Here is a 115,343-nt window from a genome sequence, read left to right as displayed (position 1 = left end):
ATATTTGTAACTGTTGCTGAATGCCTGGCTCAACACCTCGTACTTTCCATTAGGTGATTTATTGTAAGACAATCTTTCTGACGTACTGTTGTTGATTCTTAAACCATAACTTATTTCAGCAAATACTTTTTTACTCAAAGGCTCGGTGTAGCTCAGTTTCCCGCCAAATGCATTCACTTTGGTATCCGTTAATTTCATTTGATCTGTAAGAGAATCTTTCGGTACCCTTGTAATAGGATCGTATGTGGTAATGAGCGCATTTAGATAGCCTGTAGAATTGTCTGTGTTGTATTGATCGTTTAGATTCAAAGAAAGTGTGCGGCCAACTTTCTCAAACTTTTTTCTCAGTAATAAACTAGATGTCCATTTTTGATTGTCCCCATTTGCTGAGTTGGCCTGAGTGCTTTGATTGATTGTGCTGTCGTGTATGTCATATGTACGGCTCGTCATGTTGGAAACGTTTTGAAATTTTCCGACACTGCCGTTCACATTCACTTTAACCGAAAGCTGGGAATCTATTTGATAATCGTAAATGCCGCTGATAAAATGTTTTTGACGCGAATTGTTCTCGTTCTCGGTTGTTTTGGTAAAAAAAGTTGTGTCAGGTAAAATTGATTGCGAAAGGGAATTACTTTCTGATGCTACGTTTAGTTTATTGTAACGATAACTGCTATTCAAAGTTTGTTTGTCTGCATTGAACTTGTCGGAATAGTTTGCACCGGCTGCCCAGCTTTTGGGAAGTCCTTCGCCATTGAACGTGGGGCTGTTATCCTCGCTGCCATAGAACACCATACCGCCAAAGTCTTCATTGTATTCGCCTTCATTGCTACTACCGTATTGATTTCTCTCGTCCCAGTTCAAACCGGTTGTTCCTACGTTGCTCATGATGCCATAAGCCGACATTTTTTGTTTTGCACGGAAACGATTTGCCATGGCACTGTTATTATACGTTCCATCCGGTCCGCCGCCAAGATCGAGCTTGCCAAAGTACCCCTTCTTTTTATCCTCTTTTAACTTCAGATTAATCGTCTTCTTGCTGTTGCCATCATCAATGCCTGTGAATGCTGCCTGGTCGCTTTTTTTATCAAATACCTGAACTTTGTCAACAGCATCCGATTGTAAATTTTGGGTGGCAATTGTAGGATCGTCGCCGAAAAATTCATCACCGTCTACTAATATTTTTTCAACCGTTTTTCCTTGCGCGGTGATCTTCCCGTCTTTGTCTACTGAAATGCCTGGCAATTGTTTCAACAGCTCTTCTACGTTGGCACCTTGTTTTACTTTAAAACTGTCCGCCTTGTATTCAAGCGTATCGCCATGCATGCGTACGGCCGCTATTTTTTGCTTCACAATTACTTCCTCCAGCAATTTTGCTTTTGTAGTAAGACTGATATTACCAAGATCTTTTAAAGAAATGCTATCAAGTAAAACAGGCGTGATGTAATCGGCAAATTTTGGATAAGTAACCATTATCAAATAATCGCCTTTCAGTAAATCATGTAGTTCAAAAGAACCACTTTCGTTAGTTCTAGTAAATTTGTAGAGTACAGAATCTTTTGATTGTAATAACGCGATAACCGCGTTTGAAAGATTACTGTTGTTAAGTGTATCCCTTACTGTTCCTTTAATAGAGGCTTTTTGTCCAATGCACGTGACACTGATGAATAGAGTAATAACGGCAAATACGGGTTTCATGGAAGGTCTTGTTGGGGACAAAAAGAATATTTTTTTTATTGCCAAAAAAGAGTCTCCATCCTAAACTTAAGTTAAAGGATATGCGCATGGTAGACAAGAGAACTTTGGATAGCAGGCAACTGAATAACTGATTAACTGAATTAACTGAATGTTTCTAAAATAGAAAGTCTCTTTGAAATTCAAACACTCAGTTATTCAGTTAATCAGTTATTCAGGTATTACGTCAAGTTTGATTGAGCCGAATCTTAGCACATCAATAACTCCTCCCGTGCAGCATTTCTGCGAAAGCCCACTATCTCTACACGTTTGCTTTCAAATTGCTGATCGTTCGGATTTGAAATTTCTGCAACAGTCATTGGTGCAGTTATAGTTTTGTTGTGGCCAAGATGATCGCTAAGGCGTTGTGCTTTTACAACACTTAATTTGCCAAATTCATATTTGGCAATTAATCTACCTTTACGCATCAATGCACTGTCAACTAACGTAAGTGAACTGTTGAATGTGCAAATGATCTGGACGTTTAGAAAATCTGCCAGCAATCCATCGGAGATATTCAAAAGGTTTGAAACCGATGAGCTGTTATTTGTTTTTCTATCCATGATGATGTTCTCTGCATCTTCAATAATCAATACTGAGTTGGGATTGTCGATCAGCAATTCAATGAAAGACGGATCCATCAGGTCGCCTGCAAGATTTGGCGACAAAAACAACACAGGCTTTTTTATTTTACCAACGAGATAACGTAAGTAAGTTGTCTTACCGGCGCCGGGCAAACCATGTAAAAGCACGATGCCTTTATCATCCTTTTTGGTGAGCCTTGTCCTGATGATTTCATCAATTGGCTTAAAATCGTCTTCATAAAAAAGATCGAGATCAAGATTGGTCTTCTTTATTTCCATTGACTGCAATTCCATCTTTCTGCCGTTGTGAACAACAAGGTTGATCTCCAGCGGTTGTTTTCGTTGGCGTCTTTTGAATTGCCTGATAAAAGCTGTAATCTCGTCAACAAAATTTTGTTCTTTCCCATCGTAGAAGATTTCCGAATAGTTTTCGTCAAGTTCAAGTATGCAGTTGTTTGTAAGAATTACAATGGTTTTATCAAACTCATAATTCTTTTTTCTCGGTGCATAATATTTGTACTGATGAATATCTTTGATAAGATGCTTGTACTTCTCAGTGATTTGCTTAAAAGCTTTTTCTCCATTAATGCCGGAAATAAAGTTGAGGCTTGGTAATGCATTGAAGCAATGCAAAAAAAGTTTCTTCGCATCAAGGAATGAGTCTGCAAATACGCTATCAGCGTTTATAATTTTCTGACTGAATAAATTGTCCATGTAATTTGTAAATAATTCTACTTTCTATAAATTTTATAATCTTTTTAGGCGCGCAACAAAGCCTTCTCTTTTGGGAGAACTAAGGCGTTTGCGACGTTACACCTGGTTGCTATTTCATTACATGAACACGCATGGGAGTGAGTTGTTAGTTGTTTGTTATTAGTTATAGATGGAAGTTGTTGATCAATGGTTGTTAAATGATAGTTGCTGGTTGTCAGAAATGCTTGTACATAAAGCGTGGCAACCAACAGCTATCAACTAACAGCACCTAGTTCAAATTTGCTGCGACATATCTATTCTCCAAGATGTCATTCACAATATCGCTGGAAATGCTATACTGCCTTGATCTTTCGAACTCTTCCTTTGCTGCTTTTATTTGGAGCAAGTGTCTTTTCGCGTGTTGCACCAGGAAGTAAATGTGGTGATACACATCTATTTTTCCAATGCCGATAACGCTCGTCGGAGCTTTGTGCATAATGCCTTCGCCGTTTTTCATTTCATCCAGATAGTACAGAGATTGTGTTAATTGATGTTTGATTGCTCTGCGAACGTCAATCAATGCTGTTTTATTTGTTGGCTCCATATGTTCAGGATGGCTCCAGTTAAAAGCATCCGGCATGCCGATCAGTTGCATTTTGTCCCAGTCAAATTCATACGTTTCCAACAGAGATTTATAGCTGTTATCTCTTGAATTTTCCAAAGCCCTCAATGAACCCTTTCGGATAAGTATCAGCAAATAGAAATTAGTCAGGGAAACATGTTCGAGTATTTCGGCAATACTCCAGCCACCATCTGCGGGTTTGTAATGCAGCAACTTCTCATCTGCATTGAACCATTTCATCACTTCATTGAATGTGATGAACATTTCTGTCTTAATTCTGCTCATAACATTGTTTATCATAAAATTTAATTTTTCAACTGTTGATCGTGAATTGTGAATCGACAATCGTGAATCGTTAGTCGTGAATCACGTCATCCACTATTCCGCAGCCCCATTCACGTTTCACCATTCCCCCATTCACGTATTTGTCGTTTTTGCCCACCCATTCTGCAACAAAAAAGCCCGGTCAGTTTTCGAAACCGACCGGGCTTTTGCACTTTGCAAAAAGAGAAATTAATCTCCCGATCGATTATATGTACACATCTTACCAAACACAGGCACAGAACAGTACTGCTGCTTGCGCACTACCTGCTTCGAAATCGAAATATGCGATTGTTGTGATATCATATTGATTATAAATCAAAAGCCCCGCTGTTGTTGAGCGGGGCTTTTGTATGCTTAGTATTTTTTATCTACTTGTTTACAGCATTTAATATCCCGCTCATGCATAGCACCTTCACCTGGCCGTAGCAAAGCTTTGATGATATATTTGAATGAATTCGTGACATTTTTCTACTGTTTTTAATTTTTATAACACTGCAAAAATAGAAATCTTTTTTTGAGTTATGCAAGTGTTGAACGAAGAAATATGAAATATTTTTTTTGATGTACGCTGAAACTATTGCTGACAAAGGGTTATATAGGTTTTTATTTTTTGTGAAATTAGAAAGAGGTAGTCCTCTGTATTGGTAGACTGTTTATAGCTACAATAACTACCGTTCGTTGGTTAATGCATCTTTTTTGGGCGGTTAGTCAGCTCCGCCGTCAACGTTGTCGAATGTTTCCCGTTCTTTTGGTTTGATGCTGTAACGCAGCGACGCAATAGGGCCGTAGTATACATCAAACTGGGTGCCGTTTGTGCGCAACTGCATTTGTGCAATTATACCCGCCAGGAAATGGAGGTTCTTTGTAACGCCGGCACTGTAGTAAACAGACATTCTGAAAATGTCGAAGTTTTCTTTTGCATAGTCTTTCGAGGCAAACTTGAGCATCAGCTCAGCATAGTAAGAAATATTGGGTGCCTGGAAAATGGGCGTGGTACTACGCTGACCCAGAAAGTGATTTACACCAAATCTTGCTCTGAGCCTGGGTACGGTTTGGTGAACGCCATTCTTGTCGTCGAAGAATTTTGTTTCAAAACGCACCTGCTCAAAGAGACTTCCTTTCGGCATCACTTGCGAATAAGTTCCCATTATTATAAGGCGCTGCTCAAGTGTTTCATAATTGCCTGCTTCTTTTATTTCGTATTTTTTGTTGTGCGCATAACCCAGCCATAGCTTCATATTCTTAAATCCAGAGTACACGATCCATGGCCTGAACACCGTGCGCTGCACGTACGCAAAGGGGTTTTTGTTTGTATAAGCTCCCTGCGTTACGATCTGGAGATCTGCTTGCCCGCTCAGGTGCCATTTCTCATACAAGGGAAAAGAAATATCCGTTTCTCCTATAGAAGCTGGAATAAAGCCCATAGTGTATGGCGGTGGTGACTGGGCCAGTACACACAGTTTGGCGATTATACTAACAAACAGGAGTACACACTTTTTGTATGTGTTCATAACATAGAGTTAGATTTAATAATGCAGTGGTATCTACAAAGTGATGTGTATTTTTTCATGGTTGTGCTGATTGAGAATGACCGAATTATTGATTGTATAAAGGGGCAGTTAGGGGATTACAAAAAATCACTGGGCCACGTGATGTAGTCCGCACAAAAGGAAACGATTGAAGGAACAAATTGGTTCACAGAAGGAGAGTATTTGTTGTCGCAACAGGGTTTGGAAGAACTGGTGCGTTGGCCTGTTAAAATGAAATGGAGACAAATGTTCACAAGGTTTGGAGAAATGCCGGTTTCGTGTATTTTTGAATTGGTTGCCAATTGGATATTTCTGATAAAACAAAAAAACATGGGGCTAGATAGTGTAGAAATACTAATGGAAGTTGAGAAAACATTCGGCATAAATATTCCTGACCAGGAAGCTGAAAAGATTATAACGGTACACGACTTTCACAATTCCGTTTGGCGGCATCTGGAAGGTAAGTACAGTGACAGATGTAAATCTCAAGCTGTTTTTTATCAGTTGCGACAATCTTTTGCTGATACTTTTAATTTTTCGAAACAAGAATTTAGATTAGATACATCACTCGATGACATTTTTCCGGGTGATGACAGGCGGGAAATTTATTTCCGTTTTGCAACTATCAATAATTTAGAATTTCCGAAACTAGTGCTGACAAAATCCTTGCAAGTTTTCTTGAACTCCTTTGGTGTTGTATCTATTCTTGGCGGACTTTGTCTGTCACTTATTCTTATCTTTTTTTTCGATTATGGAAAATGGACTCTTTTAATTCCTGTTGCAGGTATTGTTGGGACGTCTTTAATTTCGAAACTGCTTAATCCAATGCGTATAGTTATTGCTCCCACACGAGTGAGGGATTTTACACGGCAAGTACTATCTCTTAATTATGCAAGCTTGACTAAGGAAAATGGAGTAAATAGAAAAGAAGTTGAATCCGTAATAAATCAAATTATTGCTGACAAGATTGGGCTCGAGTTAGACGAGGTTACGCCGGAAAAGAAAATTCACGACGATTTGGGAGTGGACTGAGAAGATTGTTCATTCAGCAAAAGGATTGTATTCGCAAATGAGCAGATTGCTTCGCCTCGCTTGTTGATTGTTTGTCTTTGCTTCAATTAGTAAACATTCTTTCTCTTTCGGGCTCGCAAGCCGCGCCGTCATTGCGAGCCACTGCATTAACGGTATGCTCGAGTAAGCAAAGGCAACCTTCAATTAAAACGAATGTGGCGAAGCAATCCCGCGGACTTCACGGAGATTGCTTCGCCCCGCTTGGTGATTTTCTGTCTTTGGTTCAATTAACAAATATTCCTTTTTCTGCCAGGGCTCGCAATGACGGTGCCGCTTGGCCCAATAACAAAAAAGCCCCTCAAATATTAATGTTTGCGGGGGCTTTTCTATGTGTCCTAAATACGTATTCCCCATGTTTTATTCATCTGTCTTCCTGTTAACAGATTGGCTTCTGCATCGTTCTTAAATTGCTCCTTCACGGGATCCCAAGTCAACTTTCGGTTAAGACGATAAGCTATGTTGCCGATATTACATACAGTTGCTGTACGTTGACCAATCTCCACATCACAGATAGGCTTGGTTCTATTACGCATTGCATTCAGGAAATCTTTGTAATGATCCGTGCTGTGATACACATGTTTCTCTGCATCGCCAATTACTTTTTCTTTTAGCGATGCAGGACTTGTTTCCAGTTTACCACGTTGCACTTTAATCTCTCCTTCAGTACCCATAAAATGAATGGCATTGTTCCATTCCCATTTCTGGTGTGTCATGATGATACCGTTGGCATATTTATAGGTAAGGAATGGATGTTCTCCACCATCGGGGGCAATTACTTCTACCGGGCCACTGCCGTCCATATCAAGAGCCCATTGAACAATGTCAAACATATGTGCGCCCCAGTCAGTCACCATGCCACCTCCAAATTCAAGGTAGTTGCGCCAATTTGGATACACATCTTTCGTTACAGGCGGCGCCAGCTCTGCATTGTACACAGACACTTTTTCATTCGGCCCCAGCCACTTGCTCCAGTCCAGCCCTTCCGGTACAGGTTCAGCAGGAAGATCATACGGTTTTGGGGGAGGACCGACATTCACTTTTACTGATTTAATCTCCCCGATGTAGCCGTTACGAATAAGCTCCACCGCTTGTCTGAATTCTGGCCAGGAGCGCTGCATACTTCCTGTCTGAAATACGCGATCATATTTACGTGTAGCATTTACCATGGCTCTTCCTTCTTTAATGGTAAGGGCCATTGGCTTCTCGCAATAAATATCTTTTCCTGCTTCTGCTGCCCGTACTGCCATGGCTGCATGCCAGTGATCAGGTGTGGCAATTACTACCGCATCTACATCTTTACGAGATAGCAATTCCCGAAAATCATTGTACACCGCTATATCAGAATAGTTGCCCAGCTGCGGCATCTTTGTGTACGTATCTTTAATCTGTTTGAGCGTAAGCTCTGATTTAGCACTGAACACCTCACTGAGTGCCACAAAGCGAATCTGTTCTGTTCGCAGGAAATAGGATGATAATATTTTACCTTGTTTACCTCCTCCAATCAGCCCGAGATTAATCATATCACTAGGTGCTGTATAAAGAAATCCGGCCTTGCTTTTCCCGCCCAATACATGCCTGGGCAGAATAAAAAAGCCTGCCATCACTTTTGCAGTATTGCCCATAAACGCCCTGCGGGAAACGGAATTATTTTTTTCTTCGTCTTTTTTCATATGGCTCTTTGAAATTATTTCCTGAATATAGTAAGAGTGTTTAATTCAATAAAAGTTTTAGAGAGGATAATTTAGCGAAGCCTTAGTAGATTCCAGCCGTAATTCATAATTGCATAAAACTTCCGTCACTATAAAAAGTGAATTTCCAAATAGGCGTAAAAAACAAAAAGCCCCGCAAATTTTAATTTGCGGGGCTTTTTTCAGCGGAGACGGCGAGATTCGAACTCGCGATACAGTTTCCCGTATACACACTTTCCAGGCGTGCTCCTTCAACCACTCGGACACGTCTCCGGATTTGCAAGGGTTGCAAAAGTACTATTTCAATTTTTACAAACCGAATATTTTTTGAGCGTTCGCTGTGGTCACCGAACAAATTTCTTCTACAGTTGTATGCTTCACTTCGGCAAGCTTTTCCACGATGTATTTTAAGTAGCTGCTTTCATTCCTTTTTCCACGGAACGGAACCGGCGTCAGATAAGGCGCATCGGTTTCCAGCACCATATGCTGCAGATCTATTTTTTCTAAGACCTCGGGTAGATTTGCTTTTTTGTAAGTCAAAACACCTCCGATGCCAAGATAGAAACCTGCTTTGATAATTTCTTTTGCTGACTCATAACTTCCTGAGAAGCAATGGAAAATGCCCGCCAATGAACCGTTTTGGCGCTCCTTCACAATATTGATCGTTTCCTGCATCGCATCTCTTGTATGAATGACAATGGGTAGTTTGTACTGAAACGCCCAATCTATCTGGGTTTGAAAGGCTTCCACTTGTTCTTTTGCGAACGTTTTATCCCAGTAATGATCTAGTCCGATTTCACCAACGGCAACAAATTTTCTTTTCTCAAACCATTGAGCGGCAATGGCTAGCTCTTCTTTATAGTTCTCCTTTATCGAGCATGGATGCAGACCCATCATAGCATAGCATTTGCCGGGAAACCTGTCTTCAAGGGCAATCATGGCCTCATGCGTTTCGCTGTCAATAGCGGGAAGGTAAAACTTTTGAACGCCTTCTTTTTCAGCTCTCTCTATAACTTCTGCTATATCCGAATTGAAATCTGTATTATATAAATGTGTATGGGTATCGATAATCATGGTGCAAATTTGAGAAATTATAAGTCATTATAACATAAGTTATTTATAGGGTATATAATGATTTTTTGAAAAGATGAGATGAAAAAATGGACATCCGGTATAATAATTGCCAACAAAATCAGGTGTTTCAAAGATTTATTGATTTTTTAATATTGGATTGAAAGAGAAATTACTTTGCATTAATAAAAAATATATTATACCTTTAAATCAGTTTTCATAGGGTACGGATTAAAAACGGGCCAGGGTTTCTACCCCGGCCCAAATTTTTTTAGGGAAGTCTATATTTTTTTTATCTCGCCAACTCATTTACTAACTACAATTGGAATGCTGATTTTTTCAAATGAATATCCTTTTTGCGAAAAATACTGCAACACTTTTGGCAATGCATAACGCAATCGTTTAAACGCTTTCTCGCTATCATGAAATACAACGATGTCTCCCTCTTTTGTGTTTTTAATCACATTGTCAAGACAACGTTCCGGACTTAGCTCCACATCAAAATCTCCACTTAGTACTGACCACATAATGATGTTAAATCCTGCTTTTTCTTTTAAATGCTTTGCTGCAAAATTGCTGGTGCGTCCATAAGGCGGGCGAAACAAATTAGAATCGATCAGCTCTTTTGCTTTGGCAATGTTGTCAAAATATTCTTTCTCTGCAACCTTCCATCCATTGAGGTGATTAAACGTGTGATTACCCGCGGCATGACCTTCCATAAGTACACGCTTATACATTTGCGGATACGCTTCCACGTTTTTGCCAATGCAAAAAAATGTTGCCTTTGCTTTGTACTTCAATAATTCATCGAGCACGAAACCTGTTATCTCCGGATGCGGCCCGTCATCAAACGTCAGATAGATCTTTTTCGCCTGCCGTGGCATGTGCCAAACCCTGTACTTGCAGATGGCGCGGAAAATCCAGTTTGTTTTTATAGTGTAGAACATTTGAGAGAGTTATGAGTGATGAGTTATGAATGATGAGTTGGTCGTTGCCAGTTGTGAGTCGCGAATAATAAGTAGGTTGAAGAAGTAAAAGTATTTCGAATTTAAACTTCAACTCAAAACTCACAACTTACTTCAATTTATCATTCTCTCGATGCCTGTTCGCATCTCGGATATTTTTCTTTTCGAAATTCTTTTCCAAAGCTTCTGTCAAGTCAACGCCGGTTTGATTGGCGAGGCAAATGAGTACCCACAATACATCGGCCATTTCGTCCGCAATATTTTTGTTTTTATCACTTTCCTTAAAAGATTGTTCCCCGTAGGTTCTTACCATTAACCGCGACAGTTCGCCCACCTCTTCCATCAATATGCCAAGATTGGTAAGCTCGTTAAAATATCGTACTCCGACAGTTTTTATCCAATTGTCAACTTGTGTTTGCGCGTCTTGTATGGTCATGTCTTTAATCAGAAATTAGAAGTTAGGAATTAGAAATAGTTGAAAATTGAAAATGCTTCTTGTATTACATTGCTGAAATTAGGGCAATATTTTTTAGGCTTCCTTTTTCAACTTTCAATTACTCTTTGTTCTTGCTGTCAATAAAAATCGTAACCGGCCCGTCATTCACGAGCTCCACTTGCATGTCTGCGCCGAACTCACCAGTGCCGACGGTTTTGCCCAGGTCTTTTTCAAGTTGTGCGATCATTTTTTCGTACAGAGGAATGGCGATATCCGGTTTACTCGCTTTAATATAAGAAGGGCGATTGCCTTTCCTCGTAGAAGCATGTAAAGTAAACTGGCTCACGAGTAATATTTCACCGTTTATATCCTTTACAGATAGGTTCATCACACCCTGATCGTCATTAAAAATGCGTAGTTGTGTCAGCTTTCCGCTCAGCCATTCTATGTCTTCCTGCGCGTCTGCATCTTCAATCCCCAGCAGGATGAGCAAACCCTGGTCGATAGCAGATTTTTCCTTTCCTCCCATACTTACTCCTGCTTTTGAAACTCTTTGAACTATTGCTCTCATAAATAACAGATTGTATGTAAATTTATACAGATCAAAAGTAGTGAGATGATAGATATTACACAGGAAATTAAATTTAAAACCGCAAGAAGCGGCGGAAAGGGTGGACAGAATGTAAATAAGGTGGAAACGATGGTAGAAGGATATTTTCACGTAAATAATTCTGCGCTACTTACCGACGATCAAAAACAATTGATTAACCTCAAGCTGGCGAACAAAATAACAGGCGAAGGGTTTTTACAAACCAAATCGCAAACACATAGAAGCCAATTGCAAAACAAAGCTGCCGTTATAAAAAAGCTGCATCAAATGATTGCAGAGGCTTTTAAAAAAGAAAAAAAGAGAGTTGCCACTAAACCTTCGAAGACATCACAAGAAAAGAGAGTTGAAAACAAAAAGAAAGCAAGCCAGGTAAAAAGCGGAAGAAAGAAGATATCATTATCTGATTTTTAAGACACCCTGAAATGAAAATTTTTATTAGTGCTGCCGTTGTAAGTTTGGTATTGTTATTCGCAAGCTGCCAGCCCGAATTAAGCAGCAATGATGTGTCAAACGGAGATTCTACACAGTTGCCCACTTACAAGTTTGTTTTAAGCTTTAAAGGAAAAGTTGACAATGCGGATCTTGCGTTTAATCAAACGTATCAAAACACTTTTGGAGAGCCATATACACTTACAACGTTCAAATATTATATTGGAGATATTCAGTTGTTGAATACTTCTTCCGGTAAAGTATATAATGTAAGCAATAAAACTTTTTATCTTGTGGATGCCAGCGATTCTGCTTCTTCTAATATCACATTGAAAGCTCCTGTAGGAACTTACGACGCGATCAATTTTACGATAGGCGTTGATAGTATTTATAACGTGAGTGGTGCGCAGTCAGGTGATTTGGATCCAGCCAAAGGCATGTTCTGGACCTGGAACACTGGTTATATTATGGCGAAAATGGAAGGCGCATCGCCATTGTCAGACTTGCCGAATAACAGAATTCAATTTCATATCGGTGGTTTTAAAACAGGAGAGAGTGTTGTAAGAAATATCAGCCTCGCACTTCCAGATGGCAGAACGCTGGCGATATCATCACAAGGCGACAGCAAAGTGGTGATCAACGCAGACGCGAACAAATGGTTTTATAATCCGCATGATATTCGAATTGCCGACACGGCAGTATGTATGACGCCGGGTGTGCTGGCAACGAGCATTGCGGATAATTATGCAAAAATGTTTTCTGTTGTTTCAGTTACCAATTAATACTACAGAATGCGATTGATCGCGGTTATACTAATTGTTATATTGGCCGGTATTACCACTACCTGGATGATCAGCTGTAAGAAATCAGGAGACAGCGGTGGTCACACCTCACCGTTGCAAGTGCAGGTTCCTGCCGGTTTTCCCGCGCCTAAATATGATTTTACCAATAACCCTGTTACTAAGGAAGGCTTTGAACTTGGAAGACATCTGTTTTACGATGGAAAACTATCAAAAGACGGGAATTTTCCCTGCGCCTCCTGCCACCAGCAGTTTGCGGCATTCTCTACATTCGATCACGATCTGAGTCACGGATTTAATAACCAGTTTACCACAAGAAATGCGCCCGGTCTTTTTAACATGATCTGGCTGGATCAATTTCATTGGGATGGAGGCATCAACAACCTGGAAGTGCAGCCGTTGGCACCCATTACGGCACCAAATGAAATGGCAGAAGATATAGGTAACGTGGTGAAAAAATTACAGGCAGACAAGAACTATCCTGCGATGTTTAAAGCAGCCTTCGGTTCTGACCAGGTTACCAGTCAGAACATGTTGAAGGCGCTCACACAATTTGTTGCAATGATGATTTCTGCTAACTCAAAATATGACAAGGTTAAAAGAGGTGAAGCACAGTTTACTGTTTCTGAGCAGGCGGGCTATGAAAGCTTTAAGCAAAAATGTGCCACCTGCCATCAGGAACCTTTGTTTACAGACCTGAGTTATCGAAACGATGGTTTTTCAATAAATACTTCTCTCCATGACGTTGGCAGGATGCGCATTACAGGTAAAAGTGAAGATTCGCTGAAGTTCAAGGTTCCAAGTTTAAGGAATGTTGCCCTTACCGAACCCTACACTCACGATGGTCGCATACTGTCTATCGGTCAGATGATTGATCATTATACAACGGGAATCATAAACAGCCCTACTTTGGATCCCTTATTAAGAAATGGTATTCAGATTGGCTACGCCGAAAAATATAACCTCATCGACTTTCTCAAAACGCTGTCCGATTCTTCATTCATCCAGGACTCCCGGTTCTCTCAACCGCAGCAATAGAAAAAAAGGATAAAGTTTTGCAACCCCACATTCAATGGTGTCAGCTTGCTGAGCTTGAAAACTAGAGTACAGGAAGAATTTAAAGGGATCCAAAAAAAACTGCTAGGAAAGGTTTAATGATCAATGGTTTAGTGCACCCCTTGTAAACAAAGTTCTGTCTAATTGATATTGAACGCTACGGTGTTACAACGCTTTTTTATACGTAGTTGTACGCATTGTTACGCAGCATAAGTACTGCTATTTTTCCTCCATCGTTGCACTACATTTCCGGCATTAATTTTTTATCTAAAAATTTTTTTATGAAAAAAATGTTCTTTTTTTCTATGACTGTGCTCGTTGCTATTGCTTTTTTATTTTTAGGCTGTAGCAAGGATGTGCAGGAAAAAGAAATATCCGTCGACCGTAGCAACGTTACAAAACACATCATTCCGCTAAAGCTTGCAAACTCGTACACAAAGAAATTCAAAACAGTGTATGATAAATATACTCAGTCATCTCAAGGTGCGATGAAAAACGCAAGTATAGGAACATCCACAAGTGCAGGATGTGCTCTTGATCTGCCTATTGCAGAATCTTTTAACAGAGATGTAATCGCTCTCCTGTTGAATCAAAAGGATGCAACTGGTGGCGTAGCAGCCGGTATTCGCATGTATTACGGCATCAATGAAAATAACGAAGTTTGTCTTGTGTTGACACCTTATGACAATAATGGCAAAGACATCATTAACAATTTGTCGAAGTCGGCACCTGTGGCGATTAGGATACCCGGCATCAGTACGGCATCTGCACAGATTGATGACCCGGATGATGGAACTGTGATTGAAAGAGGACAGCGTTGTCCTACAGTTTGTGATATAACAAGTCCATTGATGACACCATAGAACTCGTAACACATGAGAAGAACACTCTTTTTATTTATACAAAGTAACTCGATTTTACTGCCTCTTATTCCGGGCCTGTTACGCTTTCCCTACATAGAGAAGAGCTACAGGCCCTTTATTGTGCTGCTGTTGATCGGTTTCATTAATGAAATCCTCAGCTTTATTTCCATTAACATTTTTAAAACAAACGAAGTATCGTCCAATCTTTACCTTTTAGTAGAGGCAATGTTTTTATTTTATCAGTTCCATGTTTGGGGATTTTTGAAATCCAAAGACAAAGCCTTTTATTTATTTACCGGCGTGTTTGCTATTATGTGGATCATCGAGGAAATATTGTTTGGTCAAATAACCAGCAACAGTCGCATTTTTGTGATCAGTTATTCTTTTGCCGTAACGCTTCTCGGCATTAATCAAATCAACTACATTATTATCCACGAAGACAGACGTCTACTGCGCAATGGAAGGTTCATTCTCTGCATTGGCTTCATTATTTTTTATATTTACCAAATATTGTACGAAGGTGCATTGTATGTAAACCCTTATCTTGATGACAATTTTGAAACAAGTAACCTGATCATTTTATTTTTCGGGAACTTGAATTTCTTTGTTAATATTTTATATGCAATAGCAGTTTTCCTGATTCCGGAAGAAGCAAAACTTCCGTTTACATTAGAAAAGCTGAACAATATGGAAAGGGGTTGAAATGGATTCTCAACATTTATACACTATCGTAACGATAGCAATACTGGTAGCCATTATTATATTGTTTTTCGTTACGTCAATCGTTATGTACCACAGGCGTTATGTAGCACTGCAAAAAGAAAGGATTTTTGCAGAGATCACTATGCAGGAAAATGAACGCAAACGGATCGCCACAGATCTTCACGATGGCATTGGCCCACTTTTGTCAACCATTAAACTGAACATAAACAGTATTGATGTTGTTGAAGAAGGCGACAGGCTCATTGTCAGCAAAGCAGGAAAACATATTGATGAGATCATTAAGAGTATGCGACAGATATCGTACAATCTGTTGCCAAACACTCTTGAGCGAAAAGGATTGATAGAGGCGCTTAAAGAATTTGTGGAGCATACAAATGAAAATAAAGCACTACAGGTGCATTTGCAGATCGTACAATACTTTGAAGTGCCTCCGGAAAAATCTATCCATATATTTCGTATGTTGCAGGAGATTGTACACAACACCGTTAAACACGCGAAAGCCCAAAACCTGCAAATAGGTTTGGGTGCCGAAGGAAATCATATTTTGATTTTAACGAAAGACGATGGCTGCGGTTTTGATCCTTTAAAAGAGAGAGATAAATTATCCGGGGGGCTGGGACTAAAAAGTATCGAAAGCCGTGCAGAAGTTTTGAATGCTAAAATGGTAATGGATACCCAACCATCAAAAGGAACTAGCTATTTTATTAAGATACCTATATAATGTCTCTGAACCACAACCAGATTAAATTAGTAATTGCAGACGACCATGAGATCTTTAGAGACGGGTTAGCGCTTATGCTGGGCAAGCAACCTCATATAGAGCTTGCGGCACAAGCTGAAGATGGAAATGAACTTGTGGATATGGTGAAAAAATACGAGCCCGATGTTATTCTCACCGACATCAAAATGCCACGTCTCGATGGTATTGCTGCCACCCAGGAAATTCTGAAATTATATCCCGCGGCCAAGATCATTGCGCTTTCTATGTTTGATGAAGAAAGCCTTATTGTTGACATGCTGGAAGCCGGTGCCAAAGGCTATTTGCTAAAGAATGCCGATAAGCAGGAAATACTGGATGCAATAACAGAAGTCTACAACGACAAAGTTTTTTACTGTCGTCATACCTCGGCAAGACTTGCCAGCTTAATTGTAAAGAGCAAATTCAATCCGCATAAAAAGCAGCAACTTCCTGTTTTTACTGACCGCGAAAAAGAGATTATCAAACTCATTTGCAAACAACTCACTGCGCAGGAAATAGGCGAACAACTATTTCTTAGCAAAAGAACAGTTGAAGGTTATCGCATAAAAATTCTCGAAAAAATGAGTGTGAAAAACACCGCAGGAGTGGTGGTGTACGCGTTGAAAAATAATTTGATTAGTGAGGAAGAACTTTTGTGACAATTAAGAATTAAGAATTAAGAATGCTTTATGGTTGAGTATTTCTAATTATTAGGAGGCTTCTTGTTAAACAGAAGTAATGACATTTAAAAATAGCATCAGCCCGCACACAAAGAATTCTTAATTCTTAATTTTTAATTCTTAATTGGCCTACAGGCTCATCATTTCTTTAAACTTCACCGTCTGTCTTCTGCTTACTTCAATTTTTTCAGCGCCTTTCAATTCGAGTAGCAGGCCACCATTGAAATAAGGTTCGATCTTTTCGATCATGCGAAGGTTTACAATATGTTTTCTGTTTGCGCGGAAAAAAACTTTCTCATCAAGTCGTTCTTCCAGGGCATTCAGCGATTTTAATATCAAAGGCTTGTTTGGCCCAAAATATACTTTCGCGTAGTTGCCTACGCTTTCAAACAATCTTATCTCGCTCAGTTTTACAAACCAGCAACGTTCTCCATCTTTTACAAACACCTGATCGTTCTCGCTAAGCAAACTCTTGTTTGTATTCTCAGAAGAAATTTGCATTTCTTTTTCCTCAGCGTTTTGCAGTTTTTGCACCGCATCAGCAAGACGCTTCGGTTCGATTGGCTTCAGCAAATAATCTAAGGCATTTACTTCAAATGCTTTTAATGCGTACTCATCATATGCAGTGGTGAAAATTACATAAGGCACACGGTTGAGTTCTGAGAGCATTTCAAAACCCGTTTTTCCCGGCATTTGTATATCAAGGAAAATAAGATCCGGATTCAGCGATTCAATTTTTTCCAAACCTTCATTGGCATTTGCAGCCTCTGCCACCACTTCAATTTCAGGAAAATCAATCAACAGTTTTTTAAGTTCTGTTCTTGCCAAACGTTCGTCGTCAATTAAAACAGTTTTGATCATAGTTTTTTTAATTGAAAGTTGAAAATTGAAAGTAGGAAATTGAGTTAAGTGCTGAGAAATGCCTTCAAGGCAACATCTCATTTTCAACTTTCAATTTTCATTTATATTATTGGTATCAGCACCCTCGCTTCCACCGTGTTGTTATTTACTTCACTAATGCTAAAGTTAGCTTTATTCCCGAAAAGAAGATGAAGTCTGTTTTGTGTGCTTGTTAAACCGAACCCTTCGCCGCCAATCTCGCCATCCAGTTTGCCCGAGTTCTGAACGATCATCTCGTGGTTGGTTCCTTTAAAGTCAGAAATAATTTTCACTGTGCCTCCATTCATTTGCTTGCTGATGCCGTGTTTGATGGCATTTTCAACGAGCGTCTGTAACATCATTGGTGGCACAGGCTGATCAAGTGTATCATCGTTGATCAGGTATTCCACCTGTAAGCGATCTTCAAAGCGGATGTGTTCAAGCGCCAGGTAATCTTTTACAATGTCAAGCTCTTTCTGGAAGGGCACCGTTTCAGATTTATCAGTTTTCATGCTACTGCGCAACAGGTTGCTTAGCTCCGTAATTGCCTGTCTTGCTCTTCCTGGATTTTCATCGATCAATGCTCTTATGCCATTTAATGCATTAAAAATAAAATGAGGGTTGATATGCGATTTGATAGTCTTAAGTTCGAGTTCCTTTACCAAAGACTCCAGCTTCAATGTATCAACTTCCTGCTTGCGGCTTTTTTCAATGTAGTGATAGAAGTAGTAAATGATTACCCAGGGAATGATGAAGAGGCCATTGTCAAGAGTAGATGCCAGAAGGCGTGTAGAGAAAGTAATTTTTTTTGCAGTGTCAACAAGGTTAAACATGTTCACAAGACCCAGGTAAAACAAGCTGAAAAGGAAACTGGTAACGACCACGGTAAGTGCTAATCGCGGCATCACCTTTTCTACCGGAAGTAGTAACCATCCAGATCTGCGAATAAAGGTTCTGAGTAAATGTGTGGCGAAAATTCCGGAGAAGAAAAGAAGCAACAATCTAAAAAAGAAACGATTAGTGAGTTCCTTTTCAAAAGTGTAGGCAAAAAAGATCATGGAAAGAGTAACCACACCCCATCCGGCTATCTGGCAGAACCAGTAGTATTTAGAACTTTTATTCAACATAAGGCAAAGCTAGTTATAACGGTCACCTAAGATAAAGGATTTCTATTAATGGCTAAATAGCTGGGCTTAACGGGCTGTGGAAAGGTACAAGAACTGCTACTGGGTAAATTAGCATGCGTAAACCGTTGATTATCTCTCAATTCTTATTAACTTTCCGTTGCTACACTAAAACTTATCAATGACAAAATTCATTAAACAGCTTGCAATCTGTTTTTTGGGGATAGGCTTATGCCATAGCTGCATCAAAAGCGCACCACTAAGCCCCGAAGCAGATATAGAAACTTTTTCCATCGATCCCAACTATCTCGACGTCAATAAAATATCCATTGATCAGATTAACAAGACCATTCTGTTGTATGTTAAAGTCGACTCGTTAAATATCCGGATCAAACCGGTAATTGCCATCACAAAAGGAGCGAGTGTTAGTCCCGCATCCGGCCAGGCAGTGGCTTTCAGTCAACCCGTTCAATACACCGTAACTTCCGAAGACGGAAAAAATCATAAAACTTATACGGTGAAAGCCGTTGCTGTACCGGGGTTTTCCTATGAGTTTGAAAACTGGCAACAATTAGGAACAGGTACACGGTTGTACGAACATCCCGTTGAGATGGCGGGCACTGTTACCGAGCCGGTGTGGAGTTCGGGCAATCCGGGATTGACTATTGTCACGGATCCTCCTTACCCAACGCAGAAAACAACGGACGGTTACCAGGGAAATTATGCGGCGCAGATAACCACCATGCCAGGAACCGTTGTGTTTGGAGCGGGTGCGCCGATGGCAGCCGGTTCGCTTTTTCTCGGCACATTCGAAACCAATATAAGCGAGCCCCTAAAATCAACAAAGTTCGGGCAGCCGTTTGCAAAAGCTAAAAGACCGGTCCGTTTTACCGGCTATTATAAATATACGCCCGGTTCTACTTATTCACAGTTTTCCATTGTCAATGCACAAATCACTTCAACTACAATCTCCGGAGCGCAAGATAGTTGTGCAATCTACGTGATCGTTTTTCGCGGCAGCGATCCACTCGATGGCACCAACGTAAGCAATTCCAGCAGAATCATAGCAAGGGCAGAAATGAAACAGGGGCTTCCCGCAGCTGCTTACACGGCATTCAACATTCCGTTTGAGTACTACGATAGCAGCATCGATTGGAAAAACGAAAACCTTTTGTTCACCGTGGTATTGTCTTCCAGTAAGGGCGGAGGTCTGTATCGCGGTGCTTTGAATAGCCAGTTAAAAGTCGATCATTTAGCTGTCGTTTGCGAAGACGTTCCTTAATCAACACTAACTCTAATGAGAAAAAAATTAAAGAAATATTTTTTGTTGTTGAGCCTTGTTTCCAGTGGTGTTGCGGTTTTTGGTCAGGAAAAAGAAATTGAGTTCAAACCGGAATTCAGAAAATATATTCTGATTGGCTACAACTTTGGTGGAACCGTACCAGCGCCAATGCCCAACACAGTTCGCAAGGTCAATGCGTGGTGGCCACAGTTTAATCCGTCGATCGGCTATGAAGTAGACTATGTGTTTAACGAAAAATGGGGAGTGGGCGGTGCGCTCAAAATTGACTACAAAGGGATGGGCATAAAAAGTGAAGTGATGTATATGCACACCTCCGTTGACATTAAGCAAGGTGATAAAGCCGGAAAGTTTGAAGGCTTGTTTGTAGGCCATAACAAAACCATTGTGAATAATGGTTATCTGACACTGCCTGTACATGCTATTTATTATCCGGATAAAAATTGGAAGACACAGCTGGGCGTGTATTTCGGTTATTTATTCCACGCTGGATTTAGTGGTGAAGTGACCGATGGTTATATCCGCACACCCGACGCGATGGGAGAGAAAATAGCTGTCGATACGGCAATTTTTAATTTTGATAATGAGCTGAGGAAATTTGATTTCGGCTTACAGGCGGGCGCCGAGCGCAGGATCAACAAGAAAATATCAGTAAACGGTAACTTAAGCTGGGGATTATTATCTCTGTTTCCAAAGTCGTTTCATGGGATGGACTTTAGCATGTACAATGTTTTTTTTACCCTGGGGATAAGCTATAAGTTATAAGGGGAGATTATGAGTTTAGAGTTGTAAGTAACGAGTTTGCTGTAACGTGTTGATAAACAGTTCGGTAGTCTACTACAAGCTTTAACAATAAATGTTGTCATAATTGTCGTCGAACGTCTTAAAAATATGATCTTTGCAAATTCTGAAAAATTGATAAGTACTGGATATCTTTAATGTATAGATCGAAACATGGAAATTAAACCTGGGCCCATATTAGCGAAAATTGATTCTCCGGCAGACCTGAAAAAGCTGGGCAGAGAACAATTAAATCAAGTGTGTGATGAATTGCGCCAATACATTATTGATATTGTAAGCGTACATGGCGGGCACTTCGCTGCCAGCCTCGGCGTTGTGGAACTTAGCGTAGCGCTGCATTACGTTTTCAATACACCTTACGATCAGTTGGTGTGGGACGTAGGTCACCAGGCTTATGGTCATAAAATACTGACCGGCCGTCGCGATAACTTCTATACCAATCGCAAATACAACGGCTTGAGCGGATTTCCCAAAAGAGGCGAAAGCGAATACGATACTTTCGGCGTTGGTCACTCTTCTACTTCCATTTCTGCCGCTTTAGGCATGGCCATGGCAGCGAAATACAAAAAGGAAGACAGAAAATCTGTTGCTATTATCGGCGATGGATCCATGACTGCCGGGCTTGCATTTGAAGGTATGAACCATGCAGGCGTTGCTGATGCGGACATGCTGATCATCCTGAATGATAACAACATGAGCATCGATCCAAACGTAGGTGCGCTCAGGGAATATCTTACAGACATTACTATTTCTCCAACATACAATAAGTTCAAAGACGATATTTGGAAAGCGCTGGGCAAATTGCCGGTGGGTAAAACATTTACCCGCGAAATGGCAAGCAAGCTGGAACACAGCATTAAGAGTTTTTTGAGCAAAAGCAGCAATTTGTTTGAATCACTTAACCTGCGCTACTTTGGGCCAATCGATGGTCACAATATCACTAAGTTGGTAGATACACTGGAAGACCTGAAAAAAATTCCGGGGCCTAAATTACTACACGTCCTCACCGTAAAAGGAAAAGGATATTCACTGGCAGAAAAAGATCAAACAAAGTGGCATGCGCCTGGTTTATTTGATAAGATCACTGGTGAAATTTATAAGAAGAAATTCGACACACCTCAACCGCCGAAATACCAGGATGTATTTGGCAATACAATTGTTGAGCTGGCAGAAAAGAACGATAAAATATTCGGCATTACACCTGCTATGCCGAGTGGTTCCTCTTTAAAAATAATGATGGATCAAATGCCGGATCGCGCATTCGACGTTGGCATTTGCGAGCAGCACGCAGTTACATTGAGCGCCGGCATGGCAACGCAAGGTATGCGTGTGTTTTGCAATATTTATTCATCGTTTATGCAAAGAGCGTACGACCAGGTGGTGCACGATGTGGCCATACAAAAATTGCCGGTAGTATTCTGTTTGGATCGTGCGGGGCTGGTAGGAGAGGATGGTCCAACGCATCATGGCGCATATGATATTGCGTATATGCGTTGTATTCCAAACATTATAGTCAGTGCGCCGATGAACGAAGCTGAACTTCGCAACCTCATGTACACTTCACAATTGGAGACAAATGAATTTCCTTTTGTGATTCGCTATCCACGTGGAGAGGGAGTAATGCCTGAATGGAAAACGCCCATGGTGGAAATACCAATTGGTAAAGCGAGAAAATTGAAAGACGGCGATGAGATTGCCATCCTTTCGTTTGGCCATCCCGGTAATTTTGCCGCAAGTGCCATTCGCAATTTAAAAGCAGATGGACTTAACCCTGCGCATTATGACATGCGTTTTGCAAAGCCGCTTGACGAAGAAACATTGCATGAGGTTTTCGCAAAATATTCAAAGATCATCACGGTAGAAGATGGAACTGTAGTAGGGGGATTTGGCAGTGCTATTCTGGAATTTATGGCGCAGCACAGTTATAAAGCTGAAGTGAAAATTATGGGCATTCCGGACAGGATCGTTGAGCATGGCACTCCAAAGCAATTGTACAATGAATGTGACTATGATGCCGACGCGATTGCTGATGCAGTACGCGAAATGATGAAAGACAAAGTGAATATCCTGGGATAAGTTTAATATTTCTTTAGCATACTTAAAACTCATATGTTAAGCCTGTTACATGTAGCAGGCTTTTTAATTTGTCCTTTTTAGAAACATATTTGTCCTTTTGTGGATATCAGGCTACTAAAGATTACAAAACTTTGCCGTTCACCTAGTAGTTTGTTTATGGCCTCGAATATAACCTTTACGCTTTCTTGTGAACAAGGCATCCAATGTTCTGAAGAAAGACAAATCATAAATATTCAGTCTGATAATGACACGCAGTCATCAGATTATTCCTCCGGATGGAGCGAGGAGGCAAATCATTTTTTCAGATTGGAAGAAGGCTTTTCTTTAATCGTTTCCAAATTTTACTGTGCAGGTGAAGTCGTATTTAGCAAGGAGGCAGCAGATGACAATACAATTATTATCTGCTATGAACTAAGTGCCGATCCGATAAAATATGAGTTGGAAATCGATGGCCTTTCTGTAACAAAGCAGATTCTTCAGAACAATGTGCTTACTTTCTCCAATGCGTTAACACTAAAAATATTACCTCTGGCAAGTTCCAGCATGCACCATTTATGGCTCGTTTTAACCAAAGATTGGTTAAAAGAGAAAACAAGACTTATTATGGCCGACAATCCGGACAAAATAAACCAATTGTTTGCGCTGAAAAAGAAATTCAGCTTGCGCAAATCTTTGCAGGCAGAATTGTCAGTAGTTCACAATCTGCTCAACTACCCGTTTGCAAATACACAGGAAACGATCGCTCATTTTGAATTGAAGGCTGCAGCAAATGAGTTGCTTGCTGATTATATAAAGAAAGCATTGGCAATAAAGGGTACCTCGGCTGACGAAAAAATAGTGCGACCAGAGATCATGAAATTGCGTGAAATAAAATTTTATATCAGGCAGAATCTTTTACGTGGCACGCCTATCTCGTTACCTGAACTGGCAGACAAGTTTTCCATCAGTGAAGCCAGTTTGAAAAGATATTTTAAAAAATTTGCCAACACTACTTTCTCCGACTTTTACAACAACGAAAGGTTGAAAAAAGCATTCGATGTGATCAGCAATGAAAAGCACAGCACAATACAGGAAATAGCCCATAGACTTGGTTATAAAAACACCTCTCACTTTGCAAAATCTTTTAAGGAGTTCTATAACTTTTACCCCAGTGAGATCAGAAGCCGGTTTTCGGCGTAGGGAAGAGAGGAGATGGTTGTTAGTATGGGAACCTTTGCGTAAGTAGTCTAACAATCGTTCTGAAAAAAATCCTGGAATCTTTTATGGAATCCCCAAAATGCTTTCATCTCTAAAAAATTTTATATGAAACTCCTGAAAAGATTACTCATACTTTTTTGCCTGTTGCTGATCTTTATGTTGTCCGCAACAGCTTTTTATTTTTACTCCATAAAACACATGCCTTCGGCAAATGAAATATTGAAGGCAAATACTTCATACAAAAACAGCAATGCCTTTAAGTTAGTAGTTCCTTCATTGGTCAGATATTCCGCGCAACATAAGATGAGCAACCGGTATATCTTCCTAGTTGACATGCACATTGCATCTGGCAAGAACAGATTTTTTGTCTATGACATTCAGAAAGATTCCATTATTAACAGTGGACTTGTTGCACATGGAAGGTGTAACAAGGAGTGGTTGGAAGGACGTAAATATGGTAACGAAGTGGGCTGCGGTTGCACATCACTCGGGAAATATAAGGTCGGAAACCCTTACAGCGGCCGCTTTGGCAGATCCTACAAATTGTTTGGGCTTGACTCTACGAATAGCAATGCTTTCGAAAGATTTGTGGTTTTGCATCCCTATCAATACGTGCCCGGAAAAGAAGTTCATCCGGCGCCTATTTGCCAAAGTGATGGTTGCCCAATGGTTTCTCCAATATTTATGAATCAGTTGGCTAAATACATTGATTCTTCCAAAGGCCCAATTTTGCTCTACATATATGATCGAACCTGATAAACACTACTTCTTATATACGAAAAGTCCCGGTGCAATGCCGGGACTTGTTCATTACGATCATGTATTTGAAATGAAATATTTACACTGCAAAACTTTCGCCGCATGCGCAAGTTCTTGCCGCGTTTGGATTGCTAAAGAAAAAACCTTTTCCGTTTAATCCATCAGAAAATTCCAAAGTGGTATTTACGAGGTATAAAAAGCTTTTGAGGTCAGTTACCACTTTAATGCCTTTATCTTCGAAAACCTGGTCACCCGGCTTTTGCTCATGATCAAAGTCCATTTTATAACTTAGGCCTGAGCACCCACCGCCCACAACAGAAACACGTAAAAAATATTTTGAAACATCGTTGTCGCCTGCTGTCTCTACCAGTAATTTTTCCACCTTCTCCTTTGCGTTGTCACTTATAAAAATCATACTGCTAAGTTTAATATTTTAATAGGTAAGCTCAAAAAGCTCCTATTGATCAAATTCAAAATTACATTTATTCTTAATTAATGAGGAAAGTCATTTGTTAAACCCCCTCCAATTCACATTTACACAATGGTTTGCACCGTTTTTTCCTTTCTCAGTTTTGCAACTGTTAATACCACTTTTTCAATCACATAATCTATCTCCTCTTCGGTTGTAAATTTTCCAAGACTAAAACGTATACAAGAGCGTGAAAGTTCGTCGCTTATGCCCAGGGCTTTCAATACATAAGACGGCTCAAGCGATGCAGATGTACACGCGGAGCCGGACGATACGGCCACTTCTTTGTTAAACCCCGCTAGTAATTCGTCGCTCCTCAGCCCCTGAAAGGATACATTGCTGATGTGTGGCAAACGATATTCAATGCTGCCATTTACAAACGTGCCATCAAGCTTAAGTAATGATTGCTCAAGCCTATTCCGTAATTTGGCGATTCGTTCTGCATCGGGTTCCATTTCCTTTGCAGCGATCTCTGCCGCTTTACCAAAACCTACTATTCCCGGCACATTCAGCGTTCCGCTTCTCATTCCTCGTTCATGACCGCCGCCGTCCATTTGCGGAGCGACCTTTACGCGAGGATTTTTTCTTCGCACATACAAAGCACCGATGCCCTTGGGGCCGTACATTTTATGCGCAGTAAAAGCCATGAGGTCGATGCCATCTTCGTTGACATTTACCGGAACTTTTCCCATCGCCTGCACTGCATCGCAAAAGAAAATGACGTTGTGTTTTCTTGCCACAGCGCTTATTTCACGAACAGGTTGAAGGTTGCCAATCTCATTATTGGCATATATAACAGCAATCAAAATAGTGGTTGGCTTTATTGCTGCTTCCAATTCGCTAATGTCAATTCTGCCGTCAGCTTTTACAGGCAAATAACTCACTTCGCCGCCCATTTTTTCAATGTGCTTGCATGTATCTAAAACTGCCTTGTGTTCTGTAGCCGTGGTAATAATGTGATTGCCTTTACTCGCATATAAGTCAAAAATGCCTTTGATGGCGAGATTATCTGCTTCTGTAGCTCCTGAAGTAAAAATAATCTCCTGTGTTTCAGCGCCAATGAATGCCGCCAATTGTTCCCGCGCCACCTCAACCGCACCTTCTGCTGCCCAGCCAAACACATGATTACGGCTCGCCGCATTGCCGAAGTTCTCCGTAAAATAGGGCAGCATGGCCTCCACCACTCGCGGATCGCAAGGCGTTGTTGCACTGTAGTCAAGATATATGGGCAATTTGGGCATTCTATAAATTTAGCCATTAAAGCTGTGCCACAAAATTAGTTTAATTGATTTATATAAATAAATGAATAAGTAGGGAGCCAGATGATGCAGATTGGACTGATTTGCGCTGAGTATTGATGGCACACGGATGACACGGATTGGACTGATTTACACGGATTTTATTACGAATGCATGTCGGTTATCAGATGTTAGTTGTAAGGAATGTTAACTATAAGTTTCAGCTTCTTTAAACATTGTAAATAGAATAGTTATCCGCGCAAATCCGTCCAATCCGTGTTATCCGTGTGCCAATTTCTTTATTTTTGATTTATGCGTAAAATCGAACACATTGGGATTGCGGTGAAAAGCTTGTCAACCGCTATTCCACTATACGAAGCCTTGTTGAACACTGGATGTTACAAAACTGAAACCGTTGAAACTGAAATGGTAAACACAGCCTTTTTTCTAACAGGCGAAAGTAAAATTGAGTTACTTGAAAGTGCTGATGAACAAGGAGTTATAGCAAAATTTATTGAAAAAAAAGGAGAGGGGATCCATCATATAGCCTTTGACGTGGCCAATATTTATGCAGAAATGGCAAGATTGAAAGCAGAAGGCTTTACCCTTTTGAACGAAACACCAAAACGCGGTGCAGATAATAAACTAGTTTGTTTTGTGCATCCAAAAGGAACGAATGGAGTGCTGGTGGAGTTATGCCAGGAAATAATTGAAAGTTGAAAATAAATAAAGCATCCCATTTCACGATTGATCATTCACCGTTCACACTATTCGCTTTCCTCTACTTTATTAAGGCCCAGTTTTTCTACTGCTATTTGAGACGCTATTTGAGAGGCGTCTTTTTTATTGTAGGCTTTCCCTTGCGAAATTATTTCGCCATCAACAACCGCACCAATCGTAAACAAACGGCGGCCGCCTTCAATGCGTTCTTCAAGGGTTTCAAATTCCAGGTTTTTGCCGTTCTTGTTCGCCCAGCCGTATAACTTGTTCTTATGGTTAATCTCAAGATTTTCCAGATCATCCATAAACATGTATGGTTGGATAACGCGTAGTAAAACCCAATCTTTCGTTTTTTTGTAGCCTTTATCGAGGTAAACGGCTCCAACAACTGCTTCAAGGGTGTTGCCAAAAATTTGGCTCATTTTAAGCGAGTTGTCGAATTTGTTATAGTAGATAATTTTTTTCAACCCCATTTTTACCGCAACTTCATTTAACGTAGTTCTGTTGACCATTTTACTACGCATCTCTGTGAGAAACCCTTCTTCTTTATAGGGATACTTCTTAAATAAATAATCGGCTACAATACCGCTTAGTATTGCATCTCCCAAATATTCAAGGCGTTCGTTATTGTCTGCAGCACTGTCGCGCACAGAACGGTGAGTTAATGCGGTTTTGTACAGCGAAATATTTCCGGGAGTGAATCCCAAAACATTATTCACTTGCTTTTTAAACGAAGTATTTTTAGCAGAGCTTTTGGAGAAAACGTCGAAAAATCCCACAGACTTTTATTGGTTTATTTACTAAAGGTAAATCCTGTTTGCCAAAAAAAGACAGACTTCTGAAAAAAACAGTGAACCTTGATCTGAATCATGTTGAAAAGACTAAGATTCTTATTCATAGTGCTTTACAATAATCGCCGCATTGTGACCTCCAAATCCGAAAGTGTTGCTCAAGGCTGCTCTTATCGGGCGGGTTTGTGCTTTGTTGAAAGTAAAGTTCAGTTTAGAATCCAGTTCGGGATCATCTGTAAAGTGGTTGATTGTTGGTGGCACGATACCGTGTTTCAGTGCCATGATACAAGCGATGGCTTCAATTACGCCTGCAGCACCAAGACAGTGGCCTGTCATTGATTTGGTAGAGCTGATGTTTAATTTATAAGCGTGCTCTCCGAAAACCTCTCCGATAGCTTTGATCTCAGCGATGTCGCCAAGAGGGGTAGAAGTTCCGTGAGTGTTGATATAGTCGATATCTTCCGGTTGCATGCCAGCATCTTTAAGTGCAGCAATCATTACATTTTTTGCACCGAGGCCTTCCGGATGCGGAGCCGTGATGTGATGTGCATCTGCAGTTGCACCGGCACCTGCTATCTCACAATAAATTTTTGCACCTCTGGCAAGGGCGTGTTCCAATTCTTCTAATACAAGGATACCGGCTGCTTCTCCCATTACAAACCCATCGCGATCCTTGTCGTAAGGGCGGCTGGCTGTTTTAGGATCGTCATTTCTTTCGCTCATCGCTTTCATTGCGTTAAATCCGCCAACGCCCGCCTCGCTGATAACAGCTTCGCTACCGCCAGACAATAAAATGTCTGCTTTGCCAAGACGAAGAAGATTATATGCTTCCATGATGCCGTTTGTGCTGCTTGCGCAAGCGCTTACCACCGCGAAGTTTGGTCCGCGAAGATTGTGCCTCATTGAAATGTGGCCGGCAGCAATGTCCAGGATCATTTTTGGAATGAAGAAAGGATTGAAGCGTGGAGTACCGTCACCTTTAGCAAATTCCATCACCTCGTTTTGGAACGTGATCAATCCACCGATACCGCTACCGAAGATAACGCCGGTTCTGTCTGGATTGACATTCTCTTTAGAAAGTCCCGCATCTGCCATTGCTTCATCACTTGCTACGATAGCCAATTGAGTAAAGCGGTCAATTTTGCGGGCTTCTTTGCGATCCATGAATTGGGTTGGATCGAAGTTTTTTACTTCGCAGGCAAACTTTGTTTTGAATTTGGACGCATCAAATAAAGTAATAGCGTCGGCACCGGAAACGCCGTTAACGAGCCCGTTCCAATAATCATTTAAATTGTTACCAAGCGGGGTAAGGGCGCCAATACCTGTAACTACTACTCTTTTCAGTTCCATTTTAGGTTTGTCTGGATTTAAGATGATTAATCCGCCTTCGAATAACATAAATTATCGAAAGGCGGATTAGTAAAAATTTTGCCTATATTAGGATCTACCGCTAAGACTACTTTGCGTGCTCTTCCAAGTAAGCAACTGCCTGACCAACGGTAGTGATGGTTTCAGCTTGTTCGTCAGGAATTGAGATGTTGAATTCTTTTTCAAATTCCATGATCAACTCCACGGTGTCCAAAGAATCGGCACCTAAATCATTAGTAAAAGAAGCCTCATTTGTTACCTCAGCCTCGTCTACACCTAATTTGTCAACTATAATCTTTTTAACTCTTGTTGCGATGTCTGACATTGTTGTAAAGTTTAGTTACGGGTGCAAAAATATAATTTTTGGTTAAATGGCAATGTTTATGCAGCATTTTGTTCAAAAAAGAAGAAATACAGCAGGAATCGCCGCTTCAACCTTCTTGGCATAACAAGCTTAAATACACGCTGGTTCTAAGTTTTCCAAAAAAATAAAATAATTAATTGCTAACGTTATTTTTTGAAAAATAAGCTCGTTTTAGCGGGAAAATATGAGTACTTTCTCTCTGTATTATAGAAAAATGAGATATTTCAGGTGTATTTGATCGAACCCAATCAAAATTTATGTGACCTTATATTTGTAAATTGCTATTAAATCTGCAGCATGGCTTTAAAACTTATAGACTACGGTTCCAGGGAATATCAGCAAATGGTTCAATTGCGTAATGACGTGTTACGCAAACCACTCGGTTTGTACTTTACCAAGGAGGAGCTGGAAAGTGAAAAAGATCATATTTTGATAGGAGCCTTTGAAGATGACGAACTTCTTGCCTGCTGCATTTTAATACAGGTTGACAAAGAAACAGTGAGGCTTCGCCAAATGGCGGTCCTCAGAAATCTTCAGGGTAAAGGCGTTGGTCGGGCCATTATGATGTTTGCAGAAAAGGTAGCACTGGATCGCGGTTACTCAAGAATGGTTATGCATGCTCGTAAATCAGCGGTTGGGTTTTACGAAAAATTGGGCTACGAAGTAACAAGCAAGGAATTCGTAGAAGTAACCATTCCGCACTTTGAAATGGAGAAACCACTGATCAGCGTTCCGGAATAGTCGGATTTCTTTTCATACTCCAAAAACTACACTACAGATATTATATATAGCAATTCCCTCGACATGCGATGGTTTGTGATGGCGGAGGTAAATACTTTTGTCACTTAAACCCATTGCTATGGCATTTAAAGGCAAGATCATAAAGAATGAAGTGACCGGCCAGTCTATACGATTTGTTACTACCGCAAAGGACAGTAAAGGGAAGTTGCTGGAAATGGTAACAACTTATTTGCCACGTTCCACGCCGCCTGCGCCGCACTATCATCCCGTACAGCACGAAGAGTTTAGTGTACTGGAGGGAGAGTTAACTATAAAGCTTGATGACAAGACGATTGTTTTACTGAAAGGCCAGTCTATTGATATTCCCAAAAACTGTAATCATAGCATGTGGAACGCTTCCGCCGTGAAAACGATTGTCAGCTGGAAAGTTACTCCCGCATTGAATACGGAATACTTTCTCGAAATAGCAACCGGACTGGCAAATGATGGCAAAGTAAATACCGCTGGCCGACCCGGCTTATTGCAGGTAGCGTTGTTGGCTAATAAACATCGCAGTGAGTTTCGACTTTCAAAACCATCCTTTCTTCTGCAAAGAATAGTGTTTTCAATATTGTCGCCATTGGCTTTGCTTTCGGGCAAAAAGGCGAGTTATAAGCAGTATATTAATTGATTGCTGTAGAGACAAGGCAGTGCCTTGTCTGTCTGGTAGTGTGTGATAATTTCAAAAAGACAAGGCAGTGCCTTGTCTCTACTTTTGCAGCAGTTCCAAAAATTTTCTGTCAAGCTTGTAGCCGTGCCAGTCTTCATACGCAACATCAGTGCGACCAGAATTTAGTATGCCGAAATCTCCGATGAAATTCCAGATCGCAAAGCCGATATGATTGGCAGATAGAATATCCAGTACATCCGTGAACCATGCGATGAAAACATCGTGAGGTGTTTTGTTCCAGCAGCCGCATTCGCCGCAATGTACGCCCACACCTTTTTTTGTTAGATCGATCCACGGCTGATAGTATTTTACCAGCATTGATCTATCAACATATTGATCGCCCACCTGTCCGGGCCATTTAGGTTCAGGTAAATGTTCAGGATCTTTATTTGCCCATGGCGCTTTATAGTGCGATATCGCATGCGGAAAATAGCCGCGGCAACTTTGTGCGATGTTCAAGTCTATTATTTCAGGAATAACGGAATTGCCTACGTTGTTTCCATCTGCGATCACCAGATGATTTGGGTTCTCTTTGCGAATGGCTTCTGCTGCGGCTTTCGCCACTGTTCTATAGACATCGCCGGGAACGATACTTGACGGAGAATGCTGATCATTCATGTCTTCACGCATGCTTGGTTCGTTCACCAGGTCGAAGCTTATCTTTTTGCTTGAAATATTTTTGTAACGTTTCGCCCACATGTTCCAGTGAAAGTAAAATGCTTTCTGGGCCTCTTCATCTTTCCAAAGATTATACGGCTCGTGAAAGCCTGCATTGATGCAGTACCCGGGCGCACGATGCAAATTAACACTCACATGCATGTTGTACTTATGCGCCATGTAAATAACCTTGTCAACAAGCTCGACAGCAACTTCATTTATATTATATACTTCTTCCGGTGTGATGTTTTTGCTGCGGTCAAATTTTAAATAACCGGGATAAGCAATCGGCAGGCGAACAAAATCAAAACCCCAATCCTGCATCCATTTCAAATGATCTTCTGTTGTAGAGATTTTTTCGAATGGCCTTGGAGAAAAGAAATCCAGCAGGTTGAATCCTTTCCATTTGGGCAATGTATTTTTTAAAGGTGCTTTTGCAAAGGCAGATGTTCCGGTTAAGCTTACTGCTGCTGCAAGCAATGATGTGTTCTTGATAAATATTCTTCTTTTCATGGCAAGAAAAAGAACTTGAATAATTAGTGGCGAGCATTAATTTAAAACTTTTTGCTGCGCAAAAGGAGAGGTGAAGAAATAGTACAGCATTCAGCTAAAAAAGCATTGATCTATTTTTCGCGCAGATCATTGTCGGCGGCATAGGTTTCGTCCTGGTTTGCTTCATTGTCAGACATCGATTCAGGATCGGGCAACTCTCCATTGCCACCGCATTCTTCCTCTGATGAAAGTTTCCTTTTGTCGTCTTCCGGATTTTCCGTTTTGTCTTTTTTAGGATCGTACATCGGGTTGATTTTTATGTGCTTGTATTAAACTACAATAAAAGTTGTACCAAATCAAGCCCCTGACTTATTTTAAATTAAATAAGTTATGACTTACAATCCAGATCAATTTGTGTCAGATTTTTTACTTTAAAAATGTGACAGCTTTGAATAAAAGTCTGACTGATTCAGAAACAGAATTGAAAACCAATAAAATAGCTTTGACAAGAATTAAATAATTGCTTGTTAAAACTGATGGCATGAGAAAATTGTTCACCATCCGATGGAAAACCAAACAATCACTCGCATTCATAAATCCTATTTTTTGTACGGTCGTATTTTGTGTGATTATTCATAGCTGCCCGTTTGCGCAACAGATGCAATGGCCACAGCCCTCGCAATTATTGCCCGGTGGGTTCAATCCTTTTGCGCCACAGACACCTTCACCCTCGCCTTACACCAGGCCCACGCTTCAAAACTTCATTGAACAGGAGCAAATAAGGAGAAATAGCCAACAGCAGCAAATATTGGAAGAGGTAAATCAGGAGATCGAAAAGTTAAACAGGAAAGAGCTGGAGTGGGCGCACCAAACACGAGCATATCACGAAGCGTATGATTCTTTATTGCTTCTTAACCCCGACAGTTTTTCCTTATCAAAAGCCGTGTTCATAGCAGAAAATGCATTTTATGACAACGGGTATAAGTATGCAGATTTCCAGCAGGTGCTTCAGCGTAATGCCGCGCTTGTGAGGCAAGTAGTAATGCGGGAAGGGCTGAGTGAAAAAAACGACCTGGCGCTTAACTACGGAATCATGAAACTGTACCGCCAGCCCAATAATTATTACAACGCACAAACTAAACAAAGTAAGACTGTTGAACCCTTCGGCTACGATTTTGAAGATTTTACGGGTAAGCGGGATTACAGCAAAATGTTTGCGCTTAAAGCTCTCGCCACACGCAAAGGACAGTGTCATTCGCTGCCGCTTATTTATTTAATGCTTGCAGAGCAACTCCATGCTAAAGCGTGGCTATCGCTGGCGCCGCAGCATTCCTTCATTCAATTCATGGATGGTAATAACAATCTGCTAAATTTTGAAACTACCAACGGGCAGTTGGTTTCCTCTGCATGGTTGCAACAGTCCGGCTTTATCAATGCCAATGCATTGCGCATGGGCACTTTTCTGGATACGCTCTCCAGTCGTCGCTTATATGCGCAGTGCATGGTCGATTTGCTAAATGGGTTCATATTCCGTTTTGGCGACGACAATTATCTAGCCAAGGAAATGACACAAAAAATACTGAAGATCGATTCAAATAATCTTAGTGCTAATATTATTAAAGCCAATCGGCTTACTGCTAATGCGATGAAGAAAATAACTGAGGCTGGACGACCAAAGCTAAAAGCCCTTCCTAATTATCCTGATGCTTATGACGCGTGGCAGCAAATGCAGCAAGCTTACGAAAAAGTGGATGCACTTGGCTACCAGGACATGCCCCGAGAGGCCTACAACGCATGGCTCAAAAGCATAAACACCCAACAACAAAGGCAAGCCACTAAAGAAGCGCAGCAACGCATGCAACAGGAAATGCAAAGGCTGAAAACCCTGAAAGTAACCGTAACCAATAATCCACGAAAAAAATAACACCAAAACTCTTTTTGATAACTATGAAAAAAGTACAACTTTTATGTCTGTTATTATTGTTACTGGCAGTTGTGGCGAAGGCTCAGGATTCCAACCCTTTTAAAAGCATTGGCAAGAAAGGCAAAATAATTACCTTGTCCCGCGGCCGTTATGAAGAAGTGTTTGATACGGATACGATACAACGAATTGGCTCCGTGCTGTACAATACCTGTACAAAAAAAGTAGTAAAGCTGCTGGATGAAAAACAGGTATATGAAAAATATTCCGACAACACATCTAGTAGTCGTTGGTATAGTGTAGACCCTTTGGCGGATAAGTTTGCGCAGTACAGTCCGTATAATTTTTGTTTGAATAATCCGATAAGAATGATAGACCCAACGGGAATGGCGGCCACAGATTGGGTAGGAAAAACAAATGCAACAGGTGGAACAAACTGGAGTTGGGATGAAAATGTAAAATCAGAAGAACAGGCAAAGGCTGCAGGATATGATAGCTACTTAGCGCCTGGCTCAAGAATAGAAAATGGCAGTATAAATGGGGGTGCATCTGGTGTCGTTTTTATGGGTTATAGTGCCAATGATCTTGGTTATGATGAGTCTAACTTTACGAACTGGAATGCGCAACATGGCTCAGAGTATAGCAACCGTACCGAAGCATATAGAGCATGGCAAAGCAATCCAAATTATCATTATGGGGAGGGTTTTTGGGATAAGACATTTAGGACGATTGGATATGGGACGATGGAAGCAAGACGGGATTATGCCGCAGGTGGGATGAATATGTGGGGCGGTTATGGAAGACTTGCTAACGCAGCAACAAGTGCAGAGCAAACTACGGCCTTAGCAAAATATTGGCCGGGAAATGGAGGGGCATTAGGAGAATGGACAATTGTTATGGCAGAAGAAGGGCAGGTTTTAGATAGATATGGTTCTGTATATGGTTCCTATGCCTCGCCAGTGGGGACTCCATTTAATATGAGAGCATTATCTCCAGCTACAAGTCCAATGGATTATTTTCAGTTTCAAGTTCTAAAACCGTTTCCTATGCAAACTTCTACTATAGCCCCTGCATTTGGAGAAGTAGGTTTAGGGATTCAATATAAGACTCCTGTAGGAATTAATTATTTGCAAGAATTAGGATATATTAAAATATTAAAATAGCTATGAATTTGATAGAACTAAAAGATAAGCTCTATTGGAATAACGTGCCAGAACGTTGGTACTCATTAAATGAAGGATTAAAAGCTGATGCTTGTATTTTATACAAGAACTACTCCACGTGGGAGTTTTTTTATCTGGATGAGAGAGGGGAAAGGCATGACTATCGGATTTTTAATAATGACGATGAGGCGTTTGATTTTTTGTGGAAAAAGATGGAATACCAATTGGCGGTTTTTAAAATAAAACCTAAAGAAAGGTGAATTATAGAACCGGCGGAGTTCTGAAGCAGTTTTATTTATCTGATCATTGTTAAATAACAAAAAGAGAAGTCATGATTTTTTGTTGCGATTTTTTTGAGGAACTCATAAATGAAGCAGGTGGTAAAGGGTTTTCTGTAGTTCCCAAGCAGATTAATAAGGATGGTTTTGTCTTTGTTTTACAAGCCCGAAGCTTGGAAAAGGAAGACAAACAAGGTAAATTATTTGTTGTTGAGAGAGTTATTAAACATTGTCCCTTTTGTGGATCTTTGTTAGAAGGCTGTCTTAAAAAAACATTTGCAAGAAATAAGGGAAATCAATATGACAAATAGATATTTACTTCTTTAGTATTCTATTTAAAAATGTCTGGCTTGTAGCCTCGGCTTTTTTATGAAAGTGGAAATATGAATTTAATTCCCAAGATAACTACACTGATTCCTAAATACATTAATTTATGGAAGTAGTCTTTAAAGAAATATCTGAAAGAGAATTTTTGAGCCAACAAATTAAAGTTCTTTTTATTAATAACAACGGCAATAGAAAATTTGGAATTGTGTCATTAAGTAACAGTAGTTATAAATTTTCGTGGCAAAGCGATTTAATAACGCCCGTAATCACAAAAATTGCAGATAACATTTGTGCTGTAGGTGTAGACCAACATTTTGTAATCATAGATTTTGAACAAAACAAACTCCTTTTGGATTTAAGTCTTTTTTACAATTTTTATGACACAAAAATCTGGGAAGAACAGATTTTTGTGTGTACTGAATTGGAAGTCTTAGTATTTGACAAGGTTGCTTTCAGTATTGTTCGCTCGATAGACTTGCCCGATTTTTTTGAGGATATAGTATTTGAAGATAGAAGGATACGAATTGTTTGTATGGGGCAGCTTGTGATAGAGCAGACTTTGTAATTTTTGAGTTTATTATGTTAATTGATAATAAGAGTTATATAAAAGAAATAATAAACAAACCCGCTTGTTCCCTCGAAGAAATAATTAGTTGTTTTGAAAAGGTGAAAGAGAACGGTGATGCGGCGGTAATAAAATTTGATGGAGAACGAAGCGAAAACAGTTATACTGTTTTTGTTTCGTGCCCTACGAAGAACAGAGAACTGCTTAGAGCGGATGAAAATGATTTGAAAACAGCTTTATTAAAAGTCTTAAGTGAGTACATAGAATAACTGATGAAAAAAATTATCGCCCTATCAACACTACTTCTTTACATTAGTTTCTGCCATGCACAGCCATTGTTGGAAACCAAAAGCAATTACAAGGCTTGCTTTGATTCTCTTTCTGCATTGCTTCAAAACAATGGCTGCTTTAAAAAAGCTGTATTTCTATCGGAGAATTGTTTTTTCAATAACAAGATGGAATACGAGAAGTTTAATGCGGAAGTACAGCGTCTGGCACAGGTTGCAAATCTTTGGCAAAGAGCCAATCCTTTGGTCGAGTATAAGGAAAAAGATTCTGTTGATTTGGTCAGTAATCTTTCCATATTCAAGTTATTGAAAGATACAATTACATTTATTGGGCTTTCAGAAGAAAAATATTATCACCTGCCTTACACTTATGATTTTAACGATTTCTTTGGCAGGGAAAATTGGAGCAATATGTTTGTCACCAAACTAATGCTAACACATAAGGGCAATTGTCATAGCTTACCGTACTTATATAAAATGCTGGCAGATGAGCTACATGCAAGTTGTTGGTTGGCGCTAGCGCCCAATCACATGTATATCAAAAACCGGTGCAGGAAAACAGGTTGGTACAATACCGAGCTTACAAGTGGTGAGTTCCCTATTGATGCATGGATAACGGCTTCGGGGTATATACCTGTAAAAGCTGTGCAGCGAGGTATTTACATGGACACATTAAGTAATCAACAAGCAATCGCCTTATGCATTCTAGATTTGGCAAAAGGTTATCAGCAACAGGTAGATGAGTTCGACGATGGGTTTATTATACAATGCTGCGATTTAGTATTGAAATATCATCCGAATAATGTGCAGGCCATGTTATTAAAAGCGGAGACCTATAAGCGGTTATACCATAAATCCCAAGCAGATAAGATCATTCCGTCCAATGGCTCATTCAAGGAAATGGAGCAACTATATACCCAGATATATGATTTGGGCTACCGTGAAATGCCGGACAAAATGTACATGCAATGGTTGCGCAGTGTAGTTGAGCAAAGTGAAAAATACAGCAACAAACAGTTTGTCGAGGTTATGAGGAAATAATAAAAAGAATGTAGCGTAAGATTTGCAGAATCTTTTTTACAATAGGTCGCACTATTCAGGAAACACAAATGTAATCACGCCTCTCAAGCCAAAATCTGTTTTAAAATCTGTTGGTGCTGCCACTGGTATTCTTGGGCCAACACCCAGTGACACTATTTGTTTGCCAAATTTTGTAACGCCTGTAAGAATTGGATTAATAAATGCTGTTGTAGTTTTTGCGTGCCAGTTTGCTGTAATCTCAGCGTTTATACCAAGGCCCGCACCGCTTTTCCAGTTATGTGTAAAGAATGGTTGAATAAACATTTGATTAACATCTGATCTGTCGCTGGCCCCGGCAAATGACCAGATCTGGTTAACAAGAAAACCAAACGTTAACCCGGGTGACTGCTTCAGCACCAATGCTGTTGGTCCGGCTCCCCATTTTTTTCCTGAAAGAAAATCATTGGTGCCGGTAGGAACAAGAAAAGCCGGGCCTGCTCCCCAAATAAAGCCATTCTTTGCATTTGATGGTGAGAAGAATCCACTAATCGTTGCATCACTAAGGCCGAACTCATTTTTATCAGGCCCGCTTACATTGTGTTGATCAACGATTGGAATAATGTAACGGGTGATGAGATTGAGTTTGGAATTGAGTTTAATAGGAATGACAGGCTGTACGTTTAATGTGTATTTTGAACCCTTGTATGGCCCAATGCCGTAATCGACGTTGCTTTGAAGTGGTACGCTTATAAGACTTGCCACAGGGTTTGCCAGTTTGTCTGCTATTGTCTGAGCATCACCGCCCACTGGCTGTCCGGGCTCCTGTGCATTTGCAAAATAGCTAAGAGCCAATAGAAATAGAATAAGGTTTATCTCCTTCATCAGTTGTCGTTTACCTTACAAGAAAGGTTTAATGTCCTAACAACAACATGGGTGAAAAATTGTTTGAAGGTGCGATTTGTCGCGGAACAATTGTTATTTCTTAGTCAATTCGAAATCTTCCAAAAACGCAGCCAGATTTATTAATGCACAAGGAGAAAAATATTTCTTTTTTGTTTCCGGATCAATTGTTCCATTGGATGCAATGCCAATGGCCATTCCTTTTTCATCAACTATAGGTGCGCCGCTTAGTCCGCAAAATTGTTCAGGGACAATAATATTTTTTAGCAGAATGCGATTCCCAATTGTTTTATAATACTCGAACTCATACACTCGTTGTGGGCCATCTTCCATTTTTCTTGTCCAGCCTATAGCGTACAACTTTTCTCCTGCCGCTAAAGGCGTCGTTCTAATTTGTAACGGCTTAACTTTTGAGTGATTGTTATTTATTGAAAACACAAGCCAGTCGTCATCATGTGCTGGTTTTGCATCGAGTGACTGAGAGTTGTTTTCGTTTACTAGTTTGTCACAAACCACAAATTCCTCCTTGTTTTCCGGAGAATATAAGCTCCATGATTTAACGCTGTTTGTAAGCGAAACTGTTTTCATTTCATCCGTTTTCATGACCTTCAGCAGATGCTTTGCAGTGATGGCGAAAGTGTCTTTGCCATATTGTACGAGAAATGCGCAACCAAATTGCGACTTATCAAATTGGGGGTTATTAAAATCAATTTTATTAACTAAGGCAATATTATCAAACTGCTTGGCCGATGTTTTTTCCTGGCTGCAACCAACAGTACTTAATGACACAAGAATTGCAAAAACGAAACCAGGGTTCATAATGTTTGGGGATTTTGGGGTTGTAACTCGTAAATATACAAAGGATCGTTTTTCATCAAAGGGTTCTGCAATCTTTTTGCGAGAAAAGTAAAGAGGCCCTGATGCATCAGGACCTCTTTTATTACTAAACAGCTAAGGCTATTGACTAACCTTGAACTCCACTCTTCTGTTTTTAGCTTTACCTTCTTTTGTGCTGTTGTCTGCAATTGGGCTGCCATCGCCGTATCCGTTCGTTGTAATTCTGTCTGCGCCTATTCCTTTCTTCGTTAAATATGTTTTCGCTGCCATTGCACGTTTTTCAGAAAGTTTTTGATTGGCTTCTGGTTTACCGGTGTTATCAGTATAACCATTGATCTCAACTTTTGTTTCCGGATATTTCTTCATGTACAATGCAAGTTGGCTCAGTGCCGTATTTCCACCTTTTGTTAAGGTTGCGCCACCAGTAACAAATTGCACAGCACTCGCACTGAATTTTTCAATCGCCGGACATCCGTTGTTTTCTTTCACACCGGCAATGGTTGGACATTTATCTTCTTCATCGTTCACGCCATCACCGTCTGTATCCGGAATTGGACAACCATTGTATTTAGCCACACCGGCAATGGTTGGACATTTGTCTTCTTCATCGTTCACGCCATCACCGTCTGTATCCGGAATTGGACAACCGTTGTATTTAGCCACACCGGCTTGTTGCGGACATTTGTCTTCTTCATCATTAATACCGTCTCCGTCACTATCCGGAATAGGACAACCTCCGTATTTAGCGACACCCGCTTGATTAGGACATTTATCTTCATTATCAGGAATGCCATCGTTGTCGCTGTCTAACGGAGCCGGCGGCGGCGGTGGGGGTGGTGGCGGCGGCGTTGCTTTAGCATGTTTTCCAAAAAGCCTGACTTTTAAACCTGCCTGCACTCCCTGGTTGTATACTTTGGCCGTTGAGAGACCGCTGTTGTCCTCATACACCTTATCGAATCCATGAATGTATCTGGCATAAAAAGAAACGACATGTCTTGGAAATAATTCAAAACCTGCAGTGAGAGCAAAGTCATTTTTTTTGATATTGTCTTTGATATCCTTGTCATGCTCTTTGTCTTTTGCCGACATTAAGAAATCAAACTGTGGGCCAACCATGAAATCAAAATATTTTCCCGCATGCAATTTTACCAAAACTGGAACAGACAAGTAATCCAGCTGGTTGTCTGTTTTAATACCAGTTTGGGTAAACTTGCCCCCCATTCGTGAAAAAAGTGCCTGCGGTTCCAGGGAAATTGTTTTACCAATTGGGAAACCAACAAAAATCCCGGCTGCCCAATCCCATCTCCAATCAGTACTTAGACCGGCCGGTTTATCTGTTACGCGCAAATTTGAGTAGTTGGCGCCTCCAAGCAGACCCCCGTATACAGAATAGTGGTCCTTATTCGTTGTCGTCATATCCTGTGCATGCAGTGCAGAAAATGCACACATACAAACTACACCTGTAAGGAATAAAAATTTTTTTTTCATAAAAGAAGAAATTTAATTGAAAGGATAGCAGCAATAAAGCCTCGTTGCCAGTATTTTTCATACTAACATTCCCCGAGAGAAAAAAAAGCGGAGTTTTTGTGTTTTCTTATAGCTTAATAGTCCTTATGAAAATCATAGGCAATAAGGCTTTCTATAACTGTTAAGAAATACTTATAAAAATCATTCCGCAGTGGGGGCTAAAAACAGAATAACTGAATAATTGAATAACTGAATGGTTCAGATTCAATTATTCAACCATTCAGTTATTCAATCACTCAGTTTATTCAGTTACTGATAGCTGCTGTAAAAGCTTCTTATAAAATCTGTCGCTTGTGTATAGAGCGGTTTTGTAAACTCAACAAAAAGTTGTTGTGGTGGAGGCGGCGTCGCAGGTTGCCTGCCAATCATTTCTCTTTCATCAACTGTTAGAGCACGTTCATCTCCATTAAAAGAGCCCCAACTTGTAGCCCATGTGTAACCGCCTGTGAAGCGACGTGAGGCAAGAGATCTGTTGGTGCTATAGTCAGTAATATACACATCAAGCAAGCCACGTGAATCGATGTTGCGAGTATAGGCAGTAACTCGTGCTGTAACAGGGCCGTACACGTCAAAGGCAGTGCCTGTCTTGTCTTTGGAAGTTCCGATCTTTACGCTATCTCTCTTAACATCGTAAGTGTTTTTGCTGTCATACACATTGCCCACAACAAAATCGTAAAAGCCGATTTGCATTACCTGGTCAGGATTTATCTGGTATTCCTGTGCTTCTGATGGTGTATAAAAACGAATGAATTTATCTTTCAGATTTGATGAAGTATAGTTTAATATTTGTGTGTAAAAAAAGTCTCCATTCACCTGGTAAGCTCCGGTAATAGGTGCCATATCAATCATCACTTTTAGCGTAGCCAACCACAAGGCATCATTTATTTTATTGTTGACGTCTTTATAGCCGGGATCTATTTGTTGTACCTGTAAGAAGTTGTAATACGCAGTTTTTGCGGATTCTCTTGTATTGATGTTTAATGCAGATTCTCCCATTTTATATGATTCGTCTGCGGCAAGTCCGCGATACTTATTTAGCTCGCTTGTATGGCTGTCAGGGTTGGGAATGACCTTCATTGCCCCGGGACTGGTGATGATATTCCTCGCAATATTGCTCATGGCTTCATAATTGCGATAAACAAGCAAATAATTTCCCTGTTTGTAAAATTGTGTGAGACGTATTTCTTCTTGCTTAGTGTAATTTACTGCCATCGGGTAGGCTTCCTGTAATGTTTCGATAGCTTTTTTATTCGCGGAAGAAGAGCGCAAACGATCGATAGATTGAAGACAGGCGCTGTAGTAATCGCCTTTTTTAAGAGCAGATTTTCCTGCAGAGCAACCACTGAGAATTATAAAAGTGGCAGATACGAATAACAATGCAAGACACGCTCGTAGTTGGTTTTTCGTTGGATACATAGCTAAAGGGTTGTTCAAATGTGCGGTAAAGATAGTCGGGAATAGTGAATGGTCAAAAGTGAGTCGCGAAACATGAAATGTGAATCGTGAAATCTTGATAAACAACCGGTCACAATTAATGTTTTACCACTCGGCACTTGCGATCTCCCCAGTCACCTTACTCTATGTCTGACTGTGTTGCGAAAATTGTTTGCTCACGCATCCGCATTCACGTTTCATGATTGATCGTTCCAGATTATTGTCAATTTAACAATTATTGCTGTTTTTGTTTCCTCATTCAAAATATTTCCTAACTTAATCCGCAATATTTTACCTGAATACAAATTGATCAACACAATGAACAAAAAAAAACACTTCATGCCGCTTATTGCAGGAGCAGCATTGATTACGATTGCAGCTTGTAATAATTCTGCATCACCTGAGAAAATTAGTGCAAACGATAGCACGAAAATAGAAGCATCATCTGCTTCACCATTGGATAAAAAAGCCTTTGAAGCAACTATTGATGGTAAACAAACGGACTTATATACGCTGAAAACAGCAAACGGATTGAGCGCAGCTGTTACCAACTTTGGTGGCAGGTTAGTTGGCTTGTGGGTGCCAGGTAAAGATGGCCAGAAAACTGATGTAGTAGTAGGCTTTGGAAGTGTAAAACAATACCAGGATTCAACTGATGCATTCTTCGGTGGATTGATTGGCCGCTACGGAAACAGAATAGGTAAAGCAAAATTTTCTCTTGATGGTAAAGAGTATAAACTAGCTGCCAACAACGGGCCCAACACATTGCATGGTGGGAAGAAAGGTTACAGCTCTTGCGTATGGGATGCTAGACAGGTAAACGACTCTACACTTGAGCTGACTTATTTATCAAAAGATATGGAAGAGGGTTTTCCTGGTAACCTGAATGTAAAAGTTACTTATGCTTTGGCAAATGATGAATTGAAAATAGATTACGAAGCAACTACCGATAAGAAAACAGTTTGCAATCTTACTAACCATGCATACTTCAATCTGAATGGTGAAGGAAGCGGAACCATCAATAATCATTTGGTACAGATCAATGCAGATAAATACACTCCGGTAGATGCCACATTGATCCCAACAGGCAAAAATGAACCCGTTGCAGGCACTCCGTTTGATTTTATTAAACCAACAACCATCGGCGCACGTGTAAATGATACAAGCAACATACAATTGCAAAACGGTAAGGGTTATGATCACAACTTTGTGTTGAATGCAAACACTGGTTCAGGCCTTAACCATGCGGCAACTGTAGTGGGCGATAAGTCAGGCATTATAATGGATGTGTTGACGCAAGAGCCGGGTCTTCAATTCTACGGTGGTAATTTTATGGCAAGCAAAAACACTTTCAAAGGTGGCGCCAAAGATGATTTCAGAACAGCTTTCTGTATGGAAACACAACATTTCCCGGATTCTCCCAATCAACCATCGTTCCCATCTACAACTTTGAATCCTGGTCAAACATATAAGACCAGTTCGGTTTATAAGTTTAGTGTGAAATAGAAATGGTCTGGTGTCCATTTCGGCAGGAATGATATCAAAGACTTTTACTTCAGCCGTCCATTTTTCAAATTCTTTGAGGAGATTGAAAAATGGGCGGCATTGTAAATTTCCACAGAATACAGATTTGAATGGATTGAGTTTGTAATCTCTTTTTCCTGGAGCAAAGCTCCTCCATAAATCAACCGTTTTGTTGTTGGGAAAGGAGACTATCTTGTTCCTTTTCCAGCAAGTTTTTTCTCGTTTAGATTTTCAATTCTGGGTTCCTCGGTGTTTTATTTTTCAGGATTTAATATTTTTAGGTGGTCATCTAAAAATATTAAGCATTTTGGAAAACCGCTATTGAAAACCGACTGTGTTTATCCTGAAACATAATTTCCATAGGGAATCTTGTTTATGAGATAGGTTGTAAATAATGAGATCGTTAAACACAATATTGTTGTCAATGGGATTCCTATAAATGGGTTAATAAATGTCCATGTAATTCCTGCCAATGATAAAAAATATAGTATAAAAACATGGGACAGATAGATCCCATAACTATACTTGCCAATGATATTTGTAGCGCTTGAGAATATTTTAATTTCTGAGTTAGTATGACCAAAAAACAAAAATAAACCTGCGGAAGCCATAATAATATTAGGACTTAAATAGGAATACAGATAGTCATTAAATTGTCCACTACTTTTCGTTAATAAATAGGTGCCAATTATCGTTATTAAAACTCCTGATATAAATAGCAGTATTGAAAATAGTTTAATTCTCTTGTGTTTGAATTTTGTAGTCAATAAATACCCTAATATCGGATAGCCCAGGAAGCCTGAAAAGTAGCTTACGTTTATGCTGGATCTATATTTGTCAAATAATGGAAGATCAAGCAGTATGACAATAATCCATATTATGATGTAATATGATATTTCTTTGTTTGAACTTTTTAAAACCCATTTGCCGATAACGGGAAAGATTAAATAAATCCCAATAATCATGTAAACATACCATAAGTGATAGGAAGCTCCATCTTTAAGCCGAATGAATACGAATTTATATATTTCGTAAACACTCATATCGTTGCCAGCGTGTACTTTTATAATCAAATCACGTATAATATAGATTATACTCCAAAAAAGGAAAGGATAGACTATTCGTGAAATACGTTTTTGAAAAAAACTCTTTATTTCAATTGTTCTTGGTAGTATTAAGGCTCCCGTTAGCATTAAAAAAATGGGTACACCAAAGCGTGCTGAACTGTCGAAGATATTGCCCATCCACCAAGTGCTATTTGAGATATGACCATATTTGTATAATATGGGTCCTGAAACGTGTATTAGTATTACGGAAATAGTTGCTAATACTCTTAAACTGTCTGCAAAAAGTAGCCTTTTGTCTTTATGCTGCATTCTGTGTTTTTGTTTTGTAACCAGTTTTGTTTGATGGAGTCGAAACGGATTGTTGATACTAAAGACATCGCCACTGAACCTCATCATTTGAGTTCGTGGCTTCTTCTTTTGAACTAAATTTTACAAGGTTACAGCATTAATTTATAAGTCATAAATAACATAAATTAATTTGTGCTATTTATGGATGAAATGTTTTCTAATAATGAATGCGTAGGGGCGAATCGCATTCGCCCTCGCCTCCCATAGTTTGACCACATGCACGAATTTCAGAGACGTCTTTTCAGGCGTCTCTACTTTTTTGTGACGTAGTTTTAGCGTAGCTGATTATAATATGATGTAGCCTGTCTGTGGTACCTTCAAAGCTTTAATCCGCGTCATATTTTCATAAAACAACTAACGAATGTTATATCAAAATGTCTTCAGAAAGAAGACGCTTTTTCAAGCGTCTCTACTTACAACCATTACCTGTTTACTTTTCATTTTCTCTACAACAAATTTGTTTGGGCAGCAACGCATTGTAAAATCCATCAACACCAACTGGCAGTTTCACAAAGGTGAAGTGGCGAACGCCGGCGATAGAAGTGTAAGCTGGGAAAATGTTTCGATTCCTCACACATGGAACGCCTCAGATGTGATGGATGACGAGCCGGGCTATTACAGGGGCGTTGGTTGGTACAAAAAAACGTTGTTCATCGATAACTCCTGGAAGAATAAAGATGTCTACATTTTCTTTGAAGCCGCAAATCAAATTGCCGATATTTTTTTAAATGGGAAAAAAGTCGGGTCACACATTGGTGGTTATAATTTCTTCTCCTTTAAAATAAATGACTTTATACAGTTGGGGGAAGGCGCGGGTGTGACTGCGAATGAAATTACCGTAAGGGTTGACAATACCCACAACGAAAATGTTGCGCCGCTTGGGGCTGACTTTACCTTTTATGGAGGCATTTACCGCGATGTATATCTAATCGCTGCAGATCGTATTCACTTCGATCTGGACAACTATGCTTCAAAGGGTGTGTTTGTGTCAACGTCGTTCGTGTCTGCAGACAAAGCAAATGTTTTGATCAAAGGCGCCTTTGTAAATAACAATGCCAAAGCAAAAAAACTTGTTGTCAGATCTGTTATCAAAGATGCAGAAGGCAAAATAATTGCATCGAAAGAAACAGCTTTTAAATCAAATGCAGCAAGTAGTAATTCTTTCGAACAAAGGATCGACAATATTCTTCAGCCGAAATTATGGTCGCCGGAAAGGCCATATGTGTACAACGTTGTTTCTACCATTGTAGATAAAGAAACCAATCAGCAGGTGGATGAAGTGGTGAATGCGCTTGGCTTTCGCTGGTTTTCATTTGATGCCAATAATGGATTTTTTCTCAATGGAAAACATTTGAAACTAGTTGGTGCAAACCGCCACCAGGATTATCCGGGCATGGGTAACGCCATTTCTGACGCTATGAACATTAAGGACATTGAATTGATGAAACAAATGGGTGCAAATTTTATTCGGATTGCCCACTATCCACAAGATCCTACGATCCTTGAAACCTGTGACAGGCTCGGTATTATGGCATCTGTGGAAATCCCTATTGTCAACAGGATTACTGAAAGCGAAGCATTTTACAATAATTGCAAACAAATGATGGTGGAAATGATTCGCCAGTCGTACAATCATCCAAGCGTGATCATTTGGGCGTATATGAATGAAGTAATGATCTCTCCACGCTATGGTGACAAGACTCCCGAGAGAGATGCCTATTTTAAAACATTGGCAAATTTTGCGCAACAGTTAGAGAATTTGACCAGGAAGGAAGATTCTACGCGTTACACCATGATTCCTTTTTATGGAAACTTTGATGTGCATTACAAATATGGCTTAACAAAAATACCAATGGTCGTAGGCTGGAACCTATACCAGGGCTGGTACGGTGCAGATATCAATGGCTTTGATGCTTTTCTTGAAAGGCATCATAAAGAAGTTGGGGATAAGCCTTTGATCATTTCGGAATATGGTGCAGATGTAGATGCGCGGCTACATGATTTTACGCCCACTCGTTTCGATAAAACAGCCGAGTATGGCAATTACTATCACCAGCATTATTTCAAAGCAATGATGGATAGGTCTTTCGTTGCAGGTATGGCCTTATGGAACTTTGTAGAGTTTAACGCAGAGGCAAGAACAGAAACGAATCCGCACATGAACATGAAGGGTATAGTATCTGCAGCACGCGAACCAAAAGACGTGTACTGGTACTATCAGGCGCATCTGTTGCAAACACCGGTTATTAAAATAGGCGCCCGCAATTGGACGCTTCGCAGTGCAACAGCGACAGATGATAACGATTCATATTGCACGCAGCCTGTAGAGATATATACCAATCAAAACGAAATTGAAGTATTACTCAACGGTAAATCTTTAGGTAAAATAAAAGCTGATTTTGGTGTGGCAAAGATCAATGTGCCATTTTCCAACGGCAACAATAAATTCGAAGCAATCAGTGTCGACAAAAATGTTAGAGAGAAAGATGTGGTGGATTTTCAATTTATTCTTTTGCCAAAAAAACTAAACAGCACGAAAGTTCCGTTCAGCGATATTCACGTAAGTCTCGGTGATGAAAGATTTTTTACCGATACAAAGGAAAATATCGTGTGGCAACCCGAGCAGGCATACACACCGGGAAGCTGGGGATATATCGGAGGACGTATTTTTAAATTAAAAGGTAACGATCGCCTGCCTTACGGTTCCGACAGAAATATCATTAACACCGATCTTGATGCTTTATACGAAACACAACGCGTAGGTCTTGAGCAGTTCAAGCTAGACGTTCCCGACGGCGCATACGAAGTAACACTTCATTTCGCGGAACTGTCAACAGATAAGCAGGCTGAAAAGCTGGTGTACAATCTTGATAAGAACGCCGGAGAAGCTGCAACTGCAGAGCAGAGATCGTTTGATGTATTTGTGAATAACATTCCGGTTATAAACGGACTGAGCAACACAAACTATCTGTTGCCAGTTACTGCCTATTCTGTCAAAACGAAAATATCTGCCAACAACAACGAAGGCATTACCGTAAGCTTCAAAGCTTTAAAAGGCGAAACAATTTTGAATGGCATTGAAGTAAGGAGAGTTTATTAATTGGAAAATGTAGGGGCGAATTGCATTCGCCCTCGAAATTCCCGGGTGCCGCGGTTTGTCACGAACCATAGCGCTCGCGAAAAAGAATAGCGATTCGTAGCTTGTATAGAAACAAAAAGCCCTGATAGTTCGAATACTATCAGGGCTTTTTATTTCTATAGGATTGGTACGATTTACGTTTCACCATTCGCCTAGTGCAGCAATTGCAACTGGTTACATGCGTAAGGTTGCACCAAAACTTTATCTGGATAGTTAGTGGTGTCGCCGCCGCAAACTGCAGTTACATTATAATAGCCTGCCGGTAATGTGAAGTTGGCCGCTCCCTGAGCGCCGCAATCGGGTGCTGTCGCTGTAAAAGTTTCAACGAATTCTTTTTGATTATTGATGATCACTTGTATAGGATTGTTTTGAGAGCAGCTTTCAGATGCCCATACTGTTAAGTTACCTGTAGGAACAGAACCAATAACATCTTTTTTAAGTGCAGAGGTGAATTTACCATTGGTAATGTTTACTGCCACTCCATTGCCACTCATTACTTCTCCGCTAAAAGTTCCCGACACGCTGGAGGTATCAAGGTTGGTAATGTTTACCGTAAACTTGGACTGGCTTGCATCACTTTGATAAATGACATTATTATTGTTTTGCGTGTAGGTAAAAAATGCTTGTGGGGAAGTATAGGTTCCGTTCGCAATCTGGGTGCCGTAGATAACAATTGCAATTTTATCTGAACCATTATCAGCTGTTCCGTTTAGATTAAGGAATACAATATTGGATGCAGTGTCAATATAAACAGAATCAACAGTACCTTTAAAACTTTTATCTCCCTCGGTAAATGACCAGCTGGATACTATTGTGGTATCTTTTTTTTCAACGCTGTGCTCCTTCGAACAACCTGCTATCAGTAGAAATGCCAAACATGCAATCGAGAGAATGCTTACAATAGGTTTCATAAACGGCGATTTTCAATTTTAAATGTGCGTGGTCATTCATAGGCGTCTGTTTCGATACACGAAAAGTGTACCAAACAACGGGATTTTTAAATACATCAGGTTAATTTAAATGATCGAAGTTACCGTAAGGGCAAAAGGAGGGTGTTTTCCGGTTTAGAAACGTCGGGATAAAAATAATATTGTGCGGAGTAGGGCGAATCGCATTCGCCCTATTGACTATCTCGAAGATTATCCTTTATTTAAACAGCTTCTATATCATCATTCACCGTTGTGTTTGGCGTAGCAATTGTTTCGCTTCCTGTATGGTGATGATGGAAAAACTTTTTCTGAAACAGTAAAATGGCAATCACACCAACGGAGATTGAAGCATCTGCAAGGTTAAACACCGGGCTGAAAAATTCAAAATCGTCGCCGCCAATAACCGGCAGCCATTTAGGAAAGTGTGAGTGAATGATAGGGAAGTAAAACATATCCACCACTTTGCCGTGAAGGAAGCCTGCATAACCTTGTTTTGGGAACATTTTGGCAACGGTGGTAAAAGTGCTTTCTTCAAAGATCAAACCGTAAAACATACTATCAATCAGGTTTCCAAGGGCGCCGGCAAATATTAAACCCACGCAGATTATAAAGCCTTTATGATATTTCTTTTTGATAATGCTAAGGATATAGTAAACACCAAAGATCACTGCAAACAAACGGAAGAGGGTCAGCAACATTTTCCCCCAGTCTCCTCCAAATTTCCAACCCCAGGCCATTCCTTCATTTTCTACAAAGTAAATCTGGCACCAGGTCGAATTAGGGCCAAACGGACGGATACCTCGATCATATTTCGTCATAGGTAGGTGAGAAGGATCCCAATTGTAGCTAAGTGGCATATGCGTTTTAATCCAAATCTTAATCACCTGATCCACTACGATAATCAACAAAATCAATAAGAATATATTCCTTGGCTTCACTTATGTAAAAATTTTGTGGCAAAGATAATGGGGAATGCGATATATGCATTAAAAAAGGCAAATACTCAAATCTTTGAGTATGTTGTTGATAGATAGTCAGTTGTAAAAAAAAATGACGGCAAATTTATCAACGCTTTCAATTTTGTTTATCTTGGCGCCTTAACCCAAGGTATAACCCTGTCTAAACCTACGTTCCAATGAAATCTCTTTGCCCTGGAAAATGGTGCCTTTTGTTACTGATATTTTGTCTCGTTAAAATCGGAGCGAAAGCCCAGACGTTCACGGCGGATTTTACCGCAGATAAATATGCAGGTTGTGCTCCTCTGCAAATTAATTTTAGCAATACAACTTACGGTACCGGTACAGATGTTACCTACAAATGGGATTTTGACAATGGCAATAGTGCCACCAAAGCCAGCCCTTCAGCAATTTTTTATGAAGAGAGAGATTATTTTGTAAAGCTTACTGTCACAAGTGGAGGCAAGACATCTGTTCAAACTAAAAAGATTACTGTTTACAAAAAGCCAACAGTAGATTTTCAGACAAATGCGTTGAAAGGGTGCATACCTGCAGTATTTGCCTTTACGGCAAGCGCCACAGGCATTGCAGGAGTTACCAACAATTATACATGGGATTTTGGTGATGGTGCCGTAGCGCAAACCTCTAACACAGTTACTTCACACACGTATAATGTGTTACAACATCCAACCGTAAGTTTAACCGTATCTAATTCTTATGGTTGTACAAATACTATTAAGAAGGACGAGCTGCTTACAATATTACCTTCTATTTATTCAAACTTCACTTCCGACAAAAAGATATTGTGTAAAACATCGGATGCGGTTCAGTTCACCAATCTTAGTTCAGGGCCCGGAACATTAAGCTATGAATGGAACTATGGAGATGGCAACAAGAGTACTGATATTTCGCCCTCATATGTATTCAACAAGAAAGGTATTTATACTGTTTCTCTTACTACAAAAAATGACGATGGTTGTAGCGTAACAAAAACTTTAAGCGAATACCTGAACGTTGCCAGTTACAGTGTCAGTTTAACTCCTCCATCTCTGATCTGCGACAATACAAGTGGTAGTTTTTCGCCAACGCTTTCACCATACACTTATAACTATTCATGGACGCTCGATGGATCGCCCGTTGGTTATAATGGCAGTTCTTATTACTACGGCTCTCTGCCGGCAGGGACACATGAAGTGAAAGTAAAGGCAATGTTTGATAACTGCCCTGATTCTGCAACTCAAACATTCGAAGTAAAACCATCTCCCAAAACGAATGGCTTTATATATGAAATACAGGGACTTTGTGGTGCGCCGGTCGATGTGAAGTTTAAAGACACTACGGCAGATGCAACTTCATGGCGGTGGTTCTTCAACTATTATAACTCATCGAACAATCCGGATGCGACCATACAGGCACCTACGCGTACCTACACGTCTGATGCATACTATTATGTTCAGCTAACGGTGGGCAATACTTATGGATGTAGCAGAACGGTGTCAAAAGGCATTGACATTTACCGGCCATCGGGAAGTATATCGCTGAAAAGTTCTACCGGAAAAAATCCGCGGGACAATTGCGGACCCTTTGATGTAGAACTGTCTACTTCAGGTCTGGCAGACATTGTTTCATATAACTGGAACTTTGGAGATGGCGAAACATCGACAGACGCCGTTCCCAAACATACTTTTTCAAAACCGGGCTCATATGTTCCTTCTTTAAGCTATACGACAAAAAACGGTTGCACGGGATCTATGTCTACCAGTGCATTTACCGTTTTCACTCCTGCAAAGATTACAGATTTTGTGGCGAGCAACACAACGTTGTGCGGTCCTAACCCAGCAACATTTACCGCCACTACAACAGGTTCAATACAATTTTATAACTGGGATTTTGGTGGACGCTTCGGCTCCGGTTCCTCTACTTCGGTCTCGTTTGGTGCAGAAGGCGTGTACAAAGTGCGATTGATTGCCGGAAACAGCGCATGCCAGGATACGCTGATCAAAGACAACTACATCACGGTAAAACCGCCATTTCCCAAAATATCCGGCACGGCAAATACCTGTAATGGCACAAGAGGTGAAGTTACTTTTACACAAAGTTCAGTAAATGCAACTTCAGTAATTTGGAATTGGGGAGATAATACGCCGAATGTAACTACACCCGGAACACAAACTACAGCCAAACATACATACACTCAAAACGGGCAGTACTACGTAACACTTACTGCTGTTAATGGAGATTGCAGTGTAAGTACAGCTACCAGTGTAACTGTCTATTTAAAACAAAGCCCTGTTTTGGCCATTGACAAAAAAGTAGTTTGTGCAGAAAATGATCAGTTGACATTTAATTTTTCCAACTACCAGGTCAACAATCAGTATTATTATTTTGACAGCTACTACAATCAATACTATTACTTCGACAATCCGAGGTTGATTTATAGCGATGGCGCATATCCCGGTTACTTGTACAACTACACCAAGTCTGCCGCTGTAAATAATGAAGTAAAATTTTCTGTTCCAGTCAGTGGATTTAAACAGGGTGCAAACACGATGGCGTTAATTGTGACGTCGAGATATTTTGGCTGTAACGATACAACCAACTTTGTTCCGATACAGGTGATACAAGCCTCTAAAGCCGGTTTCCAGGTGTTGAACGAAGGCGTTTGCTATCAAACCCCGATATCGTTTAAAGACACATCCAATGCAAACGGTACCACAATAAAACAATGGACCTGGAACTTTGGTGATGGCGCCACACAGACGGTAACGACTGCCGGCGCAACGGTTTCACATCAATACGCAAGTCCCGGATATTATACTGTAACGCTAAGCCTGAAGGATGATGCAGGATGCGTGAATTCATCTACCACAACATATAAATCAGTAAAAGTGGGAGGTCCGAAACCTGCATTCTATCCATCATCCAGCAATGTGCAGTTGAACTCGACAGTTTACTTTTACAATAACTCCCAAAACCCTGATACAAAAAATACGGTCTATACCTGGGATCTTGGAAATGCCACTTCAACTCAATACAACGCCAGCAGCACGTATCCGGTTGCCGGAACTTACAAGATCACGCTCACTGCAATTGATACCGTTACGAAATGTGGCGGATCAGTTTCGCAGGATATTATTGTAAAAGATTTTTATCCTGCTTTGGGAAAAAATCTTTCAAACATAAGCGGCCGCGGTTGTCCTCCCGTATTGGTTAATTTTTCAAATAACTCTTATAACTACACTAAAGTGACATGGGACTTTGGTGATGGCATTACTGCAGACAACATCAACTATGCGAGTCACGTGTATGAAAAGCCAGGTAAATACTACGTTACACTATACGTGTATGGTTATAACGGATTGACGGCAACATATAAAGACTCAATAACTGTAAGTCAGCCATCAGGCACGTTAACAGCCTCTCCGAACGAAGTTTGTATCGGACAGGCCATAATATTGGATGGTGTTGCGCAAGGCGCTGTCAGCTATAAATGGGATATGGGTGATGGTAATATTCTTTCGGGAACGGGCATAAAAACAACATACACATATGGTGCCAGTGGCTCGTATAAACCAATGCTTTTAATAACTGATGCAAGTGGTTGCACTGGAACAGCGACTGCGCCGGCTTCGGTAAAAGTGCGGGAAAATCCTGTTCTTACATTCGATCCGAAAGATCCTGTTTTATGTTTGGGCAAATCAGTTCAATTACATGCAAGCGGCGGACAAGCCTATTCATGGTCGCCCTCAACTGGTTTGGATAATACTGACGTCGCGTCTCCGGTGGCATCACCTTTAGAAACTACAACATATAAAGTAAGCATTAAAGATGATCTTGGTTGTTCAAACGAAGGTTCCACCACAATATTTGTTGCTAAGCCAATAGATGTTCAGTTAAGAGGAGATACAGCAACCTGCACAGGTAACACTGTTGCACTATCTGCTTCAGGAGCGACGACTTATAAATGGATAAACAGTGTGGAAGCATTAAGCGGCTCCAATATTCCAAATCCTACCGTGAAAGTCAACAAAACAGACACCTATACGCTGGTGGGATACGATAAATACAATTGTTTTACAGACACCACGGAAATACACATTCGTGCCAGACCGTTGCCGGTAGTAAATGCCGGAACAGCAGAAACGGTAATGGTAGGCTCGGCAACACAGCTAAATGCAACGGGTAGCAGTGATATTGTTCAGTGGTTATGGCAGCCATCCAGTTATCTTGATTGTGTAAGTTGTCCCAACACAAAACTGACTCCATTTTCTGATATGGACTATACCATTACAGTGAAAAACAATGAAGGCTGTTCTGCTTCTGATATGATAGCAGTAAAAGTATTATGTGGCGAAAGTCTTGTAAGAATTCCAAACGCGTTCACACCAAACGGTGATGGCAACAATGATGTGTTCATTATCAAAGGAATTGGCATGTTAAAACATCTTACAATTTTTGACAGATGGGGTGTTAAAGTGTATGACCGCAGCGATATTGTTGCCTCGAATAGATCTACATGCTGGGACGGTACAATGAATGGTAAACCACTGCCAACCGGCACCTACATTTATTACGCAGAAATGCAATGTCCATCTGGTGCTTCGTTTGTTCAAAGAGGTTCGGTAGTATTGATAAGATGATAATGCTTTAAACCTTTGAACAGTTTATGCTAAACAACAGAAGAAAGAAAATGCTTTTCAACCTATTAATAATCATACCGGCCTTTTACGTTTCCGTTTGTGTGTTGCTATATTTTACGCAGGAACGATTGATCTTCTTTCCTCAAAGGCTTGATAAGGACTTCAAGTTTGCATTCCAAAGGTTCGAGGAAGTCGCGATAAAAACAAAAGATGGAATCATGTTGAATGGAGTGCTGTTTAAAGCTGACAGCTCAAAAGGGTTGATTTTTTATTTGCATGGAAATGCCGGTGCGCTCAATTCCTGGGGTGAAGCGGCAACTACTTACACCAATTTGCATTACGATGTTTTTATGCTGGATTATCGTGGTTACGGAAAAAGTGAAGGGGAGATTAATGGCCAGTCAAATTTTTTCAGTGACGTGCAAACCGTTTATGACGAAATGAAGAAGCATTATCCGGAAAATAAAATAACCATACTAGGCTATTCCATCGGAACAGGTGCTGCGACATTTCTTGCATCGACAAATGATCCGAAGCGTCTTATTTTGCAAGCGCCTTACTATAGCTTAACTGACATGATGAAGCATAAATTTTCCGTCCTGCCTACATTCATTTTAAAATATAAGTTTGCAACGAACGAATACATAACGAACTGCAAATGCCCTGTTGTTATTTTCCACGGAGATAAAGATGAAATCATTTATTACGGTTCTTCCCTTAAGCTGAAACCTTTGCTCAAGCCTTCGGATAAATTAATTACGCTTCACAATTTTGGCCACAACGGAATGAGCGACAATGAAGAATACCAAACGGAATTGAAGAAAATATTGGAGTAAAGGCAAAATAGAATCAAGTGTACGCAATACCTGACAGGTTTTCAAAACCTGTCAGGTATTGGTGCAGCACTAACCCTCCTCAAAATAAACCCTCTTCACTCTCTGCGATATACCCGTCATAATTTCGTAAGGAATAGTGCCGGCCCATTTTGCAACGTTCACAATGCTGAGGCCGTTTCCAAACACCGTTACTTCATCGCCCTCTTTTACATCTTCAATATTGGTAATATCGATCATCGTCATGTCCATACACACACTTCCTATTACCGGAACGAGGTTTCCTTTTATCATCATTTTTCCTACTCCATTGCCAAGCCTTCTTTCATAACCATCGGCGTAACCGATGCGCACCGTGGCAATCACAGTATTTTCTTTAGCCTTGCCTCGACGGTTGTAGCCAACAGTATCGTTTGGATGTAAATGCTTTACTTGCGCTACTGTTGTTTTCAATGCAGATACTTCCTGCAAAGGTAGCCTTCCTGTTTCTGCACTATCCACACCATACAGGCCAATGCCCAGGCGCACCATATCCAGTTGCAGATGCGGATGTCGCAATATACCCGCAGTGTTAGCAATATGCTTGATGAATTTATATCCAAGCGTTTCTTCTATTGCAGCACATGCGTGCAAAAACTTTTCTCCCTGTTGTCTCGTGAACTCATCTTCATTTGGATCTTCGCTTGCTGCGAGATGACTGAATACAGATTGAACTTTAAAAGAACTGTTTTTGAGAGCGTCCAACAATAGTGGTAACTCCTGAACATCGAAGCCCAGCCTGTTCATGCCTGTTTCCAGCTCCACATGCACAGGAAAATCTTTGATGTTTTGCTGCTTTAAAAACCCATCGAAGTCCTGCATTTCCTGGAATGAAAAAAGATCAGGTTGCAATTCAAACTGTACGATCGCATCATAGCTGCTCTCTTCAGGGTTCATCACCATGATGGGCAATGTAATGCCTGCCTTTCTTAGTTCCACGCCTTCATCTGCATATGCTACCGCCAGATAATCCACCTTATGAAACTGCAGCAAATTGGCAACTTCATAACTGCCGCTGCCATAAGAGAATGCTTTCACCATTGCCATCATCTTAGTAGATGGCTGCAGCAATTGCTGATACACTTTCAGGTTGTTGGCGAATGCTTCGAGATTTATTTCAAGCACTGTCTGATGTGCTTTTTGCTCCAGCAAACGACTCAGTTGTTCGAATTTAAAAACGCGGGCACCTTTAAGCAAAATGCTTTCATTGGTAAAATTGTAATGATAGAAATCGCGTTTGAAAGCCTCTGTTGTAGGATAGAAATGTGTTTCAAGGCCTTCTATTTTTTCAAATGATTTATGATGGCGGCTAATGTGATCACCGATGCCGATTAAACGATTGATGTGTTTTTCTTTGAGCGTCTTGGCTACAAGATCATACAACTCCGCATCACTTTCCGCGCTTTGCAGAATGTCAGAAAGTATCACCGTTCTCTTTGCATGCTGTTGTTGTTGAGCCAGGAAATCCAGTGCAATTTTAAGCGAACTGATATCTGCGGAATAGCTGTCGTTTATAATGGAACAATTGTTCGTTCCTTTTTTCAGCTCAAGGCGCATAGCCACTTGTGTAAGCTGAAGCATGCGTTCTGCTATGACGTTTTGATCAACATTTTCATGCAATAAAACGCACCAGCAGGTGATCGCATTTTCGATAGAAGCATCATCAATAAATGGAACTTTTAATGAAATTTTTTCGCCTTTATATTCAGCCTCAATGGTTGTAGCATTGCGTTTCTTTTTGATGGAACAAACCCTGACAGTAGCGCTTGTTTTTACGCTCCAGTCAAACAGTTTCATATCCGGCCTGCTCTCTGCCTGCTGAAACTGATGCAGGTAAGAAGCGATGCCCTCATTTATTTCTGAATAATCTTTACAGTAGATAAGTGTGTTTACATGTTTGAAAAGTTGTAGTTTCTCATTCACTTTTTGGCGCATGCTCATGAAGCCCTGGCTATGTGCTTCGCCAATATTGGTAAAAACGCCGATAGTTGGCTGAATGATCTTCTCCAGTTTTTCCATTTCGCCACTTTGTGAAATGCCTGCCTCGAAGAGACCGAGATTGTGTTGCTCATTCATTTGCCACACACTTAATGGAACACCTATTTGCGAGTTATAACTTTTGGGGCTCTTCACAATGCTGTAATCTGCTTCCAGCAATTGGTTCAGCCACTCTTTCACGATCGTTTTTCCATTGCTGCCGGTAATGCCAATAACCGGAAATTTGAACTGCTTGCGATGGTGAATGGAAAGTGTTTGCAGAGCTGTCAACGTATCTTTTACCTGGATGATATTTGCACCCGGAAGTTCCATTTCAGGAACCTCGCTAACCACAAAATTGCGAACTCCTTTTTCATAAGTTTCCAGTAAAAAACTGTGGCCATTTCTGCGATCTCCTTTCAATGCAAAAAACAGCGAGGTGGCAGGAAATAAAACTTTACGGCTGTCCAGCAATAGCCTGTCAATGGAAACGTCATCCGTTCCGGTTTGCAGTAGTTTACCTTTAACGATCTGAACAATAGTCGGAATAGTATATTGCAATGGTTCGATATTTTTAAGTAAGCAAAAGCATTCTCATCCTTCAATTTACGTACCGTAAAATGAAATTGACAAGCAGGCAGAGATATGTTTCCTTTTTGCCATTAGGGTAGGAGTGCGGAAGATCAATGCAGATCTTTTTGCTCCGCATCAGGTTCTGTTTCTTTTTTATTTACCGCAGCCGAATAAGCAATAGATAGCCCGATACAAAGAACAATCACCAACAACGAAATGTACGAAGGTATTTTCAGGTGAAAGATTTCTGCGAGCATTTTCAAGCCGATAAAGACAAGCACAATTGCAATGCCTTGTTGCAGGTAAGCAAATTTGTTTACAGCACCCTTTAGCAAAAAGAACAAAGAACGTAAACCAAGAACCGCAAAGATATTGGAAGTATATACGATCAATCTTTCCTGTGTAATGGCAAAAACCGCCGGAATAGAGTCAAGCGCAAAGAGTATGTCTGTTGTTGCCAGCATTATAACAGCAACAAATAAAATGGTGTAATATTTTTTTCCGTCTGTGTAAACAACAAAACTTCCGTTACCATCTTCATGTGTCAATGGAAAAACGCGTTGAAGAAATTTGTACACCCTGTTGTTGCTCAAGTCTGGCTCTTCATCATGTTTTGTGGTAAACATTTTAATACCGGTCCATAACAAAATTGCGCCGAAGATCCACAGCACCCACGTGAAGCGTTCAATAAGAACAATTCCTATTGATATAAAAATAACACGCAATAAAATGGCCATCAAAATACCAATAAGCAACAGCCTTCCGTAAAACTTTTCTTTGATGCCGAAGAATGTAAAAATGAGAATGAAAACAAAAATGTTATCAATGCTTAGCGACCACTCCATGAGGTAGGCACTCAAGTATTCAACGGCGTGTTTTGGACCGTCTTCAAACCAGACAAATATGCCAAAACCCAATGCAAGCACCACCCAGAAAATGGTTTGTGTCAAAGCCTTTTTAATGGTTACTACAGCATTTTTTTTACTGAGTAAGCCAAGGTCGAAAACCAGTGCAAGGATGATTACAATTCCAAAAACGATATAAGAAATCTGTTGTGGTGTCAGTGCCATTCTGTTGAAGAAATTTTAGTGCCTGCAAAAATACTATTTGCTTGCTTGCGTCCCAACGGGACTCTCATAAATGTAATGAAAAAAGCCAATCGTAAATAGCTGCGAGAGCAATTAACGATTGGCTTTTTTTAAGCTGCAAACTTTATTCCCCCCTACGGTACTTCCTTTTGCGAATGTATTGATACAAGGTCCCGAAAATAAATACCAGCAATAAAGGCAACACTATGTTAATGATCTGCCATTTTGATTTTTCTGAGTCTATTTTCTTTTTATCCAGCAAACGAAGGGTATAATCTTTATTGCGTGCCTCGAGAATACCGGAGTTGTTTGTAAGGTATTCAAGGCAGTTCGAAAGAAAATCCTTGTTCGCATATTGATACTGCGTAAACATATTCATGCCCAGTGGCAGCGGGCCTTCTTTTTGCGTAACGGCATTTAATGCAACATCACCATCGGAAATCACGATCATTTTATTATCCGGTGAACTGTTTGCAAATGCGCCAGGTCCCGCAAAGGCATCCTTTTGAGGTTGCGTAAGCCTGTTTGCAAAAAGCGACTGGAATTTTCCTTCCAGCAAAACAGCCACGGGAACGTTCGCCTTGTTGAATGTTTTCAGGTCATCTTCGTTTTGAATACTCTGGAAAGAAACTTTGGCTGGAGTGCTTAACACTCTGCTGTTGGAAGACGATGCCAGTAAGATTGTTTTCTTAATGCCATCTGCCTTCACCGTATCTATGCTGTTGGGAAATTGTGAAACTACATAGTCAAGATTCTTTGCAATAGGGTGGTTGCTGTAATTAGTCAGCAATGGGAAATACGGCCATGGCAGCAGTTCCATTTGTGGCTTGCCTCCCATGCTTCCCACAACAGAAGGAATTTTATCTGCGTTCAAATCCTGTAAAAGATCAGGATTAATGCGCACACCATATTTGAACAGCAGATCTTCTATGTTCAAATTTCTATCGAAAGCAATAAAATCGTTTTGTGCTCTTTGCAGGCTGTCCATTTCTGCATACAGCTCATCTACCAGCCACATGATTTTTCCCCCATGCATCACATACTGATCAAGTTTGACTTTTTGAACGTCAGTAAAAGGAATTGTAGGCTTTACTATTACAAGCGCAGAGAAAACGGGCGGGATTTCAGGAAAACTATCAATCGGGAAAATGCGTGTAATATAATCGCGTTTCAAAGTGTTCTCGATGAAGCCATACACATTGTAAGATAGCGGCTCTCCATTGCCGGATAAGTAACCAACAACCGGCACACTGTCCTGCGTAATTTTTTGTATCGCACGTGCAAATTTGTATTCGAGTAATGCCTCAGCATTATTGAGTGAGTTAATACCGTCCACTGCACTTTGTCCTTGCAGTAAATCAATAGCAATGGCGCGACCTCTGTAAGTAACTAATGCACCGGGATAAACAAGACGTTGTTCCTGACCTTCCCCTTCTTTTACTTGAGCGTGAATGTTCATCGGATTTAACCCCATTCTTCTTAATGAATCCTGGAACTGCGCCTGTGCGCTATCTCCTAAGCCTTCGCCCGGTTTTGAAAAACTGTATTGAATATTTCGTTTGCTGACTTCTTTAAATTCCTGCAAGAGGTCTTTTGTACTGTTGGCAAGTTTCTTAAAACCTGCAGGAAGCTCACCACTCAGGAATACATTGATTGAAACCTTATCTTCTAAACCGTATATCAGTTTTTTGGTAGGTTGGGAAATGGTGAACCTTTTTTCTTTTGTAAGATCCAGCCTGTAATGCACAGCAGAAGCGATGTAGGTGATTACCACTAAAATGATCAATAAGAACAGCCACCAGAGTTTCGAGTTAAACAGTTTCTTCATTCAAATATTTTTTGCAGCGAACGCTATGTAAAGTTTTGAGTATTGCCTGCCCGACTTATCATGCAGGCGAGAGTTTTGAGTTATGGAGATTTTTCTATGCCACACTAAATCTTCTCGAAAGATTTCTCCATGTAAATACCAGGAAAAAAACAATCACTGACAGAAAGTAAATAATGTCACGACTATCGATCACTCCTCGGCTTAAACTTTTGTAGTGGAAATCGATTCCTATCATTTCAATATAATAATCTGCACCCGACGCAAATACAGGAATTCGGCTGATCGCATTAAAACCTGTGTACACAATAAAACATGCAAATGCACTGATGATAAATGCAACAACAGCATTATTGCTAAAACTACTACAACAAATACCTATAGCTGTAAAAATAGCGGCCAGTAAAAACAAACCTATGTATGAACCAATCGTTGCGCCGGTATCAATTCCGCTTGTTTCGGAAAGTGCATTCACAGAAATCGCATAGATTATCGTTGGTAACAAAGCGATAATAACTATAAGGAGGCAACCAAAATATTTGCCCAATATCACTTGTTTATAAGAAACGGGACTTGTTTGCAAAATTTCATAAGTGCCCGTTTTAAATTCCTCTGTGAAACTCCTCATGGTTATTGCAGGAATTAAAAACAGCAATATCCACGGAGCGAGATTAAAGAACTGATCGAGGCTGGCATAACCATCGTCGAAGATATTGGTGTCAGGAAAAACAAACAGGAACAATCCCGTTAATAATAGAAAAATGGAAATAGCAATCAAGCCTGTCAGGCTGCTGAAGAATTGTCTGAATTCTTTAATACAAATTGGCCACATAGGAGTCAAAAATAAGATTTACAGTGTACAGAAATGCAAGTATATTTTAAATACATATAGATTATAAGCGATTTATATGCGTATTTATTAAGGTAAGTAAGTAGAATTAGTTGAAAAAATTAGATATAAAAAAACGGTTGAATGTAGATTTAACTTATATTCGCTGAATACTTAACTATTACTTAACACCTTTCCTACGATATAATTTACGGTTTTGATTAATAAAAATATTATCCAAAACCAACTGCTATAATTCCGCCGCCCGGCGGAATTTTTTTATCTGTACCCTTTCAAAATCAGCTGGAAACGCTTGTATAGCCGAAATAAAAACAACCAGATGAGCGCTCAAGTTTTTTGAATTTTAATTTCTTCCTTTTCTTATAATGCGAGCAATAAAAAAGCCGCTTATCATTTCTTAACGATTTGATAAGCGACCTAAAAATGCCTAAACTGCGAGTAAATCTTAATATGTAAGTTCTCCCATTTTGCCTGCTTCAAAATTTGCAATGGCTTCCTGAATTTCCGGGAAACTGTTCATTACAAACGGGCCGTAACTCACCACCTTTTCATTGATCGGTTCTCCGCCGAAAGCAATCAAGGTGACATCTTCCAATGCTTTAAAAACAACTTGCGTTCCTTCTGGTGCAAATTGAACTATTTGACCAGCTTTTATTTCGTCGGCCAATATTTTCACTTTTCCTTCCATTACGTACAAACCCGCTGAATAGCCATCTTTCACGGGCAGTGTAAATGTGTTTCCAGCTTTTACATTAATGTGATAGTAATACATCGACGTATGTGTGGTAACAGGAGAAGCCTTTCCTTCATACTCGCCTATTAAAACTTTTACACGGCTTGTTTCATTTTCTGCTATCGGTAGAGTTGCAGAAGGATAATTTCTGAAAGAAGGGTCAAGCCTTTTTTTGTCAGAAGGCAAATTGATCCAAACCTGCATTAATTCAAGGTTCCCACCTTTTTCAAGAAACTGGGCTGTTGGTCCTTCACTGTGAATGATACCTGATCCCGATGTCATCCAGTTAATATCACCCGAATGAGCAACCTGGTCATGTCCCTTGCTATCGCGATGGAAAAATTCTCCATCTATGATGTAACTCACCACTTCAAAGCCCGCGTGTGGGTGAGGTGGTATTCTTATCGATGCACCAGCCGGAACCGTAGTTGGCACCATATGATCGATAAATACAAAAGGATCTACTTGTTTTAAATTTCTTGTAGGCAAAGCCCTTTTCACTTTATTCGCACCTACAAATTCTATCGAAGCATCCTCGATAGTGTTTATTATTCTTGTTGTCATTGTTTTTTCCTTTTTTGTTTATGCTTTTTCACGCAAGGCGCAAAGAAGCAAAGTGCGCAAAGAATTTGCTCTACTAAACGAGCATATTGCACACTTAATTTTCAAATTTTCAAATTCCGCCCATCGGCACTTCAATAGCCAACACATCCGCGGCTTCCAACGATTTTATCTCAATGGTCTGAGAACCGCTTACGCCAATAGCATCTCTTTTATTCACATCCTGTCCGTTCACGTCAATGCTGCCCTCTATTACAAAGAGATAAACGCCATTTCCTGCGAACTTGGGAACATAATTCAATTTTATGTTTTGATCCAGGGATGCTCTTGCAAAAACCGCATCTTGGTTGATCCATAGACCGCCGTCTTTTTCATCCGGACTAACTACTATCTGCCAGTTATTTTTTCTCGCATCGCTGTCAAACGTTTTTTGATCATAATGCGGCTTGATGTTATTTACCTTTGGGAAAACCCATATCTGTAAAAAGTTAACAGGCTCAGTTTTCGAAGCATTGTATTCTGAGTGTTGTAGACCTGTACCTGCACTCATTATTTGTACATCTCCGGTATTGATAAATTTTTCGTTCCCAGTTGAGTCTTTGTGTGCGAGAGACCCTTTTAATGGAATCGAAACAATTTCCATATTGTCGTGCGGGTGTGCACCAAAGCCACCGCCGCCGGCCACAACATCATCATTCAAAACACGCAGTGCTCCAAAATGTATTTTGGAAGGCTCGTACCAACTCGAAAAACTGAATGAATGATAAGAATCCAACCAACCATGGTTAGCATGACCTCTTTCCGTTGAAGGATGAAATACTGTTTCCATAATTATTAAACTCCTTTTAAGTTTAGTGTTTAAACATCAATTGGCGTACCAATAGATAATTGGCTAGCAAAACTGCCAGCTTGTCGCAAGAAATATCCATATATCATGCAAATAGGTTTCGATAAGCTCAGCCCGACACTCCGCTGAAACTGTCAGGCTGAGCCTATCGAAGGCCTGTCCGAAATGATATAGTTATTAATTCAGTAATTCGAAATTGAAAACGTCGTCCTCTTCGCGGTTCTCGTTGAATTCCACAATGAAGTTGTTTCTTCCTTCACCCGCCAGGATCGTCATATATTTCATTTGAACCAGTTCCAACATACTGAGGAACAGGAAGATAGCGTGGATGCGGTTGTCGCAGAATTCGAATATTTTTTCAAACGACATTGTTTTTTCGCGGGTTACGGTGGCCAGCATGTGTTCACGGCTCTTTTCCATAGTGTAGTGATATTGTACTACAGTGTGCACCGGTTTGTTGTTGCGCTCGTACACTTTTTGCATGGCCTTCTCAAAAGCCTTCATTAGTTTGAAAAGTGTAATCGCCTGTATTTCAGTTCCTTCTCCCGCTTCTTCGCCAATAGAAGAGATGTCTTTTTGAAGATTTCCCCGTTTTACCATTAGCATACGGATGGCCTCCATTTCTGCCATCTCAGCCGCCGCCTGCTTGTATTTTTTGTATTCAAGAATTTTGTCGATCAGTTCCTGGCGCGGGTCGATTTCATTTCCTTGCGCATCTAGTTCTTTTCTCGGCAGAAGCATTTTTGCCTTAATGCGCATCAACGTAGAAACGAAAAGAATGAATTCGCTGGAAAGTTCGATGTTCAGATTTTCCTGGGAATGTATGTATGTAAGAAAGTCATTGATAATGTTAGTAATAGGAATGTTATAAATATCCAATTCATCCCTCTCAATGAAGAACAATAAAAGGTCAAACGGGCCCTCAAACTGAGGTAACTTGATCTGATATGTTGGCTGCTGACTCACGTATTATGTTTTAAGAATAAAGCCTGCTGATAACAACAGGCTTTACAAAAATATAGTTTTTATGAGGGAAATTGCCTAACAAAGCGAATAACATTTTTCATTCTGTATTTCACGAATGTGCTTTATTTGAAAATTTGAAAATTTGAGAATTTGAAAATTCTTTTAGCGGGACTTTCATTTTTTCAAATTAACTCTCCAAATACTCCGGGAAAAACAATAAATCCGAAAAAACGCACCAAACGAATTTTCAAATCCTCAAATTTTCAAATTATTTAAAACTTTACAGCCAATCCAATGCCCACATTCTCACGCAATTGCGTCCTCGGGGAGTCATGGTTCGGTCCAAAAACACGAATATCATCGTCATAGATAATATCCAGCGCCACGCTCGCGGTAAGCCATTTGTTGACCTTGAGTGCCAGTAGATTTGTAAAGTACACGTCCACATTTTGCGGATTATGCTGGTAGTTCGAGAAAAGATCAAGTCTGGATTTGTACACCACATTTTTCATGATCTCGTGCATATAGTTTACAGTCACAAATGAACCTATTTCATTACGCACATGTTTGCCCGAGTCTACGCCATAAGCTCCTTTTGCGGAAAGATCATTATCAGTAACAAATGTCCAGCGGGAAGTCAGCGGCGATACAAAAATGGTAAAATAGTCCTTTGGCCTGAAATCGATACCAGCAGAAAGAAGCAGGTAACCCGGCGACATGAAGTTGGAAATTTTTTCCACCGTAGTATCGTTTGGATAATTGTAACCTGCAGTAAACTGGCTGCGGAAATTCACCAATCCACTCAAATACCATTTCGGAGCCAGTTCATATCCGTATTTGGAATAAAGATCTATCTTATCATTGCTTTTTCGCATACCCAGCGACGTTGTTTTTACATAACCAAGGCCAAGATCCAGCGTGTTATCCCAGGTATGTCTTCCTTTTTTATAATAACCATATACACTCAGGATGCTATTGAAGTTGATCGATAGTTCATCGCCGCCCGCAGCCCAGTTTGAAAGAGATGTTTGTCCAAAAGTGAGGGAAAACAGACCACCGACCTTCCAGTTTCTGGGAATTGTATCATTTGGCTCTTTTTTAACCGCTCTGTTACTTTCTGTCTGTAAACTTTTGATCGTTTGATCCTGTGCAAATAGCCAACCCGTCATCAATACCAGGCTACATGCGAGCATTGCTTTTTTCATAATGATTGTGTTTAAAGTAATTAATAATTAATAAAGAATAATTAATAGGTGCGACGCTCCAAACAAGATTGCTGTCAATCGTGAAAGGCTGCACTATTAATTTTTAATTATTAATTGTCAAAGAGGTAATTCAATAATGTAAAACGTTGCCTACTTCTTTAGCTCATCTCTTATTTCCATCAATAGTTTATCAGTGCTGGAAGGTTCTGCGGGTGCAGGAGGAGGAGCTTGCGTTTTCATTCTGTTAAGTCCTTTCACTACCAGGAAAAGGACAAGCGCTATGATGAGGAAGTTGATAAACACCTGAATGAAGTTTCCCCAGGCAAATATCGCGGCGCCGGCTTTTTTTGCTGTATCATATGTGGCGTAGTGCGAGCCGTCGAGGGAAACAAATTTGTCGGTGAAACTGATACCATGCAGCAGCACGCGTGAGATGATTGGCATCAGGAGGTCATTTACAATTGAGTCAACGATCTTTCCAAAGGCAGCACCAATAATAACACCTATTGCAAGATCCATTACGTTGCCCTTCATGGCAAATTCTTTAAACTCTTTTACAAAGCCCATAGTGTTTCAATTTTAATTGTTTAATCAGGTTTCTATAATTACAAACAGCTTAAAACAATAGTTGAGGATTAGGGTCTAGTATTACTGCGCTTAGGCATCAGGTTTACATTTCGAAGAATTGAGATGTAATTACTTCCATCAGTGACAAATGTATATAAAAAAAATAGTTTAGCTAATCAATTCAACATCATTATTGTACCATTTTCCGGTACTAAATAGAAATGCCGGCGCTAAGCCGGCATTTTGTAATCTTTATTTTTGTTCGGCTAAATAGCCATGATTTCTTTTTCTTTAGTTGCAAGATGTTTTTCAATCTGCGCTATGTATTTATCTGTGATTCCCTGAATATCTTTCTCTGCGTCTTTGGCAGCATCTTCGCTCAAGCCATCTTTCTGCAATTTTTTAATCATCTCGATTGCATCTCTGCGAATATTGCGGATAGATACTTTTGAAGCTTCTCCTTCACCATTGGCTCTCTTTACAAATTCCTTACGACGCTCTTCCGTAAGTGGCGGAAGAAACAGACGAATGATCAATCCATCATTTTGCGGATTTAAACCAATATTTGAGTTGATGATAGCCCTTTCAATAGGCTGAAGCATATTTTTCTCCCACGGCTGAATTGTCAAAGTGCGTGCATCCACTACAGATACATTGGCGACTTGTGCAAGAGGAGTAGCAGATCCATAATAATCTACAGTAATGCCGTCGACTATTTGAGGATTTGCTTTGCCGGCCCGTATTTTAGTCAGTTCGCTTTCCAGGTGTTTGATCGCCTTGCTCATAGATGATTCCGTATCATCCATTATTATTGCTAATTCATCAGACATAGTGCTAATATTAATGGCGCAAATCTAATGTGAAATTTGTAAGTAAAAATTAAAAAATCAAAATTCAAAAAGTAAAATCAATACATCATTTGCAAAAGGCATCACTAAACAAGCACCTTGTTTTTACGTTTGATTTTGACTTTTCCTACTTCTGCTCTAAAACGGAATCCTTTGTCAAAGGAACTATTTTGGTAGAAATAGCATTGCTTTCTACTGTTCCGTTTTGCAGGTTTGCCACAAAAAGTCTTGGGCGTTTGGTTTTTTGCAAAATGCCAATTCCAACAAAGAAGGCTACGCTGATGGCCAGTACAAGCAACGTACAACTTACAGATAATGAAAAATAAGCTGCAGCAATAATTGCAATAATATTAGAGGAAACTAAAGTGAGAACGATATTTCTGTGTGATAGGCCGCGGTCCAGTAGCAAGTGGTGAATGTGGTTTCTATCGGGACTGAATGGTGAACGTTTTTTAAACATTCGTATGCTGAACACTCTTAACGTATCAAGCAGTGGAATGAACAATAGTGCAATTCCAATAGCAGGGCCACTGCTCATAGGCATTGTGGAACTTTCTGATATGTTGATAAATTTGATCACCAAAATAGAGTTGATCAAACCAATAAGCAAAGAACCGGTATCTCCCATGAATATTTTGGCTGGCTGAAAATTGAAAAGCAGAAACGCAACCAACGCACCAGCAAGAGAGAATGCAAGGATCGCATAAGCTAATTCGCCAACCTGTAGCATATAGATACCCACAAGCGCAGAAACCATTAGACCAAGGCTTCCTGCGAGGCCGTCTATGCCATCAATAAGATTGAAAGAATTGATCACTACAAGGATAGTGAAATAGGTAAGAAGCAGGCTGTACATCTCAGGCAACTCATTGATGCCCAAGAATCCATGCATACTATTTATTTGAATACCACCTTTGTAAATTACGATGAAAGCAGCCAATACCTGGCCAATGAATTTTTTTATCGGGGAAAGAATCAGAATATCATCTTTAATTCCAAGGAAGAAAATAACAAGCGTTGCAGCAATGAAGTATTGCATTTCACTTGACTGACCGAAGTTGGTACTAAGCATGCAGCCAAATACAAAGCCGGCAAAAATACCAAGCCCACCCAACGACGGGATTGGCGTTACGTGCACCTTTCTTTCGTCTGGTACATCGTACAGCTTTTTGATTTTGGCAACCTTTATGATGATTGGGATAGCCAAATATGAGACTGCAAAGGAGATAGATAAGCTTAGAATTACATCTAACATAAGGTTTAATTGAATGCGGTTACAAAAATATACTTTAAGTTGGATAACCCTTGTTCAAATTGGTCTGATAACCAAAAATTTTTATTGTTCTAGGGGTTTACCTTGATATTGGATTGGAATGGTCGGGTAAAATATGATGCAAATAAAATACCACACCATATCAATGATAGAAAATTTTAATGTATTCAAATTGTTGGTATAAATTTTTTTTAAGAGTAGATTTGTTTAACTCAACACTTTGCATATGCCTACACTACAAGAAATTGCATCGCAGATAAGAAGGGATATTTTGAGAATGGTACATGGGGCAAACAGTGGGCATCCCGGCGGTTCATTGGGCTGTACTGAGTTTTTTACCGCACTTTACTTTAAGATAATGAAGCATAATCCATCGTTTTCGATGGATGGCAAGGGAGAAGATATTTTCTTTTTGTCCAACGGACATATATCACCGGTATTTTATGCAAGTCTCGCAAGATCAGGTTATTTCGATTTAAAAGAATTAAACACATTTAGGAAAATAGGTTCCCGGCTCCAGGGGCATCCGACTACCCATGAACACCTCCCGGGTATTCGCGTGGCCAGCGGATCGCTGGGTCAGGGCATGAGCGTAGCTATCGGCGCAGCTTTGGCTAAAAAACTTAACGGCGATACTCAAACAGTTTTTTCACTCCATGGAGATGGAGAATTGGACGAAGGTCAAAACTGGGAGGCGCTAATGTTTGCGGCGCATCACAAAGTGGACAATCTTATTTCAACTGTAGATTGGAATGGACAACAAATTGACGGTCCTACGGCAAAAGTGATGAGTTTGGGTAATCTGGCGGAAAAATTCGCCGCTTTCGGCTGGGAAGTAATTCGTTTGGAGGATGGAAACAATATGGATCTTGTGGTAAGCACCATAGAAAGCGCGAAGACATTTTTGGGTAAGGGAAAACCCATTGCTATCATGATGCATACAGTTATGGGCAAAGGGGTAGATTTTATGGAGGGCCACCACGAATGGCATGGTGTTGCTCCAAATGATGAACAACTGACTAAAGCGCTGGCGCAGATAACGGAGACGCTGGGCGACTATCCGGCAATTTGAAGATTTGAAAATTTGAAAATGAGAAATGCGACCAGCATTTTTCACTTTTAAACATCTTGAATATTAGAGAAGTTAAAATAATGCTTTGGGTAGTCGACAATAAAGAATTTTCAAATTTCCACATGGCGCCTTTAGCGCAGTTCTATCGGTTGCAGAGATGCTTTTCTCGACGGAAACCAACTCGCCAGCAATGCAACTATTATAACGGTGAAGAGCACCAGCAAAACATCCGATGCATATAATTTTACAGGATAATGATCGATTACAAAACTGCCTCCTTCGAGGGCGATGATCTTAAATTTTTCCTGCGCCCAGCAAATAATCACAGCCAATAGAACGCCGCCAACGCCGCCAACACAGGCCAATAGCAAACCTTCGCTTAAAAAAATGCCTTGCACTTTAACGTCAGTCGTACCAAGCGCTTTCAATATTTGAATATCTTTTTGTTTTTCCAATACTAGCATTGTGAGTGCGCCGATCATGGTAAATGCTGCTACGGTAAGGATTAGAGAAAGCACACCATAGATTATCCATTTCTCCAGCTGCATTGCAGAGAAGAATGTTTTGTTTTGCTCATACCTTGTAATTACATCAATCTTGTTTCCAAGTGCAGTTTTTAAATTGTGTTTCACCTTATCAGGATCGGCTCCGGCATTCAATGAAATTTCTGCGGAGCTGTATTCATCAGGTTGTAAATTCAGCATACGCTGCATGAAGCCGATATTGGTGATCACATATTTGTTGTCAAAATCTTCCTGGATGGCGAAAGAACCGGACGTACTTACATTATCTGCCACCAGACTTTGCATCGGATCAGACGCGTCAATGTTGATTCCTTTTTTGGGGAGATAAACCGTTAGAGGCAATAAAGCCTTTTCCGCTTCGAGCGCCAATGCATTTTCGATACCAATTCCTAAAACAGCAACCGGTTTATCGGCAGTTCCTGTTTCATAGGAGCCATGTCTTACATGTTGCTTTACGCTGGTAACTTTTGTGTAGTCTGAGTCTACGCCTTTTAAATAAACGAGGCTTTGCCAATCGCCGTTTCTCATCAGAGCCTTTTCCTCCACATTCAGCGAATAGGCATTGACGCCAGGTACGGTCTTGATTTTCGCTAATTCTTCCGGAGTAAAAATGATCGTTTTGCCTTTTACCGGAACCACTTTAAGATCCGTGTAAAACGAAGCATACAGCGACTTTACCAGATCTTCAAATCCGTTGTACACGCTAAGCACCACTATAAATGAAGCAGTGCCAACCATAATGGCAAGCACACTTATCCATGCAATGATGTTAATGGCGTTGGTTGATTTTTTAGATCTGAAATAGCGCCAGGCAAATAGAAAATTCAATTGGGAAGTTTTTTATGCTATAAACTTAGGGTTTCTCTTCTCCCGAAGAAGGACGTTCCTCATTGATTTTTTTGAACAATTCTTCCATTTTAAATACATAATCCAATGTATCATCGACGTAGAATGTAAGTTGTGGCATAGAGCGCAGCTGGCTTTTTACGCGGGCAACCAGCTCTTTTTTGATTTCCCATTCTCTTTCCTCAATTTTTTTGAGCGTAGATTTGGGGTCTTTTATCTGAAAAAAACTTAGATATATTCTCGCCTGGAACAGGTCCGGAGTAATTTTTACGGAGGAAATGGAAACCATTCCGCCATCGATCATGCTCAAACCAAGTTTTTGAAAAATGGCGTTCAGTTCTTCATTTAACAAACCGGCCACCTGTTTTTGTCTTTTTCCTTCTTCCATAATATTACCTTTGTGCGCTGTAAATTTACAGCTTTAAAAGTGAAGCTGGGATAAAACCACCAGATCAAATATAAAATGAAGAAGTTTTCGAGGATTTTTAAGTATATCAGTAAGTATAGCAATAAGCTTGTCCTTTATTTTGTTTGTACAATACTTTCTACGGTATTTGGTATTTTTTCAATAACAATGTTGATGCCCTTTTTCGACTTGATTTTTAAGCCGGATGCACCCACTAATAAAATATTAAGCGATAACGCATTAATGAATTTTGTTAATAAGTACATATTGATTGTAATGCATTCTGAGGGGCGAGTTGGGGCGCTTACTTTTATTTGCATTTTCATCATTATAACTACTCTGCTGAAAAATATATTTCTGTATTCGTCAAATCTTATTTCAGCGCCCATACGCAGTGCCGTTATTACCGAATTGCGTGGTGACATATATAATAAAATATTGGCGCTGCCTATAGGCTATTTTACGGAGAAGAGAAAGGGCGATATCATGTCAAGAATGACGAATGATTTGGTGGAGATCGAAAGTTCAATTGTAGGAACGTTGGAGGGACTCGTAAAAGATCCGCTTACACTTATTGGGTATTTGATTTCACTGGTTATAATCTCTCCAATGCTTTCTCTTTTTCTTTTAATATTGCTTCCCGTAACAGGATTCTTGATTGGAAGAATAAGCCGCAAATTAAAAGCGCAATCGCAAGATGCCGCAATAAGATTGGGTGAAAGCTTATCAATTATGGATGAAACACTTGGCGGGCTTCGGGTTATTAAAGCTTTCATGGCGGAAAAATTGTTGAGCACAAGATTTTTTAATGTGAATAATGATCTTTTCCGCATTCGTAAAAAAATGAATGCACGTCGTGATTTAGCTTCGCCACTCACGGAGTTATTAGGAGTAGTAGTGCTTTGCACCATCTTATATTTTGGAGGAAGGCTTGTTCTTTCAGGAAGTAATGGCCTTACTGCTTCGGGTTTGGTGGCATATATTGCCTTATTCGCATTTATCATCAATCCTTCAAAAAATATTTCCACTTCATTTTTTAACATACAACGTGGCGCTGCGGCAATTGACCGTGTAGAAGAAGTGTTGAATGCACCTGTTACTGTAGATGATAATCCAAATGGCAAATTGCTTCCGGCTTTCAACGATAGTATTGAGTTGCGCAATATAAGCTTCGCTTACGAGGATGCGGTGATTTTAAAGAATATCAATCTTACGATAAAGAAAGGAAAAACAATCGCATTGGTGGGTTCCTCGGGTGCCGGAAAATCAACGCTGGCCGACCTTGTACCGCGTTTTCATGATGCGACCGGCGGTGAAGTTTTGATCGACGGTGTTAATATAAGAGATTACTCTCTGGCATCTGTAAGACAACACATAAGCATCGTAACACAAGAGCCGATCTTATTTAATGATACCATTGCCAACAACATTTCTTTAGGTTCTCCAAATGCAACAAAAGAAGAAATCATAAATGCGGCAACGGTAGCAAACGCCCATAAATTTATTGTACAAAAAGAAGAAGGATACGATACAAATATTGGTGACCGCGGCTCTAAACTGAGTGGTGGTGAAAGACAAAGGCTCACCATTGCGAGAGCCTTGTTGAAAAATCCTCCAATCCTGATCCTGGATGAAGCAACTTCCTCCCTTGATACAGAAAGCGAAAGGTTGGTACAAGATGCTATCAACAATATGATGCAAAACCGCACCAGCATTGTAATTGCGCACAGACTTTCTACCATTCGCCACGCCGATGAAATCATCGTGTTGCAAAAAGGTGAAATTGTAGAACGTGGAACGCACGAGGAGTTGATAGCACTGGAAGGCTTTTATAAGAAATTGGTGAATATGCAGGAAGTGAAATAGTGGACATCAATTAAGAATTAAGAATTAGGAATTAAGAATTCGTTGAAGGATTATCCCAAGGATATTGCAAAATGCCATGGTTCGTGAAGACACGAACCATGGCATTTTCGTTTTCGTAATTTTTGATTGCTCCTTTGTAAAAATCAATATATCAGAGGGTATAAGTTAAATAAACACTGTAGCACAAGGGGAGGCGTCGGCAAGGCAAAACGGCCGGAGGCATCGGTTTGCCTTGATTTTTTGGTCCTTTTGCATCAAGGCAAAAGGACATGGAAAATATAGAAAGTCAGATTTTTAAAAACAAGCTTTGAATTTCAAAAGTCAGTAACCGTCAAGAAGTAACAAAAGAGTCAATTCATTTCTTTTCCTTTCAATTTTTTACACCATCGGTACTTCATTTCTCAAAACCTTCTTTACATTCGACGATCAAATAAATGCTTAACATGAGGAAAAATCTATTGTTGGCTGCATCAATTGTTGTAGCATGCAGCTCCAACGTTTCTTTCGCCCAAAAGAAAACATTCTCATTCAATGATGTTTTTAAACCCGGTGCAAACCTGAATATTACCAAACCATTGCCGGACATCTCCAAATGGATCGACAATGAACATTACTTGGAAACAAAGAGAGAAGATGGCAAAACCACGCAATACAGCGTAGATGCAAAAACAGGCAAGGCTGTTGTTTTCACCGGCCAATTGAAACCTGCCCAGCCGATAGTTCCAATGATCGGTGTAGAGGGTGCTGTGAACATGACGGCTTCTCCGGACGGTAAATTTTTCGCTTATACAAAAAACAACAATCTCTACACATTAGAGATTGCGACACATAAAGAAACGCAGCTTACAAACGACGGCTCTGACAATATTCTGAACGGCTATGCTTCATGGGTGTACTATGAAGAAATCCTCGGAAGAGCCAGTCACTACAAGGCCTTCTGGTGGAGCGACGATAGCAAACATCTCGCCTTCATGCGTTTTGATCAATCAATGGTGCCTGTTTTTCCTATTTATGTTGCAGACGGTCAACATGGATATTTGGAAAATCAACGCTATCCAAAAGCCGGCGATAAAAATCCTGAAGTAAAAGTTGGTATCGTAGATGTCGCCAGCGCAAAAGTGAGTTGGGCCGACTTCAACGATAAGGACGATCAGTATTTCGGTACGCCAATGTGGGCGCCAGATAACACTCTATGGGTACAGTGGATGAACCGTGATCAGAACAACCTGAAAATTTATTCAGTAGGTTTTGATGGCGCAAAAAAACAAGTGTACAACGAGGAACAAAAAACATGGATCGTGCTGGATGAAGATGATCGTTTCCAATTCATCAATAGCGGCAAACAGTTCATCTTAAAAAGTGACAAAAGCGGCTGGAAACAATTGTATCTGTACGATGCTGACGGAACGTTTGTGAATGCTATTACCCAGGGCGATTTTACCGTTACCGACGTTTCGTTTGTGGACGAAAAAAACAACGCTGTTTACTTTAAAGCACGCAAAGAAAACTCAGCACGTTTCGATTTATACAAAGCTCCCTTAAACGGCAAAGGCATTACCCGACTAACTTTCGGTGAATACACCCACGACGCGATCAATGTTTCGCCAGATGGCAAATATTTCATCACGACGTATTCCAATCTTAACACGCCTCCAACAATGGCGCTGGTTGACAATAAAGGGAAAGTGATCCGTGAATTGGGCGATAGCAAAGGCGCGAATTTCGAAAGCTATGCATTGCCAAAAACAGAGCTGGTGAGGGTGAAAAGTGACGACGGTTTGTTTGATTTGCCGGTAACGATCACTTATCCGATCAACTTCGATCCTTCCAAAAAATATCCGGTGTTGGTAAGTATTTATGGAGGCCCGGATGCAGGAACTGTTTACGACAGATGGAAACCCATAGGTGGTGTGAACCAGTGGTGGGCGCAAGAGGGACTGGTACAAGTGGCGTTTGACAATCGCAGTAGTGGGCACTTTGGTAAAAACGGCATGAACTACATTTATCGTCAGTTGGGCAAATATGAGATTGGAGATTTCATGACCTGTGGTCGCTGGTTGAAAAAACAACCGTGGATGGATAACAAAAAACTTTGCACTACAGGCGGCAGCTTTGGTGGTTACATGACTTGCATGGCGCTCACTTACGGAGCGGATGTATTTGATTTTGGTATTGCACAGGCTTCGGTAACCGATTGGCAATTGTACGATACGCACTATACAGAGCGTTTTATGGATACGCCAAAAGATAATCCGGACGGCTATAAAAGCACGGCTGTTGTTACCTCCGCCAATAAATACAAAGGCTTACTGAGAATTGTACACGGCACAACCGATGATAATGTGCACATGCAAAACAGTATCCAACTCATCAATAAGCTGGAAGATCTGAAAAAAGATTTTGAGTTTATGCTCTATCCAAACGAGCGTCACGGAATAGGTTCAAATGTGGCGGCTAAGCGCATTCACAATGCAGTCGAGTCTTACAAGTTTTACTATAAAAATTTGTTGAACAAGCCTATGCCGGAAGATTTCTGGAAATAGGAGAGAGGATTGCCGCAGAGACACTGAGAACACAGAATTTGATAAGAAATAAATTATTCTGTGTTCTCAGTGCTTCTGTGGCAAACTTAAAGTTCAGACCACCAAACTAACCTCTCCCAGGCTAAACTCTCGCTCCATTGTATCAAATGTCATCAGTTTTCCCTGCTCGTTCACACCTTTGATGATTGTTTCAAAAACGGCGATGTCCTTTTTCAATTTCACTTTTTGTCCCCTTTTGTACAAAATCGAATTGTAATTGTCTAAAGTTTCCTGCAAAGGAGCAGAAAACAACAAATCATATCTTTTTTGGAGGCAATTGCACAATTCCTTCGCCATTTCCACGGTTGGAAAGGTTTTTCCCGTAATCTGTTTTAGTGAAACCGGATTTGTAACGCCTTCGGCAAAAACAGTCTGGTTGATATTGAGGCCGATCCCCACGATGGCAAATTGCCAATTATTGCCGGTAAGGACGTTTTCGATCAAAATTCCCCCTGCCTTTCTGTCACGCCAATAAATATCATTTGGCCATTTAACCGCAACATCGTCAATGGCATATTTTTTTAAAAAGTCATAACAACCGGCTGCAATAGCTGCGCTTAAAAAGAATTGTCGGCTCACCAGAAGCTCCGAAGGCTTAAGTACAAGGGAAAGCATGATATTTTCCAGCGCGGTCGTTTTCCACTGGCGGCCCAATTGTCCCCTTCCGGCGGTTTGTTCGTGAGCGAAAAATGCCGCTCCATGAGTAGCCAATCCTTCATGTGCCATTGCCATGGCATAGTTGTTGGTGCTGTCAATACTAGCCAATTCGGTAAAAGGGAAGCCTATAGTTGCCATACATAAAGAAGTTGGAAAAGATTATTACTTTTGAGCGTTGCGAATGTAGTATTTTCTTTATTTTGAGATGGTAAAGGCTGCTGAAAAACAGGAACTGCATTTCAACCACTTTTTTAAAATCGTAAAGCAACTTTTGAATGTAGTTTACTTTAGTTACGGGGCTATTTTGGATAAAGAAAACATCCCCGGAATCACAATAGCAACCTACTAATATTTAATTACTAAAAGATTTCATTATTGGAACAATTGTCAGTATTAGCTACCCGCAAACGTAGCAGTGTAGCAAGGTTAACGAAGAGCTCCAAAATCCTCAAGGTCATCATTCATGCTATTCAGGAAAAAAAGGGTGAAAACATAATAGCTATGGATCTTCGAAAAATCCCTGAAGCAGTTGCAGATTTTTTCATCATTTGCCAGGGATCGTCCTCTCCACAGGTAAAAGCTATATCAGATTCTATAGAAATGGAAGTGAAAAGCCAGTGCGAAGAAATGCCTTACAGGCAGGAAGGGCGCTCGGCTTTGCAATGGGTCCTGATAGATTACGTGAACGTTGTAGTACATGTGATGCAACCGGAAACCCGTAAATTTTATAAACTCGAAGAAATGTGGAGCGACGCGGAAGTAACAGAGCACAACGGCTAGGCATTGAACCAATAAACCAACATAGCAATAATTTAGAACAAGACTAATATCATGGTACCAGAAGATAAACAATCAAATAACAAAGGCCAGTTCCCAAAGATGCGTCCCAAAGATGACAGAAACGCTCCGAAAGGACCAAAATTCAACATCTACTGGGTGTGGGGTGCTATCGCGGCGATCCTGCTCAGCTTTCAGATTTGGGGTTCATTTAATCAGGATGGACAAAAGATCAATCAATACCAGTTTTTCCAGGACATGCTCTCCAAAGGAGATGTTGACAAAATGGTACTGGTTAGCAATAAAAATCTGGTGAGAGTTTTTATAAAACCAGACAGCATTAAAAAGCCTTACTATCAGAATCTTATTTCAAAAAATTCAATGCGCATTACGACCGACAAAGGTCCGCAGTTTGAATTCACTATCGCAAAACCGGAAATATTTGCAGACGATCTGCGCGAATTCTATACCAAGAATCCAGTTGTAAAGGAAGTGCCGCGTATCGATGAAACTGAAGCCGAATGGCTGAGCCAGTTCATTGGTTATATTTTCCCAATCGTAGTGATCGTACTGATCTGGATATTGCTGATGCGTAAAATGGGCGGAGGAGCTGGAGGAACCGGCGGTCCCGGCGGCATTTTCAGCATCGGAAAATCAAAAGCTACTCTATTCGATAAAGGAACAAAAGTAAACATCACTTTTAGCGATGTGGCAGGTTTGGACGAAGCAAAAGTGGAGGTGATGGAAATTGTTGACTTCCTGAAGAATCCGAAAAAGTACACATCGCTCGGCGGTAAGATCCCCAAAGGTGCGTTACTCGTAGGTCCTCCGGGAACAGGTAAAACCCTTTTGGCAAAAGCCATGGCAGGTGAGGCTCAAGTTCCATTCTTCAGCATGAGCGGTAGCGATTTCGTGGAAATGTTTGTGGGCGTAGGTGCGAGCCGTGTGCGTGACTTGTTCAAGCAAGCAAGAGAAAAATCACCTTGCATAATATTCATCGATGAGATTGACGCGATCGGTCGTGCCCGCGGTAAAAATGCGATCATGAGCAACGACGAGCGTGAAAGTACATTGAACCAATTGCTGGTGGAAATGGATGGTTTTGGTGGCGACAGCGGAATTATCGTGCTGGCAGCGACTAACCGTCCGGACGTTTTGGATAGCGCTTTGTTGCGTCCAGGCCGTTTCGACAGACAGATCAGCATTGATAAACCAGATGTAAAAGGTCGTGAAGCGATCTTCAAAGTGCATCTGAAACCAATCAAAATTTCAAACACTGTAGATATTCACAAACTAGCTGAACAAACCCCGGGATTTGCGGGTGCGGATATCGCTAACGTTTGTAACGAAGCTGCATTGATCGCTGCACGTAAAGGAAAGGCTGGTGTGGAAATGGAAGACTTCCAGGATGCGGTGGATAGAGTGATCGGCGGTTTGGAGAAAAAGAACAAGATCATTTCTCCCGACGAGAAAAAGATCATTGCTTACCACGAAGCCGGACACGCCATTTGCGGTTGGTACCTGGAACACGCGTATCCTTTACTGAAAGTAACCATCGTTCCGAGAGGTACTGCAGCATTGGGTTACGCTCAATACACTCCGAAAGAACAATATCTGTACAATACAGATCAATTGTTGGATCAAATTTGTATGACGCTTGGTGGCCGTGCAAGTGAGGAGATTTTTTTCAACAAAATTTCTACAGGTGCACAAAACGACCTGCAGCAAATTACACGTACTGCATACGCAATGATAACCGTATATGGTATGAATGATAAAATAGGTAACGTAAGTTTCTATGATCCGCAAACTGAAAACTCATTTACAAAACCATATTCTGAGGAAACATCTAAAATGATCGACGAAGAAGTAAGGAAATTGATTGATGCGGCTTACGAACGCACCAAGGCTTTGCTTACAGAGAAGAAAGGTGATGTTGCAAAACTGGCAGAAGCATTGTTAGATAAAGAGGTGTTGTTCCAAAGCGATGTAGAAGTTTTGATCGGAAAACGTCCGTTTGAAGAGAAGAAAGTGCTGGATGTAGACGGTAAAGATCATGGTCCAAGTTCAACAGTGGGAGAGATCAGCGAAGGCGTTCCTCCTTATGATAGCGATGTAACAAACAAAGCGCTTAATAATTAGTGGAGAGTTGAAAGTTGAAAATTGAAAATTAAGAGAAACTTTTTCAGTTTTCCATTTTCAACTTTCAACTTTCAATTTTCAATTGATATGAACGTTTCACCATCCAAGGAAAATATTTTAAAGAAAATAAGAAAGGCGTTGAGTAGCTCAACGCCTATTCCTTTTTTACAAAGTGAGGGAAACAGCTCCGTATTTCAGCCATCACGACAAGAGCTGGAAGTACAGTTTGCCGAAGAGTTTACCAACCTGAAAGGCAAATTTGTGTATTGCATGAATAAAGAAGAATTGGCAGATCAACTGTCGCAACTCGCTGCCAGTAATCATTGGGAAAAATTGTTTTGCAGTGAGATCAATTTGCGCGACAACTTTGCAAACACACTGGGCCGGTGGTATACCGATGATTTAAAAAACTGTGACGCCAGCATAACTTCATGCGAATGTTTGGTGGCAAGAACCGGAACCATCGTCATGAGCGCCGGACAAGAGAGCGGTCGTACGGTGAGTGTGTATGCCCCCATTCATATTTGCATTGCTTACGCGAAGCAACTGGTGTATGATGTGAAAGATGGATTGTTGTTCATGAAAGATAAGTACGGTCATAATTTGCCTTCAATGATAACATTTGCAACGGGGCCCAGTCGCACGGCAGATATTGAGAAAACGTTAGTTGTAGGCGTGCACGGACCGAAGGAGGTTTATTGCTTTTTGGTAGACGATAGTAATGACTAAGTAAAAAATCAAAATTAAAAAATTCAAAAAATGACGAATCCTTTAGCGACTCTTTTTGAATTTTTACTTTCAGCTCTTGGCTTTGAATCTGATCCTTCAGCTGTCATTTCATCCATTGATCCGAAATTTAATGTGACGACCTACTTGTTTGTATATGGCACGCTTCGGAAATCTTTTCCCGCACATTCTACAATAGAGGAATATTTTTCTTTTGTTTGCAATGCACAGATCAGAGGAGAGCTTTATTATGAAGGCAGTTTTCCTGCAGCCGTTCCAACAGAAAAAGAAAAGTCTATTCAGGGTGAATTGTACAAATTGAAAAACGAAGATTTTTTTGGAGAGGTTTTCTGCAGACTGGACGAATATGAAGAAGTGCAGAATGAATTATTTGTAAGAGAAAGGACAACTATTTTTGTTGATAACAATTCAATAAAAACCTGGATATACTGGTACAATAAAAGTGTGGAGAATTTGGAGGCGATAGAATCTGGAGATTTAGTGGAGTATTATAACAATCAAAAAATAAAGTGAAGTAAGAATGGAATTGGCGCCCAATAAAAAAGTTTATTTTCTATCAGATTTTCATTTAGGAGTTCCGGATCATTCCACAAGCCTTGCCAGGGAAAAAAAGATTGTGGAGTTTTTGAGCATTGCCCAAAAGGATGCGGCGCATATTTTTATTGTAGGCGATCTGTTCGATTTCTGGTACGAATACAGAAAAGTGGTGCCAAAAGGTTATGTGAGGATTCTGGGAAAGATGGCAGAGATAACAGACAGTGGCATTCCAATAACATTCTTTGTGGGCAATCACGATATGTGGATGCGCGGCTATTTTGAAAAAGAATTGAACATTCCTGTTTACTACGAACCAAAAGAGTTTGTATTCAACAATAAAAAATTTTGGGTGGGTCATGGTGACGGGCTGGGCCCCGGTGATCATGGTTACAAGTTCATCAAAAAGATATTTCGCAACCCTGTGTGTAAATGGTTGTTTGGCATATTGCCTCCAGCTATTGGAGTTGGTGTTGCAGATTATATGAGCCATTCAAGCCGGGCAGCGACAGGAGAAAATGATAAAAAATTTTTAGGTCCCGAAAACGAATGGCTGATCATTTACAGCAAAGAAGTACTACAAAATAAGCATTACGATTACTTTATTTTCGGACACAGGCATTTACCAATAGATTTTGATCTTGGCGGAAACAGTCGCTATATAAATCTTGGTGACTGGATTTATTATAACAGTTATGCTGTGTTTGACGGAAATGACCTTCAACTAAAATATTACAAGGATTGAGAAAGTTTTTAGTCATATTATCCATCGTTTTGGCCAGCACATTATTTGCAAGCGCATTCCCTTGCAACATTGATGCGCTGAATGCCCATCAGCCAACAACTAACAACCAACAACTTCCTTTCGACACTGTTCCACCAAGTGCAGACCTCAAACTACTGCAGGTCATTGAAGGTGACATCGTTAATTTTACAGTTGACAACCTGGGTAATGTTTATCTCATTAACAGTAAATACCAGCTCAAAAAACTCAATGAGAAAGGCGATTCCGTCGGAGTGTTCAATGAGGTGAGAAAGTATGGCAACCTCACTTATATTGATGCAACAAACCCTTTGAAGCTGTTGTTATACTTCCAGGATTTTACAACAGTTGTGGTGCTGGACCGAGTTTTGAACAAGCGTTATACATTTGATTTACGGCAGCAAAATATAATGCAGGCACGCGCCATCAGCCAGTCGTTCGATAACGGCATTTGGGTGTATGATGAAGTAGAAGCAAAACTGAAAAGACTTGACGACAATGGAAATGTAATAGATAATACCTCTGATTTCCGCGTGTTGTTCAGTACACCGCCAACTCCTGTTGATATTGAAGATCACGACAAAATGGTTTATCTCTACGACCCCAAACAAGGGCTGTACATTTTTGATTATTATGGAAGCCTGAAAAATAAAATTGCCTTACTGGATTGGGAAGACTTCCAGGTAATTGATAAAACTGTTTTTGGAAGAAAAGGCAATGTGCTGGAGAAATATGAAACAGGCTCTTTAATATTAAACGAACAGGCATTTCCTGCGATACTTACCAACGTAGATAAATGTCGCATTTCTGTAAATAAATTATACTGCCTTTCCAGTGGAAAGGTGTATGTGTATGAATTGTAAAAAATGAATTTCCTTCAACGCGAATTTCTTAGCAATACAATTGAGAGCTACATCATATGTGCGATCACGATTTTTATTATCCTGATCTTTAAAAGACTGTTCTCAAAATACATAGCCAGTATACTTTTCAGGCTTATTAAGAATACATCGTGGAAAGTGACTCGTGAGTCCTTCTTTGATCTGCTTGTACAACCACTTGAAATTTTCCTGGTGCTGTTGGTTTCATTTGTAACGTTGGATAAACTCAATTTTCCTGAAGCATTTCATTTTACCATACACAAAACATCGGCAGAGGAAATTGTAGATTCGATAGGTAGTTGCATTATCATCATCGCCTTTATTGGAATGTTGCTACGATTCATAGATTTTATCGCCACTACCATGCAGGACAATCAGGCTCAGTTTTCCCATCATGTGGCGGAAACGAAAATGGTGTCCTTCTTTAAAGACTTTTTTAAAGCAATCATTATTTTGATTGGAATTATCCTGGTCATTCGTTTTGCATTTCACAAAGACGTTACCAAATTGCTTGCTGGGTTAAGTATCGTAGGTGCCGCCATCGCCCTAGCCGCAAAAGAAAGCCTGGAGAATTTGATCGCATCGTTCATCATCTTTTTTGACAAACCTTTCCATATCGGCGATAGCGTGAAGGTGTTAAATATTTCCGGCTCTGTAGAAAAAATAGGGCTGAGAAGCACGAGGATCCGCACGGATCAAAAGACATTTGTTACCGTGCCCAACAAACAAATGGTGGATAGCGTTCTGGACAATCTTACGTTGAGAAGTTTACGTCGTGCAGATATCAGGTTGGAAATAAGTTTGTCGACATCTGCCGACACGATGCAAAAAATAGGTGACGGCATAAAGAAAATTCTCACACATCCCATTGTAACAAATAGCAACGTAACCTTCAGCGACATTACACAAAACGCCTACATTTTAACGGTAGAATATTACACCGGCGTAATTCCTATGGAGGATTTCAACCAGCTAAAGCAAACGATCAATTTGCAGGTACTACGATTGTTGGAAGGCAATAAAGTTGAACTGGCAGGAAAGGATACGAGGATAATTATTGGGAAGGAGGGTTGAAGCAGAAGGCTTAACGCAAAATATCATAACAAATCATGACAATCGTGAAAATCTGCCTGCCCGACTAGTTATTCAGGCGGGCGTTCCTTCTCTACATATTGGCTTTTAACTCCAATAAAAAAGCCTTTAACTTCTGCAATGAAACAGTAATCTCAAATTGCTGGTCAGCCTTTTTCTTTTGATTTTTGATGTAGTCTTTCGCGCCTTCCATGGTGTATTTTTTCTCGCGCAAAAGGTGATAGATCATGTGAATGTTTTTCACATCTACGGGGCGGAAGAAACGATCGCCTTTTCTATTTTTCTTGGGTTGGAGAAACCCGTCGAACTCATTGGCCCAAAGGCGCAGCAAAGAATAGTTTACGTGAAACATTTCCGCTACCTCACCGATGGAATAGTATTGTTTTTGAAAAAGCACCTCGTCATCGGGAATATTGATAAGGTCAACCTCGGCATTCATTTCTTTGAATGACTTACGGCCGCGTTTGCCCGGTTGTTTAGGCAAAGAAGAAGCCGCTTTCGGCTTTCTGCCCCGCGTAGTTTTCGGCATTGTTGTTGGCATAGTTACGTGAATTTTCGATGTTGGCAGAACCTGCACAACAGGAATGACTTCAGAAACCTCGTTTACAACGGCGGGCATCGGGGTAGATAGAGAAACTTCTTCTGATACAGGAACGTCGGCAGGAACTGCACTGACAGGCGGAGTCGGGGCCGGTTTTTTAGCCGGCTCATCAAATCCAAAATCAAATGCTGTTTGTCGGAATTCACTCATCATAGGCTTGGTAAAGATACAATCCCTGATGGTAGTGGCACGGGGATTTACGAGACTGTGGAAAAGTCGTTAACAGTGGAGAATTGAGAGTTGAGAGTTGAAAATTGAGAGTTAAGGTTTAGCTCAACTCTTGTTTTGTGAAAAGAAAAACGGTTTGAAGAATAATCTCCAAACCGTTTTAAGCTATTTAAACAACTCTCAACTCTCCATTCTCAACTCTCCACTAATCAAAGCTCTGATTGCTCGCCGACGCCATCTTCAACAAGCGGTCGTATTGCTCAGGCGTTAAGTCGTTATAGAAAAAGTAAACAGGGTCGAGAGGTTTGCCGTTTTTGTGTACTTCGTAGTGACAGTGAGGGCCGGTTGATTTTCCTGTGCTGCCCACATAGCCGATGATCTCACCGCGTTTTATCTTTTGGCCCGGAGAACATTTCACTTTTACCATGTGGCCGTATAGCGTTTCGTAACCATAACCATGGTTAATGATCACGTGATTGCCGTATCCGTTACCGGTATTGCCAGCAACAGAGATGGTCCCATTTGCCGTAGCATAAATAGGTGTTCCCTGCGGTGCCGCAAAGTCAAGACCAGCGTGCATTTTTACCGTTTTGTAAACCGGGTCGATGCGATGACCAAAACCAGATGCAATACGGCTAAGATCCTTGTTGCTCACCGGCTGAATGGCGGGAGTCGCCGCCAGCATCACTTCTTTATTTTTTACAAAACCTTCAATTTCGTTGTAAGATTTATCCTCATACTCAATACGCATCGTAAGGTTGTTGAGCGTACGTGCGATAGAACCTGAAAGATCGTTTTCGTCCATACCCTGCAACAATTCCAGTTCTTTTTTCTTTTCCATTTCCTTTACTCGGGCACTATCGGGAATCGGATCAGCCTCAAAGATGGAACGGTAAACGTTGTTGTCGCGTTTCTCGAGGTCCGTCATTTGTTGTTGCAGTTTTTGTACCCGGTCCTGAAGAACAGCGTAATTGTTCTGCATGTTTTCAAACCGGCCACTCATTACTTTTTCTTTCGGAGAATCTATATATCTGAAGGCGATGGCTACAATTATCAGGGAGGTCACAATACTTGCGGCTAAGAAGCCCAACACCCGTAATAGTTTTACGTGTAAAGGGGTTTCAAGCTTTTCATAGCGAAGACTATTGGTATTATAGAAATATTTTATTTTTTTCATGGCCCTGCTAAAGAAACATGGGTTTTGTTTGCGTCGCGTTAAAAATACGTTTTCTAAGGAACTGACAAATTAAAAATTACTCCAATTATAAAACCGGGAAAATAGCTGTAACTCTTTTCACTCCCTATCTTTGCACTCATTTCTTCCGGAGATATCTACAAATATAGTTTCCCGGAAGGCAACTAACAACCAAAGATTGTTCCGTTTATGCTAACAAGTGCAGAGATTCGACAAAAGTTTCTAGATTTTTTTGCTTCCAAAGGCCATGCTATTGTGCCTTCGGCTCCTATTGTAGTTAAGAATGACCCTACATTGCTGTTTACCAATGCGGGCATGAACCAGTTTAAAGACTATTTCCTCGGAAACAAGAAAGCGCCCTCTTCACGCATAGCGGACACTCAAAAATGTTTACGTGTTAGTGGTAAGCACAACGACCTTGAAGAAGTAGGCGTTGACACGTATCACCACACCATGTTTGAAATGCTCGGCAACTGGAGCTTTGGCGATTACTTTAAAAAAGAAGCCATCGAATGGAGCTGGGAATTATTGGCAGAGGTATTGGGTATTCCCAAAGACAGATTGTATGTTACCATATTTGAAGGCGATGCAAAAGAGAATCTACCTAAAGACGAAGAAGCTTTCAATGAATGGAAAAAATGGATAGCCGAAGACAGAATTCTCTTAGGTAATAAAAAAGACAATTTCTGGGAAATGGGCGATACCGGTCCGTGCGGTCCTTGTACGGAGATCCATGTAGATTGTCGCCCCGATGAAGAAAGAAAAGCAGTAGACGGAAAAACATTGGTGAATAACGATCACCCACAAGTGATAGAGATCTGGAACAACGTATTTATCCAGTTCAACCGTTTGAAAGATGGTTCACTTGAACTGTTACCTGCAAAACACGTAGATACCGGAATGGGCTTTGAGCGTCTGGTAAGGGTTCTGCAACAAAAAACATCCAACTACGATTCTGACGTATTTACCGGGACAATCGCAGCTACAGAAAAAATCACTGGCAAGAAATACGACTTCTCCGATACAAAGCAAGCGATCGCATTTCGCGTAATCGCTGACCACATCAGAGCAATCGCATTTACCATTGCAGACGGACAATTGCCAAGCAACACCGGCGCCGGTTATGTGATCAGAAGAATTTTGAGAAGGGCGGTACGTTATTACTTCTCTTACCTTGATATGAAAGAGCCACTGTTGTATCAATTAATGCCGGTTCTTGCAGAACAATTCAAAACAGTGTTCCCTGAATTGTTTGCACAATTGGATTTTGTGAGCAAAGTGGTGAAGGAAGAAGAAGATGCATTCTTAAGGACACTTGAAAAAGGTTTGAAGAAAATAGATGAGGTAATCGTACAAACGAAAGGAGTGGCGATCAATGGTGAAGCTGCTTTCGAGTTACTCGATACTTACGGGTTCCCGATTGACCTTACGAGATTGATCGCTCAGGAAAATAATTTGAAGGTTGACGAAGAAGCTTTCGAAAAAGCATTGGCACAACAAAAGGACCGTTCCCGTGCAGCGACGGCGCTTGACACGGAAGACTGGGTGGTACTAAAAGATACAGCCAATACAAGTTTCGAAGGTTATCATACTTTGAACACAGAAACCAAAGTAACCAAATACCGCAAGGTAAAAGCGAAAGGAAAAGAATCATTCCAGCTCGTATTGGAAGCAACTCCTTTCTATGCAGAAAGCGGCGGACAGGTTGGTGATACCGGTATTTTACTTTTTGAAGGTGAAGAAATTGCCGTAACTGATACAAAGAAAGAAAATGATCTGATCATTCACTTTGCAGAGAAACTGCCTGTAAACATTACAGCAATTGTATCTGCGAGAGTAGCTGAAGAAAAGCGTAGAAAAACCCAGGTGCATCACTCTGCTACGCACTTGCTGCATGCGGCTTTGCGTAAGGTGTTGGGTACACACGTGGCACAGAAAGGTTCATTGGTGAATGAAGAACATTTACGTTTTGACTTTTCACATTTTGCGAAAGTTACCGACGAAGAAATTGCACAGATCGAAGCAATTGTAAATGAAAAGATCCGTGAAAATATTCCGGTTGTGATAAAAGAACTACCAAAGGAAGAAGCGATACAACTTGGAGCCATGGCGCTTTTTGGTGAAAAATATGGCGATCGCGTTCGCGTAGTGATCATGGACTCTAAATATTCAATCGAGCTTTGCGGTGGTACACACGTAGGCGCGACAGGAGAGTTGGGTTTCTTTAAAATAAAACATGAAAGTGCGGTGGCTGCCGGTGTTCGTCGTATCGAAGCGGTAAGCGGTCATGCAGCAGAAGTGTTTGTAAATGATCATTTGCAAACTTTAGCCAGTATAAAAGAAACGCTTAAAAACCCTAAAGACGTTGCAAAAGCAGTTGAAAGCACGCTTGCAGAAGCAGCTGATCTTAGAAAGAAAGTTGAACATTTGGAAGCACGTTTTCTTGGAACGCTTCGCGAAGAGATCATCAAAAAAGCAACAGTTATCAACGGTGTAAGCTTTATTGGAGAAGTGGTAGAAGTAAGCAGCGCAGATGCATTGAAAAAACTTTGCTTCGATCTTAAACAAAACCTTGATGAATACGTGGCCGTTCTTTGCGCAAATGTAGATGGTAAAGCATCTGTTGCCGTAGGCATCAGTGATAATGTTGTTACTTCGAAAGGTTTGGATGCGGGGAAGATCATTAAAGAACATGTTGCTCCGCTTATCAAAGGTGGTGGCGGTGGCCAGAAAACTTTGGCAACTGCAGGCGGACAGGACGCAAGCAACTTACAAGCCGTGATTGAGAAGGTGAAAGAGCTGGTATAATTAATAATTAATAAAGAATAATTAATAAGCGGCTACTCTGATGGGTAGCCGCTTATGTTTTTGTGGATGCGGGGCGAATGCGATTCGCCCTCACACGCAGCAAATAATTTCGCAAACGCGCTATCAATTATTTCGTATAACTGATCGCTGCATAATACTGTTTTCCATAATCAGCAATCTGATTCGCTTTATCCGTTCCATTGATGATGCGCCTTGCATTCACCCAATCTTCTTTTGCGGCAGAAAAATAATCAGCAAGTTTTTTACCTGTGAAGCTGCCATTCATCATTCCGTAAAACATAATCTCAGAAGCATAGTCGGGACGCAATGCAAGATCAGCATTGGTTACAAGGTTGGCTCCCACAACTGTGCTCATTTTTTGATAATTGTTTCTCCATGTAAGCTGTACGAAACCACGACCGTAATAGACCTGTTTTGTTTGAGGGTCTGCGGTACCATAAGATCTTCCCGCACCGCGTCCATATTCGCGGATAGGCTTGATAGTTTTATCGGTTTCATGATGTGCAGTTGCCAGCATGTATGCCAGCCAGCGATCGTCTTTTTTCGCGTACTTAAGCTCCCATTCATCAAGAATAGCTGTTAGTCCTGCAACTTGTGATTGGGAGAGCGAACCGCTGAATGGACGTAATCTTACTTGTGAAAAAAAGAAATTCCGGTTGATCATCGTGTAAGGTTTAGTTGAATAATAAAAGGTTTGATAGACGAGTGAACTATCATAATTACAACCGGCACATTAATTAGTTTAAAGCTGCCTGCTATTAGACATCGCAACGTCCTAAAAACAGTTAAAAAAGGAAAAATTTGAATTGCGAAAGCTTTATTGTATTAGGAAAAATGCACATATTTGATTTGCGAAGAAAACGTACTTTATTCATCCAAACATTTTAGAATGAAATGAGCATGAGAAGAATTCGCCAAAGACCGACGTGTTTTTTTTACGCAAATTCCCTGCCCTACCAAGGTCATTCAGACGGCCTTCTGGCCAAAACAAAATAAAAAATATACAGATGAAACATTTTGCAAAAACAATCGCCCTGTTTGCAGGCGTTCTGGCTGCAACGACCTCATTTACTCAAGGTGTTAAGAATGGTATTCTTGCTATAACAATAATAGAAAAACATAATTGTGCTAAAATCACTGCGGTTACACCAGGCGGGCCAGCAGAAAAAGCGGGTTTGAAAGTGGGGGATAGCATCACCAAAATAGATGATATGGCTGTTACCTCTCCGGAAGATCTTTCAGAATCCCTGAAGTCATTTAAGCAAAATGATACAGTCACAATTTCTTACAAACGAAATAAGAAAGATTACAAAGTTGCCGCAACTTTGACCGGACCTCCTACAAACGAAATGAAATAGGATTACAATTTCCGGAGTCCGGAAGATCCAGTGTGAAGGGTTGTTTTTGGGCGTGACCCACAACAACCTCTCGCACTATTGTTGTTAGTACTCCTTCATGAAAACTTAGCTTCGATACGAACAATGTCAATCTCGCTCAGATTGACGACTATAGCGCTTACAAGAAACACTTTCTGACTAAAACAACATCTCCAACGCGCTGTAGTACGAATGCGATTTGGCCCTACTTCCTAAAAAATAGTTAAAAGGAAAAATTGAATTGCGAAAACTTTCGTATATCATAAAATGAAGTATATTTGATCTACGAAAAAAAACGTACTTAGTTCATATAAAAATTCTGGTATGAAAAATTTTATAAAAACAGTTGTTCTGGTTACGGGTGTGCTCGCTACCGGAAGCTTGTTTGCTCAAGGTGGCGGCGGTGTAAAGAACGGCGCTAAACCGAAAGACAAGCTTAATCAGTATGATGAGATCATCATTAAAAAGAAAAGCGACAGCGACAAGGATCGAAAGCTTACCATTGAGATCAATAAAGGTGTTGTAACCGTTAATGGTAAAAAAGTAGAAGATTTCAATGACGATGACCTTGCCATTATCCAGAAAAAAATAATTATTCATGGTGATGATGCCGACATGGCTTTTAATGAGCCGATGCCCCCAATGCCACCAACACCGCCAGCACCTGGCGTGAGAGTTAATCCGCAGTTTCGTACAGGGAAATCCTATTCGATAAACATGAACGATCCGAGAGGTTTTCTTGGGGTGAAAACGGAAAAAGATAATAGCGGTGTAAAAGTTACGGAAGTTACGCCCGGTAGTCCCGCAGAAAAAGCAGGTTTTAAATCAGGTGACTATATTACCAAAATAGATGATGTTGCTATAACATCACCGGAAGATCTTTCAAAAGCGGTAGGTTCCTATAAGCCAAATGAAAAAGTGACCATCTCTTACGTACGAAATAAAAAAGCTCAAAAGGTTACAATGAACCTGGGTAAACGTCCACCACAGGAAATGACCTATAATTACAATTTTCAGGGACCGGAAGATTTTCATTTTGACTTCGATCAAAAACAGCTTGATGAACTAAAAGCTCTTGGCGACATGGGCGGCGATATGAAAGTTTACGGTTTCCGTGGACCTAATAACGCCCCTAGACTTGGCATCAAAGCACAAGACACAGAAGATGGAAAAGGCGTGAAAGTATTGAGTGTAGAAGATTCTTCAAATGCCGCTAAGTCGGGCTTGAAAGAAGGCGACGTCATCACGTCTTTTGATGATAAACCGATAGCCAGCACCGAACAGTTAGTAGCAGCCTCAAGAGATGCAAGAGAAAAAAGTACCATTCCTGTAAAAGTTATCCGCAATGGCACCAACCAGGATCTGCAAATAAAAATTCCAAAGAAATTGAAAACAGCGAATCTATAATTAGTATACAACAGCCGATCGTTTGGGGCATGAGCGTATAGCTTGTGCCCTTTTTTAATGACTGAATAACTGAATAATTGAATAACAGAGTTGAATGTTACCCCTAATAGACGGCTGGATAATTATTTGAATACCAACATTCAATGGTTCAGTTATTCAGTCATTCAGTTATTCAACTTTTCGCTCCGCGAAAACTCGTTTATTCGATTATTCCGGTAGTTTTGCAGATATTCTCTAAAGAGGCAATTAACTATGGTACAAGGTAAAGACAAGTATGAAGTGGTTATAGGACTAGAGGTGCACGCACAGTTGCTTACAAAAAGTAAACTTTTCAGTGGCGACAGTGCGGCATTTGGCGGTGAAGCAAATACGCATATTAGTCCGATCACGCTGGCCTATCCCGGCACATTGCCTAAATTAAACAAAGAAGCAGTAGAACTAGCCATCAGATTGGGTTTGGCGTGCGGTTGCGAAATTGAAAGGATCAACTATTTTGCCCGCAAAAATTACTTTTACCCCGATCTTCCAAAAGGCTATCAAATATCCCAGCACACAACACCCATCTGTAAAGGTGGTTTTGTAACTATCCGCACTGCCGACGGGAAACGCGATGTAGTGCTCAATCGTATTCACCTGGAAGAAGATGCAGGCAAAAGCATTCACGATGTGGATGATAAAAACACTTGCGTGGACTACAATCGCGCCGGCGTTCCACTAGTAGAAATTGTCACGGAGCCAGATATTCACAGCAGTGAAGAGGCCTATACCTATATTACAGAGCTGCGCAAACTCGTTCGTTATCTCAATGTTTGCGATGGTAACATGGAAGAAGGTAGTTTGCGTTGCGATGCCAACATTTCCATTCGCCTGAAAGGAGAAACAAAACTGGGAACCAAAGTTGAGGTGAAAAACCTTAACTCTATTCGCAATGTGAAAAAGGCAATTGATTACGAAGTAGATAGAATGGTGGAAATGGTAGAAAAAGGCGAACAGATTTTGCAGGAAACACGCAGTTTTGATGCGACAAACGATACTACGTTCTCTTTAAGATCGAAAGAAGAAGCGAATGACTATCGCTATTTCCCCGATCCTGATTTGCCTCCGTTCATTGTCAGTGAAACTCAATTGAAAAATATACAAGACGCAATGCCGGCCTTGCCAGAGCAACTGGTAAAAAAATACATGGAGCAGTTGCACCTGCCCGAGTATGATGCCCGTGTAATTTGCGACGACGGTGGAACCATTCAATATTTTGAAACACTTATAAAACACACGACCCACACAAAGCCTGCTGCAAACTGGATGCTTGGTCCGGTTAAATCTTTCCTCAACGATCATAACGTTGCTATCGAGGACTTCGCATTAACACCGGCAAAGCTGGCTGATATTATTGAACTGGTAGAAAGTGGTAATGTAAACTTCTCTATCGCGGCCCACAGAATTTTCCCTGCATTGGTGAAAGATGGCTCTAAAACAGCACTTGAAACGGCTACTGAAATGAATCTATTGCAGGAGTCGGACACCGATAGCATTGCAACATGGGTGGATGAAGTGTTGGCCAAAATGCCGGATAAAGTTGCAGAATATAAAAAAGGAAAGAAGGGCCTGATCGGTCTGTTTATGGGCGAAGTGAAAAAAGTTTCAAAAGGAAAGGCTGACCCTAAAGTGACCACTCAATTGCTGACAGAAAAACTTAGTCAATAATTTTCAACGATAATAAATGCAATATTTAAGAAAAACATTACTGGCAATTACCTCTGTGTTGTTGCTTTTCGCGATGGCATGTAACACTAAAAAGGACGGTGCATTTAAAGTAATAGTGAACTATAAAAATGCCGATAAACTGATGCACTTGCCTGGCGAATCCGCAAAAGTGGTGAGCGCAGTAAAAGTGTTTTTTGAAGAAATTCCTTTTGGCGAAGATCAGAACCCAATATTACTCGATACCGGTGTTTTAAAAGCGAGCAACGGTACACTTACTTTGAAAGGTAATGGCGCACAGGAAAATATTTACCAACTGTCAGTAGAGAACGGCCCCATTGTAGCATTGATCAACGATGGGAAAGAAATTACTGTAGACATAGATTTTGCGAAGCACAAAGATTACTACTCGGTAAGCGGTTCTGAAGCAAGCAAGCAATTAAAAGACTACCTGTACACTTATAGCGATAAAATTTACAGTGCCAACGTGGCTTTTAAGGCAATGGACAGTTTAAAGAAAAGCGGAGCATCCGATAGTCTTATTATCCTTGCCACAGAAAAAAAGAATGGCGAATTGGATAAATTGAACAGCTTTATAAACGGAACATTGACCAGCAATAATTCCCATCCTGCCATCAATTTATTCATACTCGGATTTTCTTCACGCTCTTTCCAAAAGGAAATGTTTGAAAATGCATTGAATGAAAGCGTGAAAAAGTTTCCTGATTACAAACCGTTGACCCAGTTAAAGACAAACTACGACAACCAGGTTAAGCAGGCACAAACGCAGCAAGAGGCGCCAACAACATCGTGGGTGGGTAAACAGGCACCGGCATTGACTTTACCGGATGTAAACGGAAAAAATGTTTCCATCGCGGATTTTAAAGGCAAGTATTTGCTGGTAGATTTCTGGGCTAGCTGGTGCGGACCTTGCAGAGCAGAAAACCCGAATGTTGTTGCAGCTTTCAACAAGTATAAGAATAAAAATTTTGCCATTCTTGGTGTGTCTTTGGATAAAGAAAAAGATCCATGGCAAAAAGCAATCGCAGCTGATAAACTGACGTGGACGCATGTAAGTGATCTTCAATTCTGGAACAGCAATGCAGTAAAAACATTTAATTTTCAGGGCATACCTTACAATGTGTTAATCGATCCGCAGGGAAATATTATTGCAGAAGCTTTAAGAGGAGAAGATCTTGATAAGAAGCTTGCAGAAGTGCTAAAATAGTCGTGAATAGTGAAGCGTCAATCGCGAATGGTTTTTCCGCAGCCATGTTGAATTGTTGGAAACCTATTCACGATTGACGTTTTGCGTTTAACGATTCCTATTTCGCCCCCGGCATAATATTTTAAGTGTTACTGCTTCACAAGCAAGTTCATTTATGAAGCTGGAAGAAGTTTATGCCGCATTAAAGACCTGGATGTTAACGCACGGAGGCCACATACTGCTGGGCGTTGTCATTTTCATTATTGCGCAATGGCTCATCAGGCTGCTGAAGAAATGGATCAGAAAGTTAATGACCAGGGAAGATGTTGATCCCACTTTACAGCCGTTTCTTATCAGTATGATCAGCGTCGCTCTGCAATTACTTTTGGTGTTTGCGTTAATGGATATTATCGGGGTAAAAGTAACCATCTTTACTGCTTTGATTGGTGCCTTTGGTGTAGCCGCGGGTTTGGCGTTATCCGGCACTTTGCAAAATTTCATGAGTGGCATTCTTATTCTTCTGCTAAAGCCATACAAAGTTGGAGACAGCATTACTGCGCAAGGCAACTCAGGGATTGTAACTTCTATCCAGATATTCTATACGGTAGTCCTCACGTACGACAACAAAACTGTCATCATTCCTAATAGCAAGCTATCCAACGAAGTAATCATAAATACCAGCATGCAGGGCAAGCGCAGATTGGATATTGAAATGAAATTCAGCTATGGGATTAGTTACAATGAAGTAAAGGATGCCGTTTCAAAAACATTGACAGAGCATAAAGACGTATTGAAAGAACCCGAGTTCAGAACTGGCATATCATCGTTTGATCCTGATGGCTATAAAGTAATGATCAGCGCATGGCTTGAGGCACATGGCTTTATCGATAATCAAATGATCATACAGGAAAAGCTATTGGAAGATATAAGCGAGGCGGGCATTAAGCTTCCAGGAATGACGTGAGAGAAGGGAATGCAGATTATTAAGGTTGTTATGATCAGGTAAGATTTTTTTCCTATTCATAATAAATCATGACCATCATGAAAATCTGCGTTCCCTTCTCTCAATCTCATAACTCAAAACTCATAACTCCTATGCTTCATCCCTCATCGACATATCGCATACAGTTCAACAAGAATTTTACTTTTAAAAATCTTGACCAAATCATTGATTATCTCGAAGCGCTTGGCATTTCAACCATTTATGCATCGCCTATTTTTAAAGCAATGAATGGAAGCGATCACGGCTATGATGTGGTTAATCCGCATATTATTAATGATGAGATTGGTACGATTGACGAACTACGAACGCTATCGAAAAAATTAAAAGAGAAAGGCTTTTCATGGATACAGGACATCGTGCCCAACCATATGTCGGTGATCGATACAAATTACAGATTGTGGGATGTTTTGGAAAGAGGACGAACTTCCGGTTACGGAAATTATTTTGATATCGATTGGGATCATCCGCAACTACGGGACAGAGTGATGTTGCCTTTTCTGGAAGCTAACCTGCAAAACTGCATCAGGGAAAACAAAGTAAGATTGCGCTTCGCAGAAAATGGTTTTGAAATATGCTACTATGAAAATCATTATCCTGTAAAGCCCGACAGCTACGATTTATTGCTTTCGAAATGTGATTTGCTGAGAGAGGCATATGAAGATGATTTGCAGAAATATCTCGCAAGCAAAAATGCAGATTATCAAAGCTGGCAAAAAATAAAAAAGCAATTCGTTGAAAAACTTTCGAAGAGCAAGAATAAAATAGAAGATGGCGTAAATCGTATTAACGAAAATAATGAGCTTCTGTTGCAACTGGCAAATGATCAGTACTACAAACTTGAATGGTACGGAGAAGCTGACAGGATAATGAACTACAGACGTTTCTTTACCGTCAATAGTTTGATATGTGTTCGGATAGAAGAAGAGCAAGTGTTCAATGATTATCATCAACTCATAAAGCAATTGTATGATGAAGGATTGATCCAGGGGCTTCGGATCGACCATATCGACGGTTTAAAAGATCCAGCAGAGTATATAAGGCGTCTAAAAAAATTACTTGGAAAAGATTGCTACATCATTGTTGAAAAAATTCTCGAAATAAAAGAGCAATTACCTGAATCATTTGATTTGGAAGGTACGAGTGGCTATGAGTTTCTTTCCTACATCAACCAGGTATTGACAGACATGAACGGTGCTGAAAAGCTGTTGACATTTTACCACCAACACGCTCCGGATTTTCAAAATTATTATGACATCGTTTTCGATAGAAAATTTTCTTTTCTGGAAAAATACATGCACGGCGAATGGGACAACCTTTTTCGTTTGCTGCTGTCACTGAATATTATCGAAAACAAATCAATTAAACAGGAAGAACTCCATCAGGCATTGGGAACATTCATGGCCGCGTTTCCTGTATATCGGGTTTACATTGATCAATTTCCTGTTGATGATATTAGTAGGGAAATAGTGAACAAAGCATTTGAAGACGCCGAAAATAGAGCAGGTCATTTGAAAGCCGCTTTTCAATTATTGAAGAAGTTGTTTAATGACGGTGGCGATAAACAAACCAAGCGATTGCAATTCATTCAACGCCTCATGCAATTCACAGGACCGCTTGCCGCAAAGGGCGTGGAGGATACAACGTTCTATTTATACAATCCATTGATCTCACATAATGAAGTAGGTGATTTGCCTTGTGTACTTGGTATTCCTGTGAGCGGCTTTCATGAAAAAATGCAGCAACGCCATCGAGCAAACCCTTTATCTCTCAACAGTACTTCGACGCATGACACCAAGCGCGGTGAAGATGCCCGTGCCAGAATAAACGTTCTTAGTGAATTGACAAATGAATGGGTCGCGCTGGTAACGCGCTGGCAGCAAATAAACGCAGCGTTTAAAAAGCGTGTGAAAGATGTGATGGCACCTGTTTTCAACGATGAGTATTTTTTATACCAAAGCATTGTTGGTGGTTTTCCAGAAGACCTGAACACCAGCAATGAAAGCAAAGATCGGTTAAAATGGTTCTACACAAAGGCACTTCGTGAATCAAAATTTTTCAGCACGCCATCACGTCCGGATGATGATTATGAAAAAGCTTGCATGGAATTTATCGACGCGTTATTCGATCCCTCACATGCATTTTTGTCGGGCATGGTTCCTTTTGTAAGAAAGGTGAAGTCGTACGCAGAAATTTACAGTTTGTCGCAGGTTGTAATAAAATCAACTGCTCCGGGCATTCCCGATTTTTACCAGGGTAGTGAATTATGGGATTTGAGTTATGTAGATCCGGACAACAGACGACAAGTAAACTATGATTTACGAAAGAGTTTGATGAACGAATTGTTGCAAAATGAAAAGCAATCGTTAGAGGATGTGCTTTGCTGGTCACAAAATAAATTACTTGTCGGCGGACAAAAAATGTTTACCACCAGAACAATTCTTCAATATCGTAAAGCAAACAATGAGTTGTTTATCGAAGGCGATTATATTCCTCTTGAAATAGAAGAAGGCAAGCGCAAAGTAATTGCTTACGCCAGAAGGAAAGATGACAAATGGGTGTTGATAGTTATTCCTACCGGATTGGTTGCCGTGCAAAAAACCGGCTGGGAAGGGATTAATATCATTATACCAACAGGTACACCTAAACACTGGAGGAATATTTTTACTGGTGAAACAATTACCACCAACGGCGAGCTGCAACTTAAAGAAATCTTCAATCAGTTTCCTGTAGCGGTTTTCGAGAATTACCACTAAGACACCAACTGCCTTTTTAACCACGGCGGAAAGGAGTTTTTTTTCACAGAGGAAAGGAGGATGTGCTCCGAAATAAATAGTAACCCTGGAGGGATAGAGGGGACGGAGAAGAGTATTAAATCTCCTTCTCTCTGTGAAAAAGAACTCCTTTCCTCCGTGGTAAAAAAGAACGCGAAGCGTTCCTCCTTAGTGAAACTTTGTGTCCTTATTGCCTTAGTGGTAAACAACGTATTTTGCACAAAAATAAGTTCGATGAAATCGATCCTCACCGCATTGATATTTTTGTTTGCATGCGCCGCAAATGCCCAAACCATAAAGAAACTCACCTTTCTCAGCGAGTTTGACATACCCTATAACTTCCAGTTTCAAAACACTACTGTCGGTGGTTTGTCTGGTATAGACTACAATCCCAAAGCCAATGAATATTATCTCATCTGCGACGATCGGGCCGTTATAAACCCAATAAGATTTTATACAGCAAAAATCAATTTGAAAGCTGGTAAAATTGACACGGCTTTATTTATCTCCCAAACAGAACTACGCCAACCCAACGGTGCATTGTATCCGTCTTTAAGTACCGATCCTGCACACGCGCCTGATCCGGAGGCGATCCGTTTTAACAGCGCAAAAAAATATTTTGTCTGGACCTCAGAAGGAGAGCGAATTATCAAAGACGGCAATGCCATTTTACAGGATCCTGCAATTATCATAATAGATAGCAACGGGAAAGACATTGGCCATTTCCCATTGCCCAAGCAATTTCAAATGTCGAAAGATGAAAAAGGTCCGCGGCAGAATGGTGCATTTGAAGGTGTATGTTTCACTGACAACAGCAAAACAATGTACGTGACCACAGAAGTGCCTTTGTATCAGGATGGCCCCCCTGCCGGCTTGAAGGACACATCCGCTTACGTTCGCATTTTGAAGTATGATGTAGACAATAAAAAATTATTGGCACAGTATGCCTACAAACTTTCGTCCATTGCGCACGCACCAAAACCGGAAGATGGCTTCAAAGTAAATGGCATTGTAGATATTTTGCCAATTGGAGCCGACGAATTTATGATCACCGAAAGATCTTTTTCAACTGGTGTGAAAAACTGCACGATCAAAGTTTTTAAATGCAACTTCCAAACTGCATCGGACATAACAAATGTTCAATCTCTGAAAGTAAATCGCCCAAAGATGCCGGTGAAAAAACAACTTTTGCTAGACATGGACTCGCTGAACATTTACATAGACAACGTGGAAGGTGCAACGTTCGGCCCGCGTTTATCAAACGGTAAACGCAGTATGATCTTCGTTTCCGACAATGATTTTCATTCAGACCGGAAGACGCAGTTTTTGTTGTTTCAGGTTGACTAGTTAAAATAAAAAGTCAAAAAGCTTATACTATAGGCCAAGTATTGGCCAAGGCAGGCGTTTTACTTTTTATTTTTTACTTTTGACTTAATCTAAGACATATGAACATAGCAGGATATATAGATCACACGATATTAAAGCCAACCACCACATTGGCAGAAGTGGAAAAATTGTGCGGCGAAGCTGTTAAATACGGCTTTGCGGCTGTTTGCGTACCGCCTTCATTTGTAAAACGCGCCGATGCCATTTTGGACCCGACAGATGTGAAAGTCGCAACAGTCGTAGGTTTTCCTTTTGGCTATTCTGCAACAGAGGCTAAATTGGCTGAAACTGTTTTGGCACTGGTAGACGGAGCTGACGAAATAGACGTAGTGATCAATCTTATCGCTTTACGCATGAACGACTGGGATTTCCTGGTAAAAGAAGTGAAGCTGCTGGCGGAAGTGATCCGCAATAAAGGCAAAGTTTTCAAGCTAATTGTAGAAAGTGGCATTCTTTCTGATAATGAAATAATAGAATGTTGTGAAAAACTGGGCAACGCGGGTATCGACTTTATGAAAACTTCTACCGGTTATGCGGAAAAAGGCGCAACAGTGGAAGCAGTGCAACTTATGCGCAAACATTTGCCGTCAAATATCAAGATCAAAGCATCCGGTGGTATCAGGGATTTTGAATTTGCAAAAAAACTGGTGGATGCAGGAGCCGACAGGTTGGGTTGTAGTGCTAGCGTAGCCATTGTAACAGGTGACCCTTCATTCGATACAAAAGGATATTAACAGAAAAAAATAAAACTATGAAATGAGCCCCGCCTGCCAATGGCGCGGGGCGAATTCCATCTGACCAAAATAAAATAAAAAATAAGCTGATGAAAATCGTATTTGTGATGTTCATGATCTGTACCGTTTTTTATGCAAACGCACAAAACACGACCAGTGTAGCAGTTAAGAAAGATCCGCGCATTGATATGCTTATTAAAAAGCAGATGCAGATCAACGAAGCCACCACTCGCGCCTCAAGAAGTTCAGCACAGGGTTTCAGAATACAGGTGATCAACACAAACGACAGAAACAAAGCGATTGCCGCTAAAACCAAAGTATACGAACTCTATCCTGATCTTAAAGCATACCTCCTGTACCAGGCACCGTATTTCCGCTTGCGGGTAGGGAATTTTAAAACACAGGACGAGGCAGCAGCTTACCAGAAAAAACTGGCAAAGCAATTTGACAACACGCTTATCGTTAGAGATATTATCGAAGTGAAACCAGATACGCTGGATGATTCGAACTAATTGTGACCTTTTACTCCTAAACAATCTATGGATTTATCAGACAAAATAAAACAACTGGCGGCGACATATGCGGACGAATTTATCAACGTACGCCACCATTTGCATGCACATCCTGAATTGAGTTACAAAGAATTTGAGACATCAAAATTCGTTCAGAATAAATTGAAATCTTTCGGCATTCCTTTTACAATAATGGCGGAAACCGGCGTGGTTGGAATTATTGAAGGAAAAAATCCAGCGTCACGTATCATTGCATTGCGTGCAGATATGGACGCGTTGCCCATACAGGAAGAAAACCAAGTGGCATACAAATCAACCAATGCAGGTGTGATGCATGCATGCGGTCATGATGTGCACACTACTATTTTGCTTGGCGCGGCAAAAATATTAAATGAATTAAAGGATGAGTGGGAAGGAACGGTGAAGTTGATCTTTCAGCCCGGTGAAGAAAAGAATCCCGGTGGTGCCAGCCTCATGATTAAGGCAGGCGTGCTGGAAGATCCGGTTCCGCAGGGAATATTTGGTTTGCATGTTCACCCCGGACTTGAAATAGGAAAAGTCAGTTTCCGAAGCGGTAAAGTAATGGCAAGCGCAGATGAACTGTACATGACCATTCGCAGCAAAGGTGGTCACGCGGCGGCACCGCATTTAACAACAGATACAATTTTGGTTGCTTCGCATTTGGTAACGAGCCTGCAACAAATTATAAGCAGAAACAGAAATCCGCTGAATCCGTCGGTGTTGTCCATCACATCATTTCAGGGAGGTTATACAACCAATGTTATTCCAAGTGAAGTAAAACTGATGGGAACCTTCCGCGCATTGGATGAAGAGTGGCGCTACAAAGCACATGACCTCATTCGCAAACTATCAACCGACCTTGTGCACTCAATGGGCGCAGAACTTGATTTGTTGATTGATGTAGGTTATCCAAACGTATACAACAATGAAGCGCTTAATAGTATTGCTGTTGCACTCGCGGAACAATTCCTGACAAAAGAAAAAGTAGAAGAAACAGAAGTGAGAATGGGCGCTGAAGATTTCGGTTACTACTCACAGGTAATTCCGGGTTGCTTTTACAGACTTGGTGTGATGAACGTGGAGAAAGGAATTACTTCCGGCGTACACACTCCAACATTCAACATTGATGAACATGCGATCGAAATAGGAATGGGAATGATGGCGTGGCTGGGAAGTAGTGCAATAATTAATAATTAATAGTTGGCGTTGCTAAATAAGCGTGAAGGTTTCTCCGGATTCGGCCGGTAGAAGCCTTCTTAAACATAAGCGATATTAGCAGAAGAAAACAATAGTCGATCCTCAACATCAGTTATTCAGTTATTGCCCCAAAACCCGACAACTATCAATTAACAACAAACAACTCTCATGGATTCTCTCCAACACTGGGAAAACGCTTTCATCAACTATTTACACGGACATTATAAAAGCGATGATGCGGCGCATGATCTTAAGCATTTTAACCGTGTTTGGAAAACAAGTCAATACATTAACAATGCAGAGGGTAATGTTGCCGATTCTCTTGTATTGCTGGCTGGCAGCTATTTTCATGACTATGTAACTGTTCCTAAGAACAGTCCTGACAGAAGCAAAGCCTCAAGGTTTAGCGCTGATAAAGCAGTAGAAATATTGCAAAATGATTTTCCCGATTTTCCGAAAGAGAAATTACAGGACGTGGCACACGCCATTCACGCACATAGTTTTTCCGCAGGTATACCACCAGAAACAATAGAGGCAAAGATCCTGCAGGATGCGGACCGCATGGAAGCCCTGGGAGCCATTGGGCTTGCACGAGTGTTTTATACCGCCGGTTTATTCAAATCAAATCTCTTTCATGCCGATGATCCTTTCGGCAACGACAGAGCGTTAAATGACAATCAATTTGCGCTCGATCATTTTACTTTGAAACTTTTCAAATTGCCTGCGTTGATGAATACTGCAACAGGCAAACAAATGGCGGAAAGTAATGTGGAATATCTTAGGACCTTTGTTGCGAAATTAAAAGAGGAGATTGATGGTGTCTTTAATTAGGAATTAGGAATTAGGAGCTAGGAACTAGAAATTAGGATTAGAAATTAAAAGTTTTTAAGTTATCGAGAAGGCTTCGACAAGCTCTGCCTGATAGCGTGAGCGAAGTGAAAGGCTGAGCTTGTCGAAGCATTGTCGCGCCCAACTTCTAATTTCTAATTCCTGATTGTTTCCGTATTTTACGCCTACACAAGCCATCAAATCTTAAACATGGAAAAAAAACGATTGGTTCTTGCTGCAATGGTCATGATGACGATACAAACATTTGCGCAGGCGCCTTATCCTACAACAAGAAAAATTGATCAAACAGATAATTACTTCGGTACTAAAGTTTCAGATCCCTATCGCTGGCTCGAAGATGATAACAGCGGGGAAACAGAGGACTGGGTTAAAAAACAAAACGATGTTACCAATGCATACCTCGCGAAGATCCCATTCAGAGCAGATGTGAAGAAGCGCCTTGAGGAATTGTGGAACTATCCCAAATACGGGTCGCCATTTAGAAAAGGAAAATACTATTACTATTACAAAAACGATGGTCTGCAAAACCAAAGTGTTTTGTACAGGCAAAATGCGATTGACGCGGAGCCTGAAGTTTTCTTAGATCCAAACAAACTATCAGAAGACGGTACTGCAGCCCTTGCTGATATTGAGTTTTCGCAAAATGGTAAATACGCGGTATACTCAATTGCACAGTCTGGCAGCGACTGGCAAATCGCATACGTAATAAATGCAGAAACAAAGCAACTGGTTAGCGATAAAATCGATTATATCAAATTTGGAAGTTTTTCATGGAGAGGCGACGAAGGCTTTTACTACAGCCGCTATCCAAAGCCAGATGAAAAAAATAAGATGGTGCAGAAAAACGAATACCAGAAAATCTACTACCACAAATTAGGAACACCGCAAGACAGTGATGTTTTGATCTGGGAAGATCCAGCGCATTCACTGCGTTATTGCCGCTCACAGATCACGGAAGATCAACGTTTCCTTTTTGTAAAAGTAACAGAAGGAACCAGTGGCGGGGAAGTGTTATGTAAAGATCTTAAGGATGCGAAACAGAAAAACTTCAAAGTGCTGGTGCCAGGTTTTACATCAGAACCCACTATCATAGACAACGACGGAGATAAGGTTTTATTGAGAACAAATGATGGTGCGCCCAACTTTAAAGTTGTATTGGTGGACCCTAAAAATCCTGCAAAGGAAAACTGGAAGGAAATTATTCCGGAACAAAAAGATGCATTGCAAGCAGTGACCGTTGGTGGTGGATTTCTTTTTGCCAGTTATTTGAAAGATGCTTCTACAAAAGTGTTTCAATATACTTATGAAGGCAAGCTTGTACGAGAAATTGCTTTTCCAGGAATAGGCTTTGCATCAGGGTTCGCTACTGATAGACAGTATAAAGAGTTGTTTTATACATACACTTCATTTACCTATCCACCCACTATTTTTCACTACGATGTTTCGTCAGGAAAGGCAACTGTTTTTCGTAAATCAGCAGTGAAGTTTAATGTAGACGATTACGAAACAAAACAGGTATTTGTAACTTCAAAGGATGGCGCCAAAGTGCCGATGTTCCTGACCTATAAAAAAGGCATTAAGCTGGATGGAAATAATCCTGCGCTGTTGTATGGTTACGGTGGATTCAATATTGCAATTACTCCGTCATTCAGCATATCCAATATGTTCTTTTTAGAGCAGGGAGGAATTTATGCGCAGGTGAGTTTGCGCGGTGGAAATGAATATGGGGAAAGCTGGCACAAATCAGGAATGTTATTGAATAAGCAAAATGTGTTCAACGACATGATAGCTTCCGCAGAATGGCTGATAGCAAATAAATATTCCAATAAAAATAAACTGGCCGTCCGCGGCGGCAGCAATGGCGGCTTGCTTGTAGGTGCAGTGATGACGCAACGCCCTGATCTTTTTAAAGTTGCCATTCCACAGGTAGGCGTGATGGATATGTTGCGTTTTCAGCGATTTACAGTTGGCTGGGGCTGGGCCGTGGAATATGGCAACGCCGAAAAAAGTGAAGCGGATTTCAAGAACCTGTACAGTTTTTCGCCTTTACATAATTTAAAAAAAGGAACCTGTTATCCCGCTACACTGGTAACGACAGCGGATCATGATGACAGAGTGGTGCCGGCGCATTCATTCAAATTTGCAGCCACATTGCAGGAATGCCAAAGCTGCGGCAATCCTACATTGATACGCATCGACAGCAAAGCCGGTCACGGTGCAGGTAAACCCACCAGCAAACAAATCGACGAAGCAACCGACATATGGAGCTTTGTAATGTATAATTTGGGAATGGAGTTTAGGTAATTGAAAATTGAAAATGGGAGCGCAAATGTGGCAATTTGAAAATATGGAAATTTGAAAATGAATGCAACTTCTCGGGAAAAGTTGGCCAAATTTGTTTCCAATTTGTAACACAGAATTAATCAGCCTCTTCTTAAGGAAATAAACACAGAAAGCATTTTCAAATTTCCATATTTTCAAGTTTTCAAATTGATCCATCTCATTTTCAATTTTCAATTCCGCGTTTTGCAATCCTTGAATTCCAAGGGAAACTTAGCTATCTTGGCGATCAACAACACCTGTTTAAACAGTCCAAAAACACACCAAATGAAAAAAGTATTAAAGTACATCCTGCTGTTTGTCGTTGCTGTTATTGCAATCGTCTTAATCGCTGGGATTTTTATTTCCCGAGATTTTCATTTTGAAAAAAGTATTATTATAAATGCACCAAAGGAAAAGGTTTGGCAGAATGTAGGAACACTCGCCGGAATGGACAAATGGTCCCCATGGAACGATCGTGATCCGAATATGCAGAAAAGCATACAGGGACAGGATGGCACCGTTGGCGCCGTTTCTACATGGAAAGGAAATAAAGATGTTGGAAGTGGTAGCCAGACAATCAAAAAAATAGAAGCACCTAACCGCATTGAAACAGATCTTCACTTCATAGAACCGTTTGATAGCCGTGCCGTTGCTTACGTAAATTTAACTGATGAGCAAGGTGGTACAAAAGTCGTTTGGGGCTTCGACAGCCGCTTTCCATATCCGTTCAATGTTTTTTCAAAATTCATGAACATGGAAGAAGGCCTCGGCAAAGATTTTAACGGTGGCTTGGCGAAATTGAAAAAAATAAGCGAAAATTAATAGGAAGTTGTTAGTTGTTGGTTGATAGTTGTTAGAAGATCTCCAACTGTCAACCATCACTATCAACTCTCCATTTTCAACTACCAACTTTATATGCAACAAACTCTCTATGAAAACCAACTGCAGGAAGTGCACGGGCACTACCATGCAGGAGACTTTGATCTGGCACACAGGCGCTTGCTTGATTGTGTAATTGAAACGGCGGATATGCCGTTATTTGAAAAAGCATTGACTTACTGCGAGTGGCTCGATGCCAATGGTGAGTCTTCAGGAAAAGAAGTCATTCGTTCGAAAGCCTTTGAACTGCTCGAAATACTGCAACATGCATCCATAAGCGATGGATGGAAGGAAAATAACCAACTACTCACAGCAACAGAAATTTCAAAGAAATATTCCAAAGGAAATTTTGCACTCAACAACATAAGCGTCTCACTACGCAAAGGAGAGATCATTGGGTTGGTTGGTGAAAATGGAAATGGTAAAACAACGCTCATGCGTTTGCTCAATGGTGAGCTGAAAGCCGAGCAGGGTAAACTAGATTATCATTTTGCAAAAAATGATTCATTGTATGAGCTGCGCTCAAAGTTGTTATACGTTCCGCAACGCATACCGCGCTGGTGGGGACGTTTGATGGAAAATTTGCAGTTTACACTGGCGCAACATGGCGTTAAAGACAAAGATAATTTGCTGTGGGCCGAAATAATGGTGGCAAGACTTAGCCTGCGACCTTACAAAAATTTAAGCTGGAATCGTTTGTCATCCGGTTACAGAACAAGATTTGAACTCGCTAAAACTTTACTACGCAATCCGCAAATATTATTGCTTGATGAACCGCTAGCCAACCTTGATATCAATGCGCAGCAAACCATTTTGCAGGACCTGAAGTTTTTATCCGGATCTATTTCACGTCCATTTGGAATGATGATCAGTTCGCAGCACATTTACGAAGTAGAGAAAGTTTCCGATAGTATTATTTTTCTGAAAAATGGGCATGCTAAATATCAGCAACAATTGTCGTCAGTAAGCGAAGAAGCACCGAAACAACTGGCGTTGGAAATGGAAGCCAATGCCGATAGAAACGAGATCGCTGCTGCGTTTGCAGAACTTCAAGTAGAAAAGATTCAATACAATGGAAATGTTTTCATCATTTATTTCCAGGCTGGCACATCCATGCAGCAGGTGCTAAATGCGCTTGCAAGCAATGCTGTGGAAATAACCTATCTGAGAGACATTTCAAATTCATCACGCCGCTTCTTTACGAACTAATTAACCCCAACCATGAAAAAAATCAATAACTGGATGCTCACCAATCATCCACTCATATGGAACACAAGGTTTCATATCATGTTGCCTTTGGTGATTTCGTTAAATATAATATTTTTCTTTTGGGGGTATTGTCAGAATATAACTTTGAAAAATGTTAGCGACTGGAGCTATTTTGCTGCAATAACGATCGATGCGGTCGAATTGCTTATTGCATTTCTGATAGTATTGGTGTGGTTGGTTTTTTACTTGCGGCACAATGCGTTCAAGGCGCTGCTTCCCTTATCGAAATTTTATTTGCAAAGAGAATTCCTGATCATTTTAATTGTAATCTTTGGATTGATAAGCCCAATCCTGATAACGAAATGGGGTGTCAATACCAAGATAAATAAATTGGGCAAATCTGTAAATATTAAGAAGGAAAGGCGCATCATATCCCTTGCAAGTCATTTTTTGCCCTTTGATCTTAGTAACTTTTCTCCACGCAAAGAGTATGCTGAAGATGGGGAAATTGACACTGCCAAAATAGAAAAAGGCATGGTTGCAGGCCTGAGTTATCTGAATTTCAGGGGGCGTGGTATTTATGATGAAACCGAACCTGATTACGATAGCTTGCTTAATGAAAAAGCAATAAGCTGGTTAAAAATGCACCGGAAGGACTCTATTATCAATTGCATTGACAAGTATCTCCAACTTTGCAGAAAATATGGTGCAGAATATAAGTTTAATTCAACTGCGCATGTAAACGGCATTTTTTCTACTCCGGATTTTATCGTTAAAGAGGAAATCCCATCCGGGAAATTTGACAGTCGTGGTATGCTTAACAGTTATTACATAGCAAACGAATACAGGGCGAATGGGGCTTTAAATACAATTTATTTTGCAAGGCAAGGCCTCATGCCAGACGAGTATTGGATATTGAGTATGTGGACCCTTTGTCTAAGCTACCTGTTATTTTCTTTTAGAGTGACGCCAATAAAAACATGGATATCTTCCATTATAGCTGGAGTGATCCTGACTGTTTGCACAGTTGTTGGTTTCGCGTCTGGTAGAGATGAAAACCTACTTACACTGTCACCAATTGTAGTAGGCATTGTTGGGCTTTCAATAAGCGTTGTCAATACCTTCAAAAAAAGGCAAAAGTTTCTTTCGGGAATTACTTATTTGCTTTCTTTATTTGTATCTACCTTTTTTGTGTTGGCGGTGTATAGTTTCGTGTATAGAATCACAAGATATGATCATTATAGCACAGCGAAGAAGGTGTTCACCTTTTCCGATCGTTTGCACGACTGGTTAGGGGATAACTCGAACAGTTTTTTTATCACAAACTTCGTATTCAGTTTACTAATGATGCTCTTCGTAATGATACCGCTGATTAAAAAATGGAGAGCAAATCCGGAGGAGTAATATTCAAGTTGATAGTTGTTAGGAGATTCTTTAATGAAACATGCTGCCTATGTATGAACTCCTAACAATTTTCAACTTTCAATTCCCTAGATATCTATCTCCACCGCTTTTCCCGGCTCGAGCTTAATCACTTTCTCTGCAATGTGAGATTTCGCAAAATGGTTCATGGCTTCCTGCGATTTTTCCTGGAAGTGGTCCCAGCCCTCCCAGTGTGTGGGAATGAGGTGATCTACGTGCATCATTTCTGCCACTTCGATCGCTTCGTCTGCAGTGAAGGTGTAGTACACATCACCTGTACTTGCGGGAATGCCCGCTTTGCCAACATTAAGAATCGCAGTGTTTACTAAAAAGCGTTCAGCCACATCCCTTACACCTTCAAATAATACGGTATCGCCAGAAATGTATAGAACACCGTTTGCCTGTTCCTTCCATTCAATAACAAAGCCGATCACGTGGCCCATTTTTGCACTTACTTCTTTTGTAGAAGCGTGCTGACAAGGTGTGGCAGTGATGGTAAGTTCTTCCACCGTGTCTGCTTCTACTTCAAGCGATTCCCATTCTTCCAGCGAGTAAACATTATTTAGTTGCAGCTGCTCAACCGCTTCTTTGGTGGAAATTACACCTGGAACAGTTTCAATAAAAGCTCTGCCTGCATCATCAAGATTGTCTTTATGTTGGTGGTGACTTAATAACACAAGATCAATTGCGCCAAGGTCAGCTGTTGACATTGCCGGAGAACCTGTTTTGTGCAAATAGGTTTTGCCATCTGCACGCAAATATTTTTTGCCCGCCTCATCAAAAGCGGGATCAGTAAGTATCTTAAAACCATTGATGTCTATAAGCAAACACGCGGTGTCGATTTGTGTAATGGTAACTTTCATGTGAGAGCGTTTATGTTTGGAAACGTTGATTGAACAATTAAGAATTAAGAATTCCTTCCGTGCAGCTGTATTGCAACGGGTGATCTTTATTTTGCCTTTTTAATTTTTACCTGAAATACACTGCATCTTCAATAACTACGATCTGCTTCAAAATTATAACAATTCACCACACCGCTTGTTTTATTTGCCTTTGCAAATAACAACCTTTGTATTGTTGATGAAGAGCAACATGGTTTCATAGTAGTTTCATTGGTTACAGTTGGGGGTGTATTGTAATCAAATATGAAGATCAGATTAGTGATGACCTCAACGCCATGTCCCGGCAAAGGAGAGAAGGTTTGTGGTAAGTGCCGGGATATCGTTGAGGCGACAGTTAAGAATTAAGAATTCTTTCTGCGCTGGTTGCATACGGTGGGCAATGTCCATTTTGACTTGTATATCATTTCTTCTTCTCTTTCGATGACTTCGCAAATTTGTTAAACGCCAGGCAGAGATTGATCCAGTGATCAAATTGTTTTTTTGTCTTCATCGCTTCTTCACTTATAAAGACATAGCCTTTCGCAACGCGATCGCCCATTACCATTTCGCGTACACCATTGTGCTCAAGTGCTGCGTCCACTTCATCGGGGCCAATACGGCAGAGCATTTCTTCTTTGTTAACACCAATACACATTTTATCATCGATCATAAAACAGATGCCACCAAACATTTTTTTCTCTTCCAAATCTTTCTGACCGTCCAGTGCTTCGCGAACGCGGTTAAGTAGTTTTTCGTTGTAGGTCATGAGGCGACGTTTAGTTAAGTCTGCGTGCTATGTACGAAAGTCATTAGAGTGAGCTTTCAGGAAGTATCTCGTACACCGTACTTCATACACCTTTACTTATACAACCGGATCGCGGACCTCAAAATAAGATTGATCTTTTTCACAGGAATATCTTTCTCCGCATCGACCAGCAATATTTTCATTCTCGCTCTTTTTTCCGTTAGTAGATCCGGATGGTCGAGTTTGTTTCCTTCCACTATTCCTATGTACGGTTGGTTGTATTTTTTGTGTACCCACAAATAACAAAACATTTTTCCATGAATGCAATAGAATGGCATGCCGTATTTCCAGTCTTCCTTTATATCGCTGTCCATTGAAAGAATATGTTGCCTCAAAAACTGCAGACAGCTTTTGAAAGGCTCTTCTTTTTGAAGAAAATAATTATCGATGGGGCGAAGCATAGGATAAATTATTACCTAATATCCGGCAATTTTTAAAACGATAAAAGTAAAAAGATCAATATATGATAAATTGGCAAATGTATTGATTGTTAATGGTTTGAATCAACAGAGAAGATGATATGCTTTTGTTGGCGACATTTTTTAATTGATTTTCATTGATCTGCTCTATTCCTGCAATAAACAAGTTGAAAATTTTATTTGTTGTTAGAATCTGCAATCGCGGCCAAAGCCTTAAAATTCAATGTCCAGCGCCTTGTAATCGCCATTTTCGTATTTTGCGGCCCCATTGCTGAATTTTATTTATCAGCTGAAGTGAGTGACACCCGTCCGAACGGTTTCATCAGGGCGGGCAACGATGTTGAACGGGTGTCGCCCATCACCTAAATTTTACATATGCAAAAAAAGCTAGGACGCGAACAGGCGTTAGAATATCATGCCATGGGACGACCAGGCAAGATAGAAGTGATTCCAACAAAAGAAGCTAAGACACAAAGAGATCTTTCACTTGCCTACTCTCCAGGGGTAGCAGAACCTTGCCTCGAAATCAAAAAAAATGTAGAAAACGTTTATAAATACACCGCCAAAGGAAACCTTGTAGCGGTGATCAGTAATGGTACTGCAGTGCTTGGTCTGGGCGATATAGGCCCGGAAGCCGGAAAACCGGTGATGGAAGGAAAAGGCGTTTTGTTCAAAATATTCGCAGATATCGACGTATTTGACATTGAGATCAATGAAAAAGATCCTGAAAAATTCGTGCAGATCGTAAAGGCGCTGGAGCCAACTTTCGGAGGAATTAACCTGGAAGATATTAAAGCGCCGGAATGTTTTTACATAGAAAAAGAACTACGCAAACAACTCGCCATTCCCGTAATGCACGATGATCAGCACGGAACGGCCATCATTAGTGCGGCAGCTTTGCTGAACGCGCTTGAGCTGCAAAAAAAGAAAATAGAAAAGGCAAGATTTGTAGTGAGCGGAGCGGGTGCTGCAGCTTTGTCCTGCCTTAAATTATACCTGGCACTTGGTGCAAAACTGGAAAACGTAATGATCTTCGACGTAAACGGTTTTGTACATGCAGAAAGAACTGACCTTGGCGAAACGGCTAGAGAACTGGCATCTCCTAAAAAGCGCGACATTAATCTGGCTGGCGCTATGAAGGATGCCGATGTTTTCATTGGCCTTAGTGCCGGAAACATCGTAACTGCAGAGATGGTAAAGAGCATGGCGAAAAATCCGATCGTGTTTGCCATGGCAAATCCAACGCCGGAAATTGATTATGAAATTGCCATCGCTTCCCGCAAAGATATTATCATGGCAACGGGCCGGAGCGATTATCCGAACCAGGTAAACAATGTACTTGGTTTCCCTTATATCTTCCGCGGAGCACTGGATGTGAGAGCTTCTGCTATTAATGAGGAAATGAAACTCGCTGCTGTTCACGCTTTGGCAGAAATGGCACGAAAACCGGTTCCTGATATAGTGAACTTGGCGTACAACGAAAAGAACATCGCATTTGGGCCGGATTATATTATTCCAAAACCACTTGATCCGCGTCTGCTGGAAACAGTAGCTCCGGCTGTGGCGAAAGCTGCGATAGAAAGCGGTGTGGCAAAATCTCCGATTCAGGATTGGGATGCTTATAAAGTTGAGCTGAACAAACGCCTTGGCCTAGACAACCAATTAATGCGTGTATTGGGTAGCAAGGCCCGCAGCCAGCCTAAACGTTTGGTATTTACAGAGGCAGATAACCTGAAAATATTGAAAGCGGCACAATTGGTTTTTGAAGAAGGTGTCGCATATCCGATACTGTTAGGTGATGAGAAAAAGATCCATCAACTGGCAGAAGAGAATCAGATCGATTTGGAGGGATTTCCGATCATTGATCCGAAAGACAAAGAGTTCAACGAAAAACGCATTCAATACGGAGAGATATTCTTCAAAAAACGGCAGCGCAAAGGAGTTTCTAAATATGAGTCCATCAAAATGATGCGTGACCGCAACTACTTTGGTAGCATGATGGTGGAAACAGGCGAAGCTGATGCAATGCTTTCCGGGTTAACAAGGAACTACGCAGATGCGATCAGGCCGGCATTGCAGGTAATAGGCAAAGAAGATAGTGCTCAAAAAATTGCAGGTATGTATTTGCTGTTGACTAAAAAAGGTCCGTTGTTCATGGCGGATACAACAGTAAACTTCAACCCAACTGCAGAAGAGTTGGCTGATATTACTTTAATGGTGGCGAAAGAGGTAAGGAACTTTAACCTGACGCCCAAAATTGCAATGCTCAGCTACAGCAATTTCGGCAGCAGCGCATCACCAGAAGCGCAGCTAATGGCAAAAGCAAGAGCCATTGTAAAAGAAAGAAATCCTTCGCTTATAGTAGATGGTGAGGTGCAGGCAAATATCGCCTTTAATCAAGACATCCTGAAAGACAACTATCCATTCAGCGAGTTGGTGGGACAAGATGTAAACACATTGATATTTCCTAACCTTGCCGCAGGTAATATTGCTTATAATATTTTGAAAGAAGTAGGAGGCGCGGATGCTATCGGACCAATTTTGTTGGGCCTGAAAAAACCTGTACACATCCTGCAATTGGGTAGTTCTGTAAGAAGCATTTTCAACATGGCACTCGTAGCCGTGATCAGCGCCCAGCAGAAGTGTAAAAATATTTCTACAGAGGAAGAAGTGAAGAAATCTCCGTGGTGGAAGAAGTTTAATAAAGTGGCAAGGGAGATTTAGCAGGGTGTACGATGTACGAAGTACGGTGTACGAAATTGTTTTAGGATTGGCATTCTAACGAATTTCGTACACCGTACTTCGTACATCGTACACTTTTCCCATTTTTACGTTTACATTTGAGCATTATTAGGGAATAAGATTTTCAATTTGTTATAAATGAAGTTATTTACCGAAACAGGCAGGTATTTGTTGATGCTCAAAGGAATGTTTTCCAAACCGGAAAACGGAAAGATGTACTGGAAGGAGTTTATGCATCAATGTTCAGATATTGGAATAGGATCTTTGGGAATCGTAGTCATCATTTCCTTTTTTATGGGTGCCGTATCTGCTGTTCAAACAGCTTATCAGCTTGTAAGCCCTATTATTCCTAAAAGCACCATTGCACAGATCGTTCGAGACACGGTAATACTTGAATTTGCCCCAACGCTGGTTTGTATTGTACTGGCGGGTGTGGTAGGGAGTAAAATTGCCAGTGAGCTTGGTAACATGCGCGTAAGTGAGCAGATCGATGCGCTGGAAATTATGGGTATTAACAGCAAGGCATATCTTGTTATGCCAAAAATTCTTGCGGCATTATTGGTAATACCCATGCTGGTAGTGGTTTCTGCAGGATTGGGGATTTTAGGAGGGCGCATTGCCGGAACATCCTCTGGTATTTTAAGCTCCGCAGATTATACTAAAGGGTTACTCCAAAACTTTACGCCCTACAACGTGTTCTTTGCCATGGCAAAATCATACACATTTGCTTTTTTCATTTCCAGCATACCTGCTTTTTACGGATATAACGTAAGCGGCGGAGCTCTTGAAATTGGTAGGGCAAGTACAAAAAGCGTGGTAGTAAGCTGCGTGCTTATTTTGATGGCGGATTATGTGTTGTCTGCGTTGTTGCTGTGACAAAAAGTAAAAATTAAAAATTCAAAAGTAAAAATGGTGGATCCGTTTTTGACTTTTGACTTTTAACTTTTGAATTATTCTTCTTTATGATTGAAGTAAAAAACTTAAAAAAAGGTTTTGAAGATAAACTGGTTATTAAAGGTGTGGATGCCACGATGCAAGCGGGCAAATGCAATCTGATAATCGGTTCCAGCGGTAGTGGTAAAACGGTATTCATGAAATGCCTGGTGGGTCTTTTTGAACCTGATGAAGGGGAAATTTTGTACAGCGGGAACGACCTCGTTACCATGAGCGATGAGGAAAAAAAAGAAACCCGCAAGCAGATCGGAATGCTTTTTCAGGGCTCTGCATTGTTCGACAGTTTGACCGTGGAGCAAAACGTAATGTTTCCGCTCGACATGTTTACCAAAGATTCTTACCAGGATAAGCTAAAACGAGTAAACGAAGTATTGGCAAGGGTAAACCTGAAAGATGCCAACAAGAAGTTTCCTGCAGAGATAAGCGGTGGTATGAAAAAAAGAGTAGGTATCGCCCGTGCCATCGTGCTCAATCCTAAATATCTTTTCTGCGATGAGCCGAACTCCGGCCTCGATCCG

101 protein-coding genes and 1 tRNA gene (2 of these 102 running past the window's edge) are annotated in these 115,343 nt (G+C 40.6%); 56 read left to right on the top strand and 46 right to left on the bottom strand.

Annotation, left to right across the window (positions count from 1 at the left end; all coding sequences use genetic code 11):
* From QJ048_RS21650 to QJ048_RS21635, 4 genes are all read right to left on the bottom strand, one after another.
* On the bottom strand, positions 1 to 1,695 hold the 5' portion of the coding sequence (locus QJ048_RS21650; protein WP_282336524.1) for an outer membrane beta-barrel protein. Its footprint begins 1,080 nt before the window's first position; only the first 1,695 of its 2,775 coding nucleotides appear in the window; the start codon lies at positions 1,693 to 1,695; the stop codon falls past the left edge of the window.
* Positions 1,696 to 1,940: 245 nt separating this feature from the next.
* Positions 1,941 to 3,029, bottom strand: a complete 1,089-nt coding sequence (locus QJ048_RS21645) for an AAA family ATPase (protein WP_282336523.1) — start codon at positions 3,027 to 3,029, stop codon at positions 1,941 to 1,943.
* A 268-nt stretch (positions 3,030 to 3,297) separates the two neighbouring features.
* Entirely contained in the window at positions 3,298 to 3,915 is a 618-nt protein-coding gene (locus tag QJ048_RS21640; RefSeq protein ID WP_282336522.1) for a DinB family protein, read from the bottom strand.
* Between the two features lie 743 nt (positions 3,916 to 4,658).
* Entirely contained in the window at positions 4,659 to 5,465 is an 807-nt protein-coding gene (locus QJ048_RS21635; RefSeq protein ID WP_282336521.1) for a DUF2490 domain-containing protein, read from the bottom strand.
* A gap of 201 nt (positions 5,466 to 5,666) precedes the next feature.
* Here QJ048_RS21635 and QJ048_RS23405 point away from each other — a divergent pair, with 201 nt between their 5' ends.
* Entirely contained in the window at positions 5,667 to 6,515 is an 849-nt protein-coding gene (locus QJ048_RS23405; RefSeq protein WP_345774540.1) for an acyl carrier protein, read from the top strand.
* 374 nt (positions 6,516 to 6,889) lie between these two features.
* Here the strand turns inward: QJ048_RS23405 and QJ048_RS21625 are convergent, their stop codons facing one another.
* The 6 genes from QJ048_RS21625 to dtd all read right to left on the bottom strand — a co-directional run bounded on the left by QJ048_RS21625 (position 6,890) and on the right by dtd (position 11,285).
* Complete coding sequence (locus QJ048_RS21625) at positions 6,890 to 8,224, bottom strand: Gfo/Idh/MocA family protein (protein ID WP_282336520.1); 1,335 nt, start codon at positions 8,222 to 8,224, stop codon at positions 6,890 to 6,892.
* A 204-nt stretch (positions 8,225 to 8,428) separates the two neighbouring features.
* Positions 8,429 to 8,515, bottom strand: a tRNA-Ser gene (locus tag QJ048_RS21620).
* A 36-nt stretch (positions 8,516 to 8,551) separates the two neighbouring features.
* Positions 8,552 to 9,316 carry a TatD family hydrolase gene (locus tag QJ048_RS21615; protein WP_282336519.1) on the bottom strand — a complete coding sequence of 255 codons (765 nt, stop codon included), beginning with the start codon at positions 9,314 to 9,316 and terminating at the stop codon, positions 8,552 to 8,554.
* 302 nt (positions 9,317 to 9,618) lie between these two features.
* On the bottom strand, positions 9,619 to 10,260 hold the full coding sequence (locus QJ048_RS21610) for a polysaccharide deacetylase family protein (RefSeq protein WP_282336518.1): 642 nt from the start codon (positions 10,258 to 10,260) through the stop codon (positions 9,619 to 9,621).
* 127 nt (positions 10,261 to 10,387) lie between these two features.
* Positions 10,388 to 10,714 (bottom strand): nucleotide pyrophosphohydrolase, encoded by a 327-nt coding sequence (locus QJ048_RS21605; protein WP_282336517.1) that lies wholly within the window; start codon positions 10,712 to 10,714, stop codon positions 10,388 to 10,390.
* Positions 10,715 to 10,832: 118 nt separating this feature from the next.
* Positions 10,833 to 11,285 carry a D-aminoacyl-tRNA deacylase gene (gene dtd, locus QJ048_RS21600; RefSeq protein ID WP_282336516.1) on the bottom strand — a complete coding sequence of 151 codons (453 nt, stop codon included), beginning with the start codon at positions 11,283 to 11,285 and terminating at the stop codon, positions 10,833 to 10,835.
* A gap of 9 nt (positions 11,286 to 11,294) precedes the next feature.
* Between dtd and arfB the strand changes: the two genes are divergently transcribed.
* The 7 genes from arfB (at position 11,295) to QJ048_RS21565 (ending at position 16,593) form a co-directional block, all read left to right on the top strand.
* Positions 11,295 to 11,735 (top strand): alternative ribosome rescue aminoacyl-tRNA hydrolase ArfB, encoded by a 441-nt coding sequence (gene arfB, locus QJ048_RS21595; protein ID WP_345774546.1) that lies wholly within the window; start codon positions 11,295 to 11,297, stop codon positions 11,733 to 11,735.
* Positions 11,736 to 11,746: 11 nt separating this feature from the next.
* Positions 11,747 to 12,535, top strand: coding sequence for an MbnP family protein (locus QJ048_RS21590; RefSeq protein ID WP_282336515.1), 789 nt, complete (start codon positions 11,747 to 11,749; stop codon positions 12,533 to 12,535).
* A 9-nt stretch (positions 12,536 to 12,544) separates the two neighbouring features.
* Positions 12,545 to 13,591, top strand: a complete 1,047-nt coding sequence (locus tag QJ048_RS21585) for a cytochrome-c peroxidase (RefSeq protein WP_282336514.1) — start codon at positions 12,545 to 12,547, stop codon at positions 13,589 to 13,591.
* A 299-nt stretch (positions 13,592 to 13,890) separates the two neighbouring features.
* Positions 13,891 to 14,472: a hypothetical protein gene (locus tag QJ048_RS21580; protein WP_282336513.1), complete on the top strand. Its 582-nt coding sequence runs from the start codon at positions 13,891 to 13,893 to the stop codon at positions 14,470 to 14,472.
* 12 nt (positions 14,473 to 14,484) lie between these two features.
* Positions 14,485 to 15,174 carry a hypothetical protein gene (locus QJ048_RS21575; protein ID WP_282336512.1) on the top strand — a complete coding sequence of 230 codons (690 nt, stop codon included), beginning with the start codon at positions 14,485 to 14,487 and terminating at the stop codon, positions 15,172 to 15,174.
* 1 nt (position 15,175) lies between these two features.
* Positions 15,176 to 15,916, top strand: a complete 741-nt coding sequence (locus QJ048_RS21570) for a sensor histidine kinase (RefSeq protein WP_282336511.1) — start codon at positions 15,176 to 15,178, stop codon at positions 15,914 to 15,916.
* On the top strand, positions 15,916 to 16,593 hold the full coding sequence (locus tag QJ048_RS21565) for a response regulator transcription factor (protein WP_282336510.1): 678 nt from the start codon (positions 15,916 to 15,918) through the stop codon (positions 16,591 to 16,593). Before QJ048_RS21570 ends, QJ048_RS21565 begins: the two co-directional genes overlap by 1 nt.
* A 150-nt stretch (positions 16,594 to 16,743) precedes the next feature.
* On the opposite strand, the gene QJ048_RS21560 is transcribed toward QJ048_RS21565, so the two are convergent.
* Both QJ048_RS21560 and QJ048_RS21555 read right to left on the bottom strand, forming a co-directional pair.
* A complete protein-coding gene (locus tag QJ048_RS21560) occupies positions 16,744 to 17,475 on the bottom strand; it encodes a LytR/AlgR family response regulator transcription factor (RefSeq protein ID WP_282336509.1) in 732 nt (243 codons plus the stop codon).
* Between the two features lie 101 nt (positions 17,476 to 17,576).
* Positions 17,577 to 18,620: a sensor histidine kinase gene (locus QJ048_RS21555; protein WP_282336508.1), complete on the bottom strand. Its 1,044-nt coding sequence runs from the start codon at positions 18,618 to 18,620 to the stop codon at positions 17,577 to 17,579.
* A gap of 178 nt (positions 18,621 to 18,798) precedes the next feature.
* On the opposite strand from QJ048_RS21555, the gene QJ048_RS21550 reads away from it, so the two are divergent.
* From QJ048_RS21550 to QJ048_RS21530, 5 genes are all read left to right on the top strand, one after another.
* Positions 18,799 to 19,899: a PCMD domain-containing protein gene (locus QJ048_RS21550; RefSeq protein WP_282336507.1), complete on the top strand. Its 1,101-nt coding sequence runs from the start codon at positions 18,799 to 18,801 to the stop codon at positions 19,897 to 19,899.
* Between the two features lie 15 nt (positions 19,900 to 19,914).
* Positions 19,915 to 20,682: a porin family protein gene (locus QJ048_RS21545; RefSeq protein ID WP_282336506.1), complete on the top strand. Its 768-nt coding sequence runs from the start codon at positions 19,915 to 19,917 to the stop codon at positions 20,680 to 20,682.
* Positions 20,683 to 20,871: 189 nt separating this feature from the next.
* Positions 20,872 to 22,794, top strand: a complete 1,923-nt coding sequence (dxs, locus tag QJ048_RS21540) for a 1-deoxy-D-xylulose-5-phosphate synthase (RefSeq protein ID WP_282336504.1) — start codon at positions 20,872 to 20,874, stop codon at positions 22,792 to 22,794.
* 156 nt (positions 22,795 to 22,950) lie between these two features.
* Complete coding sequence (locus QJ048_RS21535) at positions 22,951 to 23,973, top strand: helix-turn-helix transcriptional regulator (RefSeq protein ID WP_282336503.1); 1,023 nt, start codon at positions 22,951 to 22,953, stop codon at positions 23,971 to 23,973.
* Between the two features lie 123 nt (positions 23,974 to 24,096).
* Positions 24,097 to 24,747, top strand: coding sequence for a murein L,D-transpeptidase catalytic domain-containing protein (locus tag QJ048_RS21530; RefSeq protein WP_282336502.1), 651 nt, complete (start codon positions 24,097 to 24,099; stop codon positions 24,745 to 24,747).
* A gap of 82 nt (positions 24,748 to 24,829) precedes the next feature.
* On the opposite strand, the gene QJ048_RS21525 is transcribed toward QJ048_RS21530, so the two are convergent.
* On the bottom strand, positions 24,830 to 25,165 hold the full coding sequence (locus tag QJ048_RS21525) for a HesB/IscA family protein (RefSeq protein WP_282336501.1): 336 nt from the start codon (positions 25,163 to 25,165) through the stop codon (positions 24,830 to 24,832).
* Between the two features lie 119 nt (positions 25,166 to 25,284).
* Positions 25,285 to 26,460 (bottom strand): IscS subfamily cysteine desulfurase, encoded by a 1,176-nt coding sequence (locus QJ048_RS21520; RefSeq protein WP_282336500.1) that lies wholly within the window; start codon positions 26,458 to 26,460, stop codon positions 25,285 to 25,287.
* A gap of 309 nt (positions 26,461 to 26,769) precedes the next feature.
* On the opposite strand from QJ048_RS21520, the gene mce reads away from it, so the two are divergent.
* A complete protein-coding gene (gene mce / locus QJ048_RS21515; RefSeq protein ID WP_282336499.1) occupies positions 26,770 to 27,177 on the top strand; it encodes a methylmalonyl-CoA epimerase in 408 nt (135 codons plus the stop codon).
* A gap of 47 nt (positions 27,178 to 27,224) precedes the next feature.
* On the opposite strand, the gene rnc is transcribed toward mce, so the two are convergent.
* The 3 genes from rnc to QJ048_RS21500 all read right to left on the bottom strand — a co-directional run bounded on the left by rnc (position 27,225) and on the right by QJ048_RS21500 (position 29,661).
* Positions 27,225 to 27,956 carry a ribonuclease III gene (gene rnc / locus QJ048_RS21510; RefSeq protein ID WP_282336498.1) on the bottom strand — a complete coding sequence of 244 codons (732 nt, stop codon included), beginning with the start codon at positions 27,954 to 27,956 and terminating at the stop codon, positions 27,225 to 27,227.
* Positions 27,957 to 28,067: 111 nt separating this feature from the next.
* Positions 28,068 to 29,318, bottom strand: a complete 1,251-nt coding sequence (gene fabF / locus QJ048_RS21505; protein WP_282336497.1) for a beta-ketoacyl-ACP synthase II — start codon at positions 29,316 to 29,318, stop codon at positions 28,068 to 28,070.
* A 106-nt stretch (positions 29,319 to 29,424) separates the two neighbouring features.
* Entirely contained in the window at positions 29,425 to 29,661 is a 237-nt protein-coding gene (locus QJ048_RS21500) for an acyl carrier protein (protein ID WP_026751146.1), read from the bottom strand.
* A 336-nt stretch (positions 29,662 to 29,997) separates the two neighbouring features.
* On the opposite strand from QJ048_RS21500, the gene QJ048_RS21495 reads away from it, so the two are divergent.
* Entirely contained in the window at positions 29,998 to 30,441 is a 444-nt protein-coding gene (locus tag QJ048_RS21495; RefSeq protein WP_282336494.1) for a GNAT family N-acetyltransferase, read from the top strand.
* Positions 30,442 to 30,559: 118 nt separating this feature from the next.
* Positions 30,560 to 31,111: a cupin domain-containing protein gene (locus QJ048_RS21490; protein WP_282336493.1), complete on the top strand. Its 552-nt coding sequence runs from the start codon at positions 30,560 to 30,562 to the stop codon at positions 31,109 to 31,111.
* 78 nt (positions 31,112 to 31,189) lie between these two features.
* Here QJ048_RS21490 and QJ048_RS21485 read toward each other — a convergent pair whose 3' ends face one another.
* Both QJ048_RS21485 and QJ048_RS21480 read right to left on the bottom strand, forming a co-directional pair.
* Positions 31,190 to 32,320, bottom strand: a complete 1,131-nt coding sequence (locus tag QJ048_RS21485; protein WP_282336492.1) for a glycoside hydrolase family 5 protein — start codon at positions 32,318 to 32,320, stop codon at positions 31,190 to 31,192.
* A 110-nt stretch (positions 32,321 to 32,430) separates the two neighbouring features.
* Positions 32,431 to 32,604, bottom strand: a complete 174-nt coding sequence (locus tag QJ048_RS21480; protein ID WP_282336491.1) for a hypothetical protein — start codon at positions 32,602 to 32,604, stop codon at positions 32,431 to 32,433.
* 236 nt (positions 32,605 to 32,840) lie between these two features.
* On the opposite strand from QJ048_RS21480, the gene QJ048_RS21475 reads away from it, so the two are divergent.
* From QJ048_RS21475 to QJ048_RS21445, 7 genes are all read left to right on the top strand, one after another.
* Positions 32,841 to 34,223 carry a hypothetical protein gene (locus QJ048_RS21475; RefSeq protein WP_282336490.1) on the top strand — a complete coding sequence of 461 codons (1,383 nt, stop codon included), beginning with the start codon at positions 32,841 to 32,843 and terminating at the stop codon, positions 34,221 to 34,223.
* A gap of 23 nt (positions 34,224 to 34,246) precedes the next feature.
* Positions 34,247 to 35,383 carry a glycohydrolase toxin TNT-related protein gene (locus tag QJ048_RS21470; protein WP_282336489.1) on the top strand — a complete coding sequence of 379 codons (1,137 nt, stop codon included), beginning with the start codon at positions 34,247 to 34,249 and terminating at the stop codon, positions 35,381 to 35,383.
* A 2-nt stretch (positions 35,384 to 35,385) separates the two neighbouring features.
* A complete protein-coding gene (locus QJ048_RS21465; RefSeq protein WP_282336488.1) occupies positions 35,386 to 35,643 on the top strand; it encodes a hypothetical protein in 258 nt (85 codons plus the stop codon).
* Between the two features lie 71 nt (positions 35,644 to 35,714).
* Positions 35,715 to 35,972, top strand: coding sequence for a hypothetical protein (locus QJ048_RS21460; RefSeq protein WP_282336487.1), 258 nt, complete (start codon positions 35,715 to 35,717; stop codon positions 35,970 to 35,972).
* A gap of 122 nt (positions 35,973 to 36,094) precedes the next feature.
* Complete coding sequence (locus QJ048_RS21455) at positions 36,095 to 36,553, top strand: hypothetical protein (RefSeq protein WP_282336486.1); 459 nt, start codon at positions 36,095 to 36,097, stop codon at positions 36,551 to 36,553.
* 14 nt (positions 36,554 to 36,567) lie between these two features.
* Positions 36,568 to 36,822: a hypothetical protein gene (locus QJ048_RS21450; RefSeq protein ID WP_282336485.1), complete on the top strand. Its 255-nt coding sequence runs from the start codon at positions 36,568 to 36,570 to the stop codon at positions 36,820 to 36,822.
* A 3-nt stretch (positions 36,823 to 36,825) separates the two neighbouring features.
* Positions 36,826 to 37,881, top strand: a complete 1,056-nt coding sequence (locus QJ048_RS21445) for a hypothetical protein (protein WP_282336484.1) — start codon at positions 36,826 to 36,828, stop codon at positions 37,879 to 37,881.
* A gap of 51 nt (positions 37,882 to 37,932) precedes the next feature.
* Here QJ048_RS21445 and QJ048_RS21440 read toward each other — a convergent pair whose 3' ends face one another.
* From QJ048_RS21440 to QJ048_RS21425, 4 genes are all read right to left on the bottom strand, one after another.
* Positions 37,933 to 38,742 carry a hypothetical protein gene (locus QJ048_RS21440; protein ID WP_282336483.1) on the bottom strand — a complete coding sequence of 270 codons (810 nt, stop codon included), beginning with the start codon at positions 38,740 to 38,742 and terminating at the stop codon, positions 37,933 to 37,935.
* 93 nt (positions 38,743 to 38,835) lie between these two features.
* Positions 38,836 to 39,579 (bottom strand): trypsin-like serine protease, encoded by a 744-nt coding sequence (locus QJ048_RS21435; protein ID WP_282336482.1) that lies wholly within the window; start codon positions 39,577 to 39,579, stop codon positions 38,836 to 38,838.
* A gap of 138 nt (positions 39,580 to 39,717) precedes the next feature.
* Positions 39,718 to 41,085 carry an OmpA family protein gene (locus QJ048_RS21430; protein ID WP_282336481.1) on the bottom strand — a complete coding sequence of 456 codons (1,368 nt, stop codon included), beginning with the start codon at positions 41,083 to 41,085 and terminating at the stop codon, positions 39,718 to 39,720.
* A 288-nt stretch (positions 41,086 to 41,373) separates the two neighbouring features.
* The gene (locus QJ048_RS21425; RefSeq protein ID WP_282336480.1) at positions 41,374 to 42,540 is read right to left on the bottom strand and encodes a hypothetical protein; all 1,167 of its coding nucleotides are present in this window, start codon (positions 42,538 to 42,540) and stop codon (positions 41,374 to 41,376) included.
* A gap of 336 nt (positions 42,541 to 42,876) precedes the next feature.
* Between QJ048_RS21425 and QJ048_RS21420 the strand changes: the two genes are divergently transcribed.
* Positions 42,877 to 44,064 carry an aldose epimerase family protein gene (locus tag QJ048_RS21420; RefSeq protein WP_282336479.1) on the top strand — a complete coding sequence of 396 codons (1,188 nt, stop codon included), beginning with the start codon at positions 42,877 to 42,879 and terminating at the stop codon, positions 44,062 to 44,064.
* Positions 44,065 to 44,420: 356 nt separating this feature from the next.
* On the opposite strand, the gene QJ048_RS21415 is transcribed toward QJ048_RS21420, so the two are convergent.
* The gene (locus QJ048_RS21415) at positions 44,421 to 45,458 is read right to left on the bottom strand and encodes an acyltransferase (protein WP_282336478.1); all 1,038 of its coding nucleotides are present in this window, start codon (positions 45,456 to 45,458) and stop codon (positions 44,421 to 44,423) included.
* 400 nt (positions 45,459 to 45,858) lie between these two features.
* Here QJ048_RS21415 and QJ048_RS21410 point away from each other — a divergent pair, with 400 nt between their 5' ends.
* A complete protein-coding gene (locus QJ048_RS21410; RefSeq protein WP_282336477.1) occupies positions 45,859 to 48,597 on the top strand; it encodes a glycoside hydrolase family 2 TIM barrel-domain containing protein in 2,739 nt (912 codons plus the stop codon).
* 191 nt (positions 48,598 to 48,788) lie between these two features.
* Here the strand turns inward: QJ048_RS21410 and QJ048_RS21405 are convergent, their stop codons facing one another.
* Positions 48,789 to 49,547, bottom strand: a complete 759-nt coding sequence (locus tag QJ048_RS21405) for a hypothetical protein (RefSeq protein ID WP_282336476.1) — start codon at positions 49,545 to 49,547, stop codon at positions 48,789 to 48,791.
* Positions 49,548 to 49,786: 239 nt separating this feature from the next.
* Positions 49,787 to 50,503, bottom strand: coding sequence for a lipoprotein signal peptidase (locus tag QJ048_RS21400; RefSeq protein ID WP_282336475.1), 717 nt, complete (start codon positions 50,501 to 50,503; stop codon positions 49,787 to 49,789).
* Between the two features lie 197 nt (positions 50,504 to 50,700).
* On the opposite strand from QJ048_RS21400, the gene QJ048_RS21395 reads away from it, so the two are divergent.
* Both QJ048_RS21395 and QJ048_RS21390 read left to right on the top strand, forming a co-directional pair.
* Positions 50,701 to 55,161, top strand: a complete 4,461-nt coding sequence (locus tag QJ048_RS21395) for a PKD domain-containing protein (RefSeq protein WP_282336474.1) — start codon at positions 50,701 to 50,703, stop codon at positions 55,159 to 55,161.
* Positions 55,162 to 55,187: 26 nt separating this feature from the next.
* The gene (locus tag QJ048_RS21390) at positions 55,188 to 55,997 is read left to right on the top strand and encodes an alpha/beta hydrolase (RefSeq protein ID WP_282336473.1); all 810 of its coding nucleotides are present in this window, start codon (positions 55,188 to 55,190) and stop codon (positions 55,995 to 55,997) included.
* Positions 55,998 to 56,066: 69 nt separating this feature from the next.
* On the opposite strand, the gene QJ048_RS21385 is transcribed toward QJ048_RS21390, so the two are convergent.
* The 11 genes from QJ048_RS21385 to QJ048_RS21335 form a co-directional block, all read right to left on the bottom strand.
* Positions 56,067 to 58,571: a bifunctional UDP-N-acetylmuramoyl-tripeptide:D-alanyl-D-alanine ligase/alanine racemase gene (locus tag QJ048_RS21385; RefSeq protein WP_282336472.1), complete on the bottom strand. Its 2,505-nt coding sequence runs from the start codon at positions 58,569 to 58,571 to the stop codon at positions 56,067 to 56,069.
* Positions 58,572 to 58,693: 122 nt separating this feature from the next.
* Complete coding sequence (locus QJ048_RS21380) at positions 58,694 to 59,653, bottom strand: TerC/Alx family metal homeostasis membrane protein (RefSeq protein WP_282336471.1); 960 nt, start codon at positions 59,651 to 59,653, stop codon at positions 58,694 to 58,696.
* A 142-nt stretch (positions 59,654 to 59,795) separates the two neighbouring features.
* On the bottom strand, positions 59,796 to 61,499 hold the full coding sequence (gldG, locus tag QJ048_RS21375) for a gliding motility-associated ABC transporter substrate-binding protein GldG (protein ID WP_282336470.1): 1,704 nt from the start codon (positions 61,497 to 61,499) through the stop codon (positions 59,796 to 59,798).
* A 94-nt stretch (positions 61,500 to 61,593) separates the two neighbouring features.
* A complete protein-coding gene (gene gldF / locus QJ048_RS21370; RefSeq protein WP_282336469.1) occupies positions 61,594 to 62,328 on the bottom strand; it encodes a gliding motility-associated ABC transporter permease subunit GldF in 735 nt (244 codons plus the stop codon).
* Positions 62,329 to 62,791: 463 nt separating this feature from the next.
* The gene (locus QJ048_RS21365) at positions 62,792 to 63,643 is read right to left on the bottom strand and encodes a pirin family protein (protein ID WP_282336468.1); all 852 of its coding nucleotides are present in this window, start codon (positions 63,641 to 63,643) and stop codon (positions 62,792 to 62,794) included.
* Positions 63,644 to 63,752: 109 nt separating this feature from the next.
* Positions 63,753 to 64,469, bottom strand: a complete 717-nt coding sequence (locus tag QJ048_RS21360) for a pirin family protein (protein WP_282336467.1) — start codon at positions 64,467 to 64,469, stop codon at positions 63,753 to 63,755.
* 195 nt (positions 64,470 to 64,664) lie between these two features.
* Positions 64,665 to 65,453 carry a segregation and condensation protein A gene (locus QJ048_RS21355; protein ID WP_282336466.1) on the bottom strand — a complete coding sequence of 263 codons (789 nt, stop codon included), beginning with the start codon at positions 65,451 to 65,453 and terminating at the stop codon, positions 64,665 to 64,667.
* Between the two features lie 272 nt (positions 65,454 to 65,725).
* A complete protein-coding gene (locus tag QJ048_RS21350; RefSeq protein ID WP_282336465.1) occupies positions 65,726 to 66,658 on the bottom strand; it encodes a DUF3078 domain-containing protein in 933 nt (310 codons plus the stop codon).
* A 150-nt stretch (positions 66,659 to 66,808) separates the two neighbouring features.
* Positions 66,809 to 67,225 (bottom strand): large conductance mechanosensitive channel protein MscL, encoded by a 417-nt coding sequence (gene mscL, locus QJ048_RS21345; protein ID WP_282336464.1) that lies wholly within the window; start codon positions 67,223 to 67,225, stop codon positions 66,809 to 66,811.
* Positions 67,226 to 67,491: 266 nt separating this feature from the next.
* The gene (gene frr, locus QJ048_RS21340) at positions 67,492 to 68,055 is read right to left on the bottom strand and encodes a ribosome recycling factor (protein ID WP_282336463.1); all 564 of its coding nucleotides are present in this window, start codon (positions 68,053 to 68,055) and stop codon (positions 67,492 to 67,494) included.
* A gap of 145 nt (positions 68,056 to 68,200) precedes the next feature.
* Entirely contained in the window at positions 68,201 to 69,328 is a 1,128-nt protein-coding gene (locus QJ048_RS21335) for an MraY family glycosyltransferase (RefSeq protein ID WP_282336462.1), read from the bottom strand.
* A 244-nt stretch (positions 69,329 to 69,572) separates the two neighbouring features.
* Between QJ048_RS21335 and QJ048_RS21330 the strand changes: the two genes are divergently transcribed.
* Positions 69,573 to 70,418 carry a transketolase gene (locus tag QJ048_RS21330; protein ID WP_282336461.1) on the top strand — a complete coding sequence of 282 codons (846 nt, stop codon included), beginning with the start codon at positions 69,573 to 69,575 and terminating at the stop codon, positions 70,416 to 70,418.
* 131 nt (positions 70,419 to 70,549) lie between these two features.
* On the opposite strand, the gene QJ048_RS21325 is transcribed toward QJ048_RS21330, so the two are convergent.
* Complete coding sequence (locus QJ048_RS21325; RefSeq protein WP_282336459.1) at positions 70,550 to 71,770, bottom strand: FtsX-like permease family protein; 1,221 nt, start codon at positions 71,768 to 71,770, stop codon at positions 70,550 to 70,552.
* Between the two features lie 25 nt (positions 71,771 to 71,795).
* A complete protein-coding gene (gene rbfA / locus QJ048_RS21320) occupies positions 71,796 to 72,176 on the bottom strand; it encodes a 30S ribosome-binding factor RbfA (protein ID WP_282336458.1) in 381 nt (126 codons plus the stop codon).
* 75 nt (positions 72,177 to 72,251) lie between these two features.
* Here rbfA and QJ048_RS21315 point away from each other — a divergent pair, with 75 nt between their 5' ends.
* Together QJ048_RS21315 and QJ048_RS21310 are read left to right on the top strand one after the other, a co-directional pair.
* Positions 72,252 to 74,060, top strand: coding sequence for an ABC transporter ATP-binding protein (locus QJ048_RS21315; RefSeq protein WP_282336457.1), 1,809 nt, complete (start codon positions 72,252 to 72,254; stop codon positions 74,058 to 74,060).
* Between the two features lie 443 nt (positions 74,061 to 74,503).
* Positions 74,504 to 76,603, top strand: coding sequence for a S9 family peptidase (locus tag QJ048_RS21310; protein ID WP_282336456.1), 2,100 nt, complete (start codon positions 74,504 to 74,506; stop codon positions 76,601 to 76,603).
* 93 nt (positions 76,604 to 76,696) lie between these two features.
* Here the strand turns inward: QJ048_RS21310 and QJ048_RS21305 are convergent, their stop codons facing one another.
* Entirely contained in the window at positions 76,697 to 77,437 is a 741-nt protein-coding gene (locus QJ048_RS21305) for a biotin--[acetyl-CoA-carboxylase] ligase (RefSeq protein WP_282336455.1), read from the bottom strand.
* Between the two features lie 237 nt (positions 77,438 to 77,674).
* Between QJ048_RS21305 and rsfS the strand changes: the two genes are divergently transcribed.
* The 7 genes from rsfS (at position 77,675) to QJ048_RS21270 (ending at position 84,217) form a co-directional block, all read left to right on the top strand.
* Positions 77,675 to 78,079 (top strand): ribosome silencing factor, encoded by a 405-nt coding sequence (gene rsfS / locus QJ048_RS21300; RefSeq protein ID WP_345774539.1) that lies wholly within the window; start codon positions 77,675 to 77,677, stop codon positions 78,077 to 78,079.
* Positions 78,080 to 78,130: 51 nt separating this feature from the next.
* Complete coding sequence (gene ftsH, locus QJ048_RS21295; RefSeq protein ID WP_282336454.1) at positions 78,131 to 80,218, top strand: ATP-dependent zinc metalloprotease FtsH; 2,088 nt, start codon at positions 78,131 to 78,133, stop codon at positions 80,216 to 80,218.
* An 87-nt stretch (positions 80,219 to 80,305) separates the two neighbouring features.
* Entirely contained in the window at positions 80,306 to 80,947 is a 642-nt protein-coding gene (locus QJ048_RS21290) for a LutC/YkgG family protein (RefSeq protein ID WP_282336453.1), read from the top strand.
* Between the two features lie 30 nt (positions 80,948 to 80,977).
* Complete coding sequence (locus tag QJ048_RS21285) at positions 80,978 to 81,478, top strand: gamma-glutamylcyclotransferase family protein (protein WP_282336452.1); 501 nt, start codon at positions 80,978 to 80,980, stop codon at positions 81,476 to 81,478.
* 7 nt (positions 81,479 to 81,485) lie between these two features.
* A complete protein-coding gene (locus tag QJ048_RS21280; RefSeq protein WP_282336451.1) occupies positions 81,486 to 82,244 on the top strand; it encodes a UDP-2,3-diacylglucosamine diphosphatase in 759 nt (252 codons plus the stop codon).
* Positions 82,241 to 83,125, top strand: coding sequence for a hypothetical protein (locus QJ048_RS21275; RefSeq protein ID WP_282336450.1), 885 nt, complete (start codon positions 82,241 to 82,243; stop codon positions 83,123 to 83,125). Before QJ048_RS21280 ends, QJ048_RS21275 begins: the two co-directional genes overlap by 4 nt.
* Before the next feature lie 3 nt (positions 83,126 to 83,128).
* On the top strand, positions 83,129 to 84,217 hold the full coding sequence (locus QJ048_RS21270; RefSeq protein ID WP_282336449.1) for a mechanosensitive ion channel family protein: 1,089 nt from the start codon (positions 83,129 to 83,131) through the stop codon (positions 84,215 to 84,217).
* Positions 84,218 to 84,308: 91 nt separating this feature from the next.
* Here the strand turns inward: QJ048_RS21270 and QJ048_RS21265 are convergent, their stop codons facing one another.
* The gene (locus tag QJ048_RS21265; RefSeq protein ID WP_282336448.1) at positions 84,309 to 84,986 is read right to left on the bottom strand and encodes a MerR family transcriptional regulator; all 678 of its coding nucleotides are present in this window, start codon (positions 84,984 to 84,986) and stop codon (positions 84,309 to 84,311) included.
* Between the two features lie 223 nt (positions 84,987 to 85,209).
* Positions 85,210 to 86,181, bottom strand: a complete 972-nt coding sequence (locus QJ048_RS21260) for a M23 family metallopeptidase (RefSeq protein ID WP_282336447.1) — start codon at positions 86,179 to 86,181, stop codon at positions 85,210 to 85,212.
* 207 nt (positions 86,182 to 86,388) lie between these two features.
* Here QJ048_RS21260 and alaS point away from each other — a divergent pair, with 207 nt between their 5' ends.
* Positions 86,389 to 89,007 carry an alanine--tRNA ligase gene (alaS, locus tag QJ048_RS21255; protein WP_282336446.1) on the top strand — a complete coding sequence of 873 codons (2,619 nt, stop codon included), beginning with the start codon at positions 86,389 to 86,391 and terminating at the stop codon, positions 89,005 to 89,007.
* 127 nt (positions 89,008 to 89,134) lie between these two features.
* Here the strand turns inward: alaS and QJ048_RS21250 are convergent, their stop codons facing one another.
* A complete protein-coding gene (locus QJ048_RS21250) occupies positions 89,135 to 89,692 on the bottom strand; it encodes a glycoside hydrolase family 19 protein (RefSeq protein WP_282336445.1) in 558 nt (185 codons plus the stop codon).
* A 343-nt stretch (positions 89,693 to 90,035) separates the two neighbouring features.
* On the opposite strand from QJ048_RS21250, the gene QJ048_RS21245 reads away from it, so the two are divergent.
* The 15 genes from QJ048_RS21245 (at position 90,036) to QJ048_RS21175 (ending at position 109,006) form a co-directional block, all read left to right on the top strand.
* Positions 90,036 to 90,386 carry a PDZ domain-containing protein gene (locus QJ048_RS21245; protein ID WP_282336444.1) on the top strand — a complete coding sequence of 117 codons (351 nt, stop codon included), beginning with the start codon at positions 90,036 to 90,038 and terminating at the stop codon, positions 90,384 to 90,386.
* 342 nt (positions 90,387 to 90,728) lie between these two features.
* Complete coding sequence (locus QJ048_RS21240; RefSeq protein ID WP_282336443.1) at positions 90,729 to 91,811, top strand: PDZ domain-containing protein; 1,083 nt, start codon at positions 90,729 to 90,731, stop codon at positions 91,809 to 91,811.
* A 252-nt stretch (positions 91,812 to 92,063) separates the two neighbouring features.
* Positions 92,064 to 93,515 carry an Asp-tRNA(Asn)/Glu-tRNA(Gln) amidotransferase subunit GatB gene (gene gatB / locus QJ048_RS21235; protein WP_282336442.1) on the top strand — a complete coding sequence of 484 codons (1,452 nt, stop codon included), beginning with the start codon at positions 92,064 to 92,066 and terminating at the stop codon, positions 93,513 to 93,515.
* Between the two features lie 16 nt (positions 93,516 to 93,531).
* A complete protein-coding gene (locus tag QJ048_RS21230; protein WP_282336441.1) occupies positions 93,532 to 94,740 on the top strand; it encodes a TlpA family protein disulfide reductase in 1,209 nt (402 codons plus the stop codon).
* A gap of 154 nt (positions 94,741 to 94,894) precedes the next feature.
* Complete coding sequence (locus tag QJ048_RS21225; protein ID WP_282336440.1) at positions 94,895 to 95,683, top strand: mechanosensitive ion channel family protein; 789 nt, start codon at positions 94,895 to 94,897, stop codon at positions 95,681 to 95,683.
* A gap of 77 nt (positions 95,684 to 95,760) precedes the next feature.
* Positions 95,761 to 98,475 (top strand): malto-oligosyltrehalose synthase, encoded by a 2,715-nt coding sequence (gene treY / locus QJ048_RS21220; protein ID WP_282336439.1) that lies wholly within the window; start codon positions 95,761 to 95,763, stop codon positions 98,473 to 98,475.
* 252 nt (positions 98,476 to 98,727) lie between these two features.
* On the top strand, positions 98,728 to 99,840 hold the full coding sequence (locus tag QJ048_RS21215) for an esterase-like activity of phytase family protein (RefSeq protein WP_282336438.1): 1,113 nt from the start codon (positions 98,728 to 98,730) through the stop codon (positions 99,838 to 99,840).
* Between the two features lie 98 nt (positions 99,841 to 99,938).
* Complete coding sequence (gene deoC, locus QJ048_RS21210) at positions 99,939 to 100,613, top strand: deoxyribose-phosphate aldolase (RefSeq protein ID WP_282336437.1); 675 nt, start codon at positions 99,939 to 99,941, stop codon at positions 100,611 to 100,613.
* An 89-nt stretch (positions 100,614 to 100,702) separates the two neighbouring features.
* On the top strand, positions 100,703 to 101,125 hold the full coding sequence (locus tag QJ048_RS21205) for an SPOR domain-containing protein (RefSeq protein WP_282336436.1): 423 nt from the start codon (positions 100,703 to 100,705) through the stop codon (positions 101,123 to 101,125).
* Between the two features lie 27 nt (positions 101,126 to 101,152).
* Entirely contained in the window at positions 101,153 to 102,343 is a 1,191-nt protein-coding gene (locus QJ048_RS21200; RefSeq protein ID WP_282336435.1) for a M20 metallopeptidase family protein, read from the top strand.
* 168 nt (positions 102,344 to 102,511) lie between these two features.
* Positions 102,512 to 103,174 carry a phosphohydrolase gene (locus QJ048_RS21195; protein WP_282336434.1) on the top strand — a complete coding sequence of 221 codons (663 nt, stop codon included), beginning with the start codon at positions 102,512 to 102,514 and terminating at the stop codon, positions 103,172 to 103,174.
* Between the two features lie 207 nt (positions 103,175 to 103,381).
* Complete coding sequence (locus QJ048_RS21190; protein ID WP_282336433.1) at positions 103,382 to 105,496, top strand: prolyl oligopeptidase family serine peptidase; 2,115 nt, start codon at positions 103,382 to 103,384, stop codon at positions 105,494 to 105,496.
* 303 nt (positions 105,497 to 105,799) lie between these two features.
* Positions 105,800 to 106,336, top strand: a complete 537-nt coding sequence (locus tag QJ048_RS21185; protein ID WP_282336432.1) for an SRPBCC family protein — start codon at positions 105,800 to 105,802, stop codon at positions 106,334 to 106,336.
* A gap of 93 nt (positions 106,337 to 106,429) precedes the next feature.
* Positions 106,430 to 107,602 carry an ABC transporter ATP-binding protein gene (locus QJ048_RS21180; protein WP_282336431.1) on the top strand — a complete coding sequence of 391 codons (1,173 nt, stop codon included), beginning with the start codon at positions 106,430 to 106,432 and terminating at the stop codon, positions 107,600 to 107,602.
* A 12-nt stretch (positions 107,603 to 107,614) separates the two neighbouring features.
* The gene (locus QJ048_RS21175; RefSeq protein WP_282336430.1) at positions 107,615 to 109,006 is read left to right on the top strand and encodes a hypothetical protein; all 1,392 of its coding nucleotides are present in this window, start codon (positions 107,615 to 107,617) and stop codon (positions 109,004 to 109,006) included.
* A gap of 86 nt (positions 109,007 to 109,092) precedes the next feature.
* On the opposite strand, the gene QJ048_RS21170 is transcribed toward QJ048_RS21175, so the two are convergent.
* From QJ048_RS21170 to QJ048_RS21160, 3 genes are all read right to left on the bottom strand, one after another.
* Positions 109,093 to 109,887, bottom strand: a complete 795-nt coding sequence (locus tag QJ048_RS21170; protein ID WP_282336429.1) for an MBL fold metallo-hydrolase — start codon at positions 109,885 to 109,887, stop codon at positions 109,093 to 109,095.
* Positions 109,888 to 110,326: 439 nt separating this feature from the next.
* On the bottom strand, positions 110,327 to 110,671 hold the full coding sequence (locus tag QJ048_RS21165; RefSeq protein ID WP_282336428.1) for a TfoX/Sxy family protein: 345 nt from the start codon (positions 110,669 to 110,671) through the stop codon (positions 110,327 to 110,329).
* Positions 110,672 to 110,763: 92 nt separating this feature from the next.
* The gene (locus tag QJ048_RS21160; protein WP_282336427.1) at positions 110,764 to 111,111 is read right to left on the bottom strand and encodes a DUF1801 domain-containing protein; all 348 of its coding nucleotides are present in this window, start codon (positions 111,109 to 111,111) and stop codon (positions 110,764 to 110,766) included.
* Between the two features lie 393 nt (positions 111,112 to 111,504).
* On the opposite strand from QJ048_RS21160, the gene QJ048_RS21155 reads away from it, so the two are divergent.
* From QJ048_RS21155 to QJ048_RS21145, 3 genes are all read left to right on the top strand, one after another.
* Positions 111,505 to 113,853, top strand: a complete 2,349-nt coding sequence (locus tag QJ048_RS21155) for an NADP-dependent malic enzyme (RefSeq protein WP_282336426.1) — start codon at positions 111,505 to 111,507, stop codon at positions 113,851 to 113,853.
* A 156-nt stretch (positions 113,854 to 114,009) separates the two neighbouring features.
* The gene (locus QJ048_RS21150; RefSeq protein WP_282336425.1) at positions 114,010 to 114,747 is read left to right on the top strand and encodes an MlaE family ABC transporter permease; all 738 of its coding nucleotides are present in this window, start codon (positions 114,010 to 114,012) and stop codon (positions 114,745 to 114,747) included.
* An 86-nt stretch (positions 114,748 to 114,833) separates the two neighbouring features.
* Positions 114,834 to 115,343, top strand: partial view of an ABC transporter ATP-binding protein gene (locus QJ048_RS21145; RefSeq protein WP_282336424.1) — the 5' portion only. The gene runs 324 nt beyond the window's last position; only the first 510 of its 834 coding nucleotides appear in the window; the start codon lies at positions 114,834 to 114,836; its stop codon lies beyond the right edge, outside the window.

Origin of the sequence: Pinibacter soli, assembly GCF_029961145.1 — a bacterium.
In the GTDB taxonomy this organism is placed as follows: Bacteria; Bacteroidota; Bacteroidia; order Chitinophagales; family Chitinophagaceae; genus Pinibacter; species Pinibacter soli.
Note: the sequence above shows the minus strand (reverse complement) of the source record. Positions and strands in the feature narration are given on the sequence as shown.

Coding starts and splice junctions, on each gene's coding strand:
- QJ048_RS21545 (WP_282336506.1), top strand. CDS start 19,915: ATGAGAAAAAAATTAAAGAAATATTTTTTGTTGTTGAGCCTTGTTTCC.
- QJ048_RS21645 (WP_282336523.1), bottom strand. CDS start 3,029: ATGGACAATTTATTCAGTCAGAAAATTATAAACGCTGATAGCGTATTT.
- QJ048_RS21310 (WP_282336456.1), top strand. CDS start 74,504: ATGAGGAAAAATCTATTGTTGGCTGCATCAATTGTTGTAGCATGCAGC.
- QJ048_RS21555 (WP_282336508.1), bottom strand. CDS start 18,620: ATGTTGAATAAAAGTTCTAAATACTACTGGTTCTGCCAGATAGCCGGA.
- QJ048_RS21580 (WP_282336513.1), top strand. CDS start 13,891: ATGAAAAAAATGTTCTTTTTTTCTATGACTGTGCTCGTTGCTATTGCT.
- QJ048_RS21455 (WP_282336486.1), top strand. CDS start 36,095: ATGGAAGTAGTCTTTAAAGAAATATCTGAAAGAGAATTTTTGAGCCAA.
- QJ048_RS21550 (WP_282336507.1), top strand. CDS start 18,799: ATGACAAAATTCATTAAACAGCTTGCAATCTGTTTTTTGGGGATAGGC.
- QJ048_RS21380 (WP_282336471.1), bottom strand. CDS start 59,653: ATGGCACTGACACCACAACAGATTTCTTATATCGTTTTTGGAATTGTA.
- QJ048_RS21475 (WP_282336490.1), top strand. CDS start 32,841: ATGAGAAAATTGTTCACCATCCGATGGAAAACCAAACAATCACTCGCA.
- QJ048_RS21605 (WP_282336517.1), bottom strand. CDS start 10,714: ATGACCATACAAGACGCGCAAACACAAGTTGACAATTGGATAAAAACT.
- QJ048_RS21590 (WP_282336515.1), top strand. CDS start 11,747: ATGAAAATTTTTATTAGTGCTGCCGTTGTAAGTTTGGTATTGTTATTC.
- QJ048_RS21640 (WP_282336522.1), bottom strand. CDS start 3,915: ATGAGCAGAATTAAGACAGAAATGTTCATCACATTCAATGAAGTGATG.
- QJ048_RS21165 (WP_282336428.1), bottom strand. CDS start 110,671: ATGACCTACAACGAAAAACTACTTAACCGCGTTCGCGAAGCACTGGAC.
- alaS (WP_282336446.1), top strand. CDS start 86,389: ATGCTAACAAGTGCAGAGATTCGACAAAAGTTTCTAGATTTTTTTGCT.
- frr (WP_282336463.1), bottom strand. CDS start 68,055: ATGTCTGATGAATTAGCAATAATAATGGATGATACGGAATCATCTATG.
- QJ048_RS21495 (WP_282336494.1), top strand. CDS start 29,998: ATGGCTTTAAAACTTATAGACTACGGTTCCAGGGAATATCAGCAAATG.
- QJ048_RS21315 (WP_282336457.1), top strand. CDS start 72,252: ATGAAGAAGTTTTCGAGGATTTTTAAGTATATCAGTAAGTATAGCAAT.
- QJ048_RS21170 (WP_282336429.1), bottom strand. CDS start 109,887: ATGAAAGTTACCATTACACAAATCGACACCGCGTGTTTGCTTATAGAC.
- mce (WP_282336499.1), top strand. CDS start 26,770: ATGCGTAAAATCGAACACATTGGGATTGCGGTGAAAAGCTTGTCAACC.
- QJ048_RS21230 (WP_282336441.1), top strand. CDS start 93,532: ATGCAATATTTAAGAAAAACATTACTGGCAATTACCTCTGTGTTGTTG.
- QJ048_RS21410 (WP_282336477.1), top strand. CDS start 45,859: ATGTTATATCAAAATGTCTTCAGAAAGAAGACGCTTTTTCAAGCGTCT.
- mscL (WP_282336464.1), bottom strand. CDS start 67,225: ATGGGCTTTGTAAAAGAGTTTAAAGAATTTGCCATGAAGGGCAACGTA.
- QJ048_RS21200 (WP_282336435.1), top strand. CDS start 101,153: ATGGATTTATCAGACAAAATAAAACAACTGGCGGCGACATATGCGGAC.
- QJ048_RS21460 (WP_282336487.1), top strand. CDS start 35,715: ATGATTTTTTGTTGCGATTTTTTTGAGGAACTCATAAATGAAGCAGGT.
- QJ048_RS21185 (WP_282336432.1), top strand. CDS start 105,800: ATGAAAAAAGTATTAAAGTACATCCTGCTGTTTGTCGTTGCTGTTATT.
- QJ048_RS21440 (WP_282336483.1), bottom strand. CDS start 38,742: ATGAAGGAGATAAACCTTATTCTATTTCTATTGGCTCTTAGCTATTTT.
- QJ048_RS21625 (WP_282336520.1), bottom strand. CDS start 8,224: ATGAAAAAAGACGAAGAAAAAAATAATTCCGTTTCCCGCAGGGCGTTT.
- QJ048_RS21615 (WP_282336519.1), bottom strand. CDS start 9,316: ATGATTATCGATACCCATACACATTTATATAATACAGATTTCAATTCG.
- QJ048_RS21525 (WP_282336501.1), bottom strand. CDS start 25,165: ATGATTTTTATAAGTGACAACGCAAAGGAGAAGGTGGAAAAATTACTG.
- QJ048_RS21395 (WP_282336474.1), top strand. CDS start 50,701: ATGAAATCTCTTTGCCCTGGAAAATGGTGCCTTTTGTTACTGATATTT.
- QJ048_RS21245 (WP_282336444.1), top strand. CDS start 90,036: ATGAAACATTTTGCAAAAACAATCGCCCTGTTTGCAGGCGTTCTGGCT.
- QJ048_RS21480 (WP_282336491.1), bottom strand. CDS start 32,604: ATGTACGATCCTAAAAAAGACAAAACGGAAAATCCGGAAGACGACAAA.
- QJ048_RS21405 (WP_282336476.1), bottom strand. CDS start 49,547: ATGAAACCTATTGTAAGCATTCTCTCGATTGCATGTTTGGCATTTCTA.
- QJ048_RS21175 (WP_282336430.1), top strand. CDS start 107,615: ATGAAAAAAATCAATAACTGGATGCTCACCAATCATCCACTCATATGG.
- QJ048_RS21180 (WP_282336431.1), top strand. CDS start 106,430: ATGCAACAAACTCTCTATGAAAACCAACTGCAGGAAGTGCACGGGCAC.
- dxs (WP_282336504.1), top strand. CDS start 20,872: ATGGAAATTAAACCTGGGCCCATATTAGCGAAAATTGATTCTCCGGCA.
- QJ048_RS21260 (WP_282336447.1), bottom strand. CDS start 86,181: ATGAAAAAAATAAAATATTTCTATAATACCAATAGTCTTCGCTATGAA.
- QJ048_RS21360 (WP_282336467.1), bottom strand. CDS start 64,469: ATGGAAACAGTATTTCATCCTTCAACGGAAAGAGGTCATGCTAACCAT.
- gldF (WP_282336469.1), bottom strand. CDS start 62,328: ATGTGGCCAATTTGTATTAAAGAATTCAGACAATTCTTCAGCAGCCTG.
- QJ048_RS21500 (WP_026751146.1), bottom strand. CDS start 29,661: ATGTCAGACATCGCAACAAGAGTTAAAAAGATTATAGTTGACAAATTA.
- QJ048_RS21190 (WP_282336433.1), top strand. CDS start 103,382: ATGGAAAAAAAACGATTGGTTCTTGCTGCAATGGTCATGATGACGATA.
- dtd (WP_282336516.1), bottom strand. CDS start 11,285: ATGAGAGCAATAGTTCAAAGAGTTTCAAAAGCAGGAGTAAGTATGGGA.
- deoC (WP_282336437.1), top strand. CDS start 99,939: ATGAACATAGCAGGATATATAGATCACACGATATTAAAGCCAACCACC.
- QJ048_RS21530 (WP_282336502.1), top strand. CDS start 24,097: ATGAAACTCCTGAAAAGATTACTCATACTTTTTTGCCTGTTGCTGATC.
- QJ048_RS21490 (WP_282336493.1), top strand. CDS start 30,560: ATGGCATTTAAAGGCAAGATCATAAAGAATGAAGTGACCGGCCAGTCT.
- QJ048_RS21570 (WP_282336511.1), top strand. CDS start 15,176: ATGGATTCTCAACATTTATACACTATCGTAACGATAGCAATACTGGTA.
- QJ048_RS21575 (WP_282336512.1), top strand. CDS start 14,485: ATGAGAAGAACACTCTTTTTATTTATACAAAGTAACTCGATTTTACTG.
- QJ048_RS21420 (WP_282336479.1), top strand. CDS start 42,877: ATGAACAAAAAAAAACACTTCATGCCGCTTATTGCAGGAGCAGCATTG.
- QJ048_RS21330 (WP_282336461.1), top strand. CDS start 69,573: ATGCCTACACTACAAGAAATTGCATCGCAGATAAGAAGGGATATTTTG.
- QJ048_RS21280 (WP_282336451.1), top strand. CDS start 81,486: ATGGAATTGGCGCCCAATAAAAAAGTTTATTTTCTATCAGATTTTCAT.
- QJ048_RS21365 (WP_282336468.1), bottom strand. CDS start 63,643: ATGACAACAAGAATAATAAACACTATCGAGGATGCTTCGATAGAATTT.
- QJ048_RS21250 (WP_282336445.1), bottom strand. CDS start 89,692: ATGATCAACCGGAATTTCTTTTTTTCACAAGTAAGATTACGTCCATTC.
- QJ048_RS21485 (WP_282336492.1), bottom strand. CDS start 32,320: ATGAAAAGAAGAATATTTATCAAGAACACATCATTGCTTGCAGCAGCA.
- QJ048_RS21635 (WP_282336521.1), bottom strand. CDS start 5,465: ATGAACACATACAAAAAGTGTGTACTCCTGTTTGTTAGTATAATCGCC.
- QJ048_RS21305 (WP_282336455.1), bottom strand. CDS start 77,437: ATGGCAACTATAGGCTTCCCTTTTACCGAATTGGCTAGTATTGACAGC.
- QJ048_RS21430 (WP_282336481.1), bottom strand. CDS start 41,085: ATGAAAAAAAAATTTTTATTCCTTACAGGTGTAGTTTGTATGTGTGCA.
- QJ048_RS21290 (WP_282336453.1), top strand. CDS start 80,306: ATGAACGTTTCACCATCCAAGGAAAATATTTTAAAGAAAATAAGAAAG.
- QJ048_RS21565 (WP_282336510.1), top strand. CDS start 15,916: ATGTCTCTGAACCACAACCAGATTAAATTAGTAATTGCAGACGACCAT.
- QJ048_RS21470 (WP_282336489.1), top strand. CDS start 34,247: ATGAAAAAAGTACAACTTTTATGTCTGTTATTATTGTTACTGGCAGTT.
- fabF (WP_282336497.1), bottom strand. CDS start 29,318: ATGGAACTGAAAAGAGTAGTAGTTACAGGTATTGGCGCCCTTACCCCG.
- QJ048_RS21610 (WP_282336518.1), bottom strand. CDS start 10,260: ATGTTCTACACTATAAAAACAAACTGGATTTTCCGCGCCATCTGCAAG.
- QJ048_RS21155 (WP_282336426.1), top strand. CDS start 111,505: ATGCAAAAAAAGCTAGGACGCGAACAGGCGTTAGAATATCATGCCATG.
- QJ048_RS21520 (WP_282336500.1), bottom strand. CDS start 26,460: ATGCCCAAATTGCCCATATATCTTGACTACAGTGCAACAACGCCTTGC.
- QJ048_RS21285 (WP_282336452.1), top strand. CDS start 80,978: ATGACGAATCCTTTAGCGACTCTTTTTGAATTTTTACTTTCAGCTCTT.
- QJ048_RS21160 (WP_282336427.1), bottom strand. CDS start 111,111: ATGCTTCGCCCCATCGATAATTATTTTCTTCAAAAAGAAGAGCCTTTC.
- QJ048_RS21195 (WP_282336434.1), top strand. CDS start 102,512: ATGGATTCTCTCCAACACTGGGAAAACGCTTTCATCAACTATTTACAC.
- QJ048_RS21585 (WP_282336514.1), top strand. CDS start 12,545: ATGCGATTGATCGCGGTTATACTAATTGTTATATTGGCCGGTATTACC.
- QJ048_RS21270 (WP_282336449.1), top strand. CDS start 83,129: ATGAATTTCCTTCAACGCGAATTTCTTAGCAATACAATTGAGAGCTAC.
- ftsH (WP_282336454.1), top strand. CDS start 78,131: ATGGTACCAGAAGATAAACAATCAAATAACAAAGGCCAGTTCCCAAAG.
- QJ048_RS21465 (WP_282336488.1), top strand. CDS start 35,386: ATGAATTTGATAGAACTAAAAGATAAGCTCTATTGGAATAACGTGCCA.
- QJ048_RS21435 (WP_282336482.1), bottom strand. CDS start 39,579: ATGAACCCTGGTTTCGTTTTTGCAATTCTTGTGTCATTAAGTACTGTT.
- QJ048_RS21425 (WP_282336480.1), bottom strand. CDS start 42,540: ATGTATCCAACGAAAAACCAACTACGAGCGTGTCTTGCATTGTTATTC.
- QJ048_RS21445 (WP_282336484.1), top strand. CDS start 36,826: ATGAAAAAAATTATCGCCCTATCAACACTACTTCTTTACATTAGTTTC.
- QJ048_RS21415 (WP_282336478.1), bottom strand. CDS start 45,458: ATGCAGCATAAAGACAAAAGGCTACTTTTTGCAGACAGTTTAAGAGTA.
- QJ048_RS21535 (WP_282336503.1), top strand. CDS start 22,951: ATGGCCTCGAATATAACCTTTACGCTTTCTTGTGAACAAGGCATCCAA.
- treY (WP_282336439.1), top strand. CDS start 95,761: ATGAAAATCTGCGTTCCCTTCTCTCAATCTCATAACTCAAAACTCATA.
- gldG (WP_282336470.1), bottom strand. CDS start 61,499: ATGAAGAAACTGTTTAACTCGAAACTCTGGTGGCTGTTCTTATTGATC.
- QJ048_RS21215 (WP_282336438.1), top strand. CDS start 98,728: ATGAAATCGATCCTCACCGCATTGATATTTTTGTTTGCATGCGCCGCA.
- QJ048_RS21390 (WP_282336473.1), top strand. CDS start 55,188: ATGCTAAACAACAGAAGAAAGAAAATGCTTTTCAACCTATTAATAATC.
- QJ048_RS21335 (WP_282336462.1), bottom strand. CDS start 69,328: ATGTTAGATGTAATTCTAAGCTTATCTATCTCCTTTGCAGTCTCATAT.
- QJ048_RS21450 (WP_282336485.1), top strand. CDS start 36,568: ATGTTAATTGATAATAAGAGTTATATAAAAGAAATAATAAACAAACCC.
- QJ048_RS21225 (WP_282336440.1), top strand. CDS start 94,895: ATGAAGCTGGAAGAAGTTTATGCCGCATTAAAGACCTGGATGTTAACG.
- QJ048_RS21205 (WP_282336436.1), top strand. CDS start 100,703: ATGAAAATCGTATTTGTGATGTTCATGATCTGTACCGTTTTTTATGCA.
- QJ048_RS21240 (WP_282336443.1), top strand. CDS start 90,729: ATGAAAAATTTTATAAAAACAGTTGTTCTGGTTACGGGTGTGCTCGCT.
- QJ048_RS21150 (WP_282336425.1), top strand. CDS start 114,010: ATGAAGTTATTTACCGAAACAGGCAGGTATTTGTTGATGCTCAAAGGA.
- gatB (WP_282336442.1), top strand. CDS start 92,064: ATGGTACAAGGTAAAGACAAGTATGAAGTGGTTATAGGACTAGAGGTG.
- rbfA (WP_282336458.1), bottom strand. CDS start 72,176: ATGGAAGAAGGAAAAAGACAAAAACAGGTGGCCGGTTTGTTAAATGAA.
- QJ048_RS21265 (WP_282336448.1), bottom strand. CDS start 84,986: ATGAGTGAATTCCGACAAACAGCATTTGATTTTGGATTTGATGAGCCG.
- QJ048_RS21560 (WP_282336509.1), bottom strand. CDS start 17,475: ATGATCAAAACTGTTTTAATTGACGACGAACGTTTGGCAAGAACAGAA.
- QJ048_RS21350 (WP_282336465.1), bottom strand. CDS start 66,658: ATGAAAAAAGCAATGCTCGCATGTAGCCTGGTATTGATGACGGGTTGG.